Origin of the sequence: Nocardia implantans, from assembly GCF_035544775.1 — a bacterium.
Lineage (GTDB): Bacteria > Actinomycetota > Actinomycetes > Mycobacteriales > Mycobacteriaceae > Nocardia > Nocardia implantans.
In genome coordinates this window covers 171,397-284,101 of the sequence record NZ_JAYKYQ010000004.1, presented here as the reverse complement: position 1 = coordinate 284,101, position 112,705 = coordinate 171,397, and the positions used below count along the sequence as shown (strand labels likewise).

Sequence of the window (112,705 nt, the reverse complement as noted above, 5' to 3'; positions counted from 1 at the left end):
GGGCCCTCGGTGCCCTCACGCACGACGACGAAGTCGATGTCGGGGTTGCCCGCCAGCGGGCTGGTCACGCCGGGGAACAGCTTGGACGGCCGCAGGTTCACGTGGTGGTCCAGCGCGAACCGGGTGCGCAGCAACAGGCCGCGTTCGAGCACGCCGCTGGGCACCGACGGATCGCCGATCGCGCCGAGCAGGATCGCGTCGTGCTGCTTCAGCTCGGGCAGCACCGAATCCGGCAGGATCTCGCCGGTCGCGTGGTAGCGGCGCGCACCGAGGTCGTACTCGGTCTTCTCCACGCCGGGCACGACCGCGTCGAGCACCTTGAGCGCCTCGGCGATGACCTCGGGCCCGATCCCGTCGCCCGGGATGACAGCAAGTTTCATGACAAATGCTCCGTTCGATATTGCCGGTCGCGGCCGCCGCACCGTGCGGCCATGAGGCGACCGTCGGCATGCGCGCGACATTCCGGCCGGGTGACCGCAGCACCGTCACGCTACTCGGCGCGGCCGGGTCGCCGAGCATCGGGCGCGCGGACGACGCGGCTCCGCACGCGGGTGAAGAGACCGGCGCCGCGCACGAGTGCTTCGTGCGCGGCGCCGGTTCCGCGGGCACCGGGGCGCGTTGCCCCGGATCGGATCAGGACAGGTCGACCTGGACGACCTTGGCCGCGCCCACGGCCTCGGCGATCGCGGCCTGCACGTCGGCGGGCACCTCGCGGGCCACGCGCAACACCACGGTGGCGCCTTCCTTGTCGATGTCCTGGGTCAGCTGCGCGGCCAGGATGTCGACCTCGGCCTCGCCGAGCTTGGTGCCGATCTTGCCCAGCGCGCCCGGCCGGTCCTCGTAGTTCAGGATGGCCAGATTGAGGCCCTCGGCGCGCATGTCGTAGTTACGGCCGTTGATGTTGACGATCTTCTCCACCAGCTGCGGCTCGGTCAGCGTGCCCGCCACGTTCAGGGTGCTGCCGTCGCCGAACACGGCGCGCAGGTCGACGACGCTGCGGTGGCTCGGGCTCTCGGTGGCGGTGGTGACCTCGGCGGTGATGCCCCGCTCCTTGGCCAGCGCGGGCGCGTTGACGAAGGTGACCTGGTCCTCGACCAGCGCGGAGAAGATGCCGCGCAGCGCGGACAGCTCCAGCACGCCGACCTCCTGCGCGGCCAGCTCGCCGCGCACCTGCACCTCCACGCTGACCGGCAGCTCGTTGGACAGCGCGCCGAGCAGGGCGCCCTGCTTGCGGACGATGTCCAGCCAGGGGGCGACCTCTTCGCCGACGGCGCCACCGGTGACGTTCACCGCGCCGGGCACGAACTCACCGGCCAGCGCCAGCAGCACCGACTTGGCGACGTCGGTGCCCGCGCGGTCCTGAGCCTCGGAGGTGGATGCGCCCAGGTGCGGGGTCACCACGACCTGCGGCAGGTCGAACAGCGGGCTGTCGGTGCACGGCTCGGTCTCGAACACGTCCAGGCCCGCGGCGCGCACATGGCCGGACTTGATGGCCTCGGCCAGGGCGGCCTCGTCGACCAGGCCACCGCGGGCGGCGTTGACGATGATCACGCCCGGCTTGGTCTTGGCGATGGCCTCCTTGCCGATCAGGCCCTTGGTCTCCGGGGTCTTCGGCAGGTGGATCGAGATCAGGTCGGCGCGCTCGAGCAGCTCGTCCAGGGTGAGCAGCTCGATACCCAGCTGCGCGGCGCGCGCGGGCGACACGTACGGGTCGTAGGCGACGATCTTGGTTTCGAAGGCGGCCAGGCGGGCGGCGAACAGCTGGCCGATGCGGCCGAGTCCGATGACGCCGACGGTCTTGTCGAAGATCTCGACGCCGTTGAACTTGCTGCGCTGCCAGGTGCGCTCGCGCAGGGTCGCGTCGGCCGCGGGGATCTGGCGGGCGGCCGCGAGCAGCAGGGTGACGGCGTGCTCGGCGGCGGTGTGGATGTTGGAGGTCGGCGCGTTCACGACCATGACGCCGCGCTCGGTGGCGGCGGGCACGTCGACGTTGTCCAGGCCGACGCCGGCGCGGGCGACGATCTTCAGGTTCTTCCCGGCTTCCAGGACCTCGGCGTCGACCGTGGTCGCCGACCGCACCAGCAGCGCGTCGGCCTCGGGCACCGCGGCCAGCAGGGCCGGGCGGTCCGGTCCGTCGACCCACCGGACCTCGACACCGTCACCGAGCGCGTCGACGGTCGACTGGGCGAGCTTGTCGGCGATCAGAACTACAGGACGGCCTGCTTGGCTCACGTGGAGTACTCCTGGGGATGTGGTCGGCAATTACCGCCGACCAGCTTAGTGCGCGCGATTTCCGGCCCGGCTACCACCTGGTAGGCGGCCGTCGTCAGTCCCGGCGCTGGCAAAAATATGAAGACCGGTCTACAGTCACCGCATGGGCGTCAAAGGCACCGAGACTCGCGGCAAACTCGTCGACGCGGCGCGCACGCTGGTGGAGCGGCACGGCTACTACGGCGCGGGACTGAACCAGATCCTGGCGGCCAGCGGCGCGCCGCGCGGGTCGCTGTATTTCCATTTCCCCGGCGGCAAAGACGAATTGGTCGCCGCGGCGATCGCACAGGCAGGCAAGGAGATCACGGCGATGATCGACACGATCGAGCCGGGTGACGCCGCCGCGGCCGCGAGCAGGCTGCTGCGAGCGTTCGGCGACCGACTGGAGGCATCCGGCTGGCAACAGGGCTGCCCGGTCGCCACGGTCGCCCTGGACGTGGCGGCGGCGAACGACCCCATTCAGGCCGAGTGCGCCGCCGCGTACGCGGCGTGGGAGCAGGCGCTGCGGATCCGGCTTCGCGCCGATGGCCGCGACGACGCGGACGATCTGGCGGCCGCGGTGCTGGCGATGGTCGAGGGGGCACTGCTGCTGGCCCGTGCGCAGCGCAGCCGTGCGCCCTTGGAACGCGTCGAACGCACTCTGCGCGCCATGATCTGAGCCCCGAACACGGCGCTCAGCCAATGGCTTTCTCGTGTCCACAAAATATGTAGACCGGTCTAGTAAGGAGATTGACATGTCCGACAGCATCGTTTTCGGAGCCGCCGGGTTCCTCGGTCGCAACGCCGTCGCCCGCCTGCTCCAGCAGGGGCATTCCGTCACCGCCGCGCTGCGGGCGGGCAGCGAGCAGCGCCTCACCGGATGGTTGAGCAGACAGGGCGTGGACGAGCGCGGGCTGGAGATCATTCCTTGCGACGTGACCGCGCCGGACCTCGGCCTGCCCGCCGACTTCGATGCGTCCGGCGTTCGCGACGTGTACAACTGCGCGGCCCGCTTCGCCTTCGGGCTCGCGGCCGACGACGCGTACGCGGTGAACGTCACCGGGGCGCTGCGCGTGCTCGAGTGGGCCGCCGCCCTGCCCGATCTGCGACGCGTCGTGCACATCACCGGGTATCGGATCACCGTCGAGGAATCCGAGGAACAGCACTACGAGAACGGCGCGTACGGGGCGTCGAAGTTCGAATCGGATCCGCTGCTGCGCCGGCGGGCGGCCGAACAAGGCGTCGCGCTGACCGTCGCGAACCCGAGCAGCGTGATCGGCCCCGGCCAATACATCGGGCTGGCGAGCGTCGTCGAGGATCTGTGGAACGGGCGACTTCCTGCGCTCCCCGGCGGGCCCGACACCTTTGTGCCGATCGTGGATCTGGACTACTTCACGGATTTCTTGATCAGCCTGCCCACGCTGCCCGATACCGCGGGCCGGTCCTACACGGTGCTCGACGAGCGGACTCCCGTGCTGCCCGGCCTGATTCGGCTGCTGGCGGATCACCTCGGCGTCCGCGCACCCCGGTTCTCGATCCCGGTCGGCGTCATCTCGAAGCTTCCACCCGCCCTGACCGGCGCCGATCCGGAGACGCTGAGCTTCATCGCCGACGACCGCTACGACACCTCGGCGGCACAAGAGGTGGCGCGCCGCGCCGGGCTCACCATGCCGCCGACCGAAGCCACCCTGCTCGGCTGGGCCGACCATCTGGTGGCCACGCGATTCGGCGCGGCGGCCGACGACCCGACCGCCGGTTTCACCGACGGCATCTGGGTGAGCGGCGAACGCGTTCGTCCGGCTTATGTTCTGCTGCACGGCCTTCCGCTGGACGGCGAGTCCTGGAACGCGGTGCGCGCGGAGCTGGACGGGCCCAGCCTGGTCGTTGACCTGCCCGGCCTCGGCCGTTCGGCGCCCGGGGATCGCGACGCGGCGCTGCCCACGTTGCTCGCTTCGGTGCGCTCGCGTCCGGTTTTGGTCGGCCATTCGCTCGGCTGCGGGCCGGTGCTGCGGTACGCGGCGCGGCATCCCGAGAAGGTTTCCGGCGTGGTGCTGGTCGCGCCCGCGTTCTTGCAGCCGCGGTCGGGGCGGCTGCTGCGCTCGCCACTCGCGACCGCGTCGATGCGCCGGATCTCGGCGGCGGCACTGGCGCGACGGCTCGGGGTGCCAGAGAGCGACGCGATCGCGAGCGCGGCGGCGAACCTGCGCAGGCGCGGCGTCGCGAGCCGAACAGTCGCCGCACTACAGGAGGCGAGTGCCCCCGCGCGGCGCGAAGAGCTGCGTACCTTGCTCGAAAGGGTCGAGGTGCCGGTGCGGATCATCGCCGGTTCCGCCGACCCGGTCACCGGCACGACCGCGCGGGAACGGGTTTCGATCGAGGGCGCGGGCCACTACCCGCAACTGACCCACCCGGCCCGGCTCGCGGCAGAACTCGCCCGGATCTCCGCCGTCGCGGCGCACGGTTGATCCCGTCCTCCCGCGTCGCGGCACACGGCCAGCCCGAGCTCCGGCGTTGCAGCGCTCGGCGGCGGGCCCCCACACCCTCGGGTGCGGGGGCCCGCTCGGTCACGCCATCGGTCGGCGTGCGACCCGGTCGGAGCTGTTCGACCGTTACGTCGGTCAGCGGCCGCCGAAAGAACCCGTCCACAAGGTGTCGACAAGACCGTGCAACGCGGCGCCGAGGGTGTCGAAAAGACCGTTCAGGGCAGCGCTACCGGTGTCGATGATAACGGGGATCATGGAAATACCTCTTCCTCGAAACTTTCCAGTCGAACTGGCTGACATGCGGCATGTCGGCGCAGGGACAGCGTCAGTTACGGAATTCGATAAATTGGTGATGCAGACCACAAAATGAAAAGATTGTGACCACACGCACGCCATGTGACGCTCGCGAGCTGCACATCTCGCCGTCTGCCCAGGTCAACGCGCTGAATGGACCTCTTATTTTCCTTTGCTAATAGATCCGCCGAGATGGCACACAGGGAGCGATGCGGACGAATTTCGCGGCCCGCAAAAATGGGGGGCACGGAGCGATTTCACCCCAGCTTCGATAGAGACAGCAAATAAGTTTCCAATACCTGAACCGACCAGCTGACGAAATTGTTACGCCACATCGGCGGCGCTGTTCACCCATTCGCGCGACACCACGCTGACCAATCGTCAGTGCGCCCCGATGGTGACCGATCGCACATCTTCGGCAGGCTTCGTGGCTGCTACCGCGCGGGAGAACGCACGTACCCGCGGGGTCTCGCGATACCGGTGCCACACCACCCCGAGGCGGGACTCGGCGATCCCGGTGACCGGCACGAAGCGCACGGGCCGTCTGCGGTGTGACTCCGCGGTGGGATGGCACAGCAACATCGCCCCACGCCCAGCCGCCACCGCGGCGAGACCTTCTTCCAACGTGCCGACCTCCGGCCCGGAGCACACCCTTCGCCCGCCCGGTGTGACGTCGAGCGCTTGGGCCCTGCGCCAGTACTCCGGCGCGGGCGCGCGCACTCCGATCAACGCGACAGCGGCGAGTTCCTCCACCGACAGCTCGGCCCGGCCCGCGAGCGGATGGGAACTGGCGACCGCGAGAGTCTGCTGCTGCCCCGCGAACACCGAGCCGAGCACCAGATCACCCTCGCCCATCGGCAGCAACACGACGGCGGCGTCGACCTCGTTGCGCCGCACCGCACCGAACGGATCGGCGAGCGGTATCTCGACCAGTTCTGCCGAGCAGCCCGGGTGCCACTGCTGGAACAACGCGACCGCGGCCATCAGGTGATCGTTGCCCGCGCCTTGGAACCCGACGCGCAAGCTCCCGTGGGCACCCCGGGCGGCGGCGCGAGCCTCGTCGACCGTCGCGCGCAACGCCGCGTACGCGGGCCGCAGTTCGGCGAGGAAGGCCGCGCCGAGCGGCGTCAACCGGACGGTGCGGCTGGTCCGTTCCACCAGTTGCCCGCCGATGCGCCGCTCCAGGGAACGCAGCAGCTGGCTCACCCGGCTCTGTGACACATACAGCCGGGCGCCGGCCCGTCCGAAATGCAGTTCCTCCGCGAGCGCGAGGAACGCTTCCAGCTCGCGGACCTCCAGCCCACCCATCAGCTTCCCTTCCACGGTCGATGAGTCCAGCTCATAGAACTATGAGACCTTCGTCGTTGTTTCCCCTCGCCACGAGCCGTTGGCTGGAGGACATGACACAGGTTCAGCAAGTCGATGCGCCGCAGCCGGTTTCGGTGCTGCGCGGGTGGCTCGGCGTCGGCGCGGTGACGGCGAGCACGTTCACGGTGGTCACCGCCGAGATGCTGCCGGTCGGCCTGCTCACTCCGATCGGCTCGGCGCTGCGGGTGAGCGAAGGCCGCGCCGGTCTCGCGTTGACGGTCACGGGTCTGGTCGCCGCGCTGTCGGCGCCCTCGGTCACCGCCGCGCTGCGCCGAGCCGAGCGCAAGGTGGTGCTGTGCGGCTTGCTGGCGGTGCTCGCGCTCGGCAATCTCGGTGCCGCCGCGGCGCCGAGCTTCGGCGTGCTGATCGGGGCACGGGTGCTGGTCGGCGTCGGCATGGGCGGGGTATGGGCGATCGCGGCGAGTCTGGCGGCGCGGCTGGTGCCCGCGCGCTCGGTCACCGCGGCGACCTCGCTCGTCTTCTCCGGCGTCGCGGTCGCCTCGGTGCTCGGCATTCCGGCGGGAACGTTCCTCGGCGCGCTCGCCGGCTGGCGGATCGCGTTCGTGGCCGCCGCCTGCCTGGCGGTAGTGGTGCTCGCGGCCCTGGCGGTCCTGCTGCCGCGGCTGCCCGCGACGGAATCCTTGGCCTTGCGCGGCGTATTGCGGCGACACGGCAGCCGGGCTTGCGGATCGCCCTGCTCGTGGTCGCGTTCCTGGTCACCGGCCACTTCGCCGCCTACACCTACGTGCGGCCCGTGCTCGAGGAAGCGACCGGCGTCGAAGCGGAAACGATCGGCGCGCTGCTGCTGGTCTATGGGATCGCCGGTGTCGCGGGTAATTTCGGCGCGGGAGCCGCGGCGGCACGAGCGCCGCGCAGGACCTTGATCGCGATCGGCTCGGTTCTCGCCGCGGCCGCGATCGCCCTACCCGTGCTGGGCGTCTCGCTGCCGTGGGCCGTCGTGCTGATGATCGTGTGGGGCGTGTCCTACGGCGGCGTCTCGGTGAGCACGCAGAGCTGGGTCTTCGCCGCGTCCCCGCACGCGAAGGAAGGCGCGTCCGCCCTCTTCGCGGGTGTTTTCAATGCCGCCATCGCGTTGGGATCGCTGAGCGGCGGCCTGGCGGCCGACGCGCTGGGCGTTGCCGCCGCCACGTGGCTGGGCGGGGCGCTTGCGATCATGGCCGTATTCGTCGCCGCGCTCGGCGGCGCGCGCAGGCCCTGAGGGACGAAAATGCCGCTGCGACACCTCGCTCCGGCACTTACCATCGCGTCCATGTCTCTACGCGCGATTCCGGATTCGATGGACCCGGCGGTGGTCGGGTCCATCGATCGTGAGCTGGCCCGAGTCGAGCTGGAGCACCGGGTGTCGATCCGGTTGGCGATCGAAAGCGGTAGCCGCGCCTGGGGATTCCCGTCGCCCGATTCGGACTACGACTGCCGGTTCGTCTATGTCGCCGCCCTGGATACCTACCTGTCCCCTTGGCGCACCCGCGACGTGGTGGAGACGCCCCTCGCGGGCCTGCTGGACGTGAACGGCTGGGATCTGGCGAAGGCATTGCGGTTGCTGGTGGCCGGCAACGCGGTGCTCATCGAGTGGCTGATGTCGCCGATCGTGTATCGCGGCGACCCGCGATTCCGCGACCGACTGCGCGCGCTGGCCGACGAGGTCGCCGACCGCAATCGGGTCGGCCGGCACTATCTGCATCTGGGCGCCAAGCAGTGGGCGCTGTTCGAGCGCACGGGATCGCTGAAGAAGGTGTTCTACGCGCTGCGCCCCGCGATGGCGCTGCGCTGGCTGCGCGAACATCCCTCGGCGGCGGTGGCGCCGATGCATCTGCCCACGCTGTTACGGCAGTGCGATCTGCCCGCCGATCTGTCGGCGGCGGTGGCCGAGCTGACCGACCTGAAATCGCGGACCCGCGAAATGGGCAGCGGAGCGGTCCCCGCACCGATAACGGCGTTCATTGTCGCCGAATTCGCCTGTGCGGCAGACTTCTTCGTCAAGTCCAATGGGCGCGACCTCACCCGAGCCCGTGCGATCACCGCCGAGTTCTTCCGAGCCGAGGCCCTGGCCGGCTGACGACTACGAGACGGCCGCCCGACCGTCCTCGGCGACCGCGTCGGCGTAAGCCTGGACGAGTCGCTGCGTGGCGGTCGGACGATCCGGGTCCGGGCGCGGTATGCCGAGGTGACTCTCGCGCAATTCATCCATGAACTCCGCCCACAGTGGCGGCCCGCCCGCCTCGAGCAATTCCGCCCGCACCCGGAGACGTTTGGTGGTAGGGCGGTGCCGCAGACCCCACGCGCCGAGTTGCGCCATGATCGGCACCAGTTGGATGGCCGGTTCGGTGAGCCGGTATTCGGCCTTCTGGCCGGGCCTGGTGTCCGCGCGGCTGAGCAGCCCGGCCGCCACCAGGCGCTTGAGCCGGTCGGACAGGATGTTGGAGGCGATGCCCTCTTCCGATCCGGCGAGCAGTTCGCGGAAGTGCCGCCGATCGCCGAACATCACGTCACGCAGCACGAGCAGCGTCCACCGATCGCCGATCACCTCGATCGTCGCGTTGATCGGGCATCCCGAACGTCCCTCCTCCCGCATCCTGGCACTCCCGTCGGTCGGCAACTACTGCTTGCAGAATACAACCAGCCAGCCGTGCGCTGCCCCCGCCTTCGCCCGCCACCAGGCGTGCGGCGCTCCACGCAAACGGAAAGGCCCCGCACCATCCCGGTGCGGGGCCTTTCGAAAGTCAAGTCGCGATCAGAGAACGCGGACGTCCTGGGCCTGCGGACCCTTCTGTCCCTGGCCGATCTCGAACTCCACGCGCTGCCCCTCATCGAGGGACCGGAAACCCGCGCCGCTCACAGCCGAGTAGTGCACGAAGACGTCGGGCCCCCCACCGTCTTGTGCGATGAAGCCGAAGCCCTTCTCGCTGTTGAACCACTTCACAATGCCTTGAGCCATTTCATACTTTCTGTAGACGAGCCAGGTAGGTGTTATCGATATGCCCTGGTCTCGTAGATCAACGATGCCATGATCCGACGAATTACTCACGTTTCCCGCCCCCAACTGTGAGCTAACGCTCACCAGGGTGCTCTTCGCGAGTACCCTCGCAACGCTCGCTCAGGGGCGGGCTGGTTGTCACCTCCCACGCTCGGTCGGGTCCCGATCGCACGACATTGCCGGGCCCACCCGTCGGGTACCCGCACTTTTCGCCGGATAACGCTCGCCGCCCTCCCCGGCGAGCATGTCCCCACCGACCTGAGCCACCGCCCCGGGCGGTAGGGAGCTATATTCGCGACGCGGCTCGACACTGATACTGTCTTGCTACCAATTAGATTGCGCCGCAACGCATTTCAGCGTACCACGGTCAGACCCCGACTTCAGCTTAGGTCCGTGGGGCGGCCGGCGCACCGTTCGTTAAGTTCTGTTCACGAGCGCGAATAGCGCAGCTGGCGCGGTTTCGCCTCGTCGTAGGCGGCGCGGCCCGGCAGCTGCTCCGGCACGCCGACCTCCCACCACGCGCCGGCATCGGTCCACGCCGACGGCAGCGTCCGCACGACCAGCACGGCGGGACGCCGCTCGGCGATCGCCGTCGCCCGCGCCCGCAGGTAGGCGTCCCGGAATTCGTCGAGGTCGGTGGCGGTGAAAGCGGCGCACCCCAGAGCGGCGGCATGGGCGGCGAAATCGACTCGGGGCGATCCCGCGCCCACGGTGCGGCAATCGGCATAGAAGTTGTTGAACGGTTCGCCGCCCTGCCCTTCTTGCAGCCTCGCGATCACGGCATAGCCGTCGTTGTCGCAGACCACCGCCACGAATGGGTGCCCGGCGAACGCCGCGGAGAACAGTTCCGAATTCAGCATCAGATACGAGCCGTCCCCGAGCAGGGTCGTCACCACGCCGTCGGTGCGCGCCATGGCCGCGCCCCACGCGCCCGCGAGCTCGTAGCCCATGCAGGAGAAGCCGTATTCCACGTCCATGGTCGGCGCGCCGCCTGCCGCCCGCCAGCCGCCGACGAGTTCGCCGGGCAGGCCGCCGGAGGCCGTCATCACATAGTCGCCCGGTTCGCTCGAGTCGTTGACGACGCCCACCACCTGGGCGTAGCTCGGCGCGCCCTGGGTCGGTGCGCGCAACCGGTCGATGTGCGCGTCCCAGGCGCCGCGCAGTTCGGCGGCTCGTGCGGTCCACTCGGCGTCGACTCGCCACTCCCCCGTCTGCCCGGCCAGCTCGCCCACGGTGGCCTCGGCGTCGCCGACCACCGCGAGGGCGCCGTGCTTGACGGCGTCGAAGCGTGCCACGTTGATCGCGACCAGGCGAACGTCCGGCGCGAAGATCGTCCAGGACGCGGTGGTGAAATCCTGCAATCGGGTGCCGACCGCGAGGACCAGGTCGGCTTCGGCCGCCAGCGCGTTCGCCGACGCCGAGCCGGTGATGCCGAGCGGTCCCGCGTACAGCGGATGCGCGTGCGGCACGAGAGTGCGGCCCGCGGTGGTCTCGACGATCGGCATGCCGACGCGCTCCGCGAAGTCCAGCACGGTAGGTCCAGCGCCCGAATACCGGACACCACCGCCGAGGATCAGCAGCGGGCGGCGCGCGGCGCGCAGTGCGGCGACTGCCTCGGCAAGTGCCCGGTGGTCGGGACGTGGCCGCGTGAGACGGTGCACCACCGGCTCGAAGAGCGCGTCGGGGAAGTCGTAGGTCTCGGCTTGGACGTCCTGCGGCAGCGCCAGGACGACCGGACCGGCATCGGCCGGATCCGTGAGCACCCTGGCCGCTTGCGGCAACGTGGCGATCAGCTGTTCCGGGCGGGTGATGCGGTCGAAGTAGCGGCTCACCGCGCGGAACGCGTCGTTGACCGTGACCGTCGGATCGCCGAAGTGCTCGACCTGCTGCAGCACCGGGTCGGGCGCGCGTCCGGTGAAGGTGTCACCCGGAAGCAGCAGCAGCGGGAGGCGATTGGCGTGCGCGACGCCCGCCGCCGTCACCATGTTGAGTGCGCCTGGACCGATCGACGAGGTCGCGATGCCGACCTGACGCCGGTGGGTGGCCTTGGCGTAGCCGACGGCGGCCAGCGTCATCCCCTCTTCGGTGTGCCCGCGCCAGACGGGGAGTTCGGCGCGACGCTCGTGCAGCGCGGTACCGAGGCCGAGCACGTTGCCGTGGCCGAAGATCGCGAAGACGGCGGGGAACAACGGCACCTCGCTGCCGTCGAGCGTCTCGGAGCGCTGGGCGATCGACCAGGCCACCAGCGCCTGCGCCGTGGTCAGCTTCATCCGATCCGTCCTTCGTGGGAGGTAACCGGACAGCGCGGGTCGAGCGGCTCGTCGTCCCAGCGCGCCCGCACCCAACCGTGCGCTGGGTCGTCGCAGAACGCCATCGACCGCTCGGGCGCCGGACCGGCCAGCACGTTGAGGTAGTACATGGGGTAGCCGGGCGCCGCGACGCACGGGCCGTGATAACCGCGCGGGATCAGGAAGACGTCGCCGTCGCGGACGACGACGTTCTCGTTCACCGTGCCGTCGGCGGTGTATGTGCGGTGCAGGCCGAACCCCTCGCGGGACGGAGTGACCCCGTCGCGTCCGGCGATGCGGAAGTAGTAGATCTCCTCGTTGACGACCTCGCAATCGCTCGCCTCGTCGTGCTTGTGCGGCGGATAGGACGACCAATTGCCGTCCGGGGTGAGCAATTCGCACGCGTTGAGTTTGTCCGCGTGTTCCCACGCACCGGGTATGCCGAAATTGGTGACCTGACGCGTCGCGCTTCCCGCGCCCCGCACTTCCACCGGAACCGCCTCGGCTGGACCGTATCTCGGCTCCAGCCGCTTTCCGCAGCGGGCCATCGGGAGCGCGACCTCCAGATCACCGCCCTCGGCCATCAGTTCCACCTCGGCGTCGCGCGGGACATAGGCGAAATCCGTCACGCGGGTGAAGACCGAGGCCCGGCCGGTCAGCGCGAAGGTCGCGCCGTCCACGCGCACCGCGCACGCTCCGGACAGCGGCAGGACGAACGCCTCGAACTCACCCGTCCGGAGGGTTCGTGACTCGCCCGCGCGAATCCGCAGTACCCGTAGCCCGGCGTAGGTCCATCCGGCGTCGTCGGGAGTCAGCAGGATCGGGTCACCGTCATCGCGCAGGGTGCCTTCCGGACGATGCAGTGTCATCGCGCCTCCTCCGTCCTCGGCCCGGGACCGGTGACATCGCGCCAGCTCAACCGCACAGCAGTTCCTCGATCTCCGCGCCGGTCGGCATCGCGTCCGCACAGGCCAGACGGGCGGCGACCAGCGCGCCCGCCGCGTTCGCGTAAGCCGCGATGCGCCGTGGTTCCCAGTCCGAGAGCAGGCCGTGGATCAGCGCGCCGCCGAAACCGTCACCAGCGCCGAGCCCGCACACCACATCCACGCGGCACGGCGGCATCGTCCAACGTTCCTCGGCAGTGGCCACCAGTACGCCCTCGCCGCCTTGCTTGATCACCGCCAAGCGCACGCCACGCGCGAGCAGTCGATCGGCCGCCGTGTCCGGGTCGGCGGTGCCCACCGCCACCTCGACCTCCGCGCGGTTGCCGACCACCACGTTCACGTGGTCGACCATCCACCCGATCTCGGCCCGCGCGGTTTCGACATCCGGCCAGAACATCGGCCGGTAGTCCAGATCGAGCACCGTATGCCCGCGTCGCGCCCGCCGCAGCAAGATCTCCCGCTGTGTGCCGCGTGCTGGTTGCGCGCTCACTCCGGTACCGGTGACCCACAACAGCGGCACGGCATCCACCACGTCCCAGGGCACTTCGTCCGGAGTGATGGTCAGATCCGGCGCAATCGGCGAACGGTAGAACAGCAGCGGTGGATCGGACGGCGGCGTGAGTTCACAGAACACGACGGGTGTCTGCAGATCCGGCGCGGTCGTCACGTAACGGGACGAGACGCCGAAGTCCTCGAGCGCCGTGCGCACGAACTCGCCGAAGCCGTCGGGACCCACCTTGGTCAGCACCGCCGCACGCCGGCCGAGCCGGGCAGCCGCGACGGCGACGTTGGTCGCGGTGCCGCCCAGGAACTTCGCGAAACTGCGCACCTGCGCCAATGCCACCCCGCTTTGTTCGGGATAGAGGTCCACCCCGACGCGGCCGATGGTCAACGCCTCCAGCTCGGTCTGTGCGTTCACGGCGTCACCACACGCTGCAGTTCGTGCTGCAACGCCTCCAGCTCCGCCCCGCCCGCCATCTGGCGGGTCAACTCGGGCAGGTCGATCTCGGATTTCTCGTATGAGCCGAGCGTCGCGCCGCGCTGCAAAAGCAGGAAGCGGTCGCCGACCGGATAGGCGTGGTGCGGGTTGTGGGTGATGAGCACGACGCCGAGCCCGCGTTCGCGCGCCCGCACGACGTACTGCAACACCACCCCGGCCTGTTTCACGCCCAGCGCCGCGGTCGGCTCATCGAGGATCAGCACCTTCGCGCCGTAGTGCACCGCCCGCGCGATGGCGATGCACTGACGCTGCCCACCGGACAAGGTGCCGACCGGCTGTTCCATGTCGCGGATCTCGATGCCCATGTCCGTCAACGCGGTTCGGGCGATCGCGCCGCCCTTCTTGCGGTCCAGCAGCCGGAACGGGCCGAATCCGAACGTCGGCTCGGAGCCGAGCACGAAGTTGCGCCACACACTCATCAGCGGCACCACCGCGAGATCCTGGTACACCGTCGCGATGCCGCGATCCAACGCCGCCCGCGGCGAGGCGAACCGCACCGCTTCGCCCTCGACGCGCAGTTCGCCCCGGTCGTGCTGATGCACCCCGGCGAGGATCTTGATCAGCGTGGATTTGCCCGCGCCGTTGTCGCCGAGCACACAGGTCACCTCGCCCGCGTTCACCACCGTCGACACCTCGCGTAGGGCGACGACGCCGCCGTAGCTCTTGCCGAGGCCGACGGCCTCGATGAGGGCAGTCATCGGCGCACCCTTTCGGCTCGTTTCTGGAATCGGTTGTTGACCAGCACCGCCGCCAGCAGCAGCACGCCGAGGAACAGCATGAACCAGTCGCTGTCCCAGCGGGCGAAGACGATGCCTTGGCGCGCCATGCCGAAGATCAGCGCGCCGATGGCGGCCCCGACCGCCGAGCCGAAGCCACCGGTGAGCAGGCACCCGCCCACCACGGCGGCGATGATGTAGTGCAGTTCCAGCCCGACGCCCTGGTTGGCCTGCACGCCGGCGAAACGCAGGATGTTGCAGGAGCCGACCACCCACGCGGCGAACGCGGTGCCCATGAACAGCAGGATCTTGGTGCGATCCACGGGCACCCCCACCGCGCGGGCGCTGGGCAGCGCGCCGCCGACGGCGAAGATCCAGTTGCCGAACCTGGTGCGGACCAGAACAATCGCCGCGATCGCGGTGAGCACGACCCACCAGACCACCGACGCCTGCAGGTGCGCGTCCCCGATGTCGAGCGTCGAGGCGAATACCCAGCCCGCCGACTGGTAGCCGTCCGCGCCCCGCACGCCCGACACCTGCACCGTGTAGGTGACCAGTCGCGTCACACCGAGGTTCAGGCCCTGGAGGGCGAGGAAGCTGCCCAGTGTGACGATGAAGCTGGGCAGCCCGGTCCGCATCACCACCCAGCCGTTGAACGCGCCGACGACCAGCGCGAACACCAGCGAAGCGAGCAGCGCGAACCACACGTTCCAGCCGGCGTGCACCGCCAGCAGCGCGGTGACCAGCGCCGTGGACGCGGTCATCACGCCCGCCGACAGGTCGAACTCGCCGCCGATCATCAGCAGCGCCACGGCCACCGCCATGATGCCCAGCGTGGAGGCGTCGTCCAACCAGGTCGCGACACCGAGCGGGCTCAGGAAACGGTCGGTGACCACGGAAAAGAACACGAACACCAGTAGCGCGCCCAGCGCCGCGCCGATCTCCGGACGCATCGCCAAGCGTTGCAGCGGTGCGCGGCCCGCATCTCGCACCGGGTCGGTCGTCGTCGTGGCAGCGATCATGTCATCCCCCTCAGCGCGTGCCCTGCGCGACGAGCGCGGCGACGGCATCCACATTGCTCTTGTCGACGAAGCCGGGACCGGTCTGCACCGGCGCGCCGCCTCCGACGGTGTTCAGGTTCGTCCGATAGAGCTTCAGCAGCACGATCGGCAGATAGCCTTGCTGGTACTGCTGCTGATCGACCGCGAACAGCAGCTTTCCCTCCCGGAGGGCCTCCACCACATCGGAATTCAGGTCGAAGGTGGCGACAGTCGCGGCCGACCCGGCCTCCCGCACCGCGTCCACCGCTCGCGCGGCGACCTGCGAGTTCAACGTCAGGACCGCGTCGATGGATCGATCGGCCTCCAGCGCGCCTTTGATCCTCGATTGCGCGTCGGTGGGATTGTTGATGTCCACCTGCAACGTGGTCGCGTTGCCGAACGCCTTGGTCGCGCCCGCGCAGCGTTGATTCGCGCCGATATTGCCCGCCTCGTGGATGACGCACAGCATCTTGGTGCGTCGCGCCTCGGCGAGGCGCCTGCCCGCGGCCTCTCCTGCCAGCGATTCGCTCTGTCCCACATGGGCGAACGCGCCGAACTTCGCGCTCTCGGACTCGCCGGAATTGATGGTCACCACCGGAATGCCCGCTGCGACGGCCTTTTCCACCGACGGCCGCAGCGCCTCCGGGTTGGCCATCGAGACGACGAGCCCGTCGACGCCCTGCGCCACCGCGTTGTCGATCAGCTTCGCCTGCTGCGCGGGATCGCCGGAGGCGTTGTACTGCACCCGGATGCCGAGATCCTTGCCCGCGTTGTGCGCGCCGTTCTCGACGACGTTCCAGAACGCGTCGCCGGGGCTGCCGTGGGTGACCACCGCGACGGATTCCACCGTCCCGGCCGCGATCGGCGTCTGTGCGGGCGCGGGCGCGTCGGCGCCGGGACCGCTGCACGCGGCCAGGAAGGCGGCCGTGGCGATCCACGGCAGCAATCGGCTCGAACGCCGCCGTCTCGCGGTCACGTCGCGCGGTGTTGTCATCGTTGTCGCCGCTTCCACTAGATTCCCGCCGTGGCCGGCGCGATGGCCGCGAGGTGGCCCAGGCTGCGCTGGGCATCGTCGCTCGCTTGCCGCGCCGACTCGCCCGGCCGCAGCGCGGCGTCCTGCTCCAGCACGTACCAACCCCCATAACCTGCGGTCTGCGCGGTGTGCACAAGTGCCGCGATATCGACATCGCCGGCGCCAAGCGGCACATACAGTCCGCGGCGCACGGCCGCGCTGTAGTCCAGTTCTCCGGCGCGCACCTGATCGGCCAGCGCGCCGCGCACGTCTTTGAGATGGATGTGCCCGATCCGCTCGGCGTACCGTCGCGCGAGCCGGACCGGCTCGGCGCCGCCGATGAGCAGGTGCCCGGTGTCGAGGCAGAGGTCGAGATCGGAATCGGCGAGGAACCGCTCGACCTCGGCCTCGCTCTCCACATGGGTGCCGACATGCGGGTGCAGCACCGTGCGCAAGCCGTGTGCGGCGGCCGCGCGGCGGACCGCCGCGGCCGTGTCGACCAAGGCGCGCCATTCGGAGCCGTCGAGTCGCGGGCGCGCGTCGTACCCGCTCAACCCCGTCGCGGCGGCGAGCACGAGAACTTCCGCGCCCGCGGCGGCCAACTGGGCGGCGACGTTCTCGGCGCGTGCGACGGCGCCGTGCCGATCGCGGTGCAGCACCACGGCGAGGAACCCGCCGACCGCCCTGAGCCCGAAGGTTTCCAGCAACCGGCGCGACGCCCCCGGATCGCGCGGCAGATAGCCGGGAGGACCGAGTTCCGTTGCGGTCAGGCCGAGTGCGGCCATCTCCGCCAAGACGGTGGGCGCGTCGAGCACACGGCCCCAGCCGGGAACCTCACAGACTCCCCAGGAGATCGGCGCGGCCGCGACGCGCAGCGGGTGCAGGGGTTCGGTCATCGGTGCTTCTCCGACCTTCGACTGTCGAGGTGTCCGTTCTGTTGGAGCGCTCCAACTATGTAACGCAGGTCATAGGGTGTCAAGCGTCGTCAGCGCAGCGTCTGAAACCCGCTCACCAGGCAATATGGGGCTTCCGCGCCGCGAAACGCCAACCCTGAACCCCGATTGGAGCGCTCTATTGATCAGCACGTGGGCAGCTTGTATCGTGCGAGCCGAAAATGCCTGCGAAGACGGAACGGAGGCGACATGGCACGACCGACCATGGAAGACGTCGCCGCCCGCGCCGGCGTCTCCCGCGCCCTCGTCTCCTTGGTCATGCGCGACTCTCCGAAGGTCAGCGAGCACCGCCGCCGAGCCGTGCTCGACGCGGCCGAAGACCTCGGCTACCGACCGCACATCATGGCGCGCTCGCTGGCCAGCCGGACCTCCAACATCGTCGGCGTCATGGTCTCCGACCTGCGCAACGCCTTCTTCGCCGACATCGTCGAAAGCATGGACGCCGCCGCCAAGGCCTGCGGCCTCGAACTGATCCTCAACACCGGCAGGCGCACCGTCGCCCGCGAACGCACGGCGCTGGAAAGCCTGCTGTCCTTCCGGCCGGGAGGCATCATCCTGCTGTCACCGATCCTGCCCGCCGCCGCCATTCGCGCAGCGGCGCAGCAGGCTCCGCTGGTGCTGGTCTCGCGCACCTCCACCGTCGCCGAGATCGACACGGTCAACGACGACGGCGAGGTCGGCACCGGATTGGCCGTCGATCATCTGGTCTCCCTCGGGCATCGACGCATCGTGCACCTGGACGGCGGCGCAGCCTTCACCTCCGCGCCCCGCCGCAAGGGCTACCGCGCCGCCATGCGGCGCCACGGCCTCGAACCGATGGTCGTGGCGAGCGAGCACACCGACTCCGCGGGCACGGCCGCGGTGCGCAAACTGCTGAACCTGTTCTCCCGCGACAACTTCCCCACCGCGCTGGTCTGCGGCAACGACTTCAACGCCGTGGGGGCGATGTCCGCGCTGGAGGAAGCGGGGCTGCGGGTGCCAGAGGACGTGTCGGTGGTCGGCTACGACAACACCTCGCTGGCCGCGCTGCGCCACGTCGCGCTGACCACCATCGACCAGCCCCGCACCCAGATGGGCCGCCTCGCGATCGAGGCGCTCGCCGAACGCCTTCGCGACGGCCGCACCACCCCGGCCCGCCGCCGGGTGGAACCTTCGCTCGTCGTCCGCTCCACCACGACCGCTCCCCGCTGAACCACGGGCCCCGCGCCCCGCCACCGTTCCAAATATAAGGAGAGCCGATGTCATCCCACCGAGCCGTCACGCTGGGCCTCGCCGGAACCGGCCGCATCGGAACCTCCCACGCCGAGACTTTGAAGAAACTCCCGAACGTCGCCACCGTGCTGGTCGCCGATGCCGATGCCGACCGCGCCCGCACCACCGCCGCCGTCCTCGGCGTCGAATTCGCCCCCGACCTCGACACCCTCTTCGCCGCCGACCTCGACGGCCTGATCATCACCACCACCACCGACTCCCATCCCGGACTCATCCTCCGCGCTGTCGACGCGGGCATTCCCGTCTTCTGCGAAAAGCCCGTGGCCGCCGACATCACCGGCACGCTGGCCGTCGTCGACCACCTCCGCAACTCCCCGGTCCCCGTCCAGATCGGCTTCCAACGCCGCTTCGACGCCGGCTACCGAGCGGCGCGCGAAGCGATCCGCTCCGGACGGCTCGGCTGGCTGCACACGTTGCGCGCGACGACCCTCGATCCGGCTCCACCACCCGCCGAATACATCGCCCGCTCCGGCGGGTTGTTCCGCGACTGCGGGGTGCATGATTTCGACATCATTCGTTGGGTGACGGGGCGTGAGATCGTCGAGGTATATGCGCTCGGGGCGAACCGGGGCGAGGCGTTCTTCGCCGAAGCCGACGATGTCGATACGGGCGCAGTACTGCTGCGCCTGGATGACGGGGCGCTGGCGACTGTGTCACTGACCCGGTACAACGGGGCGGGGTACGACGTACGACTGGAAGCGTTGGGCTCCAAGGGAAACGCCATCGTCGGTTTGGACGACCGCGCGCCGCTGACTTCCGTCGAACCCGACCGAAGTCCCTCCCCCTATCCTCCCTATTCCGGGTTCATGGAACGCTTCCGTCCGGCGTATGCGGAGGAACTGGCGGCGTTCATCGAGGTCGCTACGGGGCGGCTCGAGAATCCCTGCACTCCGGCCGAAGCCCTGGAAGCGTTCTACGTCGCCGAGGCGTGTGAGTTGTCACGGCGTGAGGGGCGGGCGGTCGAGATCGCCAAAGTCCGGTGCTGAGCAGTCTGGGATTCGTATTCTGTGCCATGCAGGTCAGCGCTGGGAATGGAACGAGGGGCAGGTGTCGCTGTGGGGGTTCAGATCGGGTTGTGGCGGGTCGACGGATCGCCTCGCCGCATCGTTCCAGCGAAGATGCCGCTCGAGCAGCGGCTGGAGGAAATCATCGAGAACGACCCAGCCATGTTGGGAACGGATGTGATGATCATCGGCCGACAGGTGGTTACTGCCTACGGCAGCCGGATCGACCTGCTCGGCGTGGACGTCGATGGCGGACTGTATGTCCTCGAGCTCAAGAAGGACCGCACACCACGAGACGTCATCGCCCAAGTGCTCGACTACGGGTCCTGGGTCCAGACGCTCACCGACGACGACATCCGGCGCATATACCGTGAATATCGCGGAACTACGGATGAACCGTCCTTAGATGAGGCCTTCGCCTCTCACTTCGGTACGGACAGCGCGCCGGAGTCGCTGAACACGGCACATTCGATGGCCGTCGTCGCCGCCGAAATGGACGACACAACAGAACGTTTGGTGACCTATCTGGCCACCGGTTTCAACGTGCCGATCAATGTGATGTTCTTCGACTATTACGAGGACGACGGCCGCTCCTATCTCGCACGTACGTGGATGCTGGACCGCAGCACAGTGGCAGGCGCGGGTCAAACCGCGAGTTCGACTCGGCGCCAAGCGCCATGGAACGGCCAGGACTGGTACGTCAATTTCGGAGAGGAACCCGTCAGCCGGAATTGGGACGACGCGCAACGGTACGGCTTCGTGTCGGCGGGCGGAGGCAAGTGGTACTCGAGAAGCCTTCGACAAGTTCCGGTAGGCGGACGCATTTTCACCTACATCCCCAAGGTTGGTTACGTCGGCCTCGGCGAGGTGGTCGGCGAGGCGCAGCCCGCGGACAGCGCGACACTAGCCGTGGACGGCGTCGACACTCCCTTCCGCCAGCTGAAACTGGCAGCGGATTATCGGCACACAATTGCCCAGCCCAGGCCCGACGAGGACTACCGCGAATGGATCTTGCCAGTCCGATGGCAACGAACCGTCTGCCGAGAACGTGCCTTCCGCAAACCTGGTCTCTTCGCCAACCAAAACTCGGCTTGCAACCTCCGTAATCAGTTCACCATCGACGAGGTGACCAAGTTCTTCGATCAAAACGAGTGATCGAGTGCACAACGCGCTCAGCCCAACAGCCGAACCATCTCGTCGATCACCGGCGAGTCGGCCAACAGCCGGTCTCGATCGATCACCCGCAAACTCATACCTGGTTTCCCACGCGGATCTGGTTGTCGACTTACACAAGTAGGCCAGTGGTTCCTGTGCTACGACGTCAACAGTTGAGGATTGGAACCTATGAGCGCGATGGAACGTAGGCGAGCGGGGGTGGTCAGGTCACGCCTCGCCGGAGGCGATACGGCCCGTCGATCGATCCGGCAGGATTCCGGCTCGGACAAGGTCCTCGTAGATACGCTGCTGTTCGTCGTCGAGATTCGAGTACAGCATGTCGTAGGCCAGATCTTCCTCGGCGAGCACCGCGATCGGATCCCAGTCGTCACCGAGCGCCGCGACGACGGCGCTGCGGCGTCGCACCTCGTCCAAGGTGAGGTCGTAGGCGAAATTGTGGTCGGCCATTCGGGTATCTCCAGCCAGTTTCATTCAAGGAATCGACGACCATCACCCAGCCGCGCCTTCGCGGGCAATGACCTGCATCACGTTCGAGGGTTGCACTTCGTCACATTTGCTGTGCTCCGCCTGGGCCCCTGCGCAAGGGAGGGCGAATGCCGGGCTTGATCACCGCGACCTTTCGCCGATCGGAATGTCGCTCGTATCGACGGCAATCGACGGTGCGTTTCCATGCGAATCGTCGCACAGAGTATTCGCGACACCCGCAGGCAGCCGCGCCATGACCTCGGTCACCGCGCGTGATAGCGGCACTCGTGCGTCGTCCCACACCCCGCGTTGATGAGTTCTCCCGTATTCGGCGCGTATTTCGCCATGGGAACGATCCCTAGGGTTCGAGCGGGGAAAAACATTCCGGCAATTGGCATTTCACGAACCACGGATCGATCGTGCGCGCGCCGGCGCGCTGCTAGCATCGGGCGGTTCGCGACAGTGGTTCCGGATGAAGCGGAGGGGAATTCATGAGCGGCGCGTCGGACTGCGATCGTCGGCAGAAGCGGGTCATGGCGTCGCGCCGTGTCTCGTACACGGTGCCCGCCCTGGTGGCCATGGCGCTCGTGTCCAGTGGATGCGGGGCTGGTGGCACCGCCGCTCCCCGGCCGATCGTCACCACAGTCTTCACCACCACCTCGAAGCCCCCGACCCGCACGACACCGCCGATGACCACTACCGCCCCACCGACGACGACCACCCCCCGGATCACCTCGACCGCGCCGACCACCGACACCGCACAGCCGATTTACGTCGGGATCTGTGTCGACCAGACGACGAGCACCCGGGCGACCGACGACCTGTGCGATACCACCGACAGCCGTTACGCCACCTTCTGGTATCGCCACGCCGACGCACTGGTGTATCCGGCGGTCGGCGCCGCGGTGGCCCTGGCCGCAGGAACTTTCCTGCGCCCGAGCGGGACCGCGGTGCACGACCGAGGAGTTCCGGCCACCGGCGGCACGATCCAGCGCGGCGTGCTCGGCCAAGGCCGCCCCGACATCGGCGGCGTCGGCTCGTAGCTCGACCCGAAGGCCGGCCCTCAGGTCAGTCTCGCGACGGCGGGACGCAGGGTCGACGTGGTCGAACCTTATGCCGGAACCGCGGCGATGCGGCGATGCCGTATCCATCCGCGGACGCCGATGGCCAGCGGTACCAGGACGGTGAGAAACCCGGACACCGGCTCGAAAACGAGGCCGAACGCGGTCAACACGCCGATTGCCGAGAGGATCGGCACTGGTACGTAGCCGCGGGTTCGCTCCGTCTCGATCACGGCGATACCGAAGCCGACGGCGGCGACTCCGAACGCGGTGAACCAGAAAGCGAGCTCGGTCTGCTCACGACCGGTCGCCCAGATGACTCCACCGAGCGCGGTATGTGCCGATCCGATGAAAGCGAGCAGACCGCCCGTCAGCGGGACCCTTGTTTTTGAATCCATATTCTTAAACATTGCCCTAGGCTGTCACCCGTGGCAAGACCCCAGCGATTCACCGATGACCAGATCCTCGACGCCGCGCGCGACTTGCTCGCCGATCCGGCTACGACCAGACCGACCATCGCCGCGATCAGTGCCGCCTCCGGCGTCCCCACCGGCTCGATATACGTGCGCTTCGCTTCCCGCGAAGAGTTGCTCGCTCGACTGTGGCTGCGCTCGATCCGGCGCTTCCAGACCGGAGTCATCGCCGCGCTGTCGGGAACCGACCCGCTGCTCGCCGCCGCGATGCACCTGCCTCGGTACTGCCGCGAGCATCCCACCGAAGCTCGTGCGATGAAGATGTTCCGGCGCGATGAGCTGCTGGACGTGGGCCCTGCCGAGTTGCGCGCGGACATCGCCGCGGTCAACGACCGAATGAACGACGCGCTGCGCGCCGCCGTGGCGGCGGAGTTCGGCGCCGACGACGAGCACCGCATGGCGATCGCGATCGCTGCGGTCAAGGCGATTCCCTACGGGCTGGTTCGCGAGTACATCGCAGGCGCGGTGCCCATTCCGGACTGGGTCGACGACGTCGTCGCCACCGCGACGGCCGCCGTAGTCCACGAGTTGGGCCCGACAGCCACCGAGTCGGTCACATCCGGATAAGGCGCTGTCTCCGCGAGCCGGTTCACGCAGGCAGCAGCCGCGCGACGACTTCGGTCAACTGCTTGACGTTCCGGCACTCGTGCATCGTCACGCACTCCGCGTACACATAGGCTGCGGAATCCCCCGTCGACCACGACCGAGACGGCTCGGGATTCAGCCAGTAGGTGTGCTTCGCTCGATCGGCGATCGTCTGCACGGCGGCGAGATTCGGGTCCGTGCGGTTGGTGCGCCCGTCACCGAGGATGAGGACGGACGTACGCGGCCCGAGGGCGTCGGCGTAGTTGTCGAGGAAGCCTTGGAAGGCTTCGCCGTAGTTGGAGCTGCCGAAGCGAGCGACCTTGGTGGAACGGATGATTCGAGCGGCGGTGCCTGGGGTCGGTGGTTCGCCGGGGGTGAAGAAGTGAGTGATCTCGTCGCAGGTGTCGACGAAGCCGAAGCTGCGGACCTTGCTGAACTGGTCTTGCAGGGCCTGGATCAGGTGGAGGGTGAATTCGGCGAAGCCGGTGACCGAGCCGGAGATGTCGGCGAGGACCACCAGGTCGGGGCGGCCGTGTTTGCGGGCGCGCAGCACCGGGTCGATGGGGACGCCTCCGGTGGACATGGAGCGGCGGAGGGTGCGACGTAGATCGATCTGGCCGCGCACCGCTTTGCGGCGGCGGACGGCGAGCCGGGTGGCGAGTTTGCGGGCCAGCGGGTGGACCAGGCGGCGCATTTCGGCGAGGTCCTGTTCGCGGGCGCCGAGGAAATCGATTCGGTCGGTGCTGGATTCGACGCCGCGGCGGGCGATGTATTCGGTGCCGCGCAGTTGTGCGGAGCGCAGCCGGGCCTCGGTCTGGACCGCGGTACGGAAGCCGGCGAGGCGGCGGTTCGCTTCGATCGTGTGGACGGTGGCGTCGAGCTGGGACGAGCCGTTCATGCCCGCGACGATGCGATCGATGAGTTCTTCGGGGCGAAGGGCTTTCATGGTCAGGTAGGAGGACCAGCCTGCGCCCGACGCGGTGGTGACCGGCGCGGAAGACTGCGCGGCGCCGCCGTAGCCGCCGAGTTCGGTCAGCGCCTGGCGGGCCAGTTCGGCGATCGAGCCCGAATCATCCTGTGCCAGTGCGGCAACGAGACGATCGCGCAGTGCTTCGACGGTTTCGGGTGTCGACGGCTCCACGGGCTGCGGCTGCTGAGCGGTCAGGAAGTAGAGGTCGAAGAGTTGATCGAACACGGCGCGCTGACCATTTCGGCGTAGCAGGCAGGCCGCCATGCCGGAGCGCAGGCGAGCGCGATCCTCGATTCCCAGGGCGACCATCGCCTCGGCCGCGTCGATGGTCTCACTCGGCCCCGCGTCGATACCGTGATCGCGTAGCAGCCCGACGAACTCGACGAGCCGATCGGTCATCGAGTCGGGGCCTCGGCGGCCCGCTTCAGCGATGCTCATGCTGACCCCGGTGCCTCGCAACCCCGCAGGAATCGATGGCCGCATGCGAGGCGAGATTGCGCAGCGGCCGGGCGGGCGGTCGCGGACTAGAGCCCGCGATCGACCCGAGCCGTCGACCCCCCGGTCCGCTGCGATGCCGAGGACCGGTCGGATACCGGAATCGCACGGCGACAGGGGACTTTGTGCTGAGGACGGTCCCGGGCGCGCGAGATGCGATATCGACCGGGGCGGAGAACGTGACCCGGTCGTGCGCCGACAGCGCGACGACGACCTCCGCGCCGTCGATGGCGACCGATGCGGCGATCCGACCGAACCCGACCTTCATCTCACCGCCCACCTTGCTCGGCATCCAGATCGAGCCCGAGCCGCTCGATCGCCAGACGATGGTCGGATTGATACTTCAACAGAACGCCGAGCGTCGAGCGGACCACGCCGCCGGATATGTTGCGCGCACCGAGGGCGACCAGAGTCTTGGCCCAGTCGACGGTTTCGGCGATCGACGGAGCCTTTCGCAGCGAGAGCTGCCGCAGCGCCCCGACCACGCGCACCACCGGCTCACCCAGCGCCTCGTCCAGCTCCGGGACCTTCATCCGGACGATCGCCCGCTCCAATTCCGCCGTCGGGTAATCGATGTGCAGATACAGGCAGCGGCGCTTCAGCGCTTCGGACAGCTCCCGGTTGGCGTTGGAGGTCACGATGGCGAACGGCTTGCGGACGGCGGTGACGGTGCCGAGTTCCGGGATGCTCACCTGGAAGTCGCCGAGTACCTCGAGCAGCAGTCCCTCCAGCTCCACGTCGGCCTTGTCGAGTTCGTCGATGAGCAGCACGGTGGAACGCGGATTGCGGATGGCGGCCAACAAGGGGCGCGCGAGAAGGAACTCTTCGGTGAAGACGTGGTCGCGGGTGCTGTCCCAGCCTGCGTCGTCCGAGGCGGTGATGCGCAGCAGTTGTTTGGCGTGGTTCCACTCGTAGAGGGCGCGCGCCTCATCGATGCCCTCGTAGCACTGCAGCCGCACCAGGTCGGAGGCGGTCGCCGCGGCGACGGCCTTCGCCAACTCGGTCTTGCCGACGCCCGCCGGGCCCTCGATCAGCAGTGGCTTGCCGAGATGACCCGCGAGGAACACGGCGGTGGCGATATCCAGGGACGGCAGATACCCGGCCTCGGCGAGGCGCCCGGTCACCTCATCCACCGAGGCGAAGAACTTACTCATCGGTAACTAGTCTAGACGGGGCATTTCAGCCGCGCTCCACACCGGTCTCCGAAGAGATCCCGAGGCACGCCGACCAACCCCGGCGCGTTCCGCGAGTGGCACACCATCGAGAGGCTTACTCGCGTTTTGCCGCAGCCCTGTGCCACTCACGGATGCCGGTGTTGTCGAGGTGGGGGCGGATTCCATAGGGGATGCCCCTAATGCCGCGGTTTTATTTACCCCGAAGGGGAGGCGACACCCGTGACCTTTCCAAGCGGGTGCGCGAGAGTGTAGGAATGCAGTCGCTGCCCGGCGGTAAGCGCGGCCGCGAAGCAGTGACCGTAGATCCAAGATCTGTGCACGGAGGTGGGCCGTGGGCAGACCCCGCGTCGGGGATGGCGGGCGAAGACGCTCGCCGCAGAGTGAAAGGATTTACGTTGTTCTCCACAACCAGCGCACGCCGCACCTTGGCCCGCGTGGCCGTAGCCGGGGCAATCGCCGCGATCCCGTTGACCGCGCTGGCGATGCCCGCGTCCGCCACGCCCAGTACACCCGGCGTAACTCCGGCTCGATACGACCCGTATTACGACAACCGGTGCGACTTCGGCCCATTCCCGAACTGGAGTTGCAACAACAACCCGTTGTTCGGCGGAGGCCATTACGGCAACCCACCCTATGGCCGCGGTCCCGGCGGATGGGGGCAGGGCTGGGGCACCGACTCGTTCGGCAGTAGTTAGGAATTCCGCGAAGACGCCGGTGGCCCGCTCCGAACTCCGGAGCGGGCCACCACGCGAATCAGCCCGAGGGTCAGGCGGTTTCGGTGATCGGGCGATCGACCCAGCTCATCAGGCCGCGCAGCTTGGCGCCGGTGACCTCGATCGGGTGCTCGGCGTTCTTCTTGCGCAGCGCCTCGAGCTCCTTGTTGCCGCCCTCGACGTTGGCGACCAGGCGCTTGACGAAGCTGCCGTCCTGGATGTCCTTGAGGATGTCCTGCATCCGCTTCTTGGTGTCGGCGTCGATGACCCGCGGGCCCGACAGGTAGCCGCCGAACTCGGCGGTGTCGGAGACCGAGTAGTTCATCCGCGCGATGCCGCCCTCGTACATCAGGTCGACGATCAGCTTCAGCTCGTGCAGCACCTCGAAGTAGGCCATCTCCGGCGCGTAACCGGCCTCGACCATGACTTCGAAACCGGTCTTGACCAGTTCCTCGGTGCCGCCGCACAGCACGGCCTGCTCACCGAACAGGTCGGTCTCGGTCTCCTCCTTGAAGGTGGTCTTGATGACGCCCGCGCGGGTGCCGCCGATGCCCTTGGCGTAGGACAGCGCCAGCGCCTGGCCCTCGCCCTTCGGGTCCTGGTCGATCGCGATCAGCGCGGGAACGCCCTTGCCGTCGACGAACTGACGGCGCACCAGGTGACCGGGGCCCTTCGGCGCGACCATGCCGATGGTGACGTTGGCGGGCGGCTTGATCAGGCCGAAGTGGATGTTGAGGCCGTGGCCGAAGAACAGCGCGTCGCCGTCCTTCAGGTTCGGCTCGATGTCGTTGGTGAAGATCGACGCCTGCGCGGTGTCGGGCGCGAGCACCATGATGACGTCCGCCCACTCCGAGACCTCGGCCGGCGTGCCGACGGTCAGGCCGGCCTCCTCGGCCTTCGGACGCGACTTCGAACCCTCGGCCAGACCGACGCGGACCTCGACGCCCGAGTCGCGCAGGCTCAGCGAGTGCGCGTGACCCTGGCTGCCGTAGCCGATGACAGCGACCTTGCGGCCCTGGATGATCGACAGGTCGGCATCGTCGTCGTAGAACATCTCGACTGCCACTGTGGTTCCTTCCGGGATCATCCCCGCGCGAGGCGGGGCACACCGTGCTCGCGCAGGTGTTGATTTTCGTTGTTCTGGATCGGATCACCCCCGCGGGCGCGGGAGGGGATCATTCCCGCGTGAGCGGGGAGGCGGCACGCCAACCGTCGATCGCAGAAAGACTAGCGTGTGGCCGCCGCCGGGCGGTCGGCCCCATCGGTGTGCCGCTGGTCAGCTCAGCGGGTGGCGGTGATGGACTTCGGTCCACGCCCCACCGCGACGACACCGGACTGCACGATCTCCCGGATGCCGTACGGTTCGAGCATCCGCAGCAGCGCGTCGAGCTTGGACCGGGTTCCGGTCGCCTCGACGGTGAGCGCGTCCGGCGACACGTCGATGACCTTGGCGCGGAACAACCCGACCGCCTCGATCACCTGAGTCCGCACGCTGGCGTCGGCGCGCACCTTCACCAGGATCAATTCGCGGGCCACCGAGCTGTCGGCGTCCTGCTCCACGATCTTGATGACGTTCACCAGCTTGTTGAGCTGCTTGGTGACCTGCTCCAGCGGCAGGTCCTCGACGGTGACGACGATGGTCATGCGCGAGATCTCCGGCAGCTCGGTGCCACCGACCGCCAGCGACTCGATGTTGAAGCCGCGGCGGGAGAACAGCGCCGCGACCCGTGCCAGCACGCCCGGCTTGTCCTCGACGAGAACGCTGAGGGTATGCGTGGTACTCATCCGTTGTTCACCTTGTTCTGATCTTGCGACATCGCCGTGTGGATGACGGCGGGCTCGGCGGCCTGCTCGTCGTCGTCGAACAGCGGGCGGATGCCGCGAGCGGCCATGATCTCGTCGTTGCTGGTGCCCGCGGCGACCATCGGCCACACCTGGGCGTCCTTGCCGACGATGAAGTCGATCACCACGGGACGGTCGTTGATGGACTGCGCCTCGCGGATCGCGGCCTCCACGTCCTCCTCGCGCTCCACCCGGATGCCGTGGCAGCCGAGGGCTTCGGCGAGCTTCACGAAGTCGGGGATGCGCAGGGTGTGCGTGCCGAGGTCGGTGTTGGAGTAGCGCTCCTGGTAGAAGAGCGTCTGCCACTGCCGAACCATGCCGAGGTTGCCGTTGTTGATCAGCGCGACCTTGATCGGGACGCCCTCGACGGCGCAGGTGGCCAGTTCCTGGTTGGTCATCTGGAAGCAGCCGTCACCGTCGACCGCCCACACCTCTTTGTCCGGCGCGCCCATCTTGGCGCCCATGGCCGCAGGGACGGCGTAGCCCATGGTGCCGAGACCACCGGAGTTCAGCCAGGTGCGCGGCTTCTCGTACTTGATGAACTGGGCGGCCCACATCTGGTGCTGGCCGACGCCCGCGCAGTAGATCGCGTCGGGTCCGGCCAAGCGGCCGAGGGCCTCGATGACGAACTCCGGCGACAGCGAGCCGTCCGCGGGCGGGGTCCAGCCCAGCGGGTAGGCGTCGCGCACGCCGTCGAGGTAGGTCCACCAGTCGGTCAGGTGCAGCGGCAGCGCGTCGCTTGCCGAAGGGTCGGCCTTCAGGGTCTCGATGAGCTCGACGATCACCTCGCGGCAGTCGCCGACGATCGGGACGTCGGCGTGGCGGTTCTTGCCGATCTCGGCCGGGTCGATGTCGGCGTGGATGACCTTGGCGCCGGGCGCGAAGGAGTCCAGCTGCCCGGTGACGCGGTCGTCGAACCGCGCACCCAGGGTGATCAGCAGGTCGGACCGCTGCAAGGCGGCGACCGCGCCCACGGTGCCGTGCATGCCGGGCATGCCCATGTTCAGGCGGTGGCTGTCGGGGAACGCGCCGCGCGCCATCAGCGTGGTGACCACGGGGATGCCGGTCAGCTCGGCCAGTTGCAGCAGCTCGGCCGACGCGTCGGCCTTGATCACGCCGCCGCCGACGTAGAGCACGGGAGCCTTGGCTTCCATGATCATCCGCGCCGCCTCGCGCACCTGCTTGCCGTGCGGCTTGGTGACCGGGCGGTAGCCGGGCAGCCGCATCTCCGGCGGCCAGGTGAAGGTGGTCTGCGCCTGCAGCACGTCCTTCGGGATGTCGACGAGCACCGCGCCGGGACGGCCGGACGCGGCGAGGTAGAACGCCTCGGCGATGATGCGCGGGATGTCGACGCCGTCGGTGATCAGGAAGTTGTGCTTGGTGATCGGCATGGTGATGCCGGAGATGTCGGCTTCCTGGAACGCGTCGGTGCCGATCAGGCCGCGGCCGACCTGGCCGGTGATGGCCACGATCGGGACCGAGTCCATCTGCGCGTCGGCGATCGGGGTGACCAGGTTGGTCGCGCCGGGGCCGGATGTGGCCATACACACACCGACCTTGCCGGTGGCCTGGGCGTAACCGGTGGCGGCGTGACCCGCACCCTGCTCGTGGCGGACGAGCACGTGGCGCACTTTGGTCGAATCGAAAAGCGGGTCGTAGACGGGGAGGATCGCGCCACCCGGAATGCCGAATACGGTGTCGACGCCGAGCTCCTCGAGCGAACGGACGACCGACTGCGCGCCGGTGACCCGCTCGGGCGGGAGCTGGCGGCGGTTGGCCGCGGACGTCGCGTTGGCAGCGGGCGTGGCCTGCTGATTCGCCGAAGGCGCTGGCCTACGGGCCGAAGGCCCTGGCCGTGCGGTAGGTGCGCTCACCGTCTTCGTTCCTTACTGGTTGTGGTTCCGACCCCGGATGTTGTGCCAGCGGTGTCTTGCGCTTCGCCATGCCGGACATTAGTCCGAACATAAAAAAGCCCCCGACAGCACAGGGCTGATCGAGGGTGGCGCGTCGCAACGCGAGCTGACGTATTCGACTCAGTGTGTCAGGCTCAACGCTGGACGCGCCGGCCGATTACGAGCAACTCGTTTCGATTCACGCGCACGACGTTAAGCGGGTGTGAACCGAAGAGTCAAACAGATGACCCCGTGTGTCCCATTATGTGGGACAGTGCGGTTGCTTGTGTCCGTTCATCAGGATGCGAGGATGGTGGTGTGTCATCACCGCATCAGTCCGTGCCACCGTCTGAATCGTCCCACACGCCCGCGGCGACAACCGATACGGGTGGCGTCTCGCAGGCCCGTGTGATCCGCATCCCACGGCTGGCCTTCCTGGGCGTGTTCATCCTGCTGATGTGCGTGTTCTTCCCCTTCGTCGGCTGGCCCGCCGGACTGTGGTGGCTGCTGCTCATCCCCGTCGCGGTGCTGGCGTGGGTGCTGCGGACGCAGACCACCGTCTCGGACGCGGGGCTGGACCTGCGGACGCTGTTCGGCTCGCGCCACCTGGACTGGGCGCAGCTGAAGGGTGTGCGCATCCCGAAGCGTGGATACGTGCGGGCCGACCTCACCGATGGCACCGAGGTGAAATTGCCCGCGGTGAGCTACGACCGGCTGCGCGATCTGGCGGCGTTCTCCGGCGGACGGATTCCGGACCCGTTCGCCGCGCCCGGGGAAGCCGCGACCGAAGAGTCCCCCGCCGGACCCGCGGACGGGAGTGACCGACCCTCGAACGCCAAAGGCGACCCGGCGACCAACGGGTTGGCGAAGTCCGGCGAGAACGCCGACGAAGACACGCCACGCGACAGCGCGACCTAGCAGTCGGCAATCCGGCGGCCATCGGGGACGCAAGTACGGCGAGCTCCTCGGCCGCCCGGTCCGAGCGCCGGCGCGGAACATTCGCCATCGTTGGGAGGTTACGGCCGAGTGATGGGATGATTTCCCCGGAGCAGTGATCCTCCGTTCAGTCCCCACCCGACGTTCCGGTACCTCCGGCGTCACCGTCGTCGCCCGCGACACCACGCACCGGCGACACACCCGACCCGGCCGACCGCGATCGGACGCCACACCACCCGGCAGGTGGACACGCCCACCGGGAGTAACGTGGTGGACCGCCGAGCACGCTCCGCGCCCGTCGCACGTCAGCCCCCGCGACCCGAGGACCATCGAAATGCCACCGCTTCGTTCACGAACCACGACCATCGGCCGCAATGCCGCAGGCGCACGCGCACTCTGGCGCGCCACCGGCATGACCGACACCGACTTCGGCAAGCCGATCGTCGCCATCGCGAACTCCTACACGCAGTTCGTTCCCGGCCACGTGCACCTGAAGAACGTCGGCGACATCGTGGCCGACGCGGTGCGCGCCGCCGGTGGCGTGCCGCGCGAATTCCACACCATCGCCGTCGACGACGGCATCGCCATGGGCCACGGCGGCATGCTCTACTCGCTGCCCTCGCGCGAGATCATCGCCGACTCGGTGGAGTACATGGTGAACGCGCACACCGCCGACGCGCTGGTGTGCATCTCCAACTGCGACAAGATCACCCCGGGCATGCTCAATGCGGCCATGCGGCTGAACATTCCGACGGTGTTCGTCTCCGGCGGGCCGATGGAGGCGGGCAAGGCCGTGGTCGTCGGCGGGGTCGCCCAAGCGCCGACCGACCTGATCACCGCCATCTCCGCGAGCGCGAATCAGGCGGTGTCGGAAGAGGGTTTGTCCGAGGTCGAGCGGTCGGCGTGCCCGACCTGCGGTTCCTGCTCGGGCATGTTCACCGCGAATTCGATGAACTGCCTCACCGAGGCGCTGGGTCTCGCGCTGCCGGGCAACGGCTCCACCCTCGCGACGCACGCCGCGCGGCGGGCGCTGTTCGAGCGTGCGGGCACCGTGGTGGTGGACATCGCCAACCGCTGGTACCGCGAGGACGACGCGTCGGTGCTGCCGCGCAACGTCGCCGACGCCAAGGCTTTCCGCAACGCGATGGCGCTGGACGTGGCGATGGGCGGTTCGACCAACACCGTGCTGCACACGCTGGCCGCCGCGCAGGAAGGCGAGATCGACTTCGATCTGCACACCATCGAGGAGATCAGCCGCCGGGTGCCGACGCTGTCGAAGGTGTCGCCCAACTCCGACTACCACATGGAGGACGTGCACCGCGCGGGCGGCATCCCCGCGATCCTCGGTGAGTTGCGCCGGGCCGGTCTGCTGGAGACCGACGTCACCACGGTGCACAGCGCCGGCTTCGACGAGTGGCTCGACACCTGGGACATCCGCTCCGGCAAGGCGTCTCAGGAAGCCATCGAACTCTTCCACGCCGCCCCGGGCGGTGTGCGCACCACCGAGCCGTTCTCCACCGACAACCGCTGGTCGTCGCTGGACACCGACGCGGAAGGCGGCTGCATCCGCGACCTCGAGCACGCCTACACCAAGGAAGGCGGCCTGGTCGTGCTGCGCGGCAACATCGCGCCCGACGGCGCGGTGCTCAAGACCGCGGGCATCGATGAGGAGCTGTTCTCCTTCCAGGGCCCGGCCGTGGTGGTGGAGTCGCAGGAGGAGGCCGTGTCGGTCATCCTCGGCAAGAAGATCAAACCGGGCGACGTCATCGTGGTCCGTTACGAAGGGCCCGCGGGCGGCCCCGGCATGCAGGAGATGCTGCACCCCACCGCCTTCCTGAAGGGCTCGGGGCTCGGCAAGGAATGCGCGCTGATCACCGACGGCCGCTTCTCCGGGGGCACCTCGGGCCTGTCGATCGGGCACATCTCCCCCGAGGCGGCCAGCGGCGGTGTCATCGGCCTGGTCGAGAACGGCGACCAGATCCGGATCGACGTGACCAGCCGGACGCTCGAGGTGCTCGTCGACGACGCCGTGCTCGCCGAGCGCCGCGCGAAGATGGAGGCCTCCGAACGGCCGTGGCAGCCGGTCAACCGGGATCGTCCGGTGACGACCGCGCTGCGGGCGTACGCGGCCATGGCGACCTCGGCCGACAAGGGCGCGGTCCGGCACGTGCCCTAGACGGTAGCGAACGACGAAGGCCCCTTCCTCCCGGCCGGGAGGAAGGGGCCTTCGGTTCGTCTGGGTTCAGTCGAAGGGGCCGATGCCCGTCAGCGGGTTACCGCCGTGCAGGTACCAGTACGCGCCGGCCGCGGCTGCCACCGCCAGCAGCAGGATCACGAACGAGCCCGCCGCGGGACGGATGGCCCAGCCGCGGCTGCGGTCGAAGGACAGGCGACCGGGGCCGGTGAGGATGATAGCGGCCGAGACGCCCGCCAGGACGCTTTCGAATTCCACCGCTCCCGGCCCGGCCTTGTATTGGAAGCCGGGGGCCATGCCCTGCTTCCAGGCCCATGCGTCCAGGATGACCGCGAGCACCGCACCGGCCGCCAACGGCGTGAACAGACCGAGGATCAGCAGCGCGCCGCCGCCGACCTCGCCCGCGGTGACCAGGATGGCGGACACGCTCGGGTGGTCCCAGCCGCCGCGCTCCATCATGTCGCGGGTGCCGTCCAGGCCGGGGCCGTGGAACCAGCCGGTCAGCTTCTGCAGGCCGTGGTAGAGGAAGGTGGCGCCGACCACCAAGCGCAGCAGCAGCAGACCGAGATCGAGCGTGCCGCGGCGGACCTCGCCATTGCGGCGGCGCAGGCGCGCGGTCTCGCTCGGCGGGGTCGGGGCGGGCGGGATGCTGGCGTAGTCGTAGGTGGGCGCCGCCGTCGCACCCGCAGGGGGCTTGCTGGCGCCGGTGGCCGGAACGTCCGGATCGAGCCCCAGTTCTTCCTCGGTGCGCGGGACGTCCTTCGACAGTTGCGGCCGCTGGGCCGGATCGACCCGCTCGAACTGCTCGGTCGGCGAGTCGTACGGGCTGGTCACTCCCCGGCCGGTGGACGACACCGCCACCTGCTCGGCCGTGGTGGGAGTAGCGTCCCCGGCCTTGGCTTCGGGCGTGTCTTTCGGCTTGTCGGTCACGGCCAATACCCTATGCCGCACCGCACCGGCGCGGGCAAGTACGGCGCGGCGTGTCAGTGCGCGCGACACCCCCACCCGGAAGGGCGCGGGCGACGGAATTTCCGTAACGTCTGGTCTATGAGTTTGGTTGTCGTGGGCCGCGTCGCGGCGAGCCTGGCGCTCGGCTCCGTCCTGCTGGCCGGATGCGCCCGGTTCGACGATTCGGCGTCCAGTCCGTTCACCCCGGAACCGACCCTGCACGGAGCCAACATCGACCCGAAGAAACCCAGCCAGCCGCCCACCTCGACCACCAGGCCGAGCGGCCCGTGCATCGATCCCGACCCGGCGGTGGTGGCCACCTGCCTGGACACCACCGGCGGCCTGGTGACGCTCCCCGACGGGGCGCTGGTCGCCGAGCGCAGAACCGGACGCATCCTGAAGGTCGTGCCCGACCAGCCGCCGTTCGAGATCGCCAGGCTGGAGGTGGACGGCTCCGGCGACGGCGGCCTCAGCGACATCGCGCTGTCGCCCACCTACAACGAAGACGGCCTGATGTACGCGTACATCACCACCGGCAGCGACAACCGGGTGGTCCGCATCGCCCAGGGCGGCTCGCCGAAGGACGTGCTCACCGGAATTCCCAAGGGCGCCAGCGGAAACCACGGCGCGATCGAATTCGCCTCGCCCGACCAGATGCTCGTGCTGACCGGCGACGCGGGCAACCCCGGAGCGGCCGCATCGGCGGGCTCGCTGGCCGGCAAACTGCTGCGCGTGAACTCGCCGGTGCCCGGCCGCACGCCCGCGCCGGAGATCGCCGTCTCCGGCATCGGGACCGCCGGGGACGTGTGCCGGGACGGCAAGGACAGCATCTGGATCACCGACCGCACCGCCGCGGAGGACCGGCTGCAGCGGCTCGGCGGCGACGGCGCGCTCACCACCGCGTGGACCTGGCCGGACCGGCCCGGCGTCGCCGGGTGCGCCGCCGCCACGGACGGTGTCGCGATCTCCCTGACCCGTGCGAAGGCCCTCGCCATCGCCGCCGCCGACCCGGCCACCCACGCGGTCACCGCGGCGCCGACGCTCACGGCGCAGGACAAGTACGGGCAACTCGGCGGCGCGGCGGTCGGCGCGGACGGCACCATCTGGGTGACCACGGTGAACAAGACCGACGGCCAGCCCGGACCGTTCGACGACCGGGTGGTCCGCATCCCGCCGCCGCAGGCCGGAGGCGGCGGCCCGGACTGAATCATTTGGCCGCGACTTCGTCGCGGCGTGTTCGCGGCCCCCTTATGGCTCGCGCCCGAGCGACCGCCGCTAGCGACTGCGTCGCGGACGCGGCGGCCACTCGGACGCGAGCCGGGCCGCGAACGGCGGATGCTCGGTCTCGCTTCGCTCGAAACCTGTGGTCGAGGTGCGCTGGGCGCGTCTGACGGTGAGTGCGCGACCTGAGGGTTCGGCTTTACAGCGTGGGCGGCTGCGGGCTTTTGCGCGCACACCACAGCCGCTCGAATCCCGGCCGATCCGGACTTGCTCGAGGCAGGCGACCTGCGATGCGGTGTTCGGCAGCGGTTGCGGACAGCCCCTCCCCAGTGGAAGCCGCGGTGGTGCTGGTCATGGCTCCTGCGCGGTGTCAGGCGTTCGAGCAGGAGCAACGGCTTGCGGGCCGTTCTCGGGCATCGCGCGGACTGACCAAACCGCGACGCACGGCCTGGTTTCGCGCGCGACGGGCCGACGAGTTTGCTGGAGTAGTCGCCGCTTGCCGTTTCGAAACGGCAGGCGCCGGGTCAGGCCCTCGGCGGTACATGGCCAGGCCGGTCAGCGGGGCGGTGGGCTCGCCAGAAGAGGTTCGCCAGCGCGCACCGCGACGCGGTTGTCGACTCGACAGCGGGTTGCTTTCAGGAGTTGTCCGCGTTTTGCGCCGGGACGCCGATCACGCCGAGGAAGGCGGTGGCCGCGGGGGTGCGGCTGCGGCTCCAGATGACGTATTCGACGCGGGCCGGGGCGTCGGTGACCTCGACGGTGATCACGCCCTCCAGGTGCGGCACGTAGGCGGAGGGGAGCATGGCGACGGCGAGGCCGGGGCGGACCAGTCGGGCGATGTAGTCCGCGCTGGTCACTTCGAAGGCGACGTCGCGGTCCAGACCTGCCGCCGCGAAGGCTTGATCGGACTGGAGACGTCCTGCTGTCCCGGCCGGGAGATCCACGAACACCTCGGAAGACAGCGTGCGCAGGTCGGTCGAGCGCTCCCCGGCGAGCGGATGGTCCGGCGCGACGACGGCGACCAGCCGGTCACGGGCGAGTGCGTGCGCGACCACGCCCCGGGGGCGCGCCGTGGTCGGCAAGCCGAGGAAGGCGACGTCGATCGCTCCTTGCTCGATCTGCTCCACCAGCTCCTCGCTCGCGCCCACCCGCAGGCTGACGCGCACCTGCGGGTGACGGCGGCGGAACTCGCGCAGCGCCTCCGGGACGTCGACCGCGGCGACGGTGGGGATCAGGCCGACGGCGAGCCGCCCGCGTACCTCTCCGACCGCGGCGGCCACTTCAGCGACGGCGCGCTCGGCGGCGTCCAGGCACTGGCGAGCGGCCGGGAGGAACGCCGCACCCGCCGGTGTGAGGCGCACGCGGCGGCTGGTGCGCTCGAACAGCCGCGCGCCCAATTCCCGCTCGAGCCGGGCGATCTGGTGGCTGAGAGCGGACTGCACGACCAGGCATCGTTCGGCGGCCCGGGTGAAGCTGTTCGTCTCGGCCACCGCGACCACGTAGCGCATCTGCTGGAGCTCCATGGATCAATCGTGTATCACGATTGATCCAGTGACAAACATGTGTTGGACTCATTGATCGGCGCCGCGCGAGACTGCGAAGGTGAGAAATCCAGCAACACAGGCGGTTTCCGGCGGAGCCGCGCCACCGGGAACGCTGCCGCGCACCGTTCTGACGGCGCTCGCTCCCGCCGCATGGGGCACCACCTACGTCGTCACCACCGAACTGCTCCCACCGGGACACCCTCTGTTCGCCGGGCTGCTGCGTGCATTGCCCGCAGGGTTGATCGCGTTGGCGATCACGCGGACGCTGCCGCGCGGAGCCTGGTGGGGCAAAGCCGCGGTGCTGGGCGTGCTGAATATCGGGCTGCTCTTCCCGCTGCTGTTCCTGGCCGCCGAACGCCTACCCGGCGGGGTGGCCGCGACCTTGGCGGCGTCCCAGCCGCTCGTCGTGGCGATCCTGGCCGTGGTGGTCCTGGGCGAGAAGCCCTCCGCTTGGCGCCTCGTCTGGGGAGCGATAGGCCTTGTCGGCGTCGGGTTCATGGTGATCGGCCCGGAGGCCGCCTTCGACCTCGCCGGGGTCCTGGCGGGCCTTGCCGCCGCGGGCTCCATGGCGCTCGGCGTGACTTTGACGAAGAAGTGGGGACGGCCCGCCGAGGCCGGTCCCACCGCGTTCGCGGGCTGGCAACTCACTGCGGGTGGGCTGTTCCTACTGCCGATCACGTTCCTCGTGGAGGGTCCGCCTCCCGCCATCGACCCGCCCGCCGTCCTCGGCTACCTCTGGCTGGGTCTGGCCGGCGGCCTGCTCGCGTATGTCGTCTGGTTCCGTGGCATCGGTTCTTTGCCCGTCACCTCGGTCGCGGTTCTCGTCCTGCTCTCGCCGCTGGTCGCGGCGGTGCTCGGCGCCGTCCTGCTCGGCCAGACGCTCGGCCCGGTCCAACTCCTCGGGTTCGGGCTCGCGCTCGCCGCGATCGTCGCGGGACAGCTTCCCGCCCCCACCCGCACGTCCACTCGCGTTCCCGCACCCGAAGAGGTACTGAAATGAAGATCACCGTCGTCGGAGCCGCAGGCATGGTCGGCTCGCGCATCATCGACGAGGCCGCGCGCCGCGGCCACGAAATCGTCGCCGTTTTCCGGAAAGCGCGGCGGACGGTCCTACCGCCCACGGTGACCGCCGTCGAGGGGGACGCGACCGACCGCGTCCGAATGCGCGAACTGTTCGACGGCGCCGACGCGATCGTGGCGGCGACCCGTCCGGCCGCCGGGCAGGAACACACCGTCACGGCGACCACGGCCGCCCTGCTCGACGCGGCCGCCACCACTGGGACGCGCATCCTCGTGGTCGGAGGCGCCGCCCCGCTCCGGGTTCCGGGAGACCCCGAGCGGCTCGTGCTCGACAGTCCGGAATACGTACCGGCACACATTCGCACCATCGCCGCCGCGAGTGTCGCCCAATGGGAAACCTGCCGTGCGCATCCGGCCGACTGGGTATATCTCAGCCCGCCCGCGCTGCTCGAACCCGGACAGCGGACCGGCAACTATCGGCGCGGCACCACCACGCTGATCACCAGCGCCGATGCCACGTCGCGGATCTCGGCGGAAGACCTTGCCGTGGCCGTCCTGGACGAGCTCGAGAGTCCAGGCGAGAACGAACATTTCACCGTCGGCTACTGAGTCCGGACCCGGGCACTCGGCACCGCACGAGCGCGGCGACAGGGTAGGACGGGCGACCACTGACAAGAGGAACGATGAGATGAAGCGCGTCCTGGTGATCGCGGCCGTCCTCGCCTGCTTCGGGGCGGCCGCGCTGGTTTCCGAGGACCGGACGGCCGACCGTCCGGTCCTCGCCGCCGAGTTCGACCTACCCGCCGGATTCCAGCCGGAGGGCATCGCCATCGGGTCGCGACCGGTCGCATATCTCGGGTCGCGGGCCGATGGCTCCATCTACCGCGCCGACCTGGTGACCGGACGAGGCGACATGCTGAGCCCCGGGCGGGGGACACCGGCGCTCGGGCTCCAACTCGACCACCGCGGTCGGCTGTTCGTCGCCGGTGGCACGGGAGGCGACGCCCGCGTCGTGGACACCGGCACAGGCGCGGTGCTGGCGAGCTACCCGCTCGGCACGCCGCCGGACACGTTCGTCAACGACATGGTGCTCACACCCACGGGCGCGTGGCTCACCGACTCGCGGACGCCCGTGCTCTACCACCTGCCCATCAGCGATGGGGATGCCTTGCCCCCGCCCGGCGCGGTGGTGCGGCGTCCGCTGACGGGCGACATCCGCTACGAGCCGGGAGCGATCAACGCCAACGGGATCGTGCGCACGCCCGATGGCGCCGGACTGATCATCATGCAGTCGGTGACCGGCCGGTTGTTCCGCGTCGATCCGGCGACCGGCGCGACACGGCAGATCGACCTCGGCGCGGAGACACTGCCCAACGGTGATGGGCTGCTGCTACGCGGCAACACACTTCTGGTCGTGCAGAACCGGTCCAACGCGATCGCCGTGGTCACGCTCGACCACGCGGGAACCACGGGATCCGTCATACGACGCGTCACCGACCCGCGCTTCGACGTGCCGACGACCGTCGCCGCGTACGGGGATCGGCTGTACCTCCCGAACGCGCGCTACACCACGCCGCCGACTCCGGCCACGCCCTACAGCGCCGTCGCGGTCGACCGCCCCTAGCCGCAGGCGGCGAGGACGAGTTCGCGGACGCGTGCCGCGTCGGCCTGGCCGCGGGTCGCCTTCATGACGTCGCCGACGATCTTGCCCGCGGCCTGGACCTTGCCGGAGCGGATCTTGTCGGCGATGTCGGGGTTGGCGGCCAGCGCCTTCTCCACCTCCGCTTGCAGGGCGCCCTCGTCGCTGACCATGCCGAGGCCCTTGGCCTCGACGATCTGCGCCGGGTCGCCCTCGCCGGCCAGCACGTGGTCGACGACCTGCTTGGCCACCTTGTTGTTGATCGTCTTCGCGTCGACCAGCTTGATCACCTCGGCGACCTGCGCCGGGCTGATCGGCAGCTCCTCCAGCGTGACCTCGCGCTCCTTGGCCTTCTCGGTGAGGTAGGCGACCCACCAGGAGCGCGCCTCGTTGGCCGGGGCGCCCGCGTCGACGGTGGCGATGATCAAATCCAGCGCACCCGCGTTGACCAGGTCGCGCATCACCTCGTCGGACAGGCCCCAGTCGGACTGGATGCGCGCGCGGCGCAGCCAGGGGTACTCGGGGATGGTGTCGCGCAGCTGCTCGACCCACTCCGCGTCGGGCGCGACGGGCTCGAGGTCCGGTTCCGGGAAGTAGCGGTAGTCCTCGGCGGTCTCCTTGCGGCGGCCGGGTGACGTGGTGCCGTCGGCCTCGTGGAAGTGCCTGGTCTCCTGCACCACCGTGCCGCCGCCTGCGAGCACCGCGGCCTGCCTGCGCATCTCGTAGCGCACCGCGACCTCGACGCTGCGCAGCGAGTTGACGTTCTTGGTCTCCGTGCGGGTGCCGAATTCCGTTGCGCCGACCGGCATCAGCGAGACGTTCGCGTCGCAGCGCAGCGAGCCCTGCTCCATCTTCACGTCGGACACGCCGAGCGACTTCAGCAGATCCCGCAGCGCCGTCACGTAAGCCCGTGCCACTTCGGGGGCGCGTTCGCCCGCGCCGGTGATCGGCTTGGTGACGATCTCGATCAGCGGCACGCCCGCCCGGTTGTAGTCGAGCAGGGAGTGGCTCGCGCCGTGGATACGGCCGGTCGCGCCGCCGATGTGCACCGACTTGCCGGTGTCCTCCTCCATGTGCGCGCGCTCGATATCGACGCGGAAGACGCTGCCGTCGTCGAGCACCACGTCCAGGTGCCCGTTCGTGGCTATCGGCTCGTCGTACTGGCTGATCTGGTAGTTCTTCGGCTGATCGGGGTAGAAGTAGTTCTTGCGCGCGAACCGGCCCCACGGCGTGATCGAGCAGTTCAGCGCCAGGCCGATCCGGATGGCCGACTCGACGGCCTTCTGGTTGACCACCGGGAGCGAACCGGGCAGACCGAGGCACACCGGGCACACCTGGGTGTTCGGCTCCGCGCCGAACTCGGTCGGGCAACCGCAGAACATCTTCGTCGCGGTGTTCAGCTCGACGTGGACCTCCATGCCGAGCACCGGCTCGAACCGGGCGATGACATCCGAGTAATCCATCAGGTCGACCGTGGGTGCGCTCATGGCCATCAGTTTAGGTAAACGCTCCCGTCGCAGCGCAGCGGCTCTCGCGTGCCGCTACTTCACCGGGACCCGCTGCCGCAGCCAGCCGGTGACGTAGTCGAGCACCTCGGGAGAGATGGTGGTCTCGATGGCGCCGTACTCGCCGGGGCGGCCGGTCTCGGTGGGCTGCATCAGGTGATTGAGGCCAGGGAAGACGTGCACGGTCGCGTCGGGGTCGGCGGCGAGGTGCTCGCGCATCGGCTGCTCGCTCTGCGCCGGGGGCACCTGGAGATCCTTGCCGCCGAAGAAGGCGAGCACCGGAACGCGCAGCGCGGACAGGGCGGGCGCCGGGTCGTAGGCGACCAGGGCGGCGAAATACGGCGTGATCTGCGCGGCGGCCTGCTCGTCCGGCACACGCTGGTCGGCGGGCAGGGCCTGGTTCTGCCGGACGGCCAGTTGTCGCGCGCCGTCGAGGTCACCCGCCTTCAGCAGGGCGGCCAGTTCGGCGGTGTCGCGGACGCGGGTCTCCACCTGGTCGGCGGGTGTGCCGTTCGCGGTGGCGAGCAAGCGGGTCTGTTCGACGAGCACATCCGCGCCGGGGGCGCCGGGTCCGGCCATGAGGATGGCGAACGCGACGCCGCTGTCGGGGCGCGCGGCGACCAGCGGCGCGAGGTAGCCGCCCTCGCTGTGGCCGAACAGCCCGACCCGCGCCGGGTCGATGTCGGAGCGGGCGCGCAGGAACCGAACGCCCGCGGCGGCGTCATCGGCCAGATCGATGTAGTTCGCGTCGTCCAGCTTGCCGCCGGTGCCGCCCACGCCGCGGTCGTCGGTGCGCAGCACGGCATAGCCCGCGCGAGTGAAGGTGTCGGCCAGCAGCAGGAACGGCTTGTGGCCCATGAGTTCCTCGTCGCGGTTCTGCGCGCCGCTTCCGGTGATCATGAGGATGGCCGGGAACGGGCCCGTGCCCTGCGGTTCGGTCAACGTGCCCGCGATGGTGATGCCGCCGCTGCTGTAGGTGACGTTCTCGGTCTTGTACGGGAACGGCGGCTTCGGTTCCTGCGGATGGGCGGGCGCCACGACCTCGCCCCGGCTCAGCGCCAAGGGGAATTTCTGGCCGGACTGGGTGAAATCACCGGTGATCCGGTCGGTTCCCGACTCGTACTTGCCATGGAACACCGGCTCGCCCGGGATGTCGGGGATCGCGAAGGACACGCCGTCGCGGTCGGAGCTGACGTCCTTCAAACGCACGCCGCTCATGCCCTGCGAAGGGATGTCGATCGTGGCGGTGCCGTCGTCGTGGAAGCTCACGCCGACCTGCACCGGCTGTCCGGGAACCTCGATCGCTCCGTGCCAGTCACCGGTGGTGGGCTCGGGCGGATTCGACTCCGAACACCCGGCCACCAGTGCCGCGATCACCAACAGTGCCGACGCGATCAGTCGCCCGCTGCGCATGCGACTCACAGTACCGACGACGCGGGGCCGGTCGCGCCTATTCGCCGCGCGCGTACCGCACCGCCGCGCCTAGCCGAAGAACGCCTCCGCCTCGCGGTAGCGCTCCGTCGGCACCCGCTTGAGCTGCTTGGTGGCCTCCGAGAGCGGGACCAGGTCGATGGTGGTGCCGTGCAACGCGACCATCTGGCCGAACTTGCCCGCGTGCACCGCCTCGGCGGCGTGCAGGCCGAAGCGGGTGGCCAGCACCCGGTCGTAGGGCGTCGGGCTGCCGCCGCGCTGCACGTGACCGAGCACGGTGGTGCGGACCTCCTTGCCGATGCGCCGCTCGATCTCCACGCCGAGCTGCTGGGCGACGCCGGTGAAACGCTCGTGGCCGAACTCGTCGATACCGCCCTCGCGCAAGGTGAATCCGGAGTCCGGCGCCGGATGCGACCCCTCGGCGACCACGCAGATGAAGTGCTTGTCGCCGCGCTGGAAACGCCGCTTGATCATCGCGCACACCTCGTCCACCTCGAACGGGACCTCGGGCACCAGCGTCAGGTGCGCGCCCGCCGCCATGCCCGCGCTGATCGCGATCCAGCCCGCGTGGCGGCCCATCACCTCGATGAGCATGACGCGCTGGTGCGACTCGGCGGTGGTGTGCAGCCGGTCGATCGCCTCGGTGGCGATGCTCAGGGCGGTGTCGTGGCCGAAGGTGACGTCGGTGCAATCGATGTCGTTGTCGATGGTCTTCGGCACGCCGACCACCGGAACGCCTTCATCGGACAACCAGCTCGCGGCGGTGAGCGTGCCCTCGCCGCCGATCGGGATCAGCGCCTCGATGCCGTTGTCGTCCAGGGTCTGCTTGATCCGGCCGAGCCCGGCGCGCAGCACGTCGGGGTTGGTGCGGGCGGTGCCGAGAATGGTGCCGCCCTTGGTGAGGATCCTGTCGGTGCGGTCGTCGTTGCGGATCTGGATCTTCCGGTCCTCCAATAGGCCCCGCCAACCGTCCTCGAAGCCGACGATCGCGTCTCCATAGCGGCCGTTCGCGGTGCGAACGACGGCGCGGATGACCGCGTTCAGTCCTGGGCAGTCTCCGCCTCCGGTCAGAACTCCGATGCGCATGGCCGCTATCTTGCCCCTCATGTCCGATCTCGGCAGCCCCGCCCCCGTGAACGGCGCGTAACACTGACCTGGACAGATGACCTCACGAGGCCGCGCAGTGCCCCCCGGCCAGCTCGTCGAGATGCTGGGAGACGACCGTGGCGAGTTTGTCCAGGACGTTCATGCCGTCGCTGAACGATCCCGACTCCGGCTGCACCGCGATCGCGATCGCGATCTGCCCCGAAGGCACGTTCACGACCCCGAACTGCCGCACCAGATAGTTGCCCGAGACGTCCGGCCCCCATCCGCCTTTGAACTCGGCGCCGCTGAACTCGCCGAGACCCCACCGCTGGCTGGCGATCACCTGTTCCATCAGCGAGGTGACGCGCTCGGCTTGGGGCAGGCATGGCAAACGCGAGGCGAACCGCACCTGATCGGTCAGCGACCACTCCGCCTGACCGAAGGCCGAGTGCTCGGAGCGCGTGCGGGTGGCAGGCACGACGGTCTTGTTGTCGCCGCCTTCGCGCAGCACCGCCTGCACGGCCTGCGCCGCCTCCTGCGGTGTGCCCAGCGACTGCCACAGCGCGTCGGCGGCGGCGTTGTCGGATTGGGTGATCGCCGCCGAAGCGGCGTAGTTCGAGCTGCTCGGACTGCGGCGCAGCGCGGCGATGGTCAGCGGCACCTTCATCGTCGACCAGGCCGGACCGCTCGTCCATTCCCCGAAGGTGACCGCCTGCTCGCCGCCGACCGGCATGACGGCCATGCCCAGCTTGCCGCGCACGCTCGCGGCGAGTTCGGCATAACTCGCGGCCAGAGTGCCCGGCACGATGAGGGACAGGCCCTTCTGGTCGGTGCGGGCCGCGGCCTCGGTGATGGTGGGCTCGCTCGACGAATCCTCGGCGCGGTCGGTTCCACATCCGGCTACCAGAGCCGCGGCCAGCGCCGCGCAACCCAGGACGTTTCGGACTCTGCGGAATCGATCAGTAGACATTTTCGACACATTCTTCTCGCGAAATCCGCCGGCCCACCCACCGGCGACCGCGACGGCAGGGGCGCGGCCTCGGGTCGGCTGACTCTTGTCTCCCCGCCAGGTGACGACGGCGCGGTCAACAAGCATGGACACCTCCACCTACCCGCCCGATGTCGCCGAGCGGCCGGGTTCGGAACCGGCGTTCGGCGCCGGCCTCACCCGAGAACTGCTTCTCGTTATCCCGGAGAACGTACTAGATGAATTGATCAAGCCCCAGTTCACCGAAAACCACTGACGGCCACGGCCACTGCCGAACGGATGGGCGCACGTCGCTCGCGCTCAATAGCATTCGAGTATCACCGCAGTATTTTCGGGTTCGAGCCGGCCTTCCGGCGACATCGCCGTTGTCGGTGCACGCGTTTGGCGGGCTTCACAGCCCGGGACATGCGGTCGACCGGATACACATCGCGACGCGCGGCGCAAGCCCCATCGAGGTCGAGGCCGGGGACGCCTGCCACCGCGCGGGTTCGGCGGCCACGACGGGATCGCGATCCGGCGCAACCTTCACGCAACTGACACCGCAATTCTTCAGCGACCCGAGCGGCGCATCGGGGGCCTGCGCGGCGCGGGCTTGGTCGACGTCCGTCACGACGCGCAGCGCCGCTGGTACCGGCTGCGCCCGGAACCGCTGGCCGAGATCGAGGCACGGCTCGCGCCGTACCGGCGGATGTGGGAAACCAGCCTCGATGCCCTGGAACGTCATCTCGACGCCATGCCCGACGAGGAAGGACAACCATGAGCCCGTGCCGAGCACGACTGCACACCATCGACGGCGCACCCACCCTGCGGTTTCAACGCAGGCTGGCCCATCCCCCGGAGAAAGTGTGGCGCGCGATCAGCGATCCGGACCGGATGCCGGCCTGGTTCCCCGCCGCTGTCACCACCGAACCGCGGCCCGGTGCCGCGATGCGCTTCACCTTCGCCGACGCACCGGAAACAGCCGACAGCACCTCCCACGGCGAGGTGCTCGAATTCGACCCGCCCAAGGTCTACATGTTCCGCTGGAACCAGGACGTGCTGCGCTTCGAGTTGGTGGCCGACGGGGACGGGACACTGCTGATCTTCACCCACCACCTCGGTGGCGGACCGCGCGCACGGCTCGGCGCCGCGCGGTCGGCGGTCGGCTGGGACCGCTGTTTGGCGGCTCTCACGGCGACACTCGACGGAGACGACGCCCGGCCGGATAACCTGGCTCGCCGATATCGAGCGCTACACAGCGGAATTCAAGCTCGACACAGGCACGTGCGACAAGGTCGCCGACGGCTACATTCTGCGGTTCGAGCGCGACCTGGTGTGGCAGCCGCCGGACCGGCTGTGGTCGCTGCTCACCGAGGAGCAGGCTCCCACCGTCGGCGGCCCCGCCCCCGTCCGGTCGGCAAACGCGCACGTCGATGCGGCCGAGCTCGTCGGCGTCGAGCCGCCCCGACGGCTGGAGTACCGGTGGCGGCACGACGGCGCGGTGGAGGGCACCGTGCGCTGGTCCTTCGAAGCCGATCCCGACCTCGGCGTGCGGGTGGAGCTCACCCAAACCCTGCCCGACAGGCTCGCTCGACTCCGGCCCGAACTGCTGGCCGCCTGGCACGTCCAGCTGGAATTGTTCTTCGCCGCCACCCGGGGCGACATCCGGTGCCCGTGGCCCGCCGCTCGCGTCGCCGCGCTCACCGAACGGTACGCGGCGGATCTCGGCGAATGAGCGCGCGGCCCAAACCACCCCACCGCGGCGTCGGAACTGCTTACGATCCCGTAGCTACATCGGAAACATGCACCTCACCGGCGCGTAGCCGACCCGCGCACCCGCACGCGCCGGCCAAGCGCCTTCCCTTCTGGAGTCATGCCCTTTGTCCACGCAACAGTCCCCGCGATCAAGCACGAAAACCTGCCCTGTTCAGCACAATTCGCCGCTCGACGCCGACGGACCGCGGGTCGCGCTGTACACGGAGGCCTTCGCCGCCGACCCTCATCACGCCTACCGGGAGATGCGCCGCCGTTACGGTTCGCTCGTCCCGATCGAACTGGCGCCGAACGTGCCCGCGACTTTGGTCATCGGCTACTACACGGCGCTGCGAATCCTCAACGACCCGGTGCATTTTCCCGCGGATCCACGCACCTGGCAGCAGGGCGTCCCCGGCGAGTGCCCCATCCTGCCGATGATGGAGTGGCGACCGAACGCACTGCGCAACACGGGATTCGAGCACCAGCGCTACCGGCAGGTGAATGTCGCCGCTATCGAGGCGGTCGACCTGCACGCATTGCACGCGACCACCGAACACATCGCCGGTCCGCTGATCAACGCCTTCTGCCAGGACGGTGCGGCGGATCTGATCAGCCAGTACGCGTTCCCGCTCACCTTCGCGGTGCTCAACTCGCTGCTGGGTTGCCCGCCGGAGATCGGGCAGCAGGTGGCGATGGGCATGGCCGCCATCTTCGAGGGCGTCAACGCGGACAAGGGCAACGCGATGCTCGCCGACGCGCTGTTCGACCTGGTGCGGATGAAGCGGCGCGAGCCCGGCGACGACATCACCACCCGACTGCTGCGCCACCCGACGGGCCTCGACGACATGGAGATGATTCACCAGCTGGTCACCCTGTACGGGGCGGGGATCGAGCCGCAGCAGAACCTGATCGCCAATACCTTGCGGTTGATGCTCACCGACCGCAGGTTCGCGGGCGGGATCTTCGGCGGCAGCCTGTCCACCCGCGACGCGCTCGACGAGGTGCTGTTCGACGACCCGCCCGGCGCCAACTACTGCTTCAGCTACCCGAAGCAGCCCATCCTGATCGATGACGTGTGGCTGCCCGCCCACCAGCCGGTCGTGATCAGCATGGCCGCCTGCAACAACGATCCGGCGATCCACACCGGCGAGCACATCGACAGCCGGGCCCACCTGGCCTGGGGCGCCGGACCGCACTCCTGTCCCGCAAGATCCATGGCGTACCTGATCGCGCAGGACGCCATCGACCAACTACTCGACGCCCTGCCCGAGATACGGCTCGCGGTGGAGCCGGAAGAGCTGTCCTGGCGACCGGGTCCGTTCCACCGTGCCCTCGTGTCGTTGCCGGTCGTCTTCCCGGAATCTCCGCCGTTGCCAGGGTTCGGATAACCGGAAGGCGTTCCTGTCGGCGTCCGATGGGGGCTGATTGCGGCTCGCACCAGCTGCGCAACGACAAGCTCTGGCCCGCGGCGTCGGTGCACGCGTACTCTCCCCCGCTCCGGCCGGTCCGCGAATACCGTAGGCTGGCTGACTTCGCGGGAACGTCGGCGAGCGGAGTGGACGCACGATGAGTACAGGCGCCGAGGAGATGGTGACCAGGGCCAGGGCGCGGCTGGAGCGGGTGACGCCGGAGCAGGCCGCCGCGCTGCAGTCCCGGGGCGGCCTGATGGTGGACATCCGGCCGCACGCGAACCGCAGCGCCGAGGGTGAGATACCCGGCGCGGTCGTGGTGGAACGGATCGTCCTGGAGTGGCGCCTCGACCCGAACGGCGAACACCGACTGCCCGGCCTCACCGCCGACACACCGGTGGTGATCGTGTGCAACGAGGGCTACGCCTCCAGCCTCGCGGCCGCCGACGGGCAGCGCCTCGGGCTCCGTCGGGTGACCGACCTCGTCGGAGGGTTCCGGGCGTGGCGGGCGGCGGGTCTGCCGGTGGTTCCCGGCGGCAGCCCGGCCGTGCCGTAGCCGCCGTCAGTAGACGTACACCACCGCGTTCTCGCCGCCGCTGCACGTGACGAGCTGGCCTTCGGGCAGGCAGTTCATGGTGTAGGTGCGGCCGGTGACCGGGCTGGTCGCGACGACCGTGCGTGGCGCGTCACGAGTCGCGTTCTGCGCCTGGCCGAGCGCGGCATAAGCCCTGCGCACCTCTTCGGCGAACGCGCAGCTGGTCACGGGGGTGCCCGTCGCCGACTGGGTGAACGCCCCGGTGGCGGCCTGCCCCTGACCGCACGCCTTCGCACCCGCGGGCAACGTGACCTGGGACGGCTTCGCCGAGGTGGACGTGGCCGACGGCGCGGATGTGCGGCTCGGCGCCTGGGTGGTCGGCCGGGCCGCGGGCGCGGACGCCTCCGAGTGCGCGGCGGCGGAGGTCGTCTCGACCTGACCGCGGCCGAACGACTGCCACGCGATCGCGCCGCCGACGGTCAGCGCGACGATGGCGAAAACGGCCACCATGATGGGCAGCGCGATGGAGCGACCCTGACCAGACGCCGAGTAATCGGGCTGGTCGTAGTCGTCATAGCCGTAGTCCGGTTCCGCCCGGCCGAGTGGGTGGCCCGTGCGCGCGGGATAGTCGCCGTGCGGCGGGTAGTCGGTGCGAGCCGCGTGCCCGTCGTGCTCGGACGGCGCCAGGTACTGGGTCGGGGCCGAGTCCGGTTCCGGGAGGTAGCCGGACGTGCCGTGCGGCGGGACCGAGCCCGACGGGTGGGCCGGGTCCGAATACTGCGGGTAGTTCCCGAGCCCGGGATGCCCCTCGGCGAAGGCGTCGCCGGGAACCTGCGGGTAGGCCTGCGGCGTATCGGAATATTGCTGCGCGACAGCCGGTTCCGCGTATACCCGGGTGGAGTCCGGATCGGCATACGCGGAGTCGTCCGGCTGTCGCGCATACGCCGGATCGAAATTCCCCGATACGGCGGAATCGGCATAGCCCTGCCGATATCCGTCCACCGGCGCAGCGGGCTCCGGATACACCCGGGTGGAATCCGGATCGGCGTAAGCGGAGTCGTCGGGCTGTCGCGGATATGCGGGATCGAGAGGCGCGGCAGGCTCGGCGTAAGCCTGCGGATACACCTGGGGACCCGGCGCGGCGGGCTCCGGCGGCTGCGGGTACACCTGCGTGGGCGGCGCGGCGGGCTCCGGCGGCTGCGGGTACACCTGGGTCGGCGGAACGACGGGCTCCGGCTGCGGATATCCGGCGGCCTCCAGGTACGCCTGCGTCTCCGGATACAGGTGCGCGTCCGGGAAGGGGCGGATCGGAGGCAGTTCCACCTCCGGCGGGTGCTGCGCTCGCGGCGGCTCCGGCGCATCCGACGCTGGCAGCGGCGTGAAGTGGAACTCCGTCGGGCGGACAACGGTCGGCGCGCTCGGATGGATCACCGCGGGCAGCGACAGTTCACCGGTCGATTCCGGCGCGACCGCCTGCTGCGACCGATCGGGCGCGCGCACCACCAGCGTCGGCCCGGTCGGCGCCGAGGCAAGGGCGGCGCGGGCGGCCCTGGCCAGCGCGGTGGCGGTCGGGTAGCGGTCGGCCGGATCCTTGGCCATACCGCGGTGCACCACCTCGTCCAACGCCGCGGGAATGCCACTGGCCTGCGCGCTCGGCCGCGGCGGCGGATCGGACATGTGCGACTTGATCAGCACATTCATGCTGGCCGCCGGGAACGGCGTCGCTCCGGTCAGGCACTCGTGCAGCACACAGGCCAGCGAGTAGACATCGGCGCGGCCGGTCACCGGACCGACGTCGAAGCGTTCCGGCGCCATGTAGATATAGGAGCCGACGGCCATACCGACCAGCGTCACCGCGCTGTCGCCTTCGGTGTGCGCGATGCCGAAATCGGCGAGGTACGCGAAATCCGCGTCGGTGACCAGGATGTTCGCCGGTTTCACGTCGCGATGCACCAGATTGTTCGCATGCGCGGCGTCCAGGGCCGAGGCGATCTGCTCGATGATGCCGACGGCGCGAGCCGGACTCAGCGGCCCCTTGCTGCGCAACAGGGTCCGCAGGTCGACGCCCCGCACCAGCCGCATGTCGATGAACAGCACCCCGTCGATCACGCCCCAGTCGTGGATCGGGATGACGTGCGGTTCGGCCAGCCGCGCCGCGGCCTGCGATTCGCGGCGAAAACGCAGCTGGTACATCGGATCTTTGGCGAGTTCTTCGGAGAGCAGTTTGACCGCGACCACCCGGTCCTTGACCGTGTCGTACGCCTCGTATACCTCCCCCATTCCCCCCTTGCCCAGCAACGACCGCAGTTCGTACGGCCCGAACCGCGTGCCGGTTCTCGGCCCGGATTCCTGCACCCGTCATCCTCCGCATCCCGGGCAGGGATCACACACCGAGATCACGCGGTACGCGACCGGAGCCTGCCCGTCACAGAGTGGATTCTCCGGGTGCCACCACCCCGTGGTCAAACGCGAACACGATCGCCGCGGCCCGATCCCGCAGCTCGAGCTTGCCGAAGATGTGCCCCACATGACTTTTCACGGTCACTTCCGAGATACCGAGTTCCCGAGCGATTTCCGCGTTCACCCGGCCGCGCCCGATCAGTTCGAGCACCTCGTATTCGCGCGCGGTCAATTCCGACAGCCGCGCGTCGGTGCTGGTGCGCACCGGGCGGACGGTGCGGTAGGCCGACAGCACGCGGCCGGTCACGGCGGGATCGAGCCAGGCGCCGCCGCCCGCGACCATCCGCACCGCGCGGATGAGGTCCTCAGCGGGCGAGTCCTTGAGGATGAATCCGGCCGCGCCGGCGCGCAGCGCACCGGACAGCAGTTGGTCGTCGTCGAAGGTGGTGAGCACGAGCACCGGCGGAGCGCCGTCGCCGGCCCGCAGCATTCTGGTGGCGTCGATGCCGCCGACCCGTTTCATCCGCAGGTCCATCAGCACCACGTCGGGGCGGGCTGCCGCGACGGCGGCGGGCACCTCGTCGCCGTCGGCGCACTCGGCGACCACGAAGCCGTCGCGTCTGCGCAGGATGCGCCGCAGACCGCCGCGCACGAGTTCCTGGTCGTCGACCACGAGCACGGTCACGGCGTCCTCGCCGCCTGCGGGTGTCGGCACGCTCACGACCGCACCTCGCCCGCGCTCGGCTGCGGCACGCTCCCTGCTCGGTCGGCTCTCCGATACACAAGTCCTCCTCGCTGCCAGGCAGCGCGCGCTGCCGCGGACACGAATCGCCGACGCCTGCTCACGAACCCTCCCGTCCGGCCGGCGCCGCCCCCGGCAGCACCGAACACGAGAATCCGCCGCGGCCGGGTGCGAGCGGAATAGCCGCGCGCACCGACCAGTCGCGGCCGGACGGACCTGCCGTCATGCGACCGCCGAGCAGTTCGGCGCGCTGCCGCATCCCGGACAGGCCCATGCCGGCGCCGCGCTGGGCGGGCAGCCCGGCGGGCACCGTGTTGTCCACCGTGAGGGTCACCATGGTCGTGTCCACCGCGAGCCGGATCGTGGCGGAGGCGCCGTGCGCGTGTTTGACGACGTTGGCCAGCGACTCCTGCCCGATCCGGTACAGCGCGAGCCCGACCGCGGGTGACACCGCTCCGATATCGCCCGCGCGGTCGTACCGCACGTCCAGCCCGGCCCGCACGAAATCGCCGACCAGATCCTCGATGTCCTCCACACCCGGTTCCGGAACCTGCTTCCAGGGGCGCGCGTCGAGCAGGCCGACCGTGCGGCGGATGTCGGCCATCGCCTGTCTGCCGAGCCGCTCGGCGTCGGTCAGCGCCTCCACGGCTTCGTCCACGTCGCGGTCGGCCTCCAGGGCGTGCCTGGCGGCGGTGAGATGCAACAGCGTGACGCTCAGCGAGTGCGCGATCACGTCGTGCACTTCCCTGGCGATCCGGTGCCGTTCCTCGTCGGCGGCCTGCGCGGCGCGGATGTCCTGATATCCGCGCTCCTGGTAGAGGAAGCGGCGCTGGTATTGCAGCATCAGCCCGGCCATCCAGCCGAAGGCGATGCCAACCAGATAGGTCGGCAGACCCTCCGGCACATGGCCGATCACCGCGAAGGCGGCCAGTTGCAGCATCATCGCGATCGTGACCGGGATGCTCACCCGTTTCGGCGCGATCGCCGCGATCTCGCCCGCGGCGGCCACCAGCACGAACGGCGCGAAGTCGGCCTCGACCGGTTGGGCGAGGAACAACGCCTCCGCCGCCATGGCGAGCACGCCGAGCAGCAGCGGGCGCGGCAGCACGCCGAGCAACGCGTGCAACGGACCGAAGGCACAGGTCAGCAGGACCGCCACGATCGGAAGCAGGGTCGGGAAATAGCTGTGCCGCTGCACCGCGGCCGCGACCGCGACCGCGAAGACCGCGATGTCGACGCTGACGATCACCGACGGCGGGTAGTCGTACGGCAACTCCTCGACGCTACGCCGGAAGGCCGCGACCGGATCGCGCGCGAACTCGGAGCACCGCTGCCCGACGCGCCGGACCGAGGCCCGCACGCGGCCCGCGCGAGGCGTACCTGGCGGTGCTTCGGATACGCCGGTCGAACCCATTCTGTAAGGCTAGCCGCCGCATCGTGGCCGGTACATCGTCCCGCGAGCGGGACGCGGCTCCTACCGTGGTCGGAGACGCATTCGGGTCCCTGGCACGACGACAACAAGGTCGTCGCGTCCGTAGCGTTGGCGGTAGTTCACAGAGGAAGGCGATGGCCATGTCCTGGACGGATCAGCACGCTCGAACCGACATCGTGCACACCGTACTCACCCGCGCCGCGCTCGACCCGGCCGATCCAGACCTGTTCGCCGGGCTCCCCGGCCTGGATCGGCTGTTCGGCGGCGAAGAAGGGCTGCTGCTGGCGCTGCGCTACCGGTGGAATCTGCACTTCGCCGCGAAGCTCGACCAGGGATCGACGGCGATGGAGGCCTACTTGGAACTCGCGGCCGAGCAGCCGGTGCTGCGCGCGGTGCTCGACGCGCAGTATCGTCGCCGCAAACTCGCGTCGGAGGCCATGGCGCGGTAACGCGCGACGAGGAACGAAGAACTTTGATCGACCATACGGAGCGGGGGACGACGATGCCGGAACCGGCGATGCTGGAACTATCGGGCGTGACGAAGGAGTATCGGGTCGGCGGCCAAGCGGTCCGCGCTCTCGACGACGTCGCCTTGCGCATCGAGACAGGGGAATTCACTTCGATCATCGGACCGTCCGGTTCCGGCAAGAGCACGCTGTTGCATCTGCTCGGCGCGCTGGACAGTCCCGACGCGGGCTCGATCCGGTTCCGCGGCGAGGAGATCGGCGCGCTGGACGAGGAACAGCAATCGGAATTCCGGCGTCACCAGGTCGGTTTCGTGTTCCAGTTCTTCAACCTGCTGCCCACGCTCTCGGCTTGGGAGAACGTGGCGATACCCAAACTGCTGGACGGCACGGGTCTGCGCAAGGCGAAGCCGCGCGCCATGGAATTGCTCGACCGGGTGGGCCTGGCCGCGCGCGCCGAACATCGTCCGGCCGAACTGTCCGGCGGACAGATGCAGCGCGTGGCGGTGGCGCGGGCGCTGATCATGGATCCGCCGCTCATCCTGGCCGACGAGCCCACCGGCAATCTCGACTCCAAGACCGGCGCCTCCATCCTCGAATTGCTCGGGGAGATCGCCGGATCGGGCAGTTCGGTGGTGATGGTGACCCACGACATGGGCGCGGTGACCTACTGCGACCGCGTGATCACGCTGCGCGACGGCCGCATCGGGTCCAACGACAAGGTCGAGCGGACGGTCAACGCGTGAGCGGTCGGTGGAAGGTGATGGCGCGGGCGGGAAGGGGCACGGCATGATCGGCGCGGCGTGGGATCGCCTGCGGCTGTTCAATATCGGCGAACTGCTCGCCCATCGCGGCCGCACCTTCATGTCGCTGGTCGTGATGGGCGTCTCGGCGTCGCTGCTGGTGGCGGTGCTGAGCATCTCCGGCTCGGTCACCGGCTCGGTGGACAGACTGACCCGCGGCCTCGGCGGCAAGGCGCAACTGGAGGTCAGCGGGATCACCGACGCCGGCTTCGACCAGCAATTGCTGCGGCGGATCGCGACCACACCCGGCGTCGCGGTGGCGGTGCCGATGCTGCGCACGCAGATCGGCACCGGCGCCGACCGAGCGCTGCTGATCGGCGCCGACGCGAACATCGGCGCGCTCGGCAGCGAATTGACCACGCCGATGAGCGCTTTCACGGGGAAGCTGCTCTCGGTGCCCAATGGTGTGCTGGTCGGCTCCGGACTCGGCCGCGCCGAAGGCGAGCAGTTCACGCTGAGCGGCACGACGGTCACGGTCGCGGGCGTTCTGGACGCGGAGACGTCCGGGAAACTCAACGACGGTCACCTCGTCGCCGCTCCGCTCGGGCTCGCGCAGAAGATCACCGACCGGGCGGGGCGGCTGGATTCGGTGCAGATCATCCCCGCCGACGGCGCCGACCTCGGACAGGTGCGCGCGGCGCTCACCGACGTGGTGGACGGACGCGCGGTGGTGGCCGAGCCGAGTCTGCGCACCGCGCAGGCGGGCGGGGCGGTGCAGATCGTCCGCTACTCCACCACCATGGCGTCGGCCGCCGCGCTGATCGTCTCGGCGTTCCTCATCTACAACGCGATGAGCATGGCGATCGCCCAGCGCAGGCCGATGCTGTCGCTGCTGCGCGCGATCGGCGGCAGGCGCGGCCCGATGGTGCGCGACCTGCTGGCCGAGGCGGCGCTGCTCGGCGTGCTCGGCGGTGCGGTCGGGGCGGCCATCGGCGTGTTCATGGGCAGCGTCGCGATCGGCACGCTGCCCACCGCGATCGTGGAGTCCGTCGAGGCGCGCACCGAATACTCGGTGCCCTGGTATGTGATTCCGTTCGCCGTGGTGGCCTGCGTGTTCACCAGCGTGCTCGCGGCGTCGCTGGCCGCGCGCCAGGTGTACCGGGTGCGGCCCATCGAGGCGCTGGCCCCGGTCGGTGCGGCCGGGACCGACACGGCGAGCCCGCTGCTGCGCTGGCTGGCGGCCCTCGCGGGCGGCGGGCTGGCCGGGGCTGCGGTGCTGATCGCGAGCAGCGATCTGGGCCGCTATTCGCTGACCGCCATCTCGATGTCGTTCATCGCCGCGATCCTGATCTGCTTCGCCGCCACCGGCCCGATCGTGCGGGCCGCGGCGGGGATCGCGCGCTGGTTCCGCGCGCCCGGCGCACTCGGCGCGACCACGCTGGAACGCTCGCCGCGGCGCGTGTGGGCCACGGCGATGACGGTGATGATCGGCGTCGGGGCCACCGTCGGCATGAGCGGCGCGTCGAGCAACATGATCGACTCGGCCACCGTCACTTTCACCGATCTGGCCCGCAACGACGTCTACGTCAGCCCCGCCTCGATGGCGCAGTTCCCGACCGGGCCGCTGCTGCCCGCGGATCTGGCCGGCAAGCTGGCGGCGGTGCCCGGGGTCGCGCATCTGAGCCCGGCGCAGATGGCCTTCGCCACGCTCGGCGGCAGTCGCGTGATGCTGCAAGGGTTTCCGCCGGATGCCAGGGAGACGCGGATGCGCATGCTCACCGACGAGTCGGTCGCCCGGTTGTCGGCCGGGGAAGGCGTGGCGATCTCGCGCGACGTGGCGCGCTCGCTCGGCGTCGGCGCAGGCGCGGAACTGACCTTGCCGACCCCCACCGGCCCCCATACCGTGCGGGTCCTGCAGGTGATTCCGTATTTCTCCGCCATCGCCGGCGTGGTGATGATGGACTTGGACCTGATGCGCAGCTGGTACGAGCGGCCCGGCGAGACGGTCATCGCGCTCGACATCGCGCCCGGCGCCGATCGCGCGGCGGTGTTCGCGGCGATCCGGCAGGTGGTGCCGCCGGAACTGAACGTGGACACCGGCGCGGACACGGTGGTGGCCGCCTCGTCGAGCATCCGGCAGGGCATGGCGATGAGCAATTCCATTCTCTGGATCGTGGTGCTGGTCGCCACGGTCGCGTTGCTCAACACGTTGATGCTGTCGGTGCTGGAGCGGCGCAGGGAGATCGGCGTGCTGCGCGCCATGGGCACCGGGCCCAAGTTCCTGATGCGCTCGGTGCTCGCGGAGGCCGCGGGCATCGGCATCGTCGGTGCGGTGCTCGGTCTCGCGCTCGGCGCGTCGGTGCAGTTCCTGGCCACGGTCGCCCTCGGGCACGCCTTGACCATCGACGTCACCTACCGGCCGAGCCCGATGCTGCTGGTCTACGCCGCGGTCGCGCTGGTGCTCGCGTTGCTCGGGTCGATTCCGCCCGCGTTGCGCGCCGCCAGGATGCCCATCGTGGAGGCGCTGGCGGTCGACTGAGTTCGCCGGTTCACAGCGGCAGGTCGGCGAACCACGTCTTGAATTTCGCCGAGGTGATGCCGAATCCGGAGGTGGGCATGCTGTCGGTGAGGGTCACCGTGGCGAACAGCAGGTAGTTCGACCGGGCCGGGTCGTCGAAGCCGACGACGAGGTAGCCGTCCGGGAGTCCACCGGCCTTCTCCTGCCACCGGTAGGTCGAGTACGACTCGCCGTTGTTGCGTTCGGTGGCCGGCGTGTTCGGGGGCAGGTCCAGCACCGCGGCTCGCGCGTCGGCGGCCGACTTGAAGCCGATGAGGACGTAGTCGGGCTCGGCGATCGGGGTGCCCCAGCAGTTCCACGCCGTCGCCCAGTTCGGAAAATCGGGTACGCCGTTGGCGCTGGACACTTTGCTGCCCGGTTCGGCGGTGCCGAGGAAGCACGTCTTGCCGCCGTAGCCAGGTCCGGAACCGATGTTGTATTTGGTGTCCACGCCTTGCGGCAGCAATTTCGGGAACGCCTTGGCGAGTTTGTCCGCGTCGGACGGGCCGGAGGGCGCCTTGGTGGCGAGGTCCAGCGGCGACGCGGAATCGGAGAATCCGACCTTCGCCACGAAGATGCCGACGCCGACCAGCAACGCCACGATCACCAGGACGATCGTCACGATCAGGCCGGTGTTGGAGCGGCCTTGCGACGGATAACTCGGCTGCGGCGGATAACCGATCGGCGGGGCGGCGGAATGCGGCGGCGCCGCTGGGTAACCCGGCTGCGGAGCCGTCGCGGCATAGCCGCCGGACGCCGGGAACTGCTGGCCGCTCATCGGATTCGGGGCGTACTGCGGCGGCGCGGTGTAGCCGACGGCGGAGGGGTTGTAGGCCGGCGGGCTCGCCTCCGGCGCGGGATAGGACGGTTGCGCCAGGACGGTGGGCGCGGGCTGCGGTTGGTACTGCGCGGCCACCACGGTGGGAGCGGGTTCGGTGAGCGCTCGCCGTGCGGCCGAGGCGAATTCGGCGCAGGAGACGTAGCGGTCGTCAGGTCGCTTCGCCATGGCCTTGGCGATCACCGCGTCGAGCGCGGGTGACAGACCGGCGCGCACGGCCGCCACCGAGGGCGGCGGCAACTGGAGGTGGCCGCGGATGATGTCGGCCGGCGCGGGCGCGTCGAACGGGGCGACGCCGGTCAGCAACCAGTACAGCGCGCAGGCCAGCGAATACTGATCGGAGCGGTGGTCGAGGTGGGCCCCGGTCATCTGCTCGGGCGACGCGTAGGCCAGCGTCGCGGTGAACATGCCGGTCTGGGTCAGGTGGGTGGAATCCTCCCGCAGCCGGGCGATGCCGAAATCGGTGAGGAAGACCCGCTCGCCGTGGCCGCCCACCGCGCGGGCCAGCATGATGTTCGCCGGTTTGACGTCGCGGTGCAGCACCCCCATCCCGTGCGCGTAGTCCAGGGCCGACGCGACGCCCTCGATGATCTGCACGGCGCGCTCCGGCGGCAGGCTCTGCGGGTTCACCGTGGCCGCGTCCACGCCGTCGACGTACTGCATGGAGATCCACAGCTGCTCGTCCTCGGCGCCGCGGTCGTACACCGCGACGATGTTGGGATGATCCAGCTGTGCCGCGAGGTCCGCCTCCCGCTCGAAGCGGGCCCGGACCTCCACGTCGGTGAACAGCTCCCGGTTGAGCAGTTTGAGCGCGGTCTGCCGAGGAAGTCTGGGGTGACGGGCCAGATACACCGATCCCATTCCCCCCTGGCCGAGGAGCTTCTCTATGGTGAACCCGGCGAACACCGCACCGCTGTCGAGCAACACGCCCCCTTCAGGTGACCGCTTTCCTACCGATCCAGGAGCCTACCGGGTGACGCCGTGGCCACGTGGTTTCGAATTCTCCGGGAAGATCGGCAAAACTATGGTCGAGACATCGTGCCGTCGACGCCACCGCGCGCCGCGGTGATGTCTCCTGTCCGGTCACCGACCGGGCGGGCCCGATGAGATATTTTGCACCGCCGTTCTACAGCGCGACGCGTCACCGGTGGTGGGGAGGACTCGGTGGTGAGGTCGACGAGATCTGCTTCGACGTGTCGTTCTGCGCTACGCGCCGGAGCGATGGTGGTGCTGCTCACGCTGACCTCGTGCACTCTGCTTCCCGGTGATCGGCCGGATACCGATCCGCCCGCCGTGGTCGTCGACACCGCGGGAGCGTGGCGGCCACGGCTGGCCGTGTCCATGCCCGACTCCCTGGCCGCCGATTTCACCCAGTTGCAGCCGCAGCTGGGCGGACAGGTCGGCATGGCGATCATGCCGGTCGGCGGTGGCCGGATGACCGTCTTCGGCGACTGGGTCAGCGGCATCGCCTGGTCGACCATCAAGGTGCCGCTCGCGATCGCTGCGCTGCGCCACGACTCGCAGGAAGGCATCCTCCAAGAGGTGGAAGCCGCCATCACATGGTCGGACAACGACGCCGCCGAAGCGCTGTGGCAGTCGCTCGGCGACGGGCTGGAAGCGGCCAAGGCGGTGCAGGACGTGATCGACGAGGCGGGCGACGCCACGACCGGGGTGGCAGGCCCGCGCACCACGCTGGACTACACCTCCTTCGGCGGCACCGAATGGACGCTGGCCAATCAGGCCCGCTTCGCCTCCCGGCTGCCGTGCCTGCCCGAGTCGTACCAGGTCACCGAGCTGATGACGGAGATAACGCCCGAGCAGGCCTGGGGTCTCGGTGTGCTGGAGGGCACGGCGTTCAAGGGCGGATGGGGCCCCGACGACGAGACCGGCGTCTACACCGTCCGCCAGTTCGGCCTGGTGCCGGTGCGCTCGGGCATGATCGCCGTCGCGCTGGCGGCGACGGCCGATTCCGGCAGCTTCGACGACTCCACCACCATCCTGAGCCGGATGGCGCGGATGCTCGGCCGTCACCTCGACGAACTGCGCGGCGGATCCTGCCCGCCGATGTGACTCAGCCCGGGGTGACCAGGCCGGTTTCGTAGGCCAGCACCACCGCCTGCGCCCGGTCGCGCAGATTCAGCTTCGAGAAAACCTTGGATACATGGGTTTTCACGGTCTGCTCGGCCACGAACAGCGTTTCGGCGATCTCGGAGTTCGACATGCCTTTCGCGATCAGCTCCAGCACTTCCCGCTCACGGGGAGTCAGCGCCGACAACTGCGGCGACGGCTTGGCGCGGGCCGCGCTGCGGCGGCGGGTGACGTCGGCGATGAGCCTGCGGGTGACCGTGGGCGCGAGCAGCGCCTGACCGTCGGCGACCACCCGCACCGCCCGGACCAGTTCCTCGGCGGGAGCGTCCTTGAGCAGGAACCCGCTGGCGCCGAGGCTCAGCGCCTCGTAGACGTAGTCATCGATGTCGAAGGTGGTCAGCATCAGCACGCGCACCGGCGGGTCGAACCCGGCCGCCAGGATGGCGCGGGCCGCGTCCAGCCCGTTCATCTCCGGCATGCGCACGTCCATCAGCACGACATCCGGGCGCAGCCGCTTCGCCTCGGCCACCGCGACCTTGCCGTCCGCCGCGTCGCCCACCACGCTGATATCCGGCTGCGCGGCCAGCAACGCTCCGAACCCCTGACGGACCATCGCCTGGTCGTCGGCGATCAACACCGTAATTGCCACCCGCTCACCCTAATTGCCCCCCACGACTGCGCGCTGTGCCCGTGCGCCCGGCCGACGCGGTGACACGCCGATCGGCCGGCGGCCCGGCGTCGAGGGCCGGAGGGGTTTCCCCGGTTCGGACGGTACCGGTCCCGATCTCGGCGTTCGCGACGCTCCAGGATGCGACGGAATCTCCGCACCGCTTCCTTGCGCGATTCGCCATCGGCGCCTTCCTCGTGTCCGCGCCGGTTGCCACGCCTGCGGGCAGAGGCGAGAGCGGCGGCACACCGCTCGGCCATCGCCGCCCATGGCTCCGATCGACGCCGCCGGTCATGCTGCTTCATCACCCGGCGGCAGCGCAGTCAGCGTGCTGGTTCGCCGTGCACTGCGGCAACGGCGGCATCGGCTTCCGGTGCGCCGAGCGGAAAGCGCGCGCGCACCCGGAAACCGCCGTCCGCGCGCGGCCCGGCCGTCACCTCGCCACCGACGGCCACCGCGCGCGCCTGCATGCCCGCGATGCCGTGGCCGCCGTTGCCGACCGCACGGGCCGGTGTTGCGCCCGGCGCGTTCTCGACTTCGAGCAGCAGCTCCGCGCCGCGGACGATGCGCACCTGGACCGGTGCGCCAGGAGCATGCCGGGAGGCATTGGACAGTGATTCCTGCACCACGCGGAACAAGGCGAGACCGGTGGTCTCCGGGATGGTGTCCAGGGCACCGTCGACGGTCCACTCGATACCTACGCCGGCCCGGCGCGCGCCCTCGAACAGGCCGATCACGTCGGCCGCCTTCGGCTGGGGCGCGTGCTCTGGCAACTGGCCGTCGCTGCGCAGCACGCCGAGCATGCCGCGGATCTCGTTGAGGGCCTCGCGTGCTGTGGCGCCGATGGACTCGAACTCGGCGCGCGCGGCCGGGGTGACGCCGTCCACCCGGTACGGCGCGGTCTGCGCCTGTACCACCACCAAGGACATGTGGTGTGCCACGACGTCGTGCAGATCGCGGGCGATGCGCGCCTTTTCCTCCAGGATCGCGCGGCGGGCCCGCTCGAGTTCGTTCTCCTCCTCCTGCCGCACCAGCTGCCGCCGCGACAGCGCCAGCCAGCGGACGAGCAGGCCGAACAGCACCAGCGCGGCCAGCGCGACAGGCCAGCCCCACGCGGCGTTGGCGAACGCGTCGCCTTCGCCGGGCATGGTGGTCGCGAACAGCAGGGCCGTCGCCGCCCATGCCACCGCCACGATCTGCCCCGGCGCGCGCAACGCCACCGCGAACAGCAGCGCGAGCAGGCACAGCACGTGCACGACCTGGAACGGCAGCTCGTTGCCCGGCTGGTGCGGGATCGCCAGCGCGATCACCAGCGCGGAGCCCGCCGAGATGGCCCAGCCCAACGCCGGGTTGATCCGCACCAGCAGCACCGGGAACGCGGCGAGGGCCGCGATGAACGGCTGCGCCGCGGCGGGCACCGCGTGGGTCAGGTGCAGGGTCGGCCAGGCCACTGTGTACCAGATCAGCGCGACCAGCACCGTGCCGAGGTCGAACCAGGTCCGCGCGTCCAGCCGTCGCGTCCAGTCGCGACTTTCTCGGTTCATGCCTATGACACTAGGAACTCGCAGATCACCGCCGCCTCATACCCACGGGTGATTTCCGCCCCGATACCCCGGTACGAGACCTCGCGGCGGCTCCCCCGGCGGCACGGCCCGCGAAACCTCCCCGGGCGTGAGGCGAGCGCGGGAAGCCGGTCCCTAACGTCGTCGCCATGAGCACACCGACCAGCGCCGGGCGCGAGACCCGGTTCGCATCGGCCGCAGGAGCCCGAAACCATTCCGCCGCTATCTCTTCCGTCACCGTGCAGACGCGCCGCTACGCCGCGCTCACCGCGACGGCGTTGACCGCCATGGCGGCCACGGTCTTCCTCTCCCCCGCCCCGCGGGCGGCCGCGGCGGCAGCGCCCATCGAGAGCCCGCAGGCGAGTGCCGCCGTCGCCGAACTGGCCGCGGGCGGCCCCGGCGCGCTCACCGCGATCCCGGCGGACTTCGCCGCGTCGTTCGGGTACCGGCCGAGCACGGTGGACGGCATGCTGGTCGATCCGGACGGCGACTGCTCGTCTCCGGTGACGCTGCCCGCCGAGTTCGACACCGCCTGCAAGGCTCACGACCTCGGCTACGACCTGCTGCGCTACGCCGACCGGCGCGGCGAACCCCTGGGCCCGTGGGCGCGCCAGGCCCTCGACGCGACGCTGGACCGGCAGATGCACCAGGCCTGCGCCGCCCGCGTGGATTCGTTCTCCCGCGCCCGCTGCGAGGCGATGGCATCGATCGCGAACACCGCCGTCGATCTGAACTCGCGACGGCAGGACTACGGCGCGCCGGTGGTGGAGCCGCTGTTCGGCGCCGTCGAGTCGGACTCGGGGCCGAGCCGGAAGCTGCTCGGTGTGCTCGCCGCCGGAATCACCGGTCTGGGTGCTGTTTTCGTCGTCCGCACCCGGCGGCGCGGCTCCGGACCCTCGGGTGTCGTGCCGCCTGCCCCCATCGCGGCGACGGTGCGGCGATGACGGGATTCCGCATCCGAACGCCACGAATCGGCACCACGCTCGGCATCGGGGTGGGCACGCTGGCGTCGTTGGCTCCGGGCCTGCTCCCTCGCACGCCCGGCGCGCAAGCCGTGCTGACCGGGCTCCTCGCGGCGCTGACGCTCGGTGCCGCAGGTGCACTGCGAATCCTTTTGCGGCGAAGCGGTTTCGACGTCGATCGTCGGCATGCGTGGCTGCGGCTGCCCTTGTCGATCGCGACATCGGTGTTGGTGGTGGGAGCCGCGGCGAACGCGGGACACTGGCAGAACCGGCTGCGCGCCGCGATGGGCACGCCGCCGATCGGCGCGGACTACTGGGTGCGGTGCGCGGTCGGCGCGGCGCTGATCGTCGGATTGCTCGCGGCGGCTACCCACTCGATCGCCTGGACGCGGCGGAAGCTGGGCTGGGCGCGAGGCGTCTCGCTGGCCGCCGTCGCGGCGGTGCTGCTGTATCTGGTCGGCGTGCCCGCGCTGGTCGGATGGCGGGAGACGGCGTACGCGCGGGCCAATGCCGAGCTGGATCCGGCTGTGGTACGGCCGGTTTCGCACAGCGGGTCGGGAACCGCCGAGTCGGCGGTGAGCTGGACGTCGCTGGGCGCCGAGGGACGCAAGTTCGTCAGCGACGCGTCGGTGCGCGCGGTGCGGGTGTACGTCGGGGTGGCCTCCGCACCCGACCTGGACAGCCGCGTCGCGCTGGCGATCGAGGAACTGGAACGCTCGGGCGGCTTCGCGCGCTCGCACCTGGTCGTCACGGTGCCCACCGGATCGGGCTGGATCGATGCGAACGCCGTGGCGGGCTTCGATCGGCGCTTCGACGGGGATGTGGCGCTGGTCGGGCTGCAATACTCCTATCTGCCGAGCTGGGCGACGTTCGTGTTCGGCAGGGACACGGCGGTGACCGCCGCGCGCACCTTGTTCACCGCCGTCGAACACCACATCCAAACCCTGCCACGCAAGCCGAAGCTCTACCTGTACGGGCAGAGTCTCGGTGCACTCGGCGGCAACGCCGTCTTCACCGACGACGCCGAGCAGGACGCCAGGACCTGCGCGGTCCTCTGGGCGGGCCCGCCCGCCAACCGGGTCAACCGCGGCGGCGCGACGGTGCTGGCCAACAGCTCGGATCCGGTGATCCACTGGTCGCTTTCCCAGCTGTGGCGCGCTCCCGACCTGACCGGCGCCCGCGTCGACGCCCCGGTTCCGCGGTGGCTTCCGGTGATCAGCTTCGCGCAGACCACCGCCGACCTGCTCGCCGCCCTGGACGCTCCGCCCGGCCACGGCCACCGCTACGGCCGGGATCAAGGGACACTGATGGGCTCGTGCTGAGCCGTTCGGCACGGCAGCCGCACTCGCATACGTAGAACATGTTCTAATTTCCTCATGGCCTTCGTCATCGACCTCGCCGCCGACATCGACGCTCCCGCCGACCTGGTGTGGCAGGTGATCACCGACTTCCCGCGCTACGGCGAGTGGAATCCGTTCGTCACCGAATGCCGCAGTTCGCTGGTGCCCGGCGAGCCGATCGACATGCTCGTCCGGCTCTCCGGCTCGAAGCCGCGCAAGCAGCGGGAATGGATCCGCTCGCACACCCCCGGCAGTGAGCTCGGCTACTCGATGAAACCGGTGCCCCTCGGCGCGCTGCACAGCCTGCGCTCGCACACCGTGACGCCGCTGCCGGACAACCGCACCCGCTACGAATCACACTTCGAACTCGGCGGATGGCTGCACCCAGTGGTCGTCGCCTTGCTCGGCAAGGATCTGCGCCGGGGTTTCGATGGCATGACCGACGGCATCCAGAAGCAGGCAGAATCGCTGCGCGCTTCGTGAAGGGCCGCCGTCCAGCCGTCCGACCGGACCGAGAAACTCGACGGGAAGCCGTTGTCCAATGCCCGTCTGGTCGAGTAGAACCCCCTGGGCTCAGGCCCGCAGATAGGCCAGCGCGGCGTCGAGCGCGGCGTCGGCATATTCCTCGGTGAGGCCACCGAGGCCGAGGGACCACCGCATCTGTACCGGGCCGAGCAGCAGATCGATGGCGAGCTCGAGATCCAGATCCGCGCGCAGTTCGCCCGCGGCGACGGCGGCGGCCAAGCGATCGGCGACGGCGGCGCGCTGGGGCAGCAGCAGACGCTCACGGTAGGCGGCGCCCAGCTCGGCGTCCTGCTGGATTTCGATGTACATCGCACGGAGGAAGGATTCGAAACCCGGATCGGTCAACGCGACGACCGAGCCGCGCAGCAACAGGCGCAGATCGGCGGCGATGTCGCCGGTATCGGGCAGGGCGGGGCCTTCCGGCCCCGAATCGGATTCGAGCATGGCGTCGAACACGACGGCGCCCTTCGACGGCCACCAGCGGTAGATCGTCTGTTTGCCGACGCCTGCGCGGGCCGCGATGGCCTCGATGCCCAATTTCGCGTAGGACACCTCGCGGATCAGCTCGGCGGTCGCGGCGAGTATCGCGGCACGGGCGCGCTCGCTGCGGCGCGCGGCGGTGGGAGTGTCGGCCATCCGGTCACGGTAGCAGACAACGAGACGATACGTCTCGTCTTGACAACGAGCGAACGGCTTGGCACGGTATCCGGCGAGACGCAGCGTCTCGCGACGAAAGGATCACCCATGACCAGAACGTGGTTCATCACCGGCGCCGGCCGCGGCCTCGGCCGCGCCTTCACCACGGCCGCGCTCGCCGAGGGCGATCGTGTCGTCGCGACCGCGCGCAATCCGCAATCGCTCGCGGATATCGCCGACGACCGCCTGACCGTGCTGCCTTTGGACGTGCGCGACCACGCGAGCGTGAACGCCACCGTGGACAAGGCGTTCGCGCTGATGGGCACGATCGATGTGATCGTGAACAACGCGGGCTACGGCTTGGTCGGCGCCGTGGAAGAACTGACCGAGACGCAGATCCGCGACCAGATGGACACCAATTTCTTCGGGGCCCTATGGGTTTCCCGAGCCGCGCTGCCCCATCTGCGCGAGCAGGGCTCGGGACACATCGTGCAGATCTCCACGGTCGGGGCCGTGGGCAGCCTCCCCCTGTTCGGCCTGTACAACGCGAGCAAATGGGCCCTGGAGGGATTCAGCGCCTCGCTCGCGGACGAAGTGCGCCCCTTCGGCATCCGGGTCACGCTCGCGCAGATGGGCGGCTTCGACACCGACTGGGCCAAGTCGAGCATGCGATTCGCCACCGGCATCCCCGCCTACGCGGAGTTGCGCGACGCCGTCCTCGGTATGCCGGACTACCCCGCCGAGGCGACTTCCACGACCGGAACGGAGTCGACCGAAGCGGAGCCGGGGAACACACCGAACGAGCCCCCCGCCGAGTCCGAGTGGGTCGAAGCACCGCCCGAGGTCGGCGCCGCGGGCCTGATCGAGTTGGTGAACATGCCCGACCCGCCGCTGCGCAAGATCATCGGGCCCGGCGCGCACCAGATGGTCGCCCTCGCGTTGGATCAACGCCGCGGCGACTACGCCAGGGACCCCGAATTCACCTGGCCCGCCTGATCACTCGCACAGCCGCTCGGCCCCGCGCAGGCGGGAAGCCGAGCGGCTCGGCGAGGAAGCGCCGTCAGGCGATGGGACCGCGGGCGGCCTCGTAGGCCGCGCCCACCCGGTAGAGGCGATCGTCGGCGAGGGCGGGAGCCATGATCTGCAGGCCGACGGGCATGCCGTCGTCCTCGCTCAGACCGGACGGGACCGACATGGCGGGGTGACCGGCCAGGTTGGTCGGCAGGGTGCACAGGTCCGACAGGTACATGGCCAGCGGATCGTCGACCTTCTCGCCCAGCTTCCACGGCGTGAACGGGCTCGTCGGCGAGACGAGCACGTCGACCTGCTCGTAGGCGTTGTCGAAGTCGCGGGCGATCAGCGTGCGCACCTTCAGCGCCTGGCCGTAGTAGGCGTCGTAGTAGCCGGCCGACAGCGCGTAGGTGCCGATCATGATGCGCCGCTTGACCTCGGGGCCGAACCCGGCCGCGCGGGTGGCCGCCATGACCTGCTCGGCGCTGTGCTGCCCGTCGTCGGCGACGCGCAGGCCGTAGCGCATGGCGTCGAACCGCGCGAGGTTCGAGGACACCTCCGACGGCATCACCAGGTAGTAGGACGACAGCGCGTATTCGAAGTGCGGGCAGGACACCTCCACCACTTCCGCGCCGAGATCCTTCAGCACCGCCACGGCGGCGTCGAAGGAGGCCAGCACGCCCGGCTGATAGCTGTCGGAGTGCAGTTCCTTCACCACGCCGATCTTGACCCCGCGCAGATCGCCCTGCGCCCCGGCGCGCGCGGCGGCCACCACCGGCGGCACCGGCACGTCGCGGGAGGTGGAGTCGCGCGGGTCGTATCCGGCGATCACCTCGTGCAGCAGCGCGGTGTCCAGCACGGTTCGACCGCATGGACCGCCCTGGTCCAGCGACGACGCGCACGCGACCAGGCCGTAGCGCGACACCGTGCCGTAGGTGGGCTTGGTGCCGACGGTGGCGGTGACGGCCGCCGGCTGGCGGATCGACCCGCCGGTGTCGGTGCCGATGGCCAGCGGGGCCTGATGCGAGGCCAGCGCCGCCGCCGAGCCGCCGCCCGAGCCGCCCGGGATGCGGGTGGTGTCCCACGGGTTGCGGGTGGGGCCGTAGGCGGAGTTCTCGGTGGAGGAGCCCATGGCGAACTCGTCCATGTTGGTCTTGCCGAGGATCGGGATGCCCGCCGCGCGCAACCGCGTGGTGAGCGTCGCGTCGTAGGGCGAGACCCAGCCCTCGAGGATCTTCGACGCACAGGTGGTCGGCATGTCCGTGGTGGTGAAGACGTCCTTGAGCGCCAACGGAACTCCGGCCAGCGGCGAGGCGGGCTCGGCGCCGGAGGCGAGCGCGGCGTCCACCGCTGCCGCGGCCTCCAGCGCCCGCTCGCCCGCGACGTGCAGGAAGGCGTGGTACTCCCCGTCGACCGCGGCGATCCGGTCCAGGTGCGCCTGGGTGACCTCGACCGAGGACAGTTCGCGGCCGTGGATCTTCGCGGCCAGCTCGGCCGCCGACAGCGCGGTCGGATCCGACCCACCCGTCGCCCGGCCGTCGCCATGCGATGCTGCGTTCATTCGCCCTCTCCCAGGATCTGCGGCACCATGAACCGCTGCTCGTCCACCGCGGGCGCGCCCGACAGCGCCTCCCGCGGGGTCAGGCCCGGCACCACCTCGTCGGGACGGGTCACATTGGTCGCCGGGTTCGGCGACGCCGTAGCCGGGACGTCGGCGGCGGCTACCTCGGAAATGGTCCGCACGTGGCTCAGGATCGAATCCAGCTGTCCGGCGAACTGATCCAGTTCCGCGTCGGACAGCGCGAGCCGGGACAGCCGGGCGAGGTGTGCGACCTCGTCGCGGGAGATGGCGGGCACCGCGGGACCCCTTTCGGCTTCGTTATCAACAGTGCTCAACCCACACAGCCTAGCCACCGGCGACCGGGTCACCGCCCGGCACCCGGGCTTCGTCGGCGCGGCGGGGGAACCGTCGCCCAGCAGGCCCCCGGCAACCGCCTCCGGCCCGCGACACGTCCGTGCGAACCAGCCCGACACGCCGGTTTTACGTGAATTCACCGAGTGGCGCGCGTCACTCGCCGGTCTTCGACTCGATAACCGGCCCTGAGGGGTGTAAGTATTGCGTCACCCGGGTATCCGTTCAGAGCCTCGGCCGCCCTAAGAAAGGAAACGCACGTGTCGTATCTGCTCCGCGTGCAACTTCCGGATCGACCGGGAAGCCTCGGTGCGCTCGCCCTCGCACTCGGCTCCGTCGGCGCCGACATCCTCTCGCTGGACGTGGTGGAGCGCGGCGCGGGCTACGCCGTCGACGACCTGGTCGTCGAGGTGCCCTCCGGCGCACTCCCCGACACCCTCATCACCGCCGCCGAATCGATCGGCGACGTGCACGTGGACTCGATCCGCCCGTACTCCGGCGTGCTCGACACCCACCGCGAACTCGAACTCATCGATCAGGTGGCCAGCGCCCGCGACGACCGGATGCAAGTGCTGGTTGACGGCGTGCCCCGGGTGCTGCGGGTCGGCTGGAGCACGATCATCGACATCGGGCCGCACGGGGCCTACCGCGTGGTGGGCAGCCCGAGTGCCCCACAGACACAAGCGGGTTCGGCGCCGTGGATGCCGCTGGAGAAGCCGACGGTGCTCGATCCGGAAGCCGATTGGGTGCCGGAGATCTGGCGCGACATGGACACCAAACTCGCCGCCGCTCCGCTCGGCAACACCGGCAAGGTGCTGCTGCTCGGCAGGCCGGGCGGTCCCGACTTCCGGCCCTCCGAGGTGGCCCGTCTCGGCTACCTCGCCGGAATCGTCGCCACCGTCCTCGGCTGATCCCAACGGGCGCTGCGGCTTTTCGCGGCGCGAACGAGGACATCCAGGCGAGATTTCGGCGCGTCGCCGATCGAGCGCCCGGCAGGGTGGTGCCACCGCACCGGGAGCCCCATGGAAACAGGTGCTCGACGCCCTGCCCGGGAGCTTCCGTCTGTGACGGCCGGACGAACCTAGGCGGAATCGCCGGAAGAGCCGAGCGGTAGCCGGAGTACGTGCAGCAACTCCCCCGCGGAGGTACGCCAGTCCCGGCTCGGCACGGGACGGAAGCCGAAGCGGTCGTATATCCGCCGGGCGTCGGCCATGGCGGCCATGGTGGTGAGGGCGACCGCCGCGCAACCTTCCGCGCGGGCGAGGTCGATCACGGTGCGCACCAACGCCGTTCCCGCGCCGAGCCCGCGCGCGGCCTTCGCGACCGCGAGCATCCGGAACTCCAGCTCACCCGGCAGCGCGATCTCCGCGTAGGGACTGCCCGCCGGTGCGACCGTGAGCGAGCCGACGATCCGGTCCCCGTGCGTGGCGACCAGGATCCGGGCCGACGCGGCGCGGCGCGCGGTGTCGGCCAGCTCCCCCGCGTACCAACTGCCCGCCTCCACATAGCCCTCGCCGACGTAGACCTCCACCGTGAGCTCGCCGATCGCCGCGTACTCCTCCGGCCGCGCCGCCCGGACGACGACATTCGCGTCCCGCACATCCATACCCGGCATGATGCCATCCGCCATAACGTGAGCTACGGCACATTGTCCTCGGTGCGGGACGCACTGCCCGGGCACCGCTTCGGCATGTCACCTGCCGACTCGGCGTCTCCCGCGGGCCGCGGCGACCGCTCAGCCGGGACGAGAGATCTGCCAGTGGTCGGGCTTGCCCGCCGGATAGACGACGGTGAGCAGATCGCCGATCGACGGCCAGGAGCGCGTGTCCCAGACGAAACGGCCGTACACGATCTTGCCGGGGACCGAAGGACCGGTCAGTTTCCCGGTGATCGTCACGTACTGCTCGCCGGAGGCGTCCGGACAGGGGCTCACGCCGGTGATGTACAGCGTGCCCTCCTCCGGGTTCGCCGGGCGGTAGCCGCGCTTGCCTCGGATGGCGAACACGATCAGCGACACCAGCGCGGCGGTCAGGGTCACGAGCGCGACGAACTCCAGCATGTCCCCATGCTAGGTGCGCGTCACACCGGGGTGAGTTCGCTGGCGCCCTGCGCGGTGCGGCGGACCTGCCAGACCGACGTGCGGGTGCGCTGCGAGCGCCCGTTGCCCCGGTCGATCAGCGTCCGATTGTTCGTGGTGAAGATCAACTGCGCCCCGCGCGCGTTCGTCTCGGGGTTCTGGAACAGCTGGATCAACCGATCGGTCTCCTCGGCGGGCAGGCACGCGCCGATGTCGTCGACGGCGAGCACCCGGCCCGCGTCCAGCGCGTCGAGCATGGCGGGCAGCACCCGCAGCAACGACAGCGTGGCGGAGGATTCGTCGCCGAGGCCGAACGGGGCGTCGATGCCGTCGTGCACCAGGCTCAGGCCGACGCCGCGCCGGGCCACCATGCGCGTGTACAGCGCGTCGCGCGCGGCCTTCAGATTGGTCAGCTCGCGCTCGAGCAGCACGGCGGTCAGGCCGTTGTCGCGCAGCAACTGGTCGGCATAGGCGGGCGATGAGGCGCACAGGTCGATCTGCTTGCCCAAGCCGGCGATGTCGGCGTCCAGGTCGCGCAGGTAGTCGGCGTACATCGGATCGTGTTCGGCGACGAGCAGGTCGGTAATGCCCAGCTCGGCCGTGCGCAGCAGCGTCAGCAGCCGCGCCGCGTTGTCCGGCGAGCGGGAGATGTGGCTGCCGAGCCGGTGGGCGATGGCGTCGGGTTCCACGGGGCCGCGCTGCACCTCGAGCATGGATTCGAACCAGCGGTAGGCGGGCACCAGCGCGTCGGAGTACATCTGCCCGGCCAGGCTGAGCAGCAGGGAGTTCGGGCGCACCAGCGGAGCCAGCGCGGTGATGCCGTAGCGCGCCGCCTCGAACATCGGACCGATCTTGATCTGTTCGTCGTTGCGCTCGAACACGATTCGCTTGCGCGACCGCGGTTGGGTGTGCAGCCATTCCGCTGTCACGTCGGCGTTGTCCAAGCGGAACCCGTAGGTGTACGGCACGCCCTCGGCGACGAACGCCGCCACGAATTGCGAAGGCCGGTCCGGGAATCCGAGGTGCGGCGCCCTGACAGGACCCGCGTACGGGTCCCACCCGGTCACCGAGTGCAGCACCGCGTCGCGCATCTGCCAGAGCGCATCGATCAGGTTCGTCTTGCCCGCAGCGGCGCCGCCGTGCACCGCGGTCACCGGCACCGCCACCGGCCCGCTCCCCTTGGTGAGCCGCAACTCCTGCTCGTCGGCCAGCGATCTGTGATTGGTCACCTGAAAACAGCGCAGCATGCCGCCATACTTCCGTCTGCGCGACGGCCGGGCGACATCAGGCCGGTGACCTCCGCGATCCGCGCCGGGTCCGGTCCCCGTTCGGGATACCCACCCGGCAGGCTCGCAGATCTGCTCGCCGCGGCGTCGAACATCTTCGTCTTCGGTGCCTGATCAGGACCGCTACCTGGTCGAACAGGTCTGGGACCGATGATCGGCGGTCGGCGGCACGATACCCTGAGCGCATGACCGAGGCTTCGATCGCCTACCGCTGGACGCGCAGCGAGTTCCTGCGCGCGTGGGAGGCGGGCGCGTTCGACCATCGCGTAGAACTGGTCGAGGGGGAGTTATGGCCGGTGGTTATCGGGTCGTAGCACGGCCGAGCGGTGTTTCGCATCGCGCGGGAACTTCCGACCAAGGGCGTCGAGGTGACCAGCGAGACGCTACCCACCGCCCAGTCGCTACCCGATCCCGACTGCTGGGTACTGCGGGCAGACGCGGACCAGGTCGACTCGATCGGCACCGAGATCGCCGTGTGGGACCCCGCCGATGTACTCCTCGTCATCGAAATCTCCGACGAAACGGTGATGCAAGATCTCGGCGTCAAAGCGAAACTGTATGGTCAGGCGGGATATTCGACCTACTGGGTAGTCACGAGAACCGTGATCTATGAGCACACCGAACCGATACCCACGGGTTACCGGACTCGCAAAGAGTACCGGCCTGGCGACCGCATCCCGGTCCACCATGCGGACACCACCATCGCCGTCGACGACTTACTGTTCCCGGAGTAGTCGCAGGTCCGTCGCCAGGACAGCAGCGGTGATAGCGGGTTAGCATGCCTGCACGCCGCGGTCGTGCCGCGGCGTACTGCCGGAGTTGTGCGATGGGATGAGGGTAACGATGGGATCGACGGTTCGTCGTGTGGTGGGCGGAGGCTCCGTCGTCGCGGCGCTCGCGCTGGGCTCGCTGGTCGTGGCGCCGGAAGCGGTGGCGGACGCGCCGTGTCCGGAGGGCACAGCGCGCGTGTTCCTGGCCAACAGCACGAACACCTGCCAGGGCGGTGGAACGGTGAGTTACGACCCGCCCGGCGTGGTGTCGAAGGTCTGCTCGACGGCGAGCGCGGACGTGTCCGCCGAGGCGACGTTCAAGAATCGCCGCGGCAAGATCATCACGCAGAAGCTGGATCTCAGCGACGGCCGCTGCGGGCGGTTCGATATCGCGGGCCAGCTGGGCGCCACGGTCACGGTCAGCTGAGCGGCCCGCTCCCGAACAGCAGCGCGCTGTCGCCGAACTCGTGCCACAGGTAGCCGGTGTCCACGGCCGCGGCATAGGCGGCGGCGACGGTTTCCTCGCCCGCCACCGCTACCAGCAGATCCAGGTGTGACGCGCCGGGCGCGTGCCAACCGGTGATCAGACCGTCCACCACGCGAGCCGGTCGCCGCGCGCCGAGCACCAGGTCTGTCCACCCGTGCGACGCGTGGACCAGCCCGGATGGGTCGGCGGCGGTCTCCAGCGCCCGCGTCACCGTCGTGCCCACCGCCACGACCCGCCCACCGGCGGCTTTCGTGTCGTTCACCAGCCGCGCCGTCGCGGCGGGGACGGCGAACCGCTCCGGGCTCGGCGGCTCTCCGGCCTCCGGCGAGGACACCCCGGTGTGCAGGGTGATCGGCGCGAGAGCGACGCCCGCCGCGATCAGGTCCAGCACCAGACGCTCGGTGAACGGGCGCGCGGCACTCGGCATTTCCGCGCTGCCCGGCACGCGGCCGAAGACCGTCGTGTAGTAGGCGGCCGACCACCGTTGCGGCACATAGGAGTATGTGATCGGCCGGCCGTGGGCGGCGAGCAACAGGGATACGTCGCCGGTGATGTCCGCACTCCAGAGCCTGCGTCCACCGGCGAGCCAGGGCGCGCGCAGTGTCGCCGCCGCACCCGGCAACCGCAGCACGGTTCCGGCCGAGAGTCGCTCGGCCGGATAGGGAGTGCGCTCGGTGGTCCGCACCTCCACCACCCAGCGGCCGTCGTCCAGCCAGGTGGCGAAGTGCAGGACGACCGGCTCGCCCGCCGCCGTGGCGTCGACCGCCGCCGGCATGGTCGCCGAGTTGTTCACCACCAGCAGATCACCCGCGCGCAGGCGGTCGGGCAGCTCCCGGAATCGGGAGTGCGTCAGTCCGTCGTCGGCGACGAGCAAACGCACCTCGTCACGCGCCATCCCCCTCGCCTCGGGCGGGACCGTGGCGTGGCGTTCCAGGGACAGGTCGAAAGTCGGCAGTTCGGTCGGCACCGTCATGACGCACGCCCGGCCACGAAATCCGCGGCGGCATAACGCCCGTTCTTCGGCTTCTCGGCCAGCAGCCGCAGCAGCGCGGGCACCACCGTCGCAGGCTCCGGCCGGTCGGAGATGTCGACGCCCGGAAACGCCGCCTGATGCATCTCGGTGCGCATGTCGCCGGGATCGAAGGCATAGATGGAAAGGTCCGGATGTTCCGCGCCGAGGATCGCGGTGAGCTGATCGAGCGCGGCCTTGGACGCGCCGTATCCACCCCACGTGGGATACGGCTCCACCGCCGCGTCGGAGCTGATGTTCACCACGGCACCGTCCGGCCGCAGCAGCGGCAGCGCGATCCGGGTAATCGCCAGTGGCGCAACCACATTCGTGCACAGAACGCGCTCGAACTCGTCGAGCGGATAGTCCGCGAGGCCGGGCAGCGGACTGGGCCCGAGACGGCTGGCGTTGTTCACCACCAGGGCCAGCTCCCCCGCACCGCGTGCGGCGTCCGCCAACCGGGCGCGATCCGCCGGATCGGTGACGTCGCCGGGCACCGCCACGAACGACGGCCCCAGTTCAGTGGCCACCCGCGCCAACCGGTCTGCGCGACGCCCCGTCCCCAGCACCCGCCACCCTTGTTCGATCAGTGCTCGCGCGAGCGCCGCGCCGAATCCGGCCGACGCACCGGTGATCAATGCGGTAGGACGAGACATGAGGACCTCCTGGTAGTCGCCTACCAGTCGATCCTCATACCTCAACGTATCTTCAGGTCAAGCGCCGATCACTCCTCGGCTTCGGCGTCCTCCGCGGCCGTCTCGGGTGTGACCGCCTCCGGACCGCCGGCCAGCAGCCGCTGAAAGCCTTCCTCGTCGAGAATCGGCACACCGAGTTCCTCCGCTTTGGCGGCCTTGGATCCGGGCGCGTCACCGACCACCACGAACGCGGTCTTCTTCGAGACCGAACTGGCCGCCTTGCCGCCACGCACCAGGATGGCCTCCTTGGCACCGTCGCGGGTGAAACCCTGCAGCGAACCGGTCACCACGATGGACAGGCCCTCCAGGTTGCGTTCGATGGATTCGTCGCGTTCGTCCTCCATTCGCACACCCGCGGCCCGCCACTTCGCCACAACGGCTCGGTGCCAGTCCACGGTGAACCACTCCTTCACCGCGGCCGCGATGGTGGGGCCGACGCCGTCGGCTGCGGCCAATTCCTCGACCGACGCCGCCTCGATGCGATCCAGACTGCCGAACTCGGCGGCCAGCGCCCGCGCCGCGGTGGGGCCGACGTGCCGGATGGACAGTCCGACCAGCACCCGCCACAGCGGCCGGTTCTTGACCGCGGCCAGGTTCTCCAGCAGCCGCTTGCCGTTGGCGGAGAGACTGCCGTTCTTGTTGGCGTACAGCGATGTGGTCAGCAGCGCCGCCTCGTCCAGGTCGAACAGGTCACCCTCGTCGGTGATGGCGCCGGACTTCAGCAGATCGATCGCGCCTTCGTAACCGAGGGCTTCGATGTCGAACGCGCCGCGGCCTGCCACGTGGTAGACGCGCTCGCGCAACTGGGCCGGGCAGAACTGCTGGTTCGGACAGCGGATGTCGGCGTCGCCCTCCTTCTCCGGCCGCAGTTCGGTGCCGCACTCCGGACAGTGCGTCGGCATGACGAATTCCCGCGCGTCTTCGGGGCGCGCGTCCACCACCGGGCCCAGCACCTCCGGGATCACGTCGCCCGCCTTGCGAATGGTGACCGTGTCGCCGATCAGCACGCCTTTGCGCTTGACCTCGGCCGCGTTGTGCAAGGTGGCCATCGCGACCGTCGACCCGGCGACGGACACCGGCTCCATCACCGCGAACGGCGTCACCCGGCCGGTGCGGCCGACGTTCACCTGGATGTTCAGCAGCTTGGTCGTCGCCTCCTCGGGCGGGTACTTGTAGGCGATCGCCCAGCGCGGCGCGCGCGAGGTGGAGCCGAGACGGCGTTGCAGCGCGGTCTCGTCGACCTTGATCACCTGGCCGTCGATCTCGTGCTCGATGTCGTGCCGGTGCTCGCCCCAATACGCGACCCGCTCGATCACCGCGTCGATGCCCTGCACCCGCCTGGTGTGCTCGGACACCGGCAGGCCCCACGCGGCGAGCGCGCGGTACGCCTCGTACTGCGAGGTCGGCGTGTAGCCCTCGATCCGGCCGAAGCCGTGACAAATCATCCGCAGTCTGCGCCGCGCGGTGACCGACGGGTCCTTCTGCCGCAGCGAACCGGCCGCGGTGTTGCGCGGGTTGGCGTAGGGCGGCTTGCCCTCGGCCACGATGGCGGCGTTGAGCGTCTCGAAATCCTCCAGCCGGAAGTACACCTCGCCGCGGACCTCGAGCAGTTCCGGGACCGGGAACTCCTCGCTGGGGGTGAGCTCGCCGGGGATGTCGTCGATGGTGCGGGCGTTGAGCGTCACGTCTTCGCCGGTGCGTCCGTCGCCTCGGGTGGCGCCGCGGATCAGCCTGCCGTTCTGATAGACCAGGTTCAGCGCGACGCCGTCGATCTTGACCTCGCACAGATAGTGCAGGTCCGGCCCGGTCTCCGCCTCCACCCGGGCGGCCCAGGCGCGCAGTTCGCCGACGTCGAACACATTGTCCAGCGACAGCATCCGCTCGAGGTGGTCGACGGCGGTGAAATCGGTCGCGAATCCCCCGCCGACGAGCTGGGTCGGCGAATCCGGCGTGCGCAGGTCGGGGTGCTCGTCCTCCATGGCCTGCAACCGTCGCAACAGCGCGTCGAACTCCCCGTCGGAGATGATCGGCGCGTCCCGGACGTAGTAGCGGAACTGGTGCTCACGCACCTCGTCCGCGAGTTGCTGCCACTCCACCCGCTGCTCTGGCGTCGCCGGGGCCGCCGCGCTCTCGCTGTCACTCACCCATCGCACATTAGCGGAGGCCACCGACAGGCAGCCGCCGTGTTCGCGCACGTCGCCGCCTTGAAAGAAACGAAGTCCGACCGGTCCGTTTCCCGGCGCGAGCACAGGCGTTCCTGCGGTCGGCGGCCTCTCCGCGCGGTCTGCCCCGGGTCTCGACGGCGCGGCACCCCGGCAGATCGAGTCATCCCGGCGAACAGACTTGCCCCGATGGCCCGGACAACAGGATGACGAGTCCGAACCCACACATCATGGCGAGAATCCCGAAGCCGCTCGAGAAGAATCGAACGCGACTGATCCGACGGCGATGCGCCGACAGATCAGCGAGCAGAGCGCACCCGGCGACCAGCATGACGCCCCCGCCGGCGATCTGAAAGCCTTGTGCCGCTCGGAACGCCTCTTCGCGTGCGGCGCTGTCGCAGTAATCCATGAGCCCGTCGGTGAAGAGGAGATATCCACCGAGGTAGATGGCCGGGCCGAGCAGAACCGAGCCGACGGTATAGATCAACGCGAGTACGACCGGACGTTCCAGTGGTTGCACCATGCGCACCGTAGTTCACCCCCAGCGCTGGCGATCCACGAGCGGAACCCCCGACGCCCACAAGCGAGCTGTTTCCGCGACGAAGGCGGTCGGCCCAGGCGGCGATTCGCGTTCCGCGGCGACGTCAGGAGAACGAAAGCTCTTCCGGCTCTTCGGCATACGCGCGTGCGACGTCCACGGCCAGACGCAGCGCTCTTCTGCTCCACTCCAGCGGCGCGCCCGCCAGGCCGCACGCGGGGCTGACCGCGACCCGCTGCGCCAGCGTGCGGCGGCCGAAGCCGAGCCGATCGATCAACCGCACCCCCGGCTCGGCGAAGGTCCGCCAGGTGACCGCCGTGGCAGGCGCCTCGGTGGGGATGACGCCGAGCACCAGCTGCTTGCCCGCCTCCAATGCCTCCCCGACCTCGTCGAGCTGCCCGGTGCCGATGGCGCCCAGATCGAATCCGATCGCCGCGGCGGCGCTGCGGCGCATCGCGCCGAGGGCAGGCGGCTCGGCGCAGCTGTGCAGCAGCACCGGCGCCGATTGGGCGGTGATCACCGTGTCCAGGACGGCCAGCGCCTCGGGCTCGGGGAGGGCGCGCACGGTGTTCAGCACGCTCACCCCGCGCAGCGAACCGTTCAGCACCGCGGTCAGCGACGGTTCGTCCAGCTGCACGACGACCTGCGCGCCGAGCCGCTTGCGCACCTCCGTAACGTGCTGCGCCAACCCTTCGGCCAGGGATTCCGACAGGTCGCGCACCGCGCCGGGATCGGTGAGCACGCGATGCCCTCCGGGCAGCTCGACCTGCGCGGCCAGTGTCAGCGGGCCCGCCGACTGCACCTTCACCGGACGGCCGCGACCGGAGAGACCGGCGTTCTCCCACGCTTCCTCGAGCGCGTCCAGATCGGTCCGCAGCAGGTCATGTGCCCGCCGCGACACCGCGCCCGGACGCGGCGCGAGCCGGTAGCCCCTCGGCGTGGTGTCGAAGCGCAGGTCGACCAGCACCGCGGAGGACCGGCCGATCAGGTCGGCGCCCGCGCCGCGAGCAGGCAACTCCACCAGGTGCGGCAGCTCGCCGAGTTCACCGACGACGGTCGCGGCGGCCTCGCGCGGGTCGGTGCCGGGCCAGGAGCCGACGCCGGTGGCGATCCCGCCCCGCAGGACAGGTTCGGTCGCCACGTCCACGCCGTCTGGCGCCAGGTCATCCGTGCCGGTCTCGTACACCGCTGCCGTACTCCGTCCGTTCGATTCCGCCACTACGGGATCCCACCGTCCGCAACGGCTGTCCAGGTCTTTCGGTCTGCACACCGCAGTCGGGCTGCGCGGGAAACGGACGAGCCGCACCGCGCCGAGCGGATCACCGCGCCGCCTCGGCCCCCGCTTCGCTCGTGACGGACTCCCGCGCGGTGCCGGAGATGGTGCCGCTGCCGATCACCTCGTCACCCTCGGGATCCGGACGATAGAGCACCACGGCCTGACCACGCGCGACGCCCGTCAGCGGCTCACGCAGCCGCACGGTGAGCCCGTCCCCCATCGCCTCGGCGACCGCGGGCGCGGTGCCGCCGTGCGCGCGCACCTGCGCCACGCAGTCGATCGGGCCCGCCGGCGCGGAGCCGGAGGTCCAGATCGCGCGCTCCGCCTCGACCGTCCAGACCCGCAGGTCCTCGGCCGAACCGACGCGAACCGTGCCGGACTCGGGATCGATGCCGGTGACGTAGCGCGGCTTGCCGTCGGCGGCGGGACCCGGCAGCCCGAGCCCCTTGCGTTGACCGATGGTGAACCCGTGCACGCCCTCGTGCCGCGCGAGTTCCCGCCCGTCGGAGTCGACCACCGCACCGGGGCGGATGCCGATCTTCGCGCCGAGGAAGGCGCGGGTGTCGCCGGAGGGGATGAAGCAGATGTCGTGACTGTCCGGCTTGTTCGCGACGGCGAGGCCGCGCTCGGCGGCCTCGGCGCGGATCTGCGGCTTGGGGGTGTCGCCGACCGGGAACATCGCACGGGAGAGTTGCTGCGCGGTCAGCACCGCCAGCACGTAGGACTGGTCCTTGTCGGCGTCGACGGCACGGCGCAGCACACCATCCTCCAGACGCGCGTAGTGGCCGGTGACCACGGCGTCGAAGCCGAGCGCCACGGCGCGATCGGCCAGCGCGGAGAACTTGATCTTCTCGTTGCAGCGCAGGCACGGATTCGGCGTCTCACCCGCCGCGTAGGCCGCGACGAAGTCGTCGATGACGTCTTCCTTGAAGCGGTCGGCGAAATCCCAGACATAGAAGGGGATGCCGAGCACGTCGGCGGCGCGCCGAGCGTCACCGGCGTCCTCCTTCGAGCAGCAACCGCGCGATCCGGTGCGCAACGTGCCCGGCGTGGCCGACAGCGCCAGATGCACGCCGACCACCTCGTGACCGGCGTCGACGGCACGCGCCGCCGCCACGGCCGAATCCACACCACCGCTCATCGCGGCGAGTACCCGCATCAGACACCTCCTTTCGCACCGGCCAAGCCCGCGGCCTTGGCCCGCTCAACCACCTGTGGCAAGACTGCCAGGACCGCATCGACGTCGGCGCGCGTCGAAGTGTGCCCCAGCGAGAAGCGCAGCGATCCGCGCGCCTGCCACGGCTCGACGCCCATGGCGATCAGCACGTGACTCGGCGTGGCGACGCCCGCGGTGCACGCCGAACCCGTCGAGCATTCGATTCCCGCCGCGTCCAGCAGCATCAGCAGCGAATCTCCTTCGCAGCCGGGAAAGGTGACGTGCACGTTGCCGGGCAGTCGCCCGTCGCCGACGGGACCGTTGAGCAGTGCGTCGGGCGCGGTCGCGCGGATGCCGTCGATCAGCGCGTCGCGCAAAGCCACCAGCTCGGCGGTCCTGGCATGGCGTTCGATCGAGGTCTGGCGCAGCGCGGCGGCGAGCCCGATCGCGGCCGCCGTGTCCGAGGTGCCCGACCGCAGGTCGCGCTCGTGCCCGCCGCCGTGCAGCAGGGGCACGCACGGCACCTGCCTGCCGAGCAGCAGCACCCCGATACCGTGCGGCCCGCCGACCTTGTGCCCGGCGAAGCTGGCCGCGGAAAGGCCGCTCGCGCCGAAATCGATGGGCAGCTGCGCCGCCGCCTGCACCGCGTCGCTGTGCATCGGCACGCCGAATTCCGCGGCGACGGAGGCCAGCTCGCCGATCGGCTGGATCGTGCCGACCTCGTTGTTCGCCCACATGACGGTGACCAGCGCGACGTCGTCGGGATGGGCGGAAAGCGCCGCGCGCAGCGCCGCGGGCGCGACCACGCCGTCGGCGTCCACCGGCAGCCAGGTGACCTGCGCGCCCTCGTGCCGCTCCAGCCACTCCACCGCGTCGATCACCGCGTGATGCTCGACGGAGCTGGCGATGATTCGGCTGCGGCGCGGATCGGCGTCGCGGCGCGCCCAGAAGATGCCCTTCACCGCCAGGTTGTCGCTCTCGGTGCCGCCTGAGGTGAAGATGACCTCCGACGGCCGGGCGCCCAGGTCCGCCGCGATCGACTCGCGCGCTTCCTCCAGCAGCCGCCGGGCGGCGCGCCCCGAGCCGTGCAGCGACGACGCGTTGCCCGTGCTGCGCAGGGCAGCCGTCATCGCCTCGATGGCCGCGGGCAGCATCGGTGTGGTGGCCGCGTGATCGAGGTAGACCGTCTGGGGCGCAGCACCGTTGACCGGACCCGAAAAAGCCGACTTCATGACCAGTTAAGGATAGCCGTCACGCTCAGCCGGTTATTCCCCCCTGCTCGCCCGCCCGCGCGGGGTCCGTTCCGCGGCGCCGCGCCCGGCCGAAGGCCCTGCGACCGGGGAGATCTCAGGGTATTCACCTATTGAATGCGCCGCTGAATAGCGGTACGTTGTTCAGCGTGTTGGTCGCTGGTCCGCTTCGTTCGCGGCGCGGACTCCGGGGCGGGAACCCGGAGCGGTCGACCCACGGACGAATCGATAGTGAGGAAGTTCCGATGAACCCACGCACCCATGGACGTACGCGACGTGCGCTGGCACGCGCCGCCGCCGCGTCCGTTCTCGCCCTGATGCCGGTCGCCGCCGTCGCGGTGCCCGCGCTCGCCGACCCCATCGTGCTCGAGCCCGCCGACCAGCTCGACGCGACCCACGGCCGCCACGGCCACGACGACTGGAATCGCGGCAGGCACAACGACTGGAACCGCGGCCGCCACGACGACTGGTTCCGCGGCCGCGACCGCCACGACGACTGGGACCACGGCAGGTGGGACCACAGGTGGCGTCCGCCGACGGGAAGCGGCTTCTGAGTTCTTCCTTATATTCCGGGGCGAGCCGACATCGGCTAGCCCCGGACTCATGTGCAGCACCACGCGTTCAACGCGAGTGCTCAACGGCCGGCGGCCCACCGCGGAACGTCCGTGAGTGGCACATGGCTGTGGCAAATCCCGAGTAGACCTCTCGGTGGTGTGCCACTCGCGGAGCCTGTGCTCGATTCACCGCGCGGCCGCAGTGCTCCGGCGACCGCGCAGAACCGGGCGGCGGCGCGGGCGGCGCACCTCCGGGGCGTCGGTCGCGAGCGACGGATCCTGCACCCGTGTGTGCCCGGCCTCGATCCACTCCGTGCCGTCAAGCGCGTCGTGCGCGGCGCCGCGGACGGCGGCTTCGCAGCGGCGGGCCAGTTCGCGCCGGTCGGCGCCGGGCTCCAGCACCGGCTCCAGCACCACTTCGGCGACCATTCCGCGCGAACGAAGTACGCGCCGGGCGGAGGAGGCGAAGGTGTCGACGCCGACGAAGGCGGGCACCGTGCACGGCACGCCGTGCCGGTCCAGGTACCGCAACCGCACCGGCTGCACGGGGGTGCGGGTGTCCACCGCCGCCTGGAACAACGCGGGTCGTATGGTGCCGTAGGCACGGCCACACCAGGTGGTGCCCTCGGGGAAGACGCCGATCCGTTCACCGGCGGCCAACCGCGCTCCGATCGCGGCCACCACGCCGGGCAGCCCGCGCAGGCTCTCGCGCTCGATCGGGATGACCCGCATCAACTTGGCGAGGTTGCCGATCAGCGGCCAGTCCACCATGTCGGCGCGGGCCACGAAGCCGAGCGGCTGCACCGAAGCCAGCGCGACGATGTCGGTCCAGCTGATGTGCCCGGCGACGACCAGCACACCCCGGTCCGCGGCGCCGAAGCCGGCGGGTGCGAGCGCGGTATCGCCCTCATCGACGACACCGCGCTCGCCTGCCGCCACCCGGTGGTCGACCACGCGCAACCGCAGGCCGAGGCAACCTAGCAGTAAGCGCGCGTAGCCGCGTTGCAACGGCGCACGCTTGCCGCGCGGGGTAACCGTGTGCGCGATCGGATAGCTGAGCAGCAGTCCGGCGATTCCGGCCAGCCGGGCGGCCACCCGTGCGGGGCCGACCTCATCGATCGCATCGATGCACCCGGGACCGCAGGGGCTCGACGGCATCCATGCGTGCGCAGCGGACGTGGCGGGCGGCGCGTCGAAGACCACGGTCCTCACCGTCCCCCGTCGAACGACGCGGCGGCGTCTTGTAGTCGCTCGAGGTAGCGGGTGTTGATGGTGTTCAGCCCCAACAGCGCGACGAAGTCGGCCACCGCGAAAGCGGGATCGTGGGCTGGCTCGCCGCAGATCTCCGCGCCCAGCCGCAGGTAGCCGCGCACCAGCGGGGGCAGCTTCGGCCGCCCCGGCGGCGTCAGTTCGTCCAGCGTCTTCCCGTCGACGGTCACCGGGTTGTACGGGTGCACCCGGCGCTCCGGGTCGGAGGCGTGCCTGCCCAGCAGCATGTCGCGCACACCGCGCACGTTCACGCCCGGCGGATCGGCCGGGGTGTCGCGCATCGGCACCGACACGCAGCCCATCACCCACTCGTAGCCGGTGAGCTGGATGTAGTGCAGGATCCCCGCCCACATGAGGGTGAGCACCGAGCCGTTGCGGTGGTCGGGAACCACGCACGCGCGGCCCATCTCGACGATCCGCATGCCTTCCGGATCGAGTTGGGTGAGGTCGAATTCCGTCGCGGTGTAGTACCCGCCCGCCGCGGCGACCTTGTCCGGCGGCAGCATCCGGTAGCAGCCGACGAACTCGCCGCCGGCGTCGTCGCGCACCAGCATGTGGTCGCAGTGCTCGTCGAAACGGTCGGCGTCCAAACCGGTTCCGTCGTCCGGGATCTGAAAGCCCGGCTCGTTGGCGAACACGTTGTAGCGCAGGCGTTGCGCGGCGATACGGTGGTCGAGGTCGGAGGAGACCACCAGCGAGTAGCGCGACCGTCCCTCACCGGAGTCCGTCGGTCGAGCCGGGGCCGTCAGCACGGACGAAATAGTCATATCCACGATGAAGCCAGTCCGACAATGCGTCCCAGCAACCTCGAAGTGTCGCCGCGATGCCGGTTGGGTGAACGAGACGGCTGTCACACCGAGCGTTCACCGAACGGTTCCGCCGCGTTCGCCCCTCCGCATAGAAACCGCTTCCGACATGCGGTTTACCGCCCGAATCGCGCTCGAGGCCGATGCGGTGCGACAGTCGCGCGCCCCGTGAATCGCGCCGCCTTCGATCGTGCGCGGCGCGATTCTCAGGTGCGGGAACCTATTACGCGGCGCGACTGTCCGCGGCGAGTACCTTCGGCGCGGTCGTGTCCTCTTCGGCGAATCCGGGACGCCCGGTGAAGATGAACGCGACCAGCCAGGACGCGACCGCGGCGAAGCGATTGCGGAAGCCGACCAGGTAGAACAGGTGCACCGCGAGCCACATGAACCAGGCGATCACGCCGCGGAAGGTGATGCGGTCGTTCAGCTTCGTCACGGCGCTGAACCGGCTGATCACCGCCATGCTGCCCTTGTCCCAGTAGGTGAAGGGCGTGCCGGGCTGCTTCTTGCGGCGGATGATGTCGGCGGCGTGCCTGCCCTCCTGCATGGCCACCGGCGACTGGCCGGGGTAGCCGTTGAGCGAGCTCATGTCGCCGATGGCGTAGATGTCGGCGTAGCCGCCGACCGTGAGGTCCGGGTTGATCAGCAGCCGGCCCGCGCGGTCGGTCGCCACGCCCGTGGCCTCGGCCAGGATCTTCGCGAACCCGCCCGCCTGCACGCCCGCCGACCAGACCACGGTCTCCGCCGCGATGGCGTGTTCGACGCCGTCGGCGCTCTTGACGGTGACCTTGCCGTGCTCGATGTCGGTGACGAAGGTGCCGAGAAGCACCTCCACGCCGCTGCTGGTCAGCGACTTCTTCGCGTACTCCGACAGCCCGCCGCCGAACGGAGGGAGCACCTCGCCGGCGCCCTCGACGAGCGTGACCGAGACCTCCTGGTGGAAGTGCCGCTTCGCCAGCTCCTTCAGCTGACCGGCCACCTCGACGCCGGTCGCGCCCGCGCCGACCACGACGAAGCTCAGCAGCCTGCGCCTGGTCTGCTCGTCGGCCTGCGCGGCTTCGGCGAAGACACGCGCGATCTGCGCGCGCAGCCGGCGCGCGTCATCGATGGTCTTGAGGGAATAGGTCTTCTCCGCGAAGTCGTCGCGGCCGAAGTAGGACTGGCTCGCGCCGGTGGCCGCGATCAGCGAGCCGTAGCGGATGCGGTGGGACACGCCCTCGTGTTCGTAGGTGACGATGGCGCGGTCGGGATCGATGCCGACCACGGTGCCGAGGCGCACGTCGGCCTCGCGATGGCGGCGCAGGATGCCCGCGATCGGCGGCGCGATCTCCTCCGATGTGAGCACACCGGTCGCTACCTGGTACAACAGCGGTTGGAACAGATGCTCGGGCGTGCTGGAGATCAGCACATAGTCCACCCCCGACTTGGCCAGTTGCTTGGCGGCGGCGAGCCCGCCGAACCCCGATCCGACAATGACGACACCCGCGGTTTCGATTCCCGCGTCCACGTACTGCATGACAGCCTCCTTCTCTCATTACGAACCGCGATCCGGAGGGCGGATATTTCAGGTGTGTGGGCGCATAATTAAGATGACTCTTATCTCGATTCGTAATTAATCAGGAGGCGCCGTGGAACTTCGGCAGCTCACCTACTTCGTCGCGGTCTGCGAGGAGCTCAGCTTCAGCGGCGCCGCGGCGCGCTGCTTCATCTCCCAGTCGGCGATCAGCCACCAGATCTCCCGGCTCGAACGCGACCTCGGTGTGCAACTGTTCGAGCGCTCGACCCGCTCGGTCGTGCCCACCGACGCCACCGCACGGCTACTTCCCCTCGCGAAACAAATGCTGAGCCTGGAGTCGGCGATCCGAGCCGCCGTACGGACGGTCGGACCGCGCATCCGCCTGGCCGCGAACATGTCCTTCGCCACCCGCTCGCTGTCCGCGATCGCGGGTGCCCGCGCCGCGCATTCGGAGGCGGAGATCGAGTTCGTGATCAAACCCTTCCGCCAGCGCATCACCGCCGTGGCGGACGGCGACTGTGATCTCGCGCTCATCCGCGGCAGCGTCGACCAGCCCGGCCTCGTGGTCGAGCAGCTGTGGGTGGAGGATCTGGTGATCGCCACCTCCAGCGCGCATCCGCTGGCGACGAAGGACGCGGTGACGCTCGCGGATCTGGCCTCCTACCCCCTGCTACTGCCGCCGGAGCAGGAACAGGTCCTCCTGCACACCGTGATTCGCAACGCCTTCGCCGAACTCCCCACCGGACCCACGTTCGGGCCGCCCATCCCACCGGACCACACCGCGACGATGGAACTGATCAACCGCCCGGACGCGTGGACCGTGCTCTACGCCGAAAGCACCACGGAAGGACTCGTCGTCCTGCGATTGGCCGAGAACAAGCTGCGGATTCCGGTGTCGGCGGTGCTGCGCGCCGACGCCAAACGCTCACCCATCCTGGACACTCTGCTCACCGCGCTGCACCGCTGTTGAGCGGGACGCGACCTGGTACCCGGCCACCCACGTGCTCACATCCGGCCGTCGACACAGGCGGTGGAAGGTCGATGGCCGGGCAGGAGCTGTGACCAGAAGTCGTGGCGAACCGCGTCCCATAGTCCGGTCAATTCCGGCAGCAGTTCGCGGGCTTGCGCGAGGTCGGGGTAAGAACCGGGGTGGTACGAGGCGATCGGCGTCATGTCGGACGCGTCCCGCACGACCAAGATCGCGATGCGGTGGCCTTCCGGTCGCCAGGTAGCCCGAAAGCCCTCGGCTTCGGTGTGATGGATGTCGCGCATTCCACATCAGTCCCGCTCGCTGTGCGCGACTTCGGGCGGACGGGATACCGGCGTTCGGGAATCCGCGACGGAGGCGGCGAGCGCGTCCAGCACATTCAGCAGTGTTTCCAGGCTGGGGCCAGCCGAGAAGGACAGTGGATCGGCGGGTTCGAACGCCAGACCACGAGCCGCGGCGCGTTCGCGTGGGCTCGAAACCGGCGGAACGAGCTTGCCCGCCCGCACCAGGCAGCTGAGCGCCGACGCCTTCCGTGGACAGGTGGCGGCACGACATCCTCTGTGCTGCTGCATGATTCGATGCGACTCGCCGATGGTGAGCGGGTGGTCGGGGTGGGTATGACCAGGGCCGATCGCACCGGGCTGAGCGCGCGCCCAAGTTACCGCAGGGCACACCGTTTCGAGGTCGCATGTCTCGCAGACCCGCGCGGGGGTGTTGTCCACGATGGTCAGGTCGTGGACGACGAGGGCGGCAGCGTGCACGCCGACCGCGACGGCCAGCGCGTATCCGACCGGATCGACTTCCCCTTCCGGCGGTCGGACGGTGTAGAGGTAGTGGTAGCCCAATCGTTCCGCGTGGCGGCGCATTTCGAGCGCGTGCCGTGGGGCGTGCGGTCCGGATATCTCGGTTCGTAACAGTCCTATGGCATTCGGTGGCTGCCTCCTATGCGTGGCGAGCCGGCCGGTTGTCCCGATCTTTTGGGCGTGCATCATCGCTCCCGGATCATGTTGACAGCGTGCTTGTTTGGATTCGCTTCCCTGAGGCGCAACCCCTTGCGCGGGTTTCCGCCTCGAACGCCGGAAACCAGCACACCACCCGTGACCAGCGAATACGCTCGAAAACGAGCACCCACTCCTGATCGGCTCAATTACCCAGGGCGGTGCTCGGTTCTCGAGCTGACCGAGATCGGTTTGCAATCCCGCACGACTCACTTCTAGGAGACCTGCGTGACCAACCTCGATGAAGAAGGCCCCTCATCGACCCTGCCGCGTCGCCAACTCGGACGCTTCCTGCGCGACCGCCGCGAAGCGACGGGCTTCACCATCGCCGAGGCCGCCGAACTCGTCGATCTGTCCCGGGCGGTACTCCAGCGCATGGAGACCGGACAGATTCAGAAAGTCCGTAAGCAGGACGTCCAGGCGCTATGCGAGCTGTACGCCGTGGAGGCCCCGGATACCGAAGCGGCGGTGGACCTTGCGGTGCAAGCTAGAACGAAGAGCTGGTACCACGCGTATGGCGGTCTGTACAGCGGGGCTTTCAACATGTACGTCGGGCTGGAAGCGGCCGCGCGGCGACTGACGATGTACCACGAGCACATCCCTGGCCTCCTGCAAACCGCAGACTATGCGCGAGCAGTGATCGGGGCATATCCGGAATTCAGTCGCGAAGACATCGAGCGGCGTGTGGAGCACCGGCTGAGGCGGCAGAACATCGTCACCCGTAAGACCAAGCCGATCACTTTGGAAGTCCTGCTGCACGAATCGGCACTCCACCGCATGGTCGGCGGGCCGAAAACCATGTCGGCCCAACACCGTCACTTGGCCGAAGCCTCGAAGCTGCCGAACGTCACACTGCGTATACATCCCTTCAGCGCTGGACTGACCTGGGGGATGCCGCACAGCCTGTTCATCATCATGGAGTTCGCCTCGAATGCCAAAGGCGTGCCGGTCGAACCGCCGATCGTCTACTTGGAGGGAGGGCCTGCGCAGGATGTATATCTGGAGAAAGCCGGGGAAATTCGGCTCTATAGTGAACTCGCCTCGGCCATCCGGGACAAGTGCCTGGGTGAAGTGGAATCGCGAGACCTGCTCCGGCGGGTGGCAAGGAGTTACGAGCGGTGAACGGTGACCTATCCGGGGCGAACTGGTTCAAGAGCAGCCACAGCGAGAGCGGTTCGCAGTGCGTCGAAGTGGCATGGCTCCACGGCGGCATGATCGGCGTCAGGGACAGCAAGAACCCGACCGGCCCGGCGTTGGTGTTCGCACCAGGCGAGTGGGACGCCTTCACCACAGGCATGCAGAGCGGCGAATTCGGCCCCGCCTGAACCCTACTCGCACGCCGACGGAAACCATCGGCCCCGCACCGCTCATCACACGGGCGGAGCGGGGCCGCTCCACATGCGTCTATCGAATTCCACTAGGGCTCGATGATCCTGCTGCGCATCTGCGCTGAGCCATCGGGTAACCGCAGTCCGACTTCTCGCCGGACGACACCGGCCCGGTCCACCCGGGGCTGGTCGTCCGAGTCGCTACAGGTCAGATGCGCAATTCCGTCGACGCCAGCGCCGTGCCCTCGATGCGCGCGCGGATCTTGGCGAACGCGGTCTCTCGCGAGGTGGAGGTGTCGTCGGCGAACGGTGAGAAGCCGCAGTCGTCGCAGGTGCCCAAACGGTCGACGGGCAGGAAGCGCGCGGCGAGCAGTACCCGGTCGCGAACCTGTTCGGGTGTCTCGACCTGCGGGTCGATCGGGTCGGTGACGCCGATGAACACCCGCGCCTCGGCGGGCAGGTGTTCCGCGACTACGGCGAGAACCTTCTCCGGGTCCGGTTCGCTGGCGAGCTGGAGGTAGAACGCGCCGACCCGCAGTTGCAGCAACTTCGGCAGCAATTGGACATAGTCCACGTCCAGACTGTGCGTGGAGTCCTGGTCGCCGCCGGGACAGGTGTGCACGCCGATCCTGGCTCGATCCTCGTCCGAGAACCGCTCGAGCACCGTGTTGTTCAGTTCGATGAACTGGTCGAGCACACCGCCGCTGGGATCCAGCTTGAGCGACAGCCGCCCCTCGGTGAAATCGAGCTGAACCAGGTGCGCGCCCGCGTCCAGGCAGCCACGGATGTCGGCCTCGGCCGCGTCCGCGAGATCGGCGAGGAACTGCTCGCGCGGATAACCCTCGATCCCGTCGGCCGGATACAGCAGGCTCAGCGCCGACGGCGCGATGACGGCCTGCTTCACCGGAACGGTGGCGTGCTGCTGCGCGGCGCGCAGATAGTCCGCCGCGTGGGCGGCATAGCGGAACGGGCCCGAGGTCAGCCGTGGCAGCTGTCTCTGATGCCCGTCGGCGAACGGGATGACCGCCCCGTCCGGGGCCAGATTGTCCAGCCCCGCGATCGGATAGGTGGCGAAACTCGGCTTGGACTGCTCGCCGTCGGTAACAACGGGAGAGCCGAGTTCCTCCAAGCGGCGGATCGTCTCGGCGACCGCGCGCTGCTGGAGTTCGGCGAGCGCGGCTGCGTCGCCGGCTTCGTCGGCCATGGCGGCCAACAGGTCGTGAGGTCGAGGGATGCTACCGATCGGTTCCGTTGGGATGCTCACCGGCCGAGTGTACGTCCGCTACCTGCACCTTCGACGCGAAATCGCCTGCGCCGTAATTTCATTCGCCTCGGTCACGAATTCCGCGCGAGTGGCCTCGAGAGTTTGCACGAATTTCGCGCCGAAAGTTTCCGACCAGTCACAACAAACCGAGCGCTCGAAGATCAGCGCCTCTACGTCCCAGTCGACCGAAACGGTACGAACCGACCATCACCTCGGCGGAGTCGCTCGCACCCGCGTCGGTTCGCCAGTTCCCTGGCCGAGACGCACTGGGATCACGTGTTCGGCGGTGAAAAACGAAAAAGTGACCCCGACCGTCTCGGTCGGGGCCACTTTTCGATCGCTGCGAGCGTGTCAGCCCTTGTGCGCCTTGACCGCTTCGGTCAGCTGGGGCGCGACGTTGAACAGGTCGCCCACGATGCCGTAGTCGGCGATCTCGAAGATCGGCGCCTCTTCGTCCTTGTTGACCGCGACGATGGTCTTCGAGGTCTGCATGCCCGCGCGGTGCTGGATCGCGCCGGAGATGCCGAGGGCGATGTACAGCTGCGGGGAGACCGTCTTGCCGGTCTGGCCGACCTGGAACTGGCCCGGGTAGTAGCCCGAGTCGACGGCGGCGCGCGAAGCGCCGACGGCCGCGCCGAGCGAGTCGGCCAGGGCCTCGACCACCGAGAAGTTGTCGGCGGAGCCGACGCCACGGCCACCGGAGACCACGATGCTCGCCTCGGTGAGTTCCGGACGGTCACCGGCCACGACCGGCTCGCGCGAGGTCACCTTGACCACGCCCTCTTCCTGGGCGGGCACCTCGACGGTCACCTTCTCGCCGGCGCCGGCCTGCGCGGAGGCCTCGACGGCGCCAGGGCGGACCGAGATCACCGGGACATCGCCGGTGACCTTGGCGTCGACGGTGAACGCGCCACCGAAGATGGAGTGCACCCCGGTGCCGTCCGGCTTCACCTCGATGACGTCCACCAGCAGGCCGGAGCCGATCCGGGCGGCCAGGCGACCCGACACCTCCTTGCCCTCGGCGGAGGCGGCGACGATGACGGCGGCGGGCGAGACCGACTCGGTCAGCGCGGCCAGCACGTCGACCTTCGGGGTCACCAAGTAGTTCTCCACATCGTCGGACTCGGCGATGTAGATCTTCTCGGCGCCAGCGGCGGCCAGCGCGTCGGCCAGCTTCTCGCCGGTGCCCGCGGTGCCGAGCACGACGGCGGCGGGCTCGCCAAGGGCGCGAGCGGCGGTGAGCAGTTCGGTGCTGACCTTCTTGATCGCACCCTCGGCGTGCTCGACGAGCACGAGTACTTCAGCCATGTGTGTTCTCTCCTAGGAAGTCTGCGCTACCGAGATCAGATGATCTTCTGGCCGATCAGGTACTGGGCGATCTTGGTGCCGCCGTCGCCCTCGTCGGCGATCTTCTCGCCCGCGGTGCGCGGAGGCTTCGGCGTGGCCGCGGTGACGGTGGAGCCCGCGTTGGCGACGCCGACGGTCGAGGGGTCGACGCCCAGGTCGGCCAGCGTGAAGGTCTGCACTTCCTTCTTCTTCGCGGCCATGATGCCCTTGAAGGACGGGAAGCGCGGCTCGTTGATCTTCTCGGTGACGCTCACGATGGCGGGCAGCGACGCCTCCAGCTTGAACACGCCTTCGTCGGTCTCGCGCTCGCCGGTGATCTTGTCCCCGTCGACGGTCAGCTTGCGCAGGTGGGTCAGCTGCGGCAGGCCGAGGTACTCGGCGATGATCGCGGGCACCGCGCCCGCGCGCCCGTCGGTGGCCTCGTTGCCCGCGATGACCAGCTCGACACCCTCGACCTGGCCGAGCGCGCTCGCCAGCACCCACGCCGTCTGCACGGCGTCGGAGCCGTGGATGGCCGGGTCGTTGATGTGGATGGCCTTGTCGGCGCCCATGGACAGCGCCTTGCGGATGGCCTCGGTGGCGCGGTCGGGACCGGCGGCCAGCACGGTGACCTCACCGCCCTGGGCCTCCTTGATCAGCAGCGCCTCTTCGACGGCGCGCTCGTTGATCTCGTCGAGGACGGCGTCGGCGGCCTCGCGATCGAGCGTGAAGTCACCATCGGTGAGCTTGCGCTCCGACCAGGTGTCGGGAACCTGCTTGATGAGTACGACGATGTTCGGCATCGGTCTTCGTCGACCTCCTGTTCTGGTTACACGTATGTGGTGGTCGCACGAACTGCGCCGTACGCCCCGGTGGGTGGCTCAGGCCGTGACATTACCCTACGTTAAGTTACCCGTGGGTAACTTAGTGGCTTCTCTCTCACAATTGGTTACCACGCACTACAGTGCGCGGTTTCGGCGACCCCTTTCCCGGCGAGCGAAGCCGCGCTCCGGGGCGGCCGGGTGGGGTATGCCCCGCGGATGCCGTGCCAGTAACGTCGGAGTGATGAGCGAGGCTGTGATCCCTGCCGCAGTGGGCGACCCGACCGGCATTACCGAGACGACCGTCGGCTCCGTCGAACCACTGCCGCTGACCGGTGAGCGCACCGTTCCTGGCATCGCCGAGGAGAACTACTGGTTCCGCAGGCACGAGATCGCCTACGCCCGCCTGCTGGACCGCTGCGCCGGAAAGACCGTGCTCGAGGCCGGTTCCGGCGAGGGCTACGGCGCCGACATGATCGCCGACGTGGCCACCAAGGTGATCGGCGTGGACTACGACACCGGCGCCGTCGAGCACGTGCGCTCGCGCTACCCCCGCGTCGAGATGATCCAGGGCAACCTCGCCGAGTTGCCGCTGGAGGACGCCTCGGTCGACGTCGTGGTGAATTTCCAAGTGATCGAGCACCTTTGGGACCAGTCCCAGTTCCTGCGCGAGTGCCTGCGGGTGCTGCGTCCCGGCGGTGAGCTGCTGATCAGCACACCCAACCGGATCACCTTCTCCCCCGGTCGCGACACTCCGCTCAACCCGTTCCACACCAGGGAACTCAACGCGGCCGAGCTGACCGAACTGCTGGTCGAGGCCGGGTTCGAGGTCTCGCAAATGATCGGCGTGCACCACGGACCGGGTCTGAAAGCGTTGGACGCCAAGCACGGCGGGTCGTTCATCGACGCGCAGATCGAACGCGCGCTGGCGGGGGAACCCTGGCCCGCGGAACTGACCGCCGACGTCGCGAGCGTCACGGTGGACGATTTCGAACTGCTCGCCGCCGACATCGACGCGAGCCTGGATCTGATCGCCATCGCGGTGAAGCCTTGAGCGAACGCAGTACCCACGCAGCGAGCCCCGTGCCGGGCCAGTTCACCCTGGTCCTGCACTCGCACCTGCCCTGGCTGGCCCATCACGGGCGCTGGCCGGTCGGCGAGGAATGGCTCTACCAGTCCTGGGCCGCGTCCTATCTACCCGTGGTCGAGGTGCTGCGCGCCCTCGCCGCCGAAGGCCGTTCGCATCTGCTCAGCCTCGGCATCACACCGGTGCTCGCGGCGCAGCTGGACGACCCGCACTGCCTGGCGGGCATGCACCACTGGCTGGGCAACTGGCAGCTGCGCGCCGACGAAGCCGCCATGGCGGGCAACGTCGCGCTGGGCAGGCACGAACACCGTCTGGCCGCCGCCGCCTCGGCCGAATTCGAGCAGCACTGGCGGCACGGGGCCGCGCCGGTCTGGCGCGCGCTCATCGACGCGGAGACCATCGAACTGCTCGGCGGCCCGCTGGCCCACCCGTTCCAGCCGCTGCTGGACCCGCGGCTGCGGCAGTTCCAGCTCACCGAGGGCCTGGCCGACGCACGGCACCGCTGGGGCCACACGCCCACCGGCATCTGGGCGCCGGAATGCGGATACACCCCCGGCATGGAGGTCGGCTACGCCGCCGCGGGTGTGACGCATTTCATGGTCGACGGACCCGCGCTGCGCGGCGATACGACGCTCGGCCGCCCGGTTCACGACTCCGACGTGGTGGCGTTCGGACGTGATCTGCAGGTGAGCTATCGCGTGTGGTCGCCGAAATCCGGCTATCCCGGCCACGGCGCCTACCGTGACTTTCATCACTACGACCACGCCACGGGTCTGAAACCCGCGCGGGTCACCGGTAAGACCGTCGCGGGTCCGGACAAGGCTCCCTACGAACCGGAACTGGCCGCCGCGGCCGTCGTCAGGGACGTGGACGACTTCGTCCGGACGGTGCGCGAGCGGTTGATCTCCGAGTCCGAGCGGATCGGCAGGCCCGCCCTGGTCGTCGCCGCGTTCGACACCGAACTGTTCGGCCACTGGTGGCACGAGGGCCCGCAATGGCTGGCGCAGGTGCTGCGCGCGCTGCCGGAGGCGGGCGTCACCGTGGGCACCCTCTCCGACGCCAGAGCGCGCGGCTACCTGGGCGAACCGGTCCCGCTGGCCGACTCGTCGTGGGGTTCGGGCAAGGACTGGCGGGTGTGGGCGGGCGAGCAGGTGCGCGACCTCGTCGAACTCAACGACGACATCGTGCGGCTGACCCTGGACACCGTCGACAAGATGCGCGCCGCGCAGGGCGGCGCGCCGGGACTTCGCGATCACGTCGCCGATCAGCTGCTGCGCGAGGCGATCCTGACCGTCTCCAGCGACTGGGCGTTCATGGTCAGCAAGGACTCCGCCGCGGGGTACGCGCGCGACCGCGCGCACCGCCACGCCCACGCGGTCCGGGAAATCGCCGCGGCCGTCGGGGCGGGCCAACTCGCGAAAGCACGGCAGTTGGCGGCAGGATGGGGGGAAGCTGACGGACTCTTCCCCGGCGTGGACGCGCGACGACTCACCTCCGCGGGGTCCGTACCCAGCGCCACCGGGGCAGTTTCCGCCGCCGCCCCAGGCCATGGCCCCGCCACCGCGGGCCACGGACCGGTTCCGGCGGACCCGGGCTCGGCCGCAGAAGGACTTGCATGAAGATTTTGATGGTGTCGTGGGAGTACCCACCGGTCGTGGTCGGCGGGCTCGGCAGGCACGTGCATCACCTCGCCGTCGAACTGGCCGCGGCGGGTCACGAGGTGGTCGTGCTGTCCCGGCGGCCCTCCGGCACCGACGCCTCGACCCATCCCACCCACTCCTACATCGCCGAGGGCGTTCTGGTGGTCGCGGTCGCCGAGGACCCGCCGGTGTTCGACTTCGGCGAGGACATGCTCGCCTGGACGCTGGCCATGGGGCACGCCATGGTGCGCGCGGGCGTCGCGCTCGGCAAGCCGGGCATCGGTGACGGCTGGACCCCCGACGTGGTGCACGCGCACGACTGGCTGGTCGCCCACCCCGGCATCGCCCTGGCCGAGTACTACGACGTGCCGCTGGTATCGACCATCCACGCCACCGAGGCCGGGCGGCACAGCGGCTGGGTCGCGGGCAAGGTCAACAAGCAGGTGCACTCGGTGGAGTGGTGGCTCGCCAACGAATCCGACGCGCTGATCACCTGTTCGGCGTCCATGCAGGACGAAGTCGAGCGGCTCTACGGTCCGGAGCGGATCCCGATGACGGTGATCCGCAACGGCATCGACGTGGGCTCGTGGACCTTCCGCCCGCGCGCGCCGCGCAGCGGTCCGCCGCGACTGCTGTACGTGGGCAGGCTGGAGTACGAGAAGGGCGTGCAGGACGCGATCGCCGCGCTGCCGCGCATCCGCCGCGCCCACCCCGGAACCACCCTGACCGTCGCGGGCGTCGGCACCCAGTTCGAGTGGTTGCGCGAGCGCGCCAGGGTGCATCGCGTCGCGCGCGCGGTGAACTTCGCCGGTCAGCTCGACCACGCCGAACTGCTCGGTTGGCTGCACGGCGCCGACGCGATCGTGCTGCCGAGCCGGTACGAACCGTTCGGCATCGTCGCGCTGGAGGCGGCCGCGGCGGGCACTCCGCTGATCACCTCCACGGCGGGCGGCCTCGGTGAGGCGGTGATCGACGGCGTCACCGGCGCCTCGTTCGCGCCGGCGGACATCGACGGCCTGGTCGAGGCGGTCCGCGCCACCCTCGACGATCCCGCCGCCGCGCAGCAGCGCGCCTACGCCGCCAGGGAACGGCTCACCGCCGATTTCTCCTGGGACGTGGTGGCCGCGGAGACGGCGCAGGTGTACCAGTCGGCCAAACGGCGCGTGCGCAATCCGCTGGGCCGCCCGTCCATCGTGGAACGCCCGCTGCCGGAACGCGATCCGAAGTAGCCGCCTACTGCGCCGGGGACAGGGATGAGGACCTGTCTCTCGTCGCCAGGGGTGGCGGAGAGGGCCGGTCTGGAATACTCGATGGTCTGTCAGGGCTCATCGAGCCTGGCGCCGAGAGCTTTTCGCGAAAGACGAGGTTAGACGGACAGTGCGTGAGATCACCACATCCATCGATATCAACGCCACTCCCGAGCAGGTGTGGGCGGTGCTCAGCGATCTGCCGACCTATGGGCAGTGGAATCCGTTCATCCAGCAAGCGGCCGGTGAGCTGCGTACGGGTGCGAAGCTGACGTTGCGGATGGTGCCGAAGCAGGGGCGGGCGATGACGTTCAAGCCGAGGGTGCTGGCCGCGGAGCCGGGGCGGGAGCTGCGGTGGATCGGGCGACTGCTGATGCCCGGCATCTTCGACGGCGAGCATCGATTCGTGCTCACTGCGATCGATGGCGGAACACAGTTGGTGCAGAGCGAGAAGTTCTCCGGGGCGCTCGTCGCGTTCACCGGCGCGATGATCGAAAACACTCGCGACAATTTCGTCGCCCTCAACGAGGCGTTGAAGAAACGCGTCGAAGGCGCCTAGGCCGCCAGTTTCTTGACGATGCGCTCGATGGTGAGCCAGGTGCGGGTGGTGATGTCCTTGCCGTACGTCTTCTCCAGCCAGGACATGAAGTCCGGCGTCTGGCCCGGCTGACTGTTGTCGATGATCGCGAGGATGGCGCGCGCCGCCGCGTCGTAGCCGACGACCTTGGTGAGCGGGTCGGGCCGCTCGGGCAGGGTTGCCGGAGGCTCGGCCGTGTCCTTGAGGAACGTGGCGATCAAGTATGTGCCGCGGCCGTGGGTCAGGCCGTGGAACGGGTCGGTGTCCAGCAGCACGCGCAGTTCGTCATGGCTGCGGATGATGGTGCCGCCGCCGATGCCCAAGTCACGGATCAGCGCCTCCTGGATGCGCTCCTCGAGCGCGGGCACGTCGGTCTCCGGGCTGCGGAACACGATGTTCCCGCTGGTCAGCACCGAACCGACGCCCTCGAACCCGAGCGATTCGAACACCCCGCGCAACTTCGCGTTGCTCATGTTCGGATTGCTCGGCATGATCCCGCGCAACAGGGCGGCGTAGGCAGTCATGGCGCCGAACCTACTCGCCCGCACCGACGAATTCGCGCGCCCGCCGCGCTAGGCGGTCTGCGTGGCCCCGTTCTTCTTGCGCGCGATGTCCTCCAACGCGGCAAGGTATTCGGCGCGCTGCTCCGCGCCCGCCTCCCAGGCCGCCTTGCGGTTCTTGACCACCTTGGCCGGTGCGCCCACGGCGATGCTGTAATCCGGGATCTCGCCCTTGACCACGGCATGCGCGCCGAGCACGCAGCCGCGGCCGACGCGGGTGTCGCGCAGCACGGTCACCTTGGCCGCGATCCAGGTGTCGGGGCCGATGCGCACCGGGCTCTTCACGATGCCCTGATCCTTGATCGGGACGTTGATGTCGTCCATCTTGTGGTCGAAGTCGCAGATGTAGCACCAGTCGGCGACCAGGGTCGATTCGCCGATCTCGATATCGAGGTAGGTGTTGACCACGTTGTCCTTGCCGAACACCACCTTGTCGCCGATGCGCAGCGAGCCCTCGTGGCAGCGGATGGCGTTGCCGTCGCCGATGTGCACCCAGCGGCCGATCTCCATGCGGCTCAGCTCCGGGGTGGCGTGGATCTCCACGCGGCGGCCGAGGAAGACCATGCCGCGCAGCACGATGTGCGGGTTGGCCAGGCGGAACTTGAACAGCCGGTAGTAACGCACCAGATACCAGGGCGTGTACGCCCGGTTCGCGAGCACCCAGCGCAGCGACGCCAGCGTCAGAAAACGCGCCTGCTGCGGATCCCGGCGGCGCGATCCCCGCCAGCGCGAGCGCAACGGTGCGCCCCACATGCTCGTCACGAACGGTTCTCCTGTCGTGGTCCTACCGGCCGTCGACCGCCTCGGCGGCGACGGATAGAGCCTATCGCCCGTGGCGAGCGTCGCGACGAGCACCCGCTACGACAACGCCGGGACTCGTTCACCCGCGCAAAGGGCTCCCGTACAGTGACTCCTGCGCCGGAAAGGGCGCGGATGCGAGCCAAACGACGACAGGAGTACGGCAGGTGCGAAGCGGCGGCGTACTGGCTACTTCCATGTGGCGACCGTCCCGGAAACGCGCCGTGGTCGTGCTTGCCGCGGTCGGCGCGCTGACGCTGGCCGGTTGCGGCACCGATTACGACGACATCACCGTCGGCACCGGCAAGGGCTGGACCGCCGCCTACCACGACGGGCGCAACAGCGGCACCACTCCGGTCACCGGATCGCGCAAGATCGGGCTGAGCTGGCAGCGGCCGGTCGGCGGGCCGATCGCCCAGCCGGTCACGCTGGGGCCGGACAGTCAGCTGTTCGTCACCACGCGCCTGCCGAACTGCTCGATCTTCTCCTTCCAGATGGCCACGGGCCGCAAACGGTTCTGCAACGCCCTTGGCCCGAGCGCCATCTCCGCGCCGTCCGCGGTGGACGGGATGACCAACGTCTACGTCGGCGACGACAGCAGGGTGATCTCCTTCAACTACCTCGGGCAGCCGCGGTGGGCGACGCCGGTGGCCGGTACGCCGGTGTCGGTGCAGTTCACCGGGGACGGCAAACTGCTGACGATCAGCCAGTCCGGTCAGGTCGACGTGCTGTCCAGGCAGACCGGCGATCGGACGGTTCCGACCGTGCAATTGCTCGGCGAACCCGATTTCCTCGCGCACGCCGGCCTCGGCTGGCCGGACGCGGGCCAGGGGTTGGACGACTGCGCCACCGGAGGGCCGCACTGCCCCGTCGCGAACATCTCCCCCATCGACGCTGGCGGCCGTTTCTACGTGACGTTGTGGCAGCCGGGGCGGCCTGCCGCGGCCCTGGTCGCGCTGCGCTACACCGGCGCCAAGGTCGCCCGGGAGTGGAGCGCCGAACTGCTGCTCGGCGGCAGCGCGACCAGCCCGGCGCTGTCCGCCGACGGCGCCACCGTCTACGTCGGCGACAACAACAACCGCCTGATCGCCATCGACACCGCCGACGGGCGGACCAAGTGGGTCCACCGGCTGGATTGGACACCGCGCGGCGGCATCTCGGTGTCCGACGACGGCCTGGTCGTCCCGTCGGGCGAGGAGGGCTACCTGCTCGCGCTGCGGGACAACGGCGACACCGCCGAAACGGCGTGGGAGCGCAAGGATCTGGCGCTGCGCGGCCCGGCCGCGCAGACGGCGGGCGAGACCGGTTACGTCACCGCGGCGATCGGTGACGGGCTGAACCTCGTCACCTTCGACACGCGTACCGGAGCCACCATCGATTCCGACGTCCTGCCGGGCGCGAAGGGCACCACCACCGGAACATCGGTCGGCGCGAAAGGCGAGGTCGTGGTCGCCACCCGTATCGGCGAGATCTTCGCGTTCGAGCCGGAGTAGACCCGGCCCGCGCGGACACCGGTCCCGGGGACCCGCCGAGTACGGGCTCGCAGTGCAGCGACACGCATCGGCGGACCCGTTCGAGGTAGCGCGCGCTCACCGCACCAACGAAAGACAACAGCGCGCGGCAACGGCGTACCCTCCGGCAGCTTCCCGCGAGCAAGCATGACCGGTCGGCCGGGGCAGCGCGAACGCGGGTGAAGGGGGAATCATGTGGGGGAACAGTGTCTTCGCGCGGCTCGGTGAAGCGACGGCTGCCGTGATCGTCCTGCTGACGTCTGTCGTCGCCTGCGCGGCAACGGTCGACGGACATCCAATCGGAGCATCGCAAAGCCCCTCCGCGGCAACCACATCGGCGAAGGCTCCCGCCGAGCCGTTCACCGAACACGCCGTCGACGACGAATGCGTTCTCAGCGGTGCGGAGATCAGCGCGCTCGCCGGTGTGAGCCTGCGCGACGGACAGGACACCAACACCAAGCGCAATGACGGTACCTACGGGCGAAGCTGCACCTACTACCTCACGGCCGGTGGCATCTTGTCCTTCACCGCGTCGATCAAAGTGATGCGGCCGCGCCAGGGACCGGTCACCGATGCGACCATTGCGCGGCTGAGGGAACCGAACACGCGCGAACTCCCCGGGATCGGGCGAGCGGTGCTGCTCGAAGCGAAGACCGACTACCCGCGGGCATGGATTCTCACCGACCGGTTCGTCGTCACCGTCTTCCTGGTCGGCGGCAATCTACCCGCGCCGCCGTCGGATCAACGGTGGGCCGACGCCGCACGGCTGGTCATCGCCAGACTTCCCGTATAGCGGCCCACCCGGATGGTCACGGGGTCGCACAGAGGAAGACCGTCGCGGTACGCCCTATGCGAGTGATCACCAGCGTATGCGGTCGGCTGCCACGTGGTTTGAGACGCGAACGGAGGGCATCGGGGTCGACGTCGACACCACGGGCGAGGATTTCGAGTGGGCCGCAGTCGCGGCGATGCAGCTCGGCGCGCAGGGCCTTCTCGCGGAGGTCCATGCGGTCGAGCACGCGGAATCCGCGTACTCCCTCGGGCACGGCGTCGCCGGTGAGATAGGCGATGCGCGGATCGAGCTGCCACAAGCCGTGTTTCGCGGCGTAGTGGCGGACGAGTCCGGAGCGCACGACGGCGCCGTCCGGGTCGATGATCCACTGCCCAGGCGGGCGCTCGTCGATGACGTCGGAGTCGGCATCGGTGATGGTCCACGCGGCGGCTCCGGCGGAGAGCACCGTGGCGCGGCGGGTGACACCGGCCTCGGCGAGTCCCGGCGACCACAGGCACGCCTCGCGCACCGAGCCGTCGAGCGACACCACCTCCACCTCGCCGGGCCAGGCGAGCCGGTCGAAATCCAAACCGGGAGCGCATTTCACGGCGAGATCGCGCCCTCGATAGGTGTCGAGCAGATCCGGCAGCGGCGGTTGCAGTTTTGCCGGGTCATGGGTGCGGCGGCCGTCGGCGCGCCGGGCCGGATCGGCGATCACGACGGTGCCTGCGCTGCACGGCCTCAGCGCGTCCGCCTTGGCCAGCAGGACATTTCGACGGCCGGACAGATTGCGGGCCGACATGGCCAGCCGTACGTCGTCCAGATCGCTGCCGAGCACGGCAGGACAGTGCGGCGCCAGTGCGGCCAGCTCGGCGCCGATCGAACAGGTCACGTCGTGCACCGCCCGCCCGGCCAGGCGCGCGGCCCGGTGTTCCGCGACGGCCGTCGGGGTCGCCTGCTGCAAGGCGTCGTCGGTGAACAGCCACTCCCCCGCACCGGCGAGTTTGGCCGTGGCGCGGCGGCGCAGCCGGACCGTCTCGACCAGCGCAGCGGCCCGGTCGCCGTGGGCGCGGCGCACCAGCTCGAGGTCCTTCAGCAGGGATGCCGAGGTGAGCGCCAGTCCGTCCACCTCGGTCAACGCGGCCCGCCCGGTCGCGCTGTCCAGATACCCGACATCATCGCGGGTGAAGCGATACGCCACTATCGGTTCCGTCCCGGCGGGCGCGCCGAGCCGACCCGCCCGACTCCGACGATCGCGCCGGTGGTGATCCCTGCGCGGTTACGGCGTTCCCACACCCGCGGCGGCATGGGCTCGCCTCCGCCCACCGCAGCAGCACCGACCGTGCTGCCGGGGCGGGCGATGCGGTCGCGCGGCACTACTTCCCGGCGGAAGTGGGCTTCACGCCGGTGATCATGGCGTTGTAGAAGAACTGGCGCGGGACCACCCGGCGCATGACGTTCTCGTCCACCCAGCTCAGCCCGAGCCAGGCGCGGTACATCGCCATCCGGTAGCGCCAGGTGAGCTTCTCGGCGGGCACGGCCGCTTCGAAGGTGCGCACCGGCCAGCCCCACAGCGCCGCCGCGAACTCCTCCGTCTTGGCCGACACCTCCACCGCGCCCGCCGAGCGGGCCATGGCCTCCAGCTGGCGCGGATCGAAGGTGTGCAGGTCGACGACCGCCTCCAGGGCCGCCGCGCGCGAGGACTCGTCCAGCTCCTCCTGCGGACGCCGCCAGTCGCTGAGGATCGGCAGCTTGGTGACCGTGGTGGTGGCCTTCCAGGTGATGCGGCCGAGCCAGCGGGCGTAGAAGTTGCCGACCGTGGTCGGCTCACCGGCGAACACGAAGCGGCCGCCCGGCTTCAGCACGCGCAGGCACTCCTTGAGCGCCAGCTCGACGTCGGGGATGTGGTGCAGCACCGCGTGGCCGACCACGAGGTCGAAGGTGTCGTCCTCGTAGGGGATGGTCTCCGCGTCGGCGACCCGGCCGTCCACGTCCAGTCCCAGGTTCTGCGCGTTGCGCAGCGCGACCTTCACCATGCCCGGCGACAGGTCGGTGACCGAGCCCGATTTCGCCACGCCCGCCTGCATCAGGTTCAGCAGGAAGAAGCCGGTACCGCAGCCCAGTTCGAGCGCCTTGCCGTAGGGCAGCGGCGCGGGGCCGACGGCCAAGTCGAACCGGCCACGCGCGTATTCGATACAGCGCTCGTCATAGGAGATGGACCATTTGTCGTCATAGGTCTCGGCTTCCCAGTCGTGGTAGAGCACCTGGGCCAGCTTCGTATCCTTGAGCGCTGCTTCGACCTCTGCCTCGGTGGCGTGCGGGTTCGGCGCGGGGTCGTCGGGACGTACCGTCATGGTCGGCAAGCCTACCCAAATCCGCAGTTGACGCCTGCTATCGGCCCACGAATTCGGCCGATCCCGGACCGTTGGCCAGATAAGAACCTGTTCCTATCAGGCGATCTTCCGTCGTGAACAGGGCCGACCACTCGCCGCGGGCGCGATCGAGGCCGTGCGGACCGGCTTCGAAGACCGCTTTCGCCGCCGCCAGCGCGCGGGCGGGTCCGTCGGCGAACTGGCGCGCCCACCGCATCGCGGCGGTGTACACGTCGTCGGGCGCGACGACTTCGTCGACGAGGCGCAGCGCCTTCGCCTCGCCGGGTTCGACGAAACGACCGGTGTAGACGAGGTCCTTCGCCGCGCCGGGCCCGACCAGCAGGGACAGGCGCCGGATACCTGCGAGCGGGATCAGGCCCGTCTCGATCTGCGGTAAACCCAGTTTGACGTTGTCGCCGATGATGCGGCGGTCCGCTCCCAGCGCCAGCTCCAAGCCGCCGCCGAGGCAGTAACCACTGATCGCCGCGACGGTGGGCTGCGGGATCCGGGCCAGGCAGCCGAGGGCGTGCTGCAGATCGGCCGCCATGGCGGCGGCCTGAGCGCTGCCGAGCCCGAACAGTTCGGCCACGTCGTCGCCCGCGCAGAACACACGCTCGTCGCCGTACACGACCACCGCGGCGACACCCGGATCAGCCGCGACGGCGTCGGCCGCCTCGGCCAGCTCGCGCGCCAGCTGCAGGTTCAGCAGGTTCATCGGCGGGCGGGCGATCCGGAGGACGGCCACGCGCCGCGCGGCAGAACCTTCGGTCAGCTCCAGGGTCACGAATTCGGCCATGGGACGCACGCTACCGGGTGTCCACCGTCACCAGCGGTGAGCCCCGAAAACGGCGACGCCGGGTCGCCGGCGCCGGTCCCGCTCGGCACGACGAGCCGGCACGAGCAGGCGGCGGCGATCAATTCAGGTTTTACGGCACACGGTTACGGATGGCCGGCTCCTTGCGGCGCGCGGCGTGGTGCGAGGTCGATCCGGACATCGTCGGAGGTGGTGATGACGAAGACGCGGTCGCCGCGTTCCTTGTCCCAGTCGGCCGGGATGAGGAAGTAGCGGTCCTCGGCGCGGGCCAGGAGCAGCAGTCCGCTGTACTGGTAGCGGTATCTCGTGTCCGGCCCGGTGATCGCGTCGAGTCGCGACTTCCCGCCCGCGATGGCGAGTCGGTCGACACTGAACACCACCACCGCTGGTTCATGCGCGAGACCATGGTCTTCTTCCGCCCTCGCGCTCCGGCTGCCCTCGACGCCGGCGTAGTACCCGATCGCCCAGAATCCGCCGAGGAAGGCGAGGCCCAGTAGCGTGACCAGAAGCGGGACAGACCGCCCGACCGGTGGGCGGCCGAATGGTCGGTGGAGCAACCGATGGTAGGTCGCGGACAGTTCCAGGGCGTACCAGATCAATGCGACGCCGGCGATGAGCGTCAGCGGCAGACCGAGACTCGTCCAGGTGGGCAACTGCTTACGCAGCATGACCCCTATCGCGGCCCCGGCGCACAGCGCCACCCCGACAACGGTGACTGTCCGGACCCACCACCGCAGCGCCCACCGGGGCCGTCGAGTGCGCATCACCACCACGAGCGGCGCCTGCCGCAGCGCGAACACCGCCGCGGCGATCAACAACGCCAACAGGACGAGGAAGAACGCACCGTCGAGGCTCTTGACGAGATAGTCCGAGACGCTGAAGTCCAGCAGTCGGGCGTCGATTCCGAAGTGCCCGTACCAGGCGCGGGTGTACACCGATCCGACGTAGTAGAGCACCGCCACGGTCAGGGCCGCCTCCGACGTCGCCACCGCGACCGCGACCGCCCGTCGGGGCGGTGACGTCTCAGCGGTCCGCGCACTCATCGTTACGATGTCGGGGCCGGGGCACTGGTGATGGGGGAAGTCGGGGGCGTAGTGAGCCGAGCGCCCTTGTCGGGAGTGGTCACCCTGACTTCCACTGTTGTCGGCAAGCTTTCGGTCAAGGGGACGGTTGTCTCCGGTACCTGGATCGAGGGCGCGTTCGTCGGTGAAGCGGGGGGCTGGGTCGGCTCGGACCGAAGCACCGTCACCGTCGGTTGGTCCGTCGACGGAACGGGTTCGGCGGTCGGCATGGATGACACCGATGATGCCGCCGGCGGAGTCGTAGTCGTCGAGCCGGGTGCGGGGTCGGGTCCGCCGCAGGCGAGCAGGAACAGGCACATCGAGATCAACAGCGGCACCGAACGCATCAGCCCCCCTCGGACCTGGAGAATGCAGCGATTGTCCCACAGACGGATTGCGCCAGGGCGATTTCGGAAGCGCTGGGCGCTGTGCACCGTCCGGGCGGGGTGGCCGTGATCCGGCGGCTCGCTGACGCGACAACCTTGCGGTCGTCCTGGAAGATCCGCGTTCCCAGAACGGACGCGGGCGAGCCGCCCGCAGGTCACCGGCGCCGGTGCCGTTCAGGGCCGTGCGGACCCTTTGAGTCGCCCGGCGTCGGGCAGGTCGGCGAAGTAGCGGTGGTTGTCGGGGAAGGACAGCAGCTGTTTGCCGTCCAGATCGGCCAGCACCGGCATGATCGGATCGATCCGGCGCCGCGCGGCCAAGATGTCGGCGGTCGAGCCGAATTCACCGAGCGCGACCAACTGCGACCAGGTCGGCGGAAGCAGCACGTCGACGCCGGAGCGCCAGCGTGCCAGCGCCTCGGCCGGGGTGCTCCATCGCACCTCGGCGGCCTCGGAGGTGGCGCCGTCGGCGCGCTGGCCCTCCGGCAGCACCGCGACGAAGAAGCGGGTGTCGTAGCGACGCGGCTCGATCACGGGCGTGATCCAGTTCGCCCAGGGCCGTAGCAGATCGGCGCGCAGCACCAGCTTCTCCTCGGCGAGGAACGACGCCAGCGTCAGTTCCCTGCGCTCCAGCCTGCCGCGCGCGTCCCGGTAGCCGGTGGTGTCGGAGACGACGCTGTCGGCGGTGGGCCCGGCCAGCAGCACGCCGCACTCCTCGAACGTCTCCCGGACCGCCGCGCAGACCAGCGCCTTGGCCCTGGTTTCGCTGGTCGCGAACCGTTCGGCCCACCACGTGGGTTCGGGACCGGCCCAGGCGATGTCGGCGGTTCCGTCGGACGCGTCGACGCCGCCGCCGGGGAACACGGTCATGCCCGCCGCGAACGCCATCGCGCCGACCCTGCGCTGCAGGAAGATCTCGGGCCCGTCGGCCCCGTCGCGCACCAGCATCACCGTGGACGCGTCCTTCAGCGGCGGTGCCGGTTGCTGAGAGTCTGCCTGCGCTTCTGTCTCACTCACCCTTGCACCATAACGGGCGCAGTCGGACGCAGTCCGCGCACGGCCGCAGCGAAGACGAAGGCACGCCTGACGCGCACGCACGGTGGGCGACCGCGCGCCGTCCGGGTCAGCGGGTGCGGTGGCTGCCCGCCCGGCGGGAGCGGCGGGCGAAGTAGCGGCCGTCGACGCGGTCGAGCGCGATCGATTGGCTGAAGGCGTCGCTGAGGTTCTCCGCGGTGAGCACGTCGGAGAGCAGGCCCTGCGCGACCACTTCGCCCTCGTTGAGCAGCAGGCCGTGGGTGAACCCGGGCGGGATCTCCTCCACGTGATGGGTGACCAGCACGATCGCGGGGGCGTCGGGGTCGGCGGCGAGATCGCCGAGCCGCTCCACCAGTTCCTCACGGCCGCCCAGATCCAAGCCGGCGGCGGGCTCGTCGAGCAGCAGCAGTTCGGGATCGGTCATCAGCGCGCGGGCGATGAGCACGCGTTTGCGCTCGCCCTCCGACAGCGTGCCGTAGGTGCGGTCGGACAGATGTTCGGCTCCGAGGCTTTCCAGCATGTCGATGGCGCGATCGGTGTCTACGTCGTCGTAGCGCTCGCGCCAGCGGCCGAGCACCGCGTAGCCCGCGGACACCACCAGATCGCTGACCTTCTCGTCCACCGGGACGCGGCTGGCCACCGCGGCCGACGACAGGCCGATCCGCGGACGCAGCTCGCTGAGGTCCACCTTCCCGAGCCGCTCCCCGAGCAGATGGGCGACGCCCGCAGTGGGATGCAGCTCGGCGGCGGCCATCCGCAGCAGCGAGGTCTTGCCCGCGCCGTTGGGGCCGAGGACCACCCAGCGTTCGTCGAGCTCGACCTGCCAGGTGACCGGGCCGACGAGGGTATGGCCGGAGCGGCGGACGGTCACGTCGGTGAAATCGATGAGCAGATCGGGATCCGGTTGCGGCACGCGCTCCATCTTGGCCCACCCGAGGGGGCACTTGCCAACGCAGGGAGGGAAACCGACCCGGTCGGTCGGATCTATGCTGGAAAGCCGCCGTCCCGGCCGCATCCGCCGCACCGTCCGACACGCCCGCGCCGCCGTAGCGGAGGGTTCACCAGGACGCGGCGGGCACCGCGATCACCGTCATGGAGCCCGGCGCCACCTCGGTGTATCCCGCGTCGCGCACGGCGATCGCAGCGCCGTCGGCCACCTGTCCGGCCAGCGAGGCCCACTGCTGCTCGTCGGCCTCACGCACCGCGCAGCGGAAGCCGTGTTCCGCCCAGCGCAGCGCGTGCTCCACCGGCAGCGCGCCGGCCAGGAGCATGCTCGCGTGACCGACCTGCGCGGCGGCCTTGCCCAACGTCATCCCGAGCCCGGCGTTCACCCACAGCACCGGCAGCGCCGGATCGGGCGGGCCCGGCTCGTCGTGCTCGAGGTCGGTGCCGCCGATCTGCAGACGCTTGATCCGCGGATCGACTCGGCCCACCGGTCCCGGGACAAGCGCCCGCGCCTGCGCGCCGTCGATCTCCACTGTGACGCCCGCGACGTCGCAAGTCGCTTGCCACTGCGCGCCGCGCGCGCGCCGAGCCACCTTGCGAATCCGGGAACGCTTCCACGCCAGATAGCGCTCCTCCCACTCGCCGCCCGGCCCGACCCGCTCGTCCAGGCATAGGGCCACCGCAGCCGACGCGGCGGCGGCGAGCAGCGCACTGCGCGGCGGCGGATCGATCTTGGGCAAGTGCAGGACCATCTGCATCGCCTGCACCATGGCCGGGTCGTCCGGATCTCCGCCGCCGCCGTAGCCTCCGGCCAGTTCCGCGTGCCGGGCCCGGAATCCTTCGATGCCCGATGGCGTTGCCGCGCCGATGGTCTCGTCGTCCGCGCGGACTTCGGCGCCGCATTCCGGAATGCTCGTCATCGCTTCACCTCGATCATCGACGAAAACGTCTGGGCCGGTAGCGAACCCCGTTCCCACGGACGCGTGTACTCCCTCGTCGGAAGCGGCGCATCACACGCCACGCCCACAAAACTCCACAGCGGCATCCCACCGGCGGCCGGCGCGACGGGCGCGGCCCGGACGGGTCCGGAATCCGTCGCTCGGTCCTGCTTCGCCCCGCCCGCATCACCTTTCGCGAAACCGCCGCAGTGGCCGGTGGACGGGTGCGCCGAGAAAACGACCCGCCGCCCGACGTACGGTCGCCGCTGTTGTCTGGTGTCGAGGCCATGGCGCCGCACCCCACCGCCGACCCGGCGGGCAGCGGGCAAGGACTTGCGCACCAGTCCTCCGATCGACGCATGATCAACAGCAGCGAGCCTACCGATGGGAGCGGCGCGAACCATGCGCGCCGGTGTACGCAGCGCGGAGTCGAGCGCCGCCCGGCGGCCGGACGCCGCTGCGAGCCGAGCCGGCTCGTTCAGCCCAGTGGGACGCGGCGCAGCAAACCGTCCCTGGCGTCGGCGGCCTCCACCTCGTGCCGGGTGACCCCGAGGATGAACAGGACGGCGTCCAGATAGGGGTGCGACAGCGCGGCGTCGGCGACCTCGCGCAGCGCCGGTTTGGCGTTGAAGGCGACGCCGAGTCCGGCGGCGTTGAGCATGTCGATGTCGTTGGCGCCGTCGCCCACCGCGACGGTCTGCTCCATCGGCACCCCGGCCTCGGCGGCGAACTTGCGCAGGGCGGTCGCCTTGGCCGCGCGGTCGACGATCTCGCCGACGACGCGGCCGGTCAGCTTGCCGTCCACCACCTCCAGCGTGTTCGCCTGCACGAAGTCCAGTTCGAGTTCGTGCGCCAAGGGCTCGATCACCTGGCGGAATCCGCCCGACACCACGCCGCAGCGGAAACCGATCCTGCGCAGCGTGCGGATGGTGGTGCGCGCGCCGGGGGTCAGCTCGATCCGGTCGGCGACCTCCTCGATCACCGACTCGTCCAGCCCGGCCAGCGTCGCGACCCGCTGCCGCAACGATTCGGCGAAGTCGATCTCCCCGCGCATGGCGGCCTCGGTCACCTTGCGGACCTCGTCCTCCACGCCCGCGTGCGCGGCGAGCATCTCGATGACCTCGCCCTGGATCAGGGTGGAGTCGACGTCGAACACGATCAGCCGCTTGCCCCGGCGGGCCAGCCCGGCCCGCTCCACCGCGACGTCGACCTGCTCGGCCACCGCGACCTCGGCCAGCGCCGTGCGCAGCCGGGAATCGGTGTCCGGGCCGGAGTCGGTGGCGGTGACCATCAACTCCATGCCGGTCACCGGGTAGTCGGCGATGCCGCGGATGGTGTCGATATTGGCTCCCAGCGCGGCCAGTTGCCGCGACACCGCGCTGAACGCGCGCGCGGTGACCGGGCTGCCGAGGATGACCACCGCGTGGGTGGACATCGGCTGTCTGCCGATCGCCGCGTCCACCTCGACGTCGACGTGCATGCCGACGGTGTTCATGGCCTCTTCGAGCTCGTCCTGCAACGCCTCGGCATCGGTCGGGCAGGTGACCAGGACGCCGAGGGTCAGCCTGCCCCTGATCACGACCTGCTCCACGTCCAGCAGGCTCACCCCGTGCCGGGACATGGCCGCGAGCAGCACGGACGTCACACCGGGGCGGTCGGGCCCGGTGACGGTGACGAGGACGGTGGTGTCGGCCAACTGATGCGCTCCATGTTCGATGTTCGCCGTCGCTGTGCTGGACGTCGTTGTCGCAACGCACGGTGCGTACTGATCTCCACAAACGAGTGTGCACCCGCTGGTGACCAGCGGGTGCACACTCGTCGCGCTGAATCCTACGGCGCGGCCGGACCTCGCTCGTTCGGCCCCGCCGCGGCAGCGCCCTACTTCGCCAGGGCGTTGGGCTCGTGCAGGTCGGTGGCGTGCTTGCCCGCGCCCCAGCCGACGTGCGCCTCGGCCCGCATGCGCTCGATCATGTGCGGGTAGTGCAGCTCGAACGCGGGACGCTCGGAGCGGATGCGCGGCAGCTCGTAGAAGTTGTGCCGCGGCGGCGGGCAGGTGGTGGCCCACTCCAGCGAGTTGCCGTAGCCCCACGGGTCGTCCACGGTGACCACCTCGCCGTAGCGGTAGCTCTTGAAGACGTTCCACAGGAACGGCAGCATCGACGCGCCGAGCACGAAGGCGCCGATCGTGGAGATCGTGTTCAGCGTGGTGAAGCCGTCGCTGGGCAGGTAGTCGGCGTAGCGGCGCGGCATGCCCTCGGCGCCCAGCCAGTGCTGGACCAGGAAGGTGGTGTGGAAGCCGATGAACGTGGTCCAGAAGTGCCACTTGGCCAGGCGCTCGTCGAGCATCCGCCCGGTCATCTTCGGGAACCAGAAGTAGATGCCCGCGTAGGTGGCGAACACGATGGTGCCGAAGAGCACGTAGTGGAAGTGCGCCACGACGAAGTACGAGTCGGTGACGTGGAAGTCCAGCGGCGGGCTGGCCAGGATGACGCCGGACAGACCACCGAAGAGGAAGGTGACGATGAAGCCGATGGAGAACAGCATCGGCGATTCGAAGGTCAGCTGACCGCGCCACATGGTGCCGATCCAGTTGAAGAACTTCACACCGGTCGGGACCGCGATGAGGAAGGTCATGAACGAGAAGTACGGCAGCAGCACGGCGCCGGTGGCGTACATGTGGTGGGCCCACACGGCGATCGACAGCGCGGCGATGCCCAGGGTGGCGTAGACCAGCGTGGTGTAACCGAAGATCGGCTTACGCGAGAAGACCGGGAAGATCTCCGAGACGATGCCGAAGAACGGCAGCGCGATGATGTACACCTCGGGGTGGCCGAAGAACCAGAACAGGTGCTGGTAGAGCAGGATGCCGCCGGTCGCGGGGTCGTAGATGTGGCCGCCCAGGTGACGGTCGTAGGCCAGGCCGAACAGCGCGGCGGTCAGCAGGGGGAAGGCCAGCAGCACCAGGACGCTGGTCACGGCGATGTTCCAGGTGAAGATCGGCATCCGGAACATGGTCATACCGGGAGCGCGCAGGCAGACCACGGTGGTCAGCATGTTCACGCCACCGAGGATGGTGCCGAGACCGGACACCGCCAGGCCCAGGATCCACAGGTCGGTGCCGACGCCGGGCGAGTGCAGGATGTCGGTCAGCGGCACGTACGCCGTCCAGCCGAAGTCCGCGGCGCCGCCGGGGGTGATGAAGCCGGCGGTCGCCATGCTGGCGCCGAACGCGTACAGCCAGTAGCTGAAGGCGTTCAGGCGTGGGAAGGCGACGTCGGGAGCGCCGATCTGCAGCGGGAGGATGATGTTCGCGAAGCCGAACACGATCGCGGTGGCGTAGAACAGCAGCATGATCGTGCCGTGCATGGTGAACAGCTGGTTGAACTGCTCGGGCGACAGGAACTGCAGGCCCGGCCTGGCCAGCTCACCGCGCATCAGCAGGGCCATCAGGCCACCGATGAGGAAGAAGCCCATCGACGTGGTCAGGTACATGACACCCAGGACCTTCGGGTCCGTGGTGGTGACCATCTTGTAGATGAACGAGCCCTTCGGCCCGGTCCGAGCCGGATAAGGCCGAGTCGCTTCCAACTGAGGGACTGGCTGGGGCTCTACGGCAGTCACTGATCCTCCTGAAAGGTGCCTTTAGGTCGCTCCGCAGGCTCCGCTGATCGCATCCGTTCCGATGTCGGAACAGACGACAGTTCGCTTGCGCTCTCCGAATCGTAAACCCGTCGGGATGGAGCGAGCCGAACGGGTCCTACTCTCTGTCGTAGCTGTGTTGTTTGGCCGCGCCTTCGCCGCGGCGTGTTCGCGGCCCCTTTGTGGCTCGTGTGTGCGCGACCGCCGCTTGCTCCTTCGTCGCGTACGCGGCGGCCGCGCACACGCGAGCCGGGCCGCGAACGGCGGATGCTCGGTCTCGCTTCGTTCGAAAGACGTGGTTGCGGTGGGTGGTCGCGTAGGCAGCAACCTATGGGGTTGAGTGCTTGCGGTGTCGGTGCTGCTTGCTAGGGGCGGCAGGTGTCAGCGACGGCGAAATAGGCCGCTTTGGGGATGATCTCTGCTGCGAACGAGTGCCCAGTGCCGGGCCAGTAGCGGATGTGCACGCCTGATACTGCGTGATCAGGTCGGCCCACAGCAGGGGCGCGAACTACGACGAATCAGCGCCCAGCGACACCGTTTGTTCCATTCGCACCCGGGAAGCAAGGCCGGTGGCGCTCGCAGGCCCAGCCCAGGCGGTGGTCGCCGCCGCCTCGCTGGGTCGGTCCTGACCTTCCTCCGGCGCTCGAGCTCCTCGTGCCGGGAGCGATTAGTTCTGCGCGCGGGGGGCGTCTGTAGAGGTGACACGAGTTTCACCACAGGCCAGGAGGGCGGCGATGACCACACCGAAGCGCACGAAGATCGGCGATCCCTGTTGGGTCGACTTGTACAGCTCCGATCTCGATCGGAGTATCGCGTTCTACCGCGAACTGTTCGACTGGACCGCGGAGAGCGCGGGTGAGGAGTTCGGCGGGTACGTCACCTTCCGCAAGGACGGGCGCGCGGTGGCGGGGGCGATGGCGAGGATGCCCGGCGACACCGACAGTCCCGAACAGTGGACGGTGTATCTGGCCAGTTCCGGGGCACAAGCCACCGCCGACGCGGCGACCGCGGCGGGGGCGTCGCTGATCGTGCCGCCGATGGCGGTGGGTGAGCTGGGCACGATGGCCGTGCTCGGCGATGTCGGTGGCGCGGGCGTCGGCATCTGGGAGGCCGGCACGTTCCCTGGCTTCGAGACCATGGGTTTCGTCTCCGGCGGTGAGTGGCGCGATCACGCGGGCGCGCCGTCCTGGTTCGAACTGCACACCCGCGACTACG

General features: G+C 69.5%; 107 protein-coding genes and 2 pseudogenes (2 of these 109 running past the window's edge). 46 read left to right on the top strand and 63 right to left on the bottom strand.

Translation table 11 applies throughout. The features are described 5' to 3' along the window. Both U3653_RS11845 and serA read right to left on the bottom strand, forming a co-directional pair. Positions 1–380, bottom strand: partial view of a 3-isopropylmalate dehydrogenase gene (locus tag U3653_RS11845; protein ID WP_195078656.1) — the beginning only. 628 nt of this gene lie to the left of the window's left edge; the window shows 380 of its 1,008 coding nt (coding positions 1–380); its start codon is at positions 378–380; the stop codon falls past the left edge of the window. Positions 381–633: 253 nt separating this feature from the next. After that, positions 634–2,232: a phosphoglycerate dehydrogenase gene (gene serA, locus U3653_RS11840; protein WP_195078655.1), complete on the bottom strand. Its 1,599-nt coding sequence runs from the start codon at positions 2,230–2,232 to the stop codon at positions 634–636. A gap of 142 nt (positions 2,233–2,374) precedes the next feature. On the opposite strand from serA, the gene U3653_RS11835 reads away from it, so the two are divergent. Together U3653_RS11835 and U3653_RS11830 are read left to right on the top strand one after the other, a co-directional pair. Continuing rightward, positions 2,375–2,929: a TetR/AcrR family transcriptional regulator gene (locus U3653_RS11835; protein ID WP_195078654.1), complete on the top strand. Its 555-nt coding sequence runs from the start codon at positions 2,375–2,377 to the stop codon at positions 2,927–2,929. A gap of 76 nt (positions 2,930–3,005) precedes the next feature. Continuing rightward, positions 3,006–4,715 carry an alpha/beta fold hydrolase gene (locus tag U3653_RS11830; protein ID WP_195078653.1) on the top strand — a complete coding sequence of 570 codons (1,710 nt, stop codon included), beginning with the start codon at positions 3,006–3,008 and terminating at the stop codon, positions 4,713–4,715. Positions 4,716–5,408: 693 nt separating this feature from the next. On the opposite strand, the gene U3653_RS11825 is transcribed toward U3653_RS11830, so the two are convergent. Further along, the gene (locus U3653_RS11825) at positions 5,409–6,335 is read right to left on the bottom strand and encodes a LysR family transcriptional regulator (protein WP_195078652.1); all 927 of its coding nucleotides are present in this window, start codon (positions 6,333–6,335) and stop codon (positions 5,409–5,411) included. Positions 6,336–6,355: 20 nt separating this feature from the next. Here U3653_RS11825 and U3653_RS33245 point away from each other — a divergent pair. From U3653_RS33245 to U3653_RS11810, 3 genes and pseudogenes are all read left to right on the top strand, one after another. After that, positions 6,356–6,976, top strand: a pseudogene (locus U3653_RS33245) (MFS transporter); the annotation flags it as partial. 119 nt (positions 6,977–7,095) lie between these two features. Continuing rightward, positions 7,096–7,614, top strand: coding sequence for an MFS transporter (locus U3653_RS11815; RefSeq protein ID WP_323124200.1), 519 nt, complete (start codon positions 7,096–7,098; stop codon positions 7,612–7,614). A gap of 51 nt (positions 7,615–7,665) precedes the next feature. Further along, complete coding sequence (locus tag U3653_RS11810) at positions 7,666–8,472, top strand: nucleotidyltransferase domain-containing protein (RefSeq protein WP_195078651.1); 807 nt, start codon at positions 7,666–7,668, stop codon at positions 8,470–8,472. Between the two features lie 3 nt (positions 8,473–8,475). On the opposite strand, the gene U3653_RS11805 is transcribed toward U3653_RS11810, so the two are convergent. The 9 genes from U3653_RS11805 to U3653_RS11765 form a co-directional block, all read right to left on the bottom strand. Next, positions 8,476–8,988, bottom strand: coding sequence for a winged helix-turn-helix transcriptional regulator (locus tag U3653_RS11805; RefSeq protein ID WP_195078650.1), 513 nt, complete (start codon positions 8,986–8,988; stop codon positions 8,476–8,478). A 159-nt stretch (positions 8,989–9,147) separates the two neighbouring features. Then, on the bottom strand, positions 9,148–9,351 hold the full coding sequence (locus U3653_RS11800; RefSeq protein WP_054814460.1) for a cold-shock protein: 204 nt from the start codon (positions 9,349–9,351) through the stop codon (positions 9,148–9,150). A 467-nt stretch (positions 9,352–9,818) separates the two neighbouring features. Further along, positions 9,819–11,660, bottom strand: coding sequence for a 3D-(3,5/4)-trihydroxycyclohexane-1,2-dione acylhydrolase (decyclizing) (gene iolD / locus U3653_RS11795; protein ID WP_195078649.1), 1,842 nt, complete (start codon positions 11,658–11,660; stop codon positions 9,819–9,821). Next, positions 11,657–12,547 (bottom strand): 5-deoxy-glucuronate isomerase, encoded by an 891-nt coding sequence (iolB, locus tag U3653_RS11790; protein ID WP_195078648.1) that lies wholly within the window; start codon positions 12,545–12,547, stop codon positions 11,657–11,659. The genes iolD and iolB overlap by 4 nt, the downstream gene beginning before the upstream one ends. Positions 12,548–12,593: 46 nt before the next feature. Then, positions 12,594–13,541: a 5-dehydro-2-deoxygluconokinase gene (iolC, locus tag U3653_RS11785; protein WP_195078647.1), complete on the bottom strand. Its 948-nt coding sequence runs from the start codon at positions 13,539–13,541 to the stop codon at positions 12,594–12,596. Further along, on the bottom strand, positions 13,538–14,320 hold the full coding sequence (locus U3653_RS11780; RefSeq protein WP_195078646.1) for an ATP-binding cassette domain-containing protein: 783 nt from the start codon (positions 14,318–14,320) through the stop codon (positions 13,538–13,540). Before U3653_RS11780 ends, iolC begins: the two co-directional genes overlap by 4 nt. Continuing rightward, a complete protein-coding gene (locus U3653_RS11775) occupies positions 14,317–15,360 on the bottom strand; it encodes an ABC transporter permease (RefSeq protein WP_195078645.1) in 1,044 nt (347 codons plus the stop codon). Before U3653_RS11775 ends, U3653_RS11780 begins: the two co-directional genes overlap by 4 nt. A gap of 10 nt (positions 15,361–15,370) precedes the next feature. Then, complete coding sequence (locus U3653_RS11770; protein ID WP_195078644.1) at positions 15,371–16,372, bottom strand: sugar ABC transporter substrate-binding protein; 1,002 nt, start codon at positions 16,370–16,372, stop codon at positions 15,371–15,373. A gap of 17 nt (positions 16,373–16,389) precedes the next feature. Further along, complete coding sequence (locus U3653_RS11765) at positions 16,390–17,286, bottom strand: TIM barrel protein (protein ID WP_195078643.1); 897 nt, start codon at positions 17,284–17,286, stop codon at positions 16,390–16,392. Between the two features lie 246 nt (positions 17,287–17,532). Between U3653_RS11765 and U3653_RS11760 the strand changes: the two genes are divergently transcribed. The 3 genes from U3653_RS11760 (at position 17,533) to U3653_RS11750 (ending at position 20,774) form a co-directional block, all read left to right on the top strand. Then, positions 17,533–18,534, top strand: a complete 1,002-nt coding sequence (locus tag U3653_RS11760; protein WP_195078642.1) for a LacI family DNA-binding transcriptional regulator — start codon at positions 17,533–17,535, stop codon at positions 18,532–18,534. A 47-nt stretch (positions 18,535–18,581) separates the two neighbouring features. Beyond that, complete coding sequence (locus U3653_RS11755; protein ID WP_195078641.1) at positions 18,582–19,601, top strand: Gfo/Idh/MocA family protein; 1,020 nt, start codon at positions 18,582–18,584, stop codon at positions 19,599–19,601. A 69-nt stretch (positions 19,602–19,670) separates the two neighbouring features. Then, on the top strand, positions 19,671–20,774 hold the full coding sequence (locus U3653_RS11750) for a DUF8606 domain-containing protein (RefSeq protein ID WP_195078640.1): 1,104 nt from the start codon (positions 19,671–19,673) through the stop codon (positions 20,772–20,774). Between the two features lie 228 nt (positions 20,775–21,002). On the opposite strand, the gene U3653_RS11745 is transcribed toward U3653_RS11750, so the two are convergent. Further along, positions 21,003–21,242, bottom strand: a complete 240-nt coding sequence (locus U3653_RS11745; protein WP_195078639.1) for a DUF6400 family protein — start codon at positions 21,240–21,242, stop codon at positions 21,003–21,005. Positions 21,243–21,793: 551 nt separating this feature from the next. Between U3653_RS11745 and U3653_RS11740 the strand changes: the two genes are divergently transcribed. Beyond that, positions 21,794–22,303 (top strand): hypothetical protein, encoded by a 510-nt coding sequence (locus tag U3653_RS11740; RefSeq protein WP_195078638.1) that lies wholly within the window; start codon positions 21,794–21,796, stop codon positions 22,301–22,303. Positions 22,304–22,371: 68 nt separating this feature from the next. On the opposite strand, the gene U3653_RS11735 is transcribed toward U3653_RS11740, so the two are convergent. Continuing rightward, positions 22,372–22,719, bottom strand: a complete 348-nt coding sequence (locus U3653_RS11735) for a DUF6463 family protein (protein ID WP_323124199.1) — start codon at positions 22,717–22,719, stop codon at positions 22,372–22,374. Between the two features lie 30 nt (positions 22,720–22,749). Here U3653_RS11735 and U3653_RS11730 point away from each other — a divergent pair, with 30 nt between their 5' ends. After that, positions 22,750–23,361, top strand: coding sequence for a TetR/AcrR family transcriptional regulator (locus U3653_RS11730; protein ID WP_195078636.1), 612 nt, complete (start codon positions 22,750–22,752; stop codon positions 23,359–23,361). Between the two features lie 22 nt (positions 23,362–23,383). Here U3653_RS11730 and U3653_RS11725 read toward each other — a convergent pair whose 3' ends face one another. Both U3653_RS11725 and U3653_RS11720 read right to left on the bottom strand, forming a co-directional pair. After that, on the bottom strand, positions 23,384–24,787 hold the full coding sequence (locus U3653_RS11725; RefSeq protein WP_323124198.1) for a vWA domain-containing protein: 1,404 nt from the start codon (positions 24,785–24,787) through the stop codon (positions 23,384–23,386). A gap of 326 nt (positions 24,788–25,113) precedes the next feature. Continuing rightward, a complete protein-coding gene (locus U3653_RS11720; protein ID WP_195078635.1) occupies positions 25,114–25,998 on the bottom strand; it encodes an AAA family ATPase in 885 nt (294 codons plus the stop codon). Positions 25,999–26,414: 416 nt separating this feature from the next. Here U3653_RS11720 and U3653_RS11715 point away from each other — a divergent pair, with 416 nt between their 5' ends. Then, positions 26,415–26,714, top strand: coding sequence for a hypothetical protein (locus tag U3653_RS11715; RefSeq protein WP_195078634.1), 300 nt, complete (start codon positions 26,415–26,417; stop codon positions 26,712–26,714). 70 nt (positions 26,715–26,784) lie between these two features. On the opposite strand, the gene ilvC is transcribed toward U3653_RS11715, so the two are convergent. From ilvC to U3653_RS11700, 3 genes are all read right to left on the bottom strand, one after another. Next, positions 26,785–27,786, bottom strand: coding sequence for a ketol-acid reductoisomerase (gene ilvC, locus U3653_RS11710; protein ID WP_174372187.1), 1,002 nt, complete (start codon positions 27,784–27,786; stop codon positions 26,785–26,787). A gap of 227 nt (positions 27,787–28,013) precedes the next feature. Then, positions 28,014–28,517 carry an acetolactate synthase small subunit gene (ilvN, locus tag U3653_RS11705; protein WP_040780853.1) on the bottom strand — a complete coding sequence of 168 codons (504 nt, stop codon included), beginning with the start codon at positions 28,515–28,517 and terminating at the stop codon, positions 28,014–28,016. Further along, a complete protein-coding gene (locus U3653_RS11700; protein WP_067797575.1) occupies positions 28,514–30,448 on the bottom strand; it encodes an acetolactate synthase large subunit in 1,935 nt (644 codons plus the stop codon). The genes ilvN and U3653_RS11700 overlap by 4 nt, the downstream gene beginning before the upstream one ends. A gap of 426 nt (positions 30,449–30,874) precedes the next feature. Between U3653_RS11700 and U3653_RS11695 the strand changes: the two genes are divergently transcribed. After that, positions 30,875–31,384 (top strand): PH domain-containing protein, encoded by a 510-nt coding sequence (locus U3653_RS11695; RefSeq protein WP_323124197.1) that lies wholly within the window; start codon positions 30,875–30,877, stop codon positions 31,382–31,384. Positions 31,385–31,736: 352 nt separating this feature from the next. Next, on the top strand, positions 31,737–33,578 hold the full coding sequence (gene ilvD / locus U3653_RS11690; RefSeq protein WP_195078633.1) for a dihydroxy-acid dehydratase: 1,842 nt from the start codon (positions 31,737–31,739) through the stop codon (positions 33,576–33,578). A 66-nt stretch (positions 33,579–33,644) separates the two neighbouring features. Here the strand turns inward: ilvD and U3653_RS11685 are convergent, their stop codons facing one another. Then, entirely contained in the window at positions 33,645–34,526 is an 882-nt protein-coding gene (locus tag U3653_RS11685; protein WP_195078632.1) for a DoxX family protein, read from the bottom strand. Positions 34,527–34,643: 117 nt separating this feature from the next. Between U3653_RS11685 and U3653_RS11680 the strand changes: the two genes are divergently transcribed. After that, positions 34,644–35,750, top strand: coding sequence for a PQQ-dependent sugar dehydrogenase (locus U3653_RS11680; RefSeq protein WP_195078631.1), 1,107 nt, complete (start codon positions 34,644–34,646; stop codon positions 35,748–35,750). Positions 35,751–36,400: 650 nt separating this feature from the next. Here the strand turns inward: U3653_RS11680 and U3653_RS11675 are convergent. After that, positions 36,401–37,288 carry a LysR family transcriptional regulator gene (locus U3653_RS11675; protein WP_195078630.1) on the bottom strand — a complete coding sequence of 296 codons (888 nt, stop codon included), beginning with the start codon at positions 37,286–37,288 and terminating at the stop codon, positions 36,401–36,403. Positions 37,289–37,367: 79 nt separating this feature from the next. Between U3653_RS11675 and U3653_RS11670 the strand changes: the two genes are divergently transcribed. From U3653_RS11670 to U3653_RS11660, 3 genes are all read left to right on the top strand, one after another. Continuing rightward, on the top strand, positions 37,368–38,309 hold the full coding sequence (locus U3653_RS11670; protein WP_195078629.1) for an EamA family transporter: 942 nt from the start codon (positions 37,368–37,370) through the stop codon (positions 38,307–38,309). Beyond that, positions 38,306–38,938 carry an NAD(P)-dependent oxidoreductase gene (locus U3653_RS11665; protein WP_195078628.1) on the top strand — a complete coding sequence of 211 codons (633 nt, stop codon included), beginning with the start codon at positions 38,306–38,308 and terminating at the stop codon, positions 38,936–38,938. The genes U3653_RS11670 and U3653_RS11665 overlap by 4 nt, the downstream gene beginning before the upstream one ends. A gap of 79 nt (positions 38,939–39,017) precedes the next feature. Continuing rightward, positions 39,018–39,953: an SMP-30/gluconolactonase/LRE family protein gene (locus U3653_RS11660; protein ID WP_195078627.1), complete on the top strand. Its 936-nt coding sequence runs from the start codon at positions 39,018–39,020 to the stop codon at positions 39,951–39,953. Here the strand turns inward: U3653_RS11660 and gatB are convergent. The 4 genes from gatB to U3653_RS11640 all read right to left on the bottom strand — a co-directional run bounded on the left by gatB (position 39,950) and on the right by U3653_RS11640 (position 44,960). Continuing rightward, on the bottom strand, positions 39,950–41,455 hold the full coding sequence (gene gatB / locus U3653_RS11655; protein ID WP_323124196.1) for an Asp-tRNA(Asn)/Glu-tRNA(Gln) amidotransferase subunit GatB: 1,506 nt from the start codon (positions 41,453–41,455) through the stop codon (positions 39,950–39,952). The two genes, U3653_RS11660 and gatB, sit on opposite strands and share 4 nt — an antisense overlap. A gap of 54 nt (positions 41,456–41,509) precedes the next feature. Then, positions 41,510–42,886 (bottom strand): alpha/beta hydrolase family protein, encoded by a 1,377-nt coding sequence (locus U3653_RS11650; protein WP_195078625.1) that lies wholly within the window; start codon positions 42,884–42,886, stop codon positions 41,510–41,512. Positions 42,887–42,955: 69 nt separating this feature from the next. Beyond that, entirely contained in the window at positions 42,956–43,990 is a 1,035-nt protein-coding gene (locus tag U3653_RS11645; protein WP_067797600.1) for an ATP-dependent 6-phosphofructokinase, read from the bottom strand. 82 nt (positions 43,991–44,072) lie between these two features. Beyond that, positions 44,073–44,960 carry a serine hydrolase gene (locus U3653_RS11640; RefSeq protein WP_323124195.1) on the bottom strand — a complete coding sequence of 296 codons (888 nt, stop codon included), beginning with the start codon at positions 44,958–44,960 and terminating at the stop codon, positions 44,073–44,075. A 124-nt stretch (positions 44,961–45,084) separates the two neighbouring features. Between U3653_RS11640 and U3653_RS11635 the strand changes: the two genes are divergently transcribed. The 6 genes and pseudogenes from U3653_RS11635 to U3653_RS11615 all read left to right on the top strand — a co-directional run bounded on the left by U3653_RS11635 (position 45,085) and on the right by U3653_RS11615 (position 48,677). After that, positions 45,085–45,234, top strand: coding sequence for a hypothetical protein (locus U3653_RS11635; RefSeq protein ID WP_195078624.1), 150 nt, complete (start codon positions 45,085–45,087; stop codon positions 45,232–45,234). A gap of 336 nt (positions 45,235–45,570) precedes the next feature. Beyond that, entirely contained in the window at positions 45,571–45,738 is a 168-nt protein-coding gene (locus U3653_RS11630; RefSeq protein ID WP_323124194.1) for a hypothetical protein, read from the top strand. Further along, positions 45,735–46,100 (top strand): annotated as a pseudogene (locus U3653_RS33240) (SRPBCC family protein); the annotation flags it as partial. The gene U3653_RS11630 and the pseudogene U3653_RS33240, both read left to right, overlap by 4 nt. Then, positions 46,078–46,692, top strand: coding sequence for an SRPBCC family protein (locus U3653_RS11625; RefSeq protein ID WP_323124193.1), 615 nt, complete (start codon positions 46,078–46,080; stop codon positions 46,690–46,692). The pseudogene U3653_RS33240 and the gene U3653_RS11625, both read left to right, overlap by 23 nt. Before the next feature lie 145 nt (positions 46,693–46,837). After that, positions 46,838–48,100, top strand: coding sequence for a cytochrome P450 (locus U3653_RS11620; RefSeq protein WP_195078623.1), 1,263 nt, complete (start codon positions 46,838–46,840; stop codon positions 48,098–48,100). Between the two features lie 178 nt (positions 48,101–48,278). Then, positions 48,279–48,677 (top strand): rhodanese-like domain-containing protein, encoded by a 399-nt coding sequence (locus tag U3653_RS11615; RefSeq protein WP_195078622.1) that lies wholly within the window; start codon positions 48,279–48,281, stop codon positions 48,675–48,677. A 6-nt stretch (positions 48,678–48,683) separates the two neighbouring features. On the opposite strand, the gene U3653_RS33305 is transcribed toward U3653_RS11615, so the two are convergent. The 3 genes from U3653_RS33305 to U3653_RS11600 form a co-directional block, all read right to left on the bottom strand. Then, complete coding sequence (locus U3653_RS33305) at positions 48,684–51,011, bottom strand: serine/threonine-protein kinase (protein ID WP_435406561.1); 2,328 nt, start codon at positions 51,009–51,011, stop codon at positions 48,684–48,686. A gap of 70 nt (positions 51,012–51,081) precedes the next feature. Then, positions 51,082–51,735, bottom strand: coding sequence for a response regulator (locus U3653_RS11605; protein WP_195078914.1), 654 nt, complete (start codon positions 51,733–51,735; stop codon positions 51,082–51,084). A gap of 163 nt (positions 51,736–51,898) precedes the next feature. Beyond that, entirely contained in the window at positions 51,899–53,212 is a 1,314-nt protein-coding gene (locus U3653_RS11600; protein ID WP_195078621.1) for a sensor histidine kinase, read from the bottom strand. Positions 53,213–53,370: 158 nt separating this feature from the next. On the opposite strand from U3653_RS11600, the gene U3653_RS11595 reads away from it, so the two are divergent. From U3653_RS11595 to U3653_RS11585, 3 genes are read left to right on the top strand one after another with little or no spacing between them, the layout of a single operon-like run. Beyond that, positions 53,371–53,679: a hypothetical protein gene (locus tag U3653_RS11595; RefSeq protein ID WP_195078620.1), complete on the top strand. Its 309-nt coding sequence runs from the start codon at positions 53,371–53,373 to the stop codon at positions 53,677–53,679. Positions 53,680–53,732: 53 nt separating this feature from the next. Further along, on the top strand, positions 53,733–54,440 hold the full coding sequence (locus U3653_RS11590) for an ABC transporter ATP-binding protein (protein WP_195078913.1): 708 nt from the start codon (positions 53,733–53,735) through the stop codon (positions 54,438–54,440). A 43-nt stretch (positions 54,441–54,483) separates the two neighbouring features. Then, positions 54,484–56,976 carry an FtsX-like permease family protein gene (locus U3653_RS11585; RefSeq protein WP_195078912.1) on the top strand — a complete coding sequence of 831 codons (2,493 nt, stop codon included), beginning with the start codon at positions 54,484–54,486 and terminating at the stop codon, positions 56,974–56,976. A 10-nt stretch (positions 56,977–56,986) separates the two neighbouring features. Here U3653_RS11585 and U3653_RS11580 read toward each other — a convergent pair whose 3' ends face one another. Next, positions 56,987–58,756, bottom strand: coding sequence for a serine/threonine-protein kinase (locus U3653_RS11580; RefSeq protein WP_195078619.1), 1,770 nt, complete (start codon positions 58,754–58,756; stop codon positions 56,987–56,989). 297 nt (positions 58,757–59,053) lie between these two features. On the opposite strand from U3653_RS11580, the gene U3653_RS11575 reads away from it, so the two are divergent. Further along, positions 59,054–59,902, top strand: coding sequence for a serine hydrolase (locus U3653_RS11575; RefSeq protein ID WP_323124192.1), 849 nt, complete (start codon positions 59,054–59,056; stop codon positions 59,900–59,902). Between the two features lies 1 nt (position 59,903). Here U3653_RS11575 and U3653_RS11570 read toward each other — a convergent pair whose 3' ends face one another. Both U3653_RS11570 and U3653_RS11565 read right to left on the bottom strand, forming a co-directional pair. Next, entirely contained in the window at positions 59,904–60,569 is a 666-nt protein-coding gene (locus U3653_RS11570) for a response regulator (protein ID WP_039799687.1), read from the bottom strand. Between the two features lie 341 nt (positions 60,570–60,910). Then, positions 60,911–62,131 carry a sensor histidine kinase gene (locus U3653_RS11565; RefSeq protein WP_195078617.1) on the bottom strand — a complete coding sequence of 407 codons (1,221 nt, stop codon included), beginning with the start codon at positions 62,129–62,131 and terminating at the stop codon, positions 60,911–60,913. Between the two features lie 167 nt (positions 62,132–62,298). On the opposite strand from U3653_RS11565, the gene U3653_RS11560 reads away from it, so the two are divergent. From U3653_RS11560 to U3653_RS11550, 3 genes are read left to right on the top strand one after another with little or no spacing between them, the layout of a single operon-like run. Beyond that, on the top strand, positions 62,299–63,093 hold the full coding sequence (locus tag U3653_RS11560; protein ID WP_195078616.1) for a hypothetical protein: 795 nt from the start codon (positions 62,299–62,301) through the stop codon (positions 63,091–63,093). After that, complete coding sequence (locus tag U3653_RS11555) at positions 63,090–64,433, top strand: alpha/beta-hydrolase family protein (protein WP_195078615.1); 1,344 nt, start codon at positions 63,090–63,092, stop codon at positions 64,431–64,433. The genes U3653_RS11560 and U3653_RS11555 overlap by 4 nt, the downstream gene beginning before the upstream one ends. Positions 64,434–64,487: 54 nt before the next feature. Beyond that, positions 64,488–64,934 (top strand): SRPBCC family protein, encoded by a 447-nt coding sequence (locus U3653_RS11550; RefSeq protein ID WP_195078614.1) that lies wholly within the window; start codon positions 64,488–64,490, stop codon positions 64,932–64,934. Between the two features lie 90 nt (positions 64,935–65,024). Here the strand turns inward: U3653_RS11550 and U3653_RS11545 are convergent, their stop codons facing one another. Continuing rightward, positions 65,025–65,612, bottom strand: coding sequence for a TetR/AcrR family transcriptional regulator (locus U3653_RS11545; protein WP_195078613.1), 588 nt, complete (start codon positions 65,610–65,612; stop codon positions 65,025–65,027). A 108-nt stretch (positions 65,613–65,720) separates the two neighbouring features. On the opposite strand from U3653_RS11545, the gene U3653_RS11540 reads away from it, so the two are divergent. Next, a complete protein-coding gene (locus U3653_RS11540; RefSeq protein ID WP_195078612.1) occupies positions 65,721–66,608 on the top strand; it encodes an SDR family NAD(P)-dependent oxidoreductase in 888 nt (295 codons plus the stop codon). 64 nt (positions 66,609–66,672) lie between these two features. Here the strand turns inward: U3653_RS11540 and gatA are convergent, their stop codons facing one another. After that, positions 66,673–68,184, bottom strand: coding sequence for an Asp-tRNA(Asn)/Glu-tRNA(Gln) amidotransferase subunit GatA (gene gatA / locus U3653_RS11535; RefSeq protein ID WP_195078611.1), 1,512 nt, complete (start codon positions 68,182–68,184; stop codon positions 66,673–66,675). Further along, positions 68,181–68,480: an Asp-tRNA(Asn)/Glu-tRNA(Gln) amidotransferase subunit GatC gene (gatC, locus tag U3653_RS11530; RefSeq protein ID WP_067797657.1), complete on the bottom strand. Its 300-nt coding sequence runs from the start codon at positions 68,478–68,480 to the stop codon at positions 68,181–68,183. Before gatC ends, gatA begins: the two co-directional genes overlap by 4 nt. A gap of 315 nt (positions 68,481–68,795) precedes the next feature. On the opposite strand from gatC, the gene U3653_RS11525 reads away from it, so the two are divergent. Beyond that, positions 68,796–69,446 carry an ACT domain-containing protein gene (locus U3653_RS11525; protein WP_195078610.1) on the top strand — a complete coding sequence of 217 codons (651 nt, stop codon included), beginning with the start codon at positions 68,796–68,798 and terminating at the stop codon, positions 69,444–69,446. 170 nt (positions 69,447–69,616) lie between these two features. Here U3653_RS11525 and U3653_RS11520 read toward each other — a convergent pair whose 3' ends face one another. The 3 genes from U3653_RS11520 to U3653_RS11510 form a co-directional block, all read right to left on the bottom strand. Further along, positions 69,617–70,141 carry a GNAT family N-acetyltransferase gene (locus U3653_RS11520; RefSeq protein ID WP_397068954.1) on the bottom strand — a complete coding sequence of 175 codons (525 nt, stop codon included), beginning with the start codon at positions 70,139–70,141 and terminating at the stop codon, positions 69,617–69,619. A 129-nt stretch (positions 70,142–70,270) separates the two neighbouring features. Further along, positions 70,271–70,594 (bottom strand): hypothetical protein, encoded by a 324-nt coding sequence (locus U3653_RS11515; RefSeq protein WP_195078608.1) that lies wholly within the window; start codon positions 70,592–70,594, stop codon positions 70,271–70,273. A gap of 20 nt (positions 70,595–70,614) precedes the next feature. Continuing rightward, entirely contained in the window at positions 70,615–71,859 is a 1,245-nt protein-coding gene (locus tag U3653_RS11510; RefSeq protein ID WP_195078607.1) for an AAA family ATPase, read from the bottom strand. A gap of 224 nt (positions 71,860–72,083) precedes the next feature. On the opposite strand from U3653_RS11510, the gene U3653_RS11505 reads away from it, so the two are divergent. The 3 genes from U3653_RS11505 to U3653_RS11495 all read left to right on the top strand — a co-directional run bounded on the left by U3653_RS11505 (position 72,084) and on the right by U3653_RS11495 (position 73,095). Then, positions 72,084–72,212 carry a hypothetical protein gene (locus tag U3653_RS11505; protein WP_323124190.1) on the top strand — a complete coding sequence of 43 codons (129 nt, stop codon included), beginning with the start codon at positions 72,084–72,086 and terminating at the stop codon, positions 72,210–72,212. Between the two features lie 54 nt (positions 72,213–72,266). Continuing rightward, positions 72,267–72,632: a Uma2 family endonuclease gene (locus tag U3653_RS11500; protein WP_195078606.1), complete on the top strand. Its 366-nt coding sequence runs from the start codon at positions 72,267–72,269 to the stop codon at positions 72,630–72,632. Between the two features lie 109 nt (positions 72,633–72,741). Beyond that, on the top strand, positions 72,742–73,095 hold the full coding sequence (locus U3653_RS11495) for a hypothetical protein (RefSeq protein WP_195042240.1): 354 nt from the start codon (positions 72,742–72,744) through the stop codon (positions 73,093–73,095). On the opposite strand, the gene U3653_RS11490 is transcribed toward U3653_RS11495, so the two are convergent. The 7 genes from U3653_RS11490 to U3653_RS11460 form a co-directional block, all read right to left on the bottom strand. Continuing rightward, positions 73,088–74,128: an S-adenosylmethionine:tRNA ribosyltransferase-isomerase gene (locus U3653_RS11490; RefSeq protein WP_195078605.1), complete on the bottom strand. Its 1,041-nt coding sequence runs from the start codon at positions 74,126–74,128 to the stop codon at positions 73,088–73,090. The two genes, U3653_RS11495 and U3653_RS11490, sit on opposite strands and share 8 nt — an antisense overlap. Then, positions 74,125–74,820 (bottom strand): SDR family NAD(P)-dependent oxidoreductase, encoded by a 696-nt coding sequence (locus U3653_RS11485; RefSeq protein WP_195078604.1) that lies wholly within the window; start codon positions 74,818–74,820, stop codon positions 74,125–74,127. Before U3653_RS11485 ends, U3653_RS11490 begins: the two co-directional genes overlap by 4 nt. Positions 74,821–74,888: 68 nt before the next feature. Further along, positions 74,889–77,003 carry an NAD-dependent DNA ligase LigA gene (ligA, locus tag U3653_RS11480; protein ID WP_195078603.1) on the bottom strand — a complete coding sequence of 705 codons (2,115 nt, stop codon included), beginning with the start codon at positions 77,001–77,003 and terminating at the stop codon, positions 74,889–74,891. Positions 77,004–77,184: 181 nt separating this feature from the next. After that, positions 77,185–77,550: a hypothetical protein gene (locus tag U3653_RS11475; protein ID WP_195078602.1), complete on the bottom strand. Its 366-nt coding sequence runs from the start codon at positions 77,548–77,550 to the stop codon at positions 77,185–77,187. 115 nt (positions 77,551–77,665) lie between these two features. Then, complete coding sequence (locus tag U3653_RS11470) at positions 77,666–78,700, bottom strand: methionine synthase (RefSeq protein WP_195078601.1); 1,035 nt, start codon at positions 78,698–78,700, stop codon at positions 77,666–77,668. Between the two features lie 178 nt (positions 78,701–78,878). Beyond that, positions 78,879–79,994 (bottom strand): tRNA 2-thiouridine(34) synthase MnmA, encoded by a 1,116-nt coding sequence (mnmA, locus tag U3653_RS11465; protein WP_195078600.1) that lies wholly within the window; start codon positions 79,992–79,994, stop codon positions 78,879–78,881. Further along, positions 79,994–81,223 carry a cysteine desulfurase family protein gene (locus U3653_RS11460; RefSeq protein ID WP_195078599.1) on the bottom strand — a complete coding sequence of 410 codons (1,230 nt, stop codon included), beginning with the start codon at positions 81,221–81,223 and terminating at the stop codon, positions 79,994–79,996. The genes mnmA and U3653_RS11460 overlap by 1 nt, the downstream gene beginning before the upstream one ends. Positions 81,224–81,486: 263 nt before the next feature. Here U3653_RS11460 and U3653_RS11455 point away from each other — a divergent pair, with 263 nt between their 5' ends. Then, a complete protein-coding gene (locus U3653_RS11455) occupies positions 81,487–81,795 on the top strand; it encodes a hypothetical protein (RefSeq protein ID WP_195078598.1) in 309 nt (102 codons plus the stop codon). Positions 81,796–81,981: 186 nt separating this feature from the next. On the opposite strand, the gene U3653_RS11450 is transcribed toward U3653_RS11455, so the two are convergent. The 3 genes from U3653_RS11450 to U3653_RS11440 all read right to left on the bottom strand — a co-directional run bounded on the left by U3653_RS11450 (position 81,982) and on the right by U3653_RS11440 (position 85,386). Beyond that, positions 81,982–83,007, bottom strand: coding sequence for a lysophospholipid acyltransferase family protein (locus U3653_RS11450; protein ID WP_323124189.1), 1,026 nt, complete (start codon positions 83,005–83,007; stop codon positions 81,982–81,984). Continuing rightward, complete coding sequence (locus U3653_RS11445) at positions 83,004–83,831, bottom strand: GNAT family N-acetyltransferase (protein ID WP_195078597.1); 828 nt, start codon at positions 83,829–83,831, stop codon at positions 83,004–83,006. Before U3653_RS11445 ends, U3653_RS11450 begins: the two co-directional genes overlap by 4 nt. A gap of 262 nt (positions 83,832–84,093) precedes the next feature. Further along, positions 84,094–85,386, bottom strand: coding sequence for an NAD(P)/FAD-dependent oxidoreductase (locus U3653_RS11440; protein WP_195078596.1), 1,293 nt, complete (start codon positions 85,384–85,386; stop codon positions 84,094–84,096). A 112-nt stretch (positions 85,387–85,498) separates the two neighbouring features. Here U3653_RS11440 and U3653_RS11435 point away from each other — a divergent pair, with 112 nt between their 5' ends. Continuing rightward, positions 85,499–86,356 (top strand): LysR family transcriptional regulator, encoded by an 858-nt coding sequence (locus U3653_RS11435; RefSeq protein WP_195078595.1) that lies wholly within the window; start codon positions 85,499–85,501, stop codon positions 86,354–86,356. Between the two features lie 35 nt (positions 86,357–86,391). Here U3653_RS11435 and U3653_RS11430 read toward each other — a convergent pair whose 3' ends face one another. Then, complete coding sequence (locus U3653_RS11430; RefSeq protein ID WP_195078594.1) at positions 86,392–86,658, bottom strand: hypothetical protein; 267 nt, start codon at positions 86,656–86,658, stop codon at positions 86,392–86,394. Positions 86,659–86,664: 6 nt separating this feature from the next. Further along, positions 86,665–87,240: a hypothetical protein gene (locus tag U3653_RS11425; protein ID WP_195078593.1), complete on the bottom strand. Its 576-nt coding sequence runs from the start codon at positions 87,238–87,240 to the stop codon at positions 86,665–86,667. 360 nt (positions 87,241–87,600) lie between these two features. On the opposite strand from U3653_RS11425, the gene U3653_RS11420 reads away from it, so the two are divergent. Further along, a complete protein-coding gene (locus U3653_RS11420; RefSeq protein WP_195078592.1) occupies positions 87,601–88,494 on the top strand; it encodes a helix-turn-helix domain-containing protein in 894 nt (297 codons plus the stop codon). Further along, positions 88,491–88,697 (top strand): DUF397 domain-containing protein, encoded by a 207-nt coding sequence (locus U3653_RS11415; RefSeq protein ID WP_195078591.1) that lies wholly within the window; start codon positions 88,491–88,493, stop codon positions 88,695–88,697. The genes U3653_RS11420 and U3653_RS11415 overlap by 4 nt, the downstream gene beginning before the upstream one ends. Positions 88,698–88,908: 211 nt before the next feature. Here the strand turns inward: U3653_RS11415 and U3653_RS11410 are convergent, their stop codons facing one another. From U3653_RS11410 to U3653_RS11400, 3 genes are all read right to left on the bottom strand, one after another. Beyond that, positions 88,909–89,964 carry a cobalamin-independent methionine synthase II family protein gene (locus U3653_RS11410; protein WP_195078590.1) on the bottom strand — a complete coding sequence of 352 codons (1,056 nt, stop codon included), beginning with the start codon at positions 89,962–89,964 and terminating at the stop codon, positions 88,909–88,911. Between the two features lie 351 nt (positions 89,965–90,315). Further along, positions 90,316–91,272 (bottom strand): electron transfer flavoprotein subunit alpha/FixB family protein, encoded by a 957-nt coding sequence (locus U3653_RS11405; protein WP_195078589.1) that lies wholly within the window; start codon positions 91,270–91,272, stop codon positions 90,316–90,318. Positions 91,273–91,307: 35 nt separating this feature from the next. Further along, positions 91,308–92,093: an electron transfer flavoprotein subunit beta/FixA family protein gene (locus U3653_RS11400; RefSeq protein WP_195078588.1), complete on the bottom strand. Its 786-nt coding sequence runs from the start codon at positions 92,091–92,093 to the stop codon at positions 91,308–91,310. A gap of 262 nt (positions 92,094–92,355) precedes the next feature. Between U3653_RS11400 and U3653_RS11395 the strand changes: the two genes are divergently transcribed. The 4 genes from U3653_RS11395 (at position 92,356) to U3653_RS11380 (ending at position 96,644) form a co-directional block, all read left to right on the top strand. Beyond that, positions 92,356–93,165, top strand: a complete 810-nt coding sequence (locus U3653_RS11395; RefSeq protein WP_195078587.1) for a class I SAM-dependent methyltransferase — start codon at positions 92,356–92,358, stop codon at positions 93,163–93,165. Next, the gene (locus tag U3653_RS11390; protein ID WP_323124188.1) at positions 93,162–94,817 is read left to right on the top strand and encodes a glycoside hydrolase family 57 protein; all 1,656 of its coding nucleotides are present in this window, start codon (positions 93,162–93,164) and stop codon (positions 94,815–94,817) included. Before U3653_RS11395 ends, U3653_RS11390 begins: the two co-directional genes overlap by 4 nt. Next, on the top strand, positions 94,814–96,067 hold the full coding sequence (locus U3653_RS11385) for a glycosyltransferase family 4 protein (RefSeq protein WP_195078586.1): 1,254 nt from the start codon (positions 94,814–94,816) through the stop codon (positions 96,065–96,067). Before U3653_RS11390 ends, U3653_RS11385 begins: the two co-directional genes overlap by 4 nt. Before the next feature lie 148 nt (positions 96,068–96,215). Continuing rightward, positions 96,216–96,644: an SRPBCC family protein gene (locus tag U3653_RS11380; protein WP_195078585.1), complete on the top strand. Its 429-nt coding sequence runs from the start codon at positions 96,216–96,218 to the stop codon at positions 96,642–96,644. Here U3653_RS11380 and U3653_RS11375 read toward each other — a convergent pair. Beyond that, complete coding sequence (locus tag U3653_RS11375) at positions 96,641–97,186, bottom strand: DUF1697 domain-containing protein (RefSeq protein WP_195078584.1); 546 nt, start codon at positions 97,184–97,186, stop codon at positions 96,641–96,643. The genes U3653_RS11380 and U3653_RS11375 overlap by 4 nt on opposite strands. Before the next feature lie 48 nt (positions 97,187–97,234). After that, positions 97,235–97,984, bottom strand: a complete 750-nt coding sequence (locus U3653_RS11370) for an acyltransferase (protein WP_039795317.1) — start codon at positions 97,982–97,984, stop codon at positions 97,235–97,237. 233 nt (positions 97,985–98,217) lie between these two features. Here U3653_RS11370 and U3653_RS11365 point away from each other — a divergent pair, with 233 nt between their 5' ends. Further along, a complete protein-coding gene (locus U3653_RS11365) occupies positions 98,218–99,513 on the top strand; it encodes an outer membrane protein assembly factor BamB family protein (protein ID WP_195078583.1) in 1,296 nt (431 codons plus the stop codon). A 211-nt stretch (positions 99,514–99,724) separates the two neighbouring features. Beyond that, a complete protein-coding gene (locus tag U3653_RS11360; protein WP_195078582.1) occupies positions 99,725–100,324 on the top strand; it encodes a DUF3558 family protein in 600 nt (199 codons plus the stop codon). Between the two features lie 16 nt (positions 100,325–100,340). Here U3653_RS11360 and U3653_RS11355 read toward each other — a convergent pair whose 3' ends face one another. The 9 genes from U3653_RS11355 to ctaD form a co-directional block, all read right to left on the bottom strand. Continuing rightward, the gene (locus U3653_RS11355; RefSeq protein WP_195078581.1) at positions 100,341–101,504 is read right to left on the bottom strand and encodes a THUMP-like domain-containing protein; all 1,164 of its coding nucleotides are present in this window, start codon (positions 101,502–101,504) and stop codon (positions 100,341–100,343) included. A 175-nt stretch (positions 101,505–101,679) separates the two neighbouring features. After that, positions 101,680–102,657, bottom strand: a complete 978-nt coding sequence (locus U3653_RS11350; RefSeq protein ID WP_195078580.1) for a methyltransferase domain-containing protein — start codon at positions 102,655–102,657, stop codon at positions 101,680–101,682. Between the two features lie 37 nt (positions 102,658–102,694). Further along, a complete protein-coding gene (locus U3653_RS11345; protein ID WP_195078579.1) occupies positions 102,695–103,471 on the bottom strand; it encodes an enoyl-CoA hydratase-related protein in 777 nt (258 codons plus the stop codon). 143 nt (positions 103,472–103,614) lie between these two features. Then, positions 103,615–104,532 carry a hypothetical protein gene (locus U3653_RS11340; protein WP_195078578.1) on the bottom strand — a complete coding sequence of 306 codons (918 nt, stop codon included), beginning with the start codon at positions 104,530–104,532 and terminating at the stop codon, positions 103,615–103,617. 578 nt (positions 104,533–105,110) lie between these two features. After that, a complete protein-coding gene (locus U3653_RS11335; RefSeq protein ID WP_323124230.1) occupies positions 105,111–105,881 on the bottom strand; it encodes an NUDIX hydrolase in 771 nt (256 codons plus the stop codon). A gap of 175 nt (positions 105,882–106,056) precedes the next feature. Next, on the bottom strand, positions 106,057–106,890 hold the full coding sequence (locus tag U3653_RS11330) for an ABC transporter ATP-binding protein (protein WP_195078576.1): 834 nt from the start codon (positions 106,888–106,890) through the stop codon (positions 106,057–106,059). A gap of 136 nt (positions 106,891–107,026) precedes the next feature. Next, positions 107,027–107,833: an aminoacyl-tRNA hydrolase gene (locus U3653_RS11325; RefSeq protein WP_195078575.1), complete on the bottom strand. Its 807-nt coding sequence runs from the start codon at positions 107,831–107,833 to the stop codon at positions 107,027–107,029. Between the two features lie 496 nt (positions 107,834–108,329). Further along, the gene (serB, locus tag U3653_RS11320; protein WP_195078574.1) at positions 108,330–109,547 is read right to left on the bottom strand and encodes a phosphoserine phosphatase SerB; all 1,218 of its coding nucleotides are present in this window, start codon (positions 109,545–109,547) and stop codon (positions 108,330–108,332) included. Between the two features lie 182 nt (positions 109,548–109,729). After that, positions 109,730–111,472: an aa3-type cytochrome oxidase subunit I gene (ctaD, locus tag U3653_RS11315; RefSeq protein ID WP_195078573.1), complete on the bottom strand. Its 1,743-nt coding sequence runs from the start codon at positions 111,470–111,472 to the stop codon at positions 109,730–109,732. A 752-nt stretch (positions 111,473–112,224) separates the two neighbouring features. Between ctaD and U3653_RS11310 the strand changes: the two genes are divergently transcribed. After that, positions 112,225–112,705, top strand: partial view of a VOC family protein gene (locus U3653_RS11310; RefSeq protein WP_195078572.1) — the 5' portion only. The gene runs 326 nt beyond the window's last position; the window shows 481 of its 807 coding nt (coding positions 1–481); its start codon is at positions 112,225–112,227; its stop codon lies off the right edge, out of view.

What these genes read in the sequence shown, in the direction of transcription:
- U3653_RS11835 (WP_195078654.1), top strand. Translation starts at nt 2,375, where the DNA reads ATGGGCGTCAAAGGCACCGAGACTCGCGGCAAACTCGTCGACGCGGCG.
- U3653_RS11830 (WP_195078653.1), top strand. Translation starts at nt 3,006, where the DNA reads ATGTCCGACAGCATCGTTTTCGGAGCCGCCGGGTTCCTCGGTCGCAAC.
- U3653_RS11825 (WP_195078652.1), bottom strand. Translation starts at nt 6,335, where the DNA reads ATGGGTGGGCTGGAGGTCCGCGAGCTGGAAGCGTTCCTCGCGCTCGCG.
- U3653_RS11810 (WP_195078651.1), top strand. Translation starts at nt 7,666, where the DNA reads ATGTCTCTACGCGCGATTCCGGATTCGATGGACCCGGCGGTGGTCGGG.
- U3653_RS11805 (WP_195078650.1), bottom strand. Translation starts at nt 8,988, where the DNA reads ATGCGGGAGGAGGGACGTTCGGGATGCCCGATCAACGCGACGATCGAG.
- U3653_RS11800 (WP_054814460.1), bottom strand. Translation starts at nt 9,351, where the DNA reads ATGGCTCAAGGCATTGTGAAGTGGTTCAACAGCGAGAAGGGCTTCGGC.
- iolD (WP_195078649.1), bottom strand. Translation starts at nt 11,660, where the DNA reads ATGAAGCTGACCACGGCGCAGGCGCTGGTGGCCTGGTCGATCGCCCAG.
- iolB (WP_195078648.1), bottom strand. Translation starts at nt 12,547, where the DNA reads ATGACACTGCATCGTCCGGAAGGCACCCTGCGCGATGACGGTGACCCG.
- U3653_RS11780 (WP_195078646.1), bottom strand. Translation starts at nt 14,320, where the DNA reads ATGACTGCCCTCATCGAGGCCGTCGGCCTCGGCAAGAGCTACGGCGGC.
- U3653_RS11775 (WP_195078645.1), bottom strand. Translation starts at nt 15,360, where the DNA reads ATGATCGCTGCCACGACGACGACCGACCCGGTGCGAGATGCGGGCCGC.
- U3653_RS11770 (WP_195078644.1), bottom strand. Translation starts at nt 16,372, where the DNA reads ATGACAACACCGCGCGACGTGACCGCGAGACGGCGGCGTTCGAGCCGA.
- U3653_RS11765 (WP_195078643.1), bottom strand. Translation starts at nt 17,286, where the DNA reads ATGACCGAACCCCTGCACCCGCTGCGCGTCGCGGCCGCGCCGATCTCC.
- U3653_RS11760 (WP_195078642.1), top strand. Translation starts at nt 17,533, where the DNA reads ATGGCACGACCGACCATGGAAGACGTCGCCGCCCGCGCCGGCGTCTCC.
- U3653_RS11755 (WP_195078641.1), top strand. Translation starts at nt 18,582, where the DNA reads ATGTCATCCCACCGAGCCGTCACGCTGGGCCTCGCCGGAACCGGCCGC.
- U3653_RS11745 (WP_195078639.1), bottom strand. Translation starts at nt 21,242, where the DNA reads ATGGCCGACCACAATTTCGCCTACGACCTCACCTTGGACGAGGTGCGA.
- U3653_RS11740 (WP_195078638.1), top strand. Translation starts at nt 21,794, where the DNA reads ATGGCGTCGCGCCGTGTCTCGTACACGGTGCCCGCCCTGGTGGCCATG.
- U3653_RS11735 (WP_323124199.1), bottom strand. Translation starts at nt 22,719, where the DNA reads ATGGATTCAAAAACAAGGGTCCCGCTGACGGGCGGTCTGCTCGCTTTC.
- U3653_RS11725 (WP_323124198.1), bottom strand. Translation starts at nt 24,787, where the DNA reads ATGAGCATCGCTGAAGCGGGCCGCCGAGGCCCCGACTCGATGACCGAT.
- U3653_RS11720 (WP_195078635.1), bottom strand. Translation starts at nt 25,998, where the DNA reads ATGAGTAAGTTCTTCGCCTCGGTGGATGAGGTGACCGGGCGCCTCGCC.
- ilvC (WP_174372187.1), bottom strand. Translation starts at nt 27,786, where the DNA reads ATGTTCTACGACGACGATGCCGACCTGTCGATCATCCAGGGCCGCAAG.
- ilvN (WP_040780853.1), bottom strand. Translation starts at nt 28,517, where the DNA reads ATGAGTACCACGCATACCCTCAGCGTTCTCGTCGAGGACAAGCCGGGC.
- ilvD (WP_195078633.1), top strand. Translation starts at nt 31,737, where the DNA reads ATGCCACCGCTTCGTTCACGAACCACGACCATCGGCCGCAATGCCGCA.
- U3653_RS11680 (WP_195078631.1), top strand. Translation starts at nt 34,644, where the DNA reads ATGAGTTTGGTTGTCGTGGGCCGCGTCGCGGCGAGCCTGGCGCTCGGC.
- U3653_RS11675 (WP_195078630.1), bottom strand. Translation starts at nt 37,288, where the DNA reads ATGGAGCTCCAGCAGATGCGCTACGTGGTCGCGGTGGCCGAGACGAAC.
- U3653_RS11665 (WP_195078628.1), top strand. Translation starts at nt 38,306, where the DNA reads ATGAAGATCACCGTCGTCGGAGCCGCAGGCATGGTCGGCTCGCGCATC.
- U3653_RS11660 (WP_195078627.1), top strand. Translation starts at nt 39,018, where the DNA reads ATGAAGCGCGTCCTGGTGATCGCGGCCGTCCTCGCCTGCTTCGGGGCG.
- gatB (WP_323124196.1), bottom strand. Translation starts at nt 41,455, where the DNA reads ATGAGCGCACCCACGGTCGACCTGATGGATTACTCGGATGTCATCGCC.
- U3653_RS11650 (WP_195078625.1), bottom strand. Translation starts at nt 42,886, where the DNA reads ATGCGCAGCGGGCGACTGATCGCGTCGGCACTGTTGGTGATCGCGGCA.
- U3653_RS11645 (WP_067797600.1), bottom strand. Translation starts at nt 43,990, where the DNA reads ATGCGCATCGGAGTTCTGACCGGAGGCGGAGACTGCCCAGGACTGAAC.
- U3653_RS11640 (WP_323124195.1), bottom strand. Translation starts at nt 44,960, where the DNA reads ATGTCTACTGATCGATTCCGCAGAGTCCGAAACGTCCTGGGTTGCGCG.
- U3653_RS11635 (WP_195078624.1), top strand. Translation starts at nt 45,085, where the DNA reads ATGGACACCTCCACCTACCCGCCCGATGTCGCCGAGCGGCCGGGTTCG.
- U3653_RS11615 (WP_195078622.1), top strand. Translation starts at nt 48,279, where the DNA reads ATGAGTACAGGCGCCGAGGAGATGGTGACCAGGGCCAGGGCGCGGCTG.
- U3653_RS11600 (WP_195078621.1), bottom strand. Translation starts at nt 53,212, where the DNA reads ATGGGTTCGACCGGCGTATCCGAAGCACCGCCAGGTACGCCTCGCGCG.
- U3653_RS11595 (WP_195078620.1), top strand. Translation starts at nt 53,371, where the DNA reads ATGTCCTGGACGGATCAGCACGCTCGAACCGACATCGTGCACACCGTA.
- U3653_RS11590 (WP_195078913.1), top strand. Translation starts at nt 53,733, where the DNA reads ATGCCGGAACCGGCGATGCTGGAACTATCGGGCGTGACGAAGGAGTAT.
- U3653_RS11585 (WP_195078912.1), top strand. Translation starts at nt 54,484, where the DNA reads ATGATCGGCGCGGCGTGGGATCGCCTGCGGCTGTTCAATATCGGCGAA.
- U3653_RS11575 (WP_323124192.1), top strand. Translation starts at nt 59,054, where the DNA reads ATGGTGGTGCTGCTCACGCTGACCTCGTGCACTCTGCTTCCCGGTGAT.
- U3653_RS11565 (WP_195078617.1), bottom strand. Translation starts at nt 62,131, where the DNA reads ATGAACCGAGAAAGTCGCGACTGGACGCGACGGCTGGACGCGCGGACC.
- U3653_RS11560 (WP_195078616.1), top strand. Translation starts at nt 62,299, where the DNA reads ATGAGCACACCGACCAGCGCCGGGCGCGAGACCCGGTTCGCATCGGCC.
- U3653_RS11555 (WP_195078615.1), top strand. Translation starts at nt 63,090, where the DNA reads ATGACGGGATTCCGCATCCGAACGCCACGAATCGGCACCACGCTCGGC.
- U3653_RS11550 (WP_195078614.1), top strand. Translation starts at nt 64,488, where the DNA reads ATGGCCTTCGTCATCGACCTCGCCGCCGACATCGACGCTCCCGCCGAC.
- U3653_RS11545 (WP_195078613.1), bottom strand. Translation starts at nt 65,612, where the DNA reads ATGGCCGACACTCCCACCGCCGCGCGCCGCAGCGAGCGCGCCCGTGCC.
- U3653_RS11540 (WP_195078612.1), top strand. Translation starts at nt 65,721, where the DNA reads ATGACCAGAACGTGGTTCATCACCGGCGCCGGCCGCGGCCTCGGCCGC.
- gatA (WP_195078611.1), bottom strand. Translation starts at nt 68,184, where the DNA reads ATGAACGCAGCATCGCATGGCGACGGCCGGGCGACGGGTGGGTCGGAT.
- U3653_RS11520 (WP_397068954.1), bottom strand. Translation starts at nt 70,141, where the DNA reads ATGGATGTGCGGGACGCGAATGTCGTCGTCCGGGCGGCGCGGCCGGAG.
- U3653_RS11515 (WP_195078608.1), bottom strand. Translation starts at nt 70,594, where the DNA reads ATGCTGGAGTTCGTCGCGCTCGTGACCCTGACCGCCGCGCTGGTGTCG.
- U3653_RS11510 (WP_195078607.1), bottom strand. Translation starts at nt 71,859, where the DNA reads ATGCTGCGCTGTTTTCAGGTGACCAATCACAGATCGCTGGCCGACGAG.
- U3653_RS11505 (WP_323124190.1), top strand. Translation starts at nt 72,084, where the DNA reads ATGACCGAGGCTTCGATCGCCTACCGCTGGACGCGCAGCGAGTTCCTG.
- U3653_RS11495 (WP_195042240.1), top strand. Translation starts at nt 72,742, where the DNA reads ATGGGATCGACGGTTCGTCGTGTGGTGGGCGGAGGCTCCGTCGTCGCG.
- U3653_RS11490 (WP_195078605.1), bottom strand. Translation starts at nt 74,128, where the DNA reads ATGACGGTGCCGACCGAACTGCCGACTTTCGACCTGTCCCTGGAACGC.
- U3653_RS11485 (WP_195078604.1), bottom strand. Translation starts at nt 74,820, where the DNA reads ATGTCTCGTCCTACCGCATTGATCACCGGTGCGTCGGCCGGATTCGGC.
- mnmA (WP_195078600.1), bottom strand. Translation starts at nt 79,994, where the DNA reads ATGCGGGTACTCGCCGCGATGAGCGGTGGTGTGGATTCGGCCGTGGCG.
- U3653_RS11460 (WP_195078599.1), bottom strand. Translation starts at nt 81,223, where the DNA reads ATGAAGTCGGCTTTTTCGGGTCCGGTCAACGGTGCTGCGCCCCAGACG.
- U3653_RS11455 (WP_195078598.1), top strand. Translation starts at nt 81,487, where the DNA reads ATGAACCCACGCACCCATGGACGTACGCGACGTGCGCTGGCACGCGCC.
- U3653_RS11445 (WP_195078597.1), bottom strand. Translation starts at nt 83,831, where the DNA reads ATGACTATTTCGTCCGTGCTGACGGCCCCGGCTCGACCGACGGACTCC.
- U3653_RS11440 (WP_195078596.1), bottom strand. Translation starts at nt 85,386, where the DNA reads ATGCAGTACGTGGACGCGGGAATCGAAACCGCGGGTGTCGTCATTGTC.
- U3653_RS11430 (WP_195078594.1), bottom strand. Translation starts at nt 86,658, where the DNA reads ATGCGCGACATCCATCACACCGAAGCCGAGGGCTTTCGGGCTACCTGG.
- U3653_RS11425 (WP_195078593.1), bottom strand. Translation starts at nt 87,240, where the DNA reads ATGCGCCGCCACGCGGAACGATTGGGCTACCACTACCTCTACACCGTC.
- U3653_RS11405 (WP_195078589.1), bottom strand. Translation starts at nt 91,272, where the DNA reads ATGGCTGAAGTACTCGTGCTCGTCGAGCACGCCGAGGGTGCGATCAAG.
- U3653_RS11400 (WP_195078588.1), bottom strand. Translation starts at nt 92,093, where the DNA reads ATGCCGAACATCGTCGTACTCATCAAGCAGGTTCCCGACACCTGGTCG.
- U3653_RS11395 (WP_195078587.1), top strand. Translation starts at nt 92,356, where the DNA reads ATGAGCGAGGCTGTGATCCCTGCCGCAGTGGGCGACCCGACCGGCATT.
- U3653_RS11385 (WP_195078586.1), top strand. Translation starts at nt 94,814, where the DNA reads ATGAAGATTTTGATGGTGTCGTGGGAGTACCCACCGGTCGTGGTCGGC.
- U3653_RS11375 (WP_195078584.1), bottom strand. Translation starts at nt 97,186, where the DNA reads ATGACTGCCTACGCCGCCCTGTTGCGCGGGATCATGCCGAGCAATCCG.
- U3653_RS11365 (WP_195078583.1), top strand. Translation starts at nt 98,218, where the DNA reads ATGTGGCGACCGTCCCGGAAACGCGCCGTGGTCGTGCTTGCCGCGGTC.
- U3653_RS11360 (WP_195078582.1), top strand. Translation starts at nt 99,725, where the DNA reads ATGTGGGGGAACAGTGTCTTCGCGCGGCTCGGTGAAGCGACGGCTGCC.
- U3653_RS11350 (WP_195078580.1), bottom strand. Translation starts at nt 102,657, where the DNA reads ATGACGGTACGTCCCGACGACCCCGCGCCGAACCCGCACGCCACCGAG.
- U3653_RS11345 (WP_195078579.1), bottom strand. Translation starts at nt 103,471, where the DNA reads ATGGCCGAATTCGTGACCCTGGAGCTGACCGAAGGTTCTGCCGCGCGG.
- U3653_RS11340 (WP_195078578.1), bottom strand. Translation starts at nt 104,532, where the DNA reads ATGAGTGCGCGGACCGCTGAGACGTCACCGCCCCGACGGGCGGTCGCG.
- U3653_RS11335 (WP_323124230.1), bottom strand. Translation starts at nt 105,881, where the DNA reads ATGCTGGTGCGCGACGGGGCCGACGGGCCCGAGATCTTCCTGCAGCGC.
- U3653_RS11330 (WP_195078576.1), bottom strand. Translation starts at nt 106,890, where the DNA reads ATGGAGCGCGTGCCGCAACCGGATCCCGATCTGCTCATCGATTTCACC.
- U3653_RS11325 (WP_195078575.1), bottom strand. Translation starts at nt 107,833, where the DNA reads ATGACGAGCATTCCGGAATGCGGCGCCGAAGTCCGCGCGGACGACGAG.